Raw genomic sequence first — 112,657 nt, forward strand, 5'->3', positions numbered from 1 at the left:
CATCAGGGGTTCGTGTCGCAACGACCACCTTCAGGCCCTCAGACGGGATGAACAACCTCCTTAGATCTCACAGCTAGGCCGGCAACCTCCTCCTGTAAGCGACTGTATTCGAGCTCAAGGGCGGCTTGACGGGCTTGGAATGCTCTTGCCGTCTCAAGAGTGCGCATTGCAGAATCGCGCTCGGCTCGCAACCCTGGAAGCATCGTCTCAAGGGAGGCGCGCTCATGGGCCAGCTTCTCAAACTCGTGTTTGGCTTCAGCGATCCGGGCAGGATCAAGTTGAGCGTCCAGACTTTCCAGTTCAGTTCGCTTCTTGCTCAGTTCTTGTGATACTGTAGCAAATTCAGCTGCCACAGCGGCTGCCTGCGCTTTAACCTCCTCAATCTCCTGCCGGGCAGTATCGAGCGAGGCAAGCTCGACTTGGATAGCGCTCCGCCGTTCCTCGAGCGCAGAGACCTCGGCGATTAGTCGGTCTCGATCTTGGATCTTCTGTTCGACAATGCTCAGCTCAGAACGCCGCTCAGCGAGAAGCCGCTCCTCTTGTGCCCTCAGTTCACGAACATTCTCGAGGCGTGTCGCATCAGGAAGCCGGTCGCGGCGGATCTGAAATACAATAGCGATGCCGCTCATCAATAAGGCAAGCGCAGTTCCGGTTAGCATCGTTGGGAAAACGAGAATGGAAGCGTCCACGTCAGTATCCTTCAGTTCTGAGGAGTGGGTGCTGCATTAGTGGGTGCAGGCGTGGCCGGAGCCGGCGCGACGACAGGGTTTACTGCCGGAGCAGCTGCGCGCTGGAGCCGCTCAACCTCCACCTGAAGCAAATTACGGCGGGCCTGCTCCTGATCGATTTGTCGCCGTACCTCACTCAACTCATCTTTCGCTCTTGCCAGATCTTGTTCTGCCTGCAGCCGTGCGGTCTCGGCGCGTCGAGCAGTAGCTTCGTCCGCAACAGCGGCTGCTCGTTGTCTTTCAAGCCGGGCTACCTCAGTCTGAGCATCCGCAAGCTGTCTCTGCGAGCCGCCCAAATCTCCTTGCACCTTTGCGAGTGCCTTCTCAGCCTCTACGCGAGCAGCTTCCGCTCGCTTTGCAGCAGCCTCGTCAGTCTGGATAGCTGTACGCTGTCGTTCGAGCCGAACCACCTCGGCCTGTGCGTCCATAAGCTGCCGCTGTAACGCACTCAGCTCACCTTGAGCTCTTGCAAACGCTTGCTGAGCTTCGGTGCGCATGGTTTCGACGCGCTTTACGGCCGCCTCATCGGCGACAATAGCCGCCCGCTGCCTTTCGAGCCGCGCTACCTCAGCCTGGGAATCCGCAAGCTGCCGCTGTGAGCCACCCAAGTCTCCCTGCACTTTCGCAAGTGCCCTCTCAGCCTCGAGGCGAGCCGTTTCCGCTCTTTTTGCGGCAGCCTCGTCAGCCTGGGTGGCTGCGCGCTGTCGCTCGATCCGGGCCAACTCGACCTGGGTATCCGTCAGCTGCTTCTGTAGACCAGCTAACTCCGCATTGGCTTTAGCACCGGCTGCTTCGGCCTCGGTCCGAGCAGTCGCAGTGCGCCGCGTGGCAGCTTCGTCAACTAAGACGGCAGATCGCTGCTTTTCGAGCTGTGCCAGTTCCGCACGGGTATCAGCAAGCTGGCGCTGCAGACTGCTCAATTCTCCTTGGGCTTTTGCAAATGCGCTCTCGGCCTCAGCGCGAGCAGCTTCGGCCCGTTTCGCCGCAGCGTCGCTCGCTGTTGCGGCAGCAAGTTGAGCCTTTACACCCTCTAGCTGGATATTCAGGCGCGCGAGCTCGGATGCTTTGTCCTGCCACTCCTTAAAGACATTGTCTCTGTCCGTCTTAATCCGGGTGGCGTCGCCAGCTGCCTTCTGCGCATCACCGAGATGACGTCTTGCCGTTTCCATTTGCGGCCCAAGGTTCTCAATGGCGGCCCGAAGGTCGTTGCGCTGCTTTTCAAGGACGTCTGTATTCTCAGCGAGCAAATCTCGTGCTTGCCGGGCAGCGGCCTCTTCGGCTTTTGCTGCTCTCACCTGAGCCCTTAACCCCTCCATCTCCGCCAGCCCTTTCGCGAGATCTGACTCGGCGGCCTTCCAATCGCGGAAGACCCGGTCTCGATCCGCCTGCACGCGGGCTGCATCGGCTGCAGCCTTCTGAGCTTCGTCGGCTTGACGCTGCGCCAGGGTCTTTCGCGATTCCAGCCCATTGATCTCGGTCAGAATCCCATCTCGTTGGGCTTCCTTCGCCTCCACCGCCACTTGGCGCCGCTGCAATTCGGTTTCACGACCCTCAATGCTGCGCTGGGTTGTTTGTATCAGAATAAAAATCGCTGCATTCAACCCGATCACAGCCACTGCAAGCACTGCAATAAAAGCAATCCAAATACGCCCAGAGCCTTTGTTGAGATCTTTACTCATCTCAGCGGCGCCCGAGCTCTCGTTCAATCCTGTCAAGGCATGCCCCCATATCATTCGCAAGTTCATGAACCCAGAAGCGCAGCACTCTCCATCCGCGCGCCTGAAGCTCCGCGTCACGCAGTCGATCACTTACCTTCCGGTTCCCACTAGAATCGGTATGCCATCTCCGACCATCGACCTCGATGTCGAGCTTGGCTCCATCGGGGTTGAGAGCGAAATCGAGATAGCGTGTTCCCACCGGATACTGTGGTATGGGATCCCAACCTCGACCGCGCATGGCAGTATCGAGGCGGCGCTCCCAATCACTGTCGTGCTGGTGCGGTCGCGGTGGAGACCACGGCGTCGACGCGCGCTGTGCTAAGAATTCGATGTGACGAATCCCACAAGAGCGCGCGTAAGCGAGATCCCCAACGACAATGCAAAGCGCCCGGGCGCGACTGACTGCAACGTTGAGGCGCCGGCGCTCTCTTTGAAGAAAGGTCCACGCGGAGCGCGGAGCACTGGCCGCTAGCACTAAAGAAAAGAATATGAGGTCAGCCTCTCCACCCTGGAATTTGTCAACTGTTGAGACTCGCAGGGAAAGCTTCTCCCGCTCGGAGGGTGATAGAGTGCGGTTGATTGTCGTCTGAAGCTGCGCCACCTGAGCGTTGAACGGCGAAATGACACCAATGCTTCCTGAGAACTCAGGATCTTCTGCGATGCGCTTGAGCGTTCGACCAATTTGCTCGGCCTCGGCTTGGTTTACGGTTCCACCATCCTGCCGGGTCGCGTACCCAGTGACATTCTCCCAGGCCAGTCCAGGCTTATAGCCCGAAGGCGCACGGAAAGCTTCGAGCTGCCGCCGCCCAACAGTTTGCCATTGTAGAAGTCAGCATTCAGGTAGTCGACGATCGCGGGCGCAGAACGGAACTGATCGCCCAAGAACATCCTGGAGCCATGCGGCCGCCTCTCACAGAAGTCGAATAGGGAGTTGGTACTCTGAGCGATTGATGCGCGCCCTGTCGCCGGCAGCCCTAGACTGTCCATCAGCGCATGTTCCGCGGCGTTGCCGAGGGGCGGAACGAAACGGAGCTGCATGGGGTCTCCGACCACAACAGCTTTGCGCGCGCGCGCCATCAGGGGCAGTGCCGAGGCAATGTCGCACTGGCTCGCCTCATCAAATATCACGTAGTCGAACAGGCCCGCGATCAGCGGTATTCGCGAAGGAGCCGAGAGAGTACTCACGGCCCAGATAGGACGGTGCCGCAGCACCGCACGTGCATCTTCGGCATCCATTCGTCGCGCACTTTTGAACCTCGCAAATTCGACTTCTCTGGCACGGTTCGATAGGTGCCGCCACTCCGCTTCGCCGGGCCTGGTCAGTGCCTTCGCGATCCGAGGGATAAGAGATTTAAGTTGAGCACCAAGGTCGACCTTGTTGACGACTGTAGCGAGATGCTCTGTCGCGTCTTCCGACACAAGTTGCACGAGACGCTGCCGAATTTGCTCTGCACGACGTTCAATCTCGGACACTGTGGCCATTTCTGGTAAAGGCCCTTCGAGATTCACCTCTGGCGTTCGCAAACGTCTGTTTTTCATCAGCTCGAGCAATCCGCGGAGCCAGGATTTGCTTCTCCTGGATCTCTGATCTTTCGGCTGATACTGACCAAGGAAGTTTAGGCGCTCAGACAGCTCGGAAAGTGCAATATTGTACTTGCTGATCTCATGTGACCGTCGCCAACCATCCTGCTGACGCCGCGCTGCCTGGAGGATCGCCTGCCGGTCTGCTTCGCTGTCCGCAAGCTCACGTGATGCCCGAGTTTCGGTACGCGCTAATTCGGTAAGTGCATCGAGGAAGCTCGTGTCACGTTCGCCTTCCGCGTCACGGGCACGGGTGAGCAGTGGAGCGTCAGGTACCAGCTCCTTGAGGCGGCGTTCCACTTCGTCGACGGCTTGATGGTTTTTGGCAGCAAACAGCACACTCCGACCTGCTGTTACGGCGGAGAGAAGCAGAGATAATATCACCTGGCTCTTGCCGGTGCCAGGTGGCCCCTGAATCACCGTCAATGGACCCTCGAGAGCAGCCTCAGCCGCCTCAGTCTGGCTGTCAGTCAAATGATCCGGCGAAAGGACCGGCACGTTCATTGACGTAGCCGGCGTCGCTCCAAGACTAAGGACTGCTCCAAGCGCAGTTGATGCGAGCATGTCAGCATTCCACACCCGCAAGCTCTCAAGATCTTCAGCAGCTCCTTTCGTAAAGGTGCCATCCTCAGGCAGAAAGAAGCCTACTGCATTACGTAAACCGGTGCCGTGAAGCGGCAGCTCGAGAGCAATGTCCGCCGGACGCAGCACCGCTCCACCGAGCGTTGCCAACGCGTGACGCATCCGATCTCCCACGGCGGCAAGATCGGTCTCCTCCCCTTCAGGGAAAAGCTGGTCGATGAGAGCACTCTCGGTCCAAGTCGAGTTGCGTCGCACCTCCCGAAGCCAAGCGGGATTGAGGGATGGCAGAGTGTCGCCGATCTGGAGAACTAGGTCTGCTCCCTCTATGCACCAGTTCGCAGGGAGAATGAGGCCAGGGATGAGTGCGGTGCCCTCTGCAGTTGAAAACAGTGACATCGGCCAGCCGATTGCCGCCGTCTGCATGGCACGCCGGGCCAGCGCCTCGCGCAGTGTCTCTGGCAGCCGTTCCATACCGATGCGGAGTTCCGCATCGGCCCACCAGCGTCCGGAAGGCTGGAGGAGCTGCCAAACCTTTCCGTGACGATCGGCATACTCCTCCACCTTACCGCGAGGGTTAGCGCGCTGCGTCGCCGCGTAATAACCGAGGAGGGATGCCCAATCCGGAAGAGCTCCGTCCGCTCTCGAATCCGTTGATGCCGGCGCTGACCTCTCAGCGCGCGGGCGGTGGATTGTTGGAATCGCGTAAAGAGTGTGCGTACTTGTGGATGCGCTGGGCTGAGAGCCCTGCCCTGCTGCTTTCCGCTCGACCTGCGATGGCTGCCGGGCGGCACACCAGCGTCCGTGAGCGTCGCGGACGATTTCACCCCGCTCCGAAAGGATAACTAAGCTGGAAAGAAGCTCAGAACCCTGGATCCGGAAACCTGAGCCTCTCAAACGCCAGATGAGCTGCGCGTCTGTTGCCCCTCTGGGGAAGAGAGACAGCACTTCTCGGATTGTATGATCAAGCACAGCATGCCCCTTCCGGCGCTGCTGATGCCAGGATCATATGAGAGGCATCCGCGAAGTTGTAAAAACGGCTGTAATTAGGACCCTCGTGAATCGCTTTGACAAGGCGATCAGGGCCCCAAGTTTGGTGTATGAAGTAAGGGGTAAGAGTTTCTGCATAGCCTAAACCGGCGGTCAAAGCCCACAACAGAACATTGCACCGCAACCAGTGCCAAAACACCGGCGTCCCCAACCGCCGTAACATTATATTAAAAACCTCTAAACCCGCTGCCGTATTTTTCTCACATTTCAGCCACTTTCCTCTACGGTATAGAAACCGTCAACTATAGCTAGCAAGCCATAATGTCACACAGTTAATGGTCTGACTTTTATCGTTTGCCCCACGTTCTATGGACCGACGTGCTCTCGCCCCAGCCGCACCTGAAAACGTGATGCGCGTCTACGCACAGAGCACGTCTTATCAAACGGCAGTGACAAATCGTTCCGCTGTCAGTACAGGCTCGCCATCAAAGCGGTAGGCCGCCAATACACCTCCAGCCGCAATACTCCAGTCGACACAAGCAGCTCGGGGCGACATGAGAATGGGCTCACCCTTCATCCAATAGTGTCCGAAGAAGATAGGCAGGCCGCCCTCTCCGCCAAAAAGCAAAGAATTTCGAACAGGTGTCTCGGGAATAAGCTCCCGAAGCTCCTCGCTGATCACTGCTGCAGCCTGGAATGTCGCGCCCGGCTCCAGCCACCATCGCAGACGCACCTCGCGCCGTTCCTTGCCATCTTTGTCCAGAAAGCTAACTGGATGAGGCAGCTTTTCCTCCAACCCCTTCACCAGGACTTCCAGGGCTTCCTCGGTTTCAGTGCCCTTTCGCGCCAATTTAATCAGATGCTCCCGCGGCAAAGCCCCATTGACCAAATAGGGCCGCAACCGCTCCAGCATGGCTGGATGCCAACACGCGTGAACGACGCGCAGATAGGGCAGATCAAGCCAGAGCGGAATGCTCTCGAAAAAGCGTAGGCACTCGCGATGGAGGTCGGAATTCTCGCCGACAGCACCGAGAAAGGCTTTGTGCTGGTTGCGGTGAGTGTCGTCGTGTCGGCGCATGAACGCGCCGGGGCGATCCGGGTCGGGCGTGGCCCACATGAGCGCGTTGTATTCGTGGTTCCCAAGTGTGATGAGGGCGGAGCCGGCATCGACCATGGCGCGCACGAGCAGAACCGTTTCGATCTGTTGTGGACCGCGATCAATTAGATCGCCTACGAAAATCGCCGTTCGCTCAGGATGTCGCCACGCCCCACCACGCTCACGGTATCCGAGCTTTCCGAGTAGCGCCCGCAAAGCCTCCGCGTGGCCGTGGACATCACCAATGATGTCATACATGGAAAGACTTTCTCCATTTCGTGCGGCTTGTAGTTAGAGGGAGCATAAACTGCTCCAAATCCTTAATTGGCAAACTCCACCTGTTATCCCTGGCGGTCCCTCAGGGCACGGAATGGAGTCCAGAGGCATACTCAGCGCGGTGGATTCCCTTTTGCTTCGCTGTGCTTCCGTCAGGAATGGCAAGGGACGAACCGCCCGCCCCTCCGCCTGCAATAAACCTTAAGCGACCAACTGCGCTTCGGGTGAAACCGTCTGCTCCTGGTCTGAAGCCGCCTGAAGACCCCAGTGCTTGATGAACATATCGACCAGCCGCTTCTGGCGAAGCTCTAGGAGCGCCGGTGTCCACTGATCTTCGTCACGGACCTCATTGGTCAGAATGAAGGGAGAGCTTGTTCCCTTTCCCTTGAAATAAACATTCTTCTTAGTCGCAAACTCGTAATTGCTAGCGGACGGATTCTTTCGCACGTGCAGAGGCACCAGATTGGCCAACCGGTGCGTCCAGGCGACGCGCACATCCGGATCAGGGAACCAAGCAATCCATTCAGAACCGCTCTTTGGCGTTTGCGGAAGCACATGCTCAAGGGACAGGTGGGCGAACTCCTGCTTCTTGCTGCCATCGCTCACAAGCGCCTCCAGGCGAAGCATGAGCGCCATGCGCGCCTTCGGCAACTGCCGATAAATGTCTCCGTCGAGCGCGGTGCGGAAGGCCCTCTTCTGCTCCTCGGATAGGGCAAGCGTCTTGAGCGAGGCCGCATCACCATCAAACGCGTCAGCCTCTATCTCCTTCGTCAACTCGGCATAAACTTCGATGCGCTCGTTGAAGCCCGCCTTCGTGACCAACAGCAAAAAGGTCAGCCGCTCAAGAGCTTTGAAGAACTCCGCAAGCTGCGTCGGTTTGTTACGGAAGCGTTTGGCGTAGACGAGCGCGGGCGGCACCCAATCCTTGAAGTCCACTCGGTTGAGCCAGGATAGGTAGTCGTTGACCTTTTCAGCGTGCTCCGTCGCCTCATACTCGGCATCGCGAATGAAGTTCCATACCTCTGCATACGGTCGGATGACCTGGTTGATGAGCACAATCGGAGCTTTGTATTCGAGCACGAATGCCTGAAACTCTTTGATGAGGGTCGCGCGTTGCTTCTGTTTTGCATAAATAGTGCGAATATGTCCAAACAGATCGCCGAATGCTTCGCGCCCGAGAGACGTCTCGATTTGACTCCACTGCTTAGCATAGGTCCTGGCCTGCTCCTCTCCGGCTGCAGTGCGTATCGCGCCCAAAATGGCAGCCTTGAGGATATCGATGGGGGCGAGATCAAGTCCTCGATTGTTGAGAACCGAGAAGATGCGATAGGCAGCCTCCAGATCCGGAGTCGATATGACTACGAGCGAGCAGTCACTGATCAAAAAGCGCCAAAGCGCATCCCGCTCTGCGGTTGACAGTGCAGAGACCTTCTCGAACAGCAGCTTTGCATTTTCGCGGTAGCGCAGGCGGCTGTCCTCGAGCTTATCCGTGCTCGCGATCAGTTGTTCGATTCCTCCCTCTTCCTGAATGAAGGTTCGGAAGAACCCCGCATCTTCCTCGCGCGCCGTTAAGCGATATTGGTTTTTCTCATTCAGGCTGGACAAGCCGCGCTTATACAGGAACACCGTGATGTCTGCTGCCGCGTGAGGCATGGCTGCCCGTAAGGCCGCAAACAGGATCGTGAGCGTGCTAAGTCGCTGCTGGCCGTCGACTACCGACGCCTTGGGATCTCGATCGTTCTTGATCAGCACAATGCTGCCTAGGAAGTACTGGCTTGAAGCGCTGGTCGCTTGAGCCGCTCTCATTGCAGACACAAGATCGTCGAACAGCTCCTCGGCCTGCTCCGTCGTCCAGGCGTAGGGTCGCTGGTAGTCTGGGATCTCGAAATGGTAATTGCCTTCGAAAATTTCACGAATGAGTTTGTCGTGTGCTTCTAACGTCCTGGCCATTGCCCCATGCCCTATTGTCTATGACTGCCGTCGAACTCGTAAGCTCACGAGTTCAGAGGAGTACCTAATGTTTCGAAAGATCGTCTGATGTGGCGCTTCCAAAATTATAATTCCTATCGCTCATGCTCTGGGAGCCAAACGAGCTTGACCCCAGGCGAAGGTTTGCTCCTGCTGTTCCTTCAGGAAGGCTCCTTCGTCGGTGACGGCATATCCCAGATTGCGAGCGACAGTGATGAAGCCTCCCAAGGCGCGATCGCGCAACTCTCCTGTCTCCTGTCCCTCCCGGTTCACCACAATGGACGAGATCAATGGCCAGCCTTGGCGGTGTGCATACTCGCACAAACGGGTGAGATGATCTCCCATCTGGAGGAAAACCTTGTTCCATGGGACATTGCTCGCATCGGCCACGTCCTTGTAGCTGAGATACCTCTGCTCGGCAGCCGCCTGATGGATCACAAGCCGTGTCTTCTCGAAGTCGAGCCCATGGGTCCCGCGCCGCTCCCGCTCCTGCAGCAGGCGCGGAAAGTCAGGATCGGACTCGAGACCGTTGCGGCGGAAGGCGTCAATCCAGCCCTCGAGGGTCTTCAGGTCGTATTCTTCCAGGGGCTTAAGAACAGGCTTGGCGCGAACCTTCTTGGACATTGTGCTGCTCTCTTCCAAAGTACGGGCTTCCTGGATCCACTCAAGCCGCAGCCCTGCCGCGACGCCGCTTTGGCGCCGCTGCTCGTTCTGCGCGGATACGTTCGAGGAAAACGCTCGCCGGCTCGTCGTTCGGGTCCTGCGGCACCAGCTCGCCGTGGAAGGCCTTGGCGAGGATCTTCTCGTCGAGCCTGTCCGTCAGCTCCAGCGCGCGCTGAGAACCACTCGGGCAAGGCCACGGGATGGTTCACCTCGCGCCGCGCGTCCCAGTGCCAGATGCCTGATTTCGTCAGCCACTGACGGACGTAGGGTCGCCCGTTAGTGGCAAACGCAAAGGGCACTCGGTAGGCCGCGTCAAGCCCATGCTGCCAGGGCGCATCCAGGAATATATTCTCGCGATCAAGCAGGACCTCGCGGGCATAGCGCGTGGCTTGTCCAAGGACGGACGGAACGTCTACGGATTGCCTCTTCGCCTCAACCACGCCGACGCAGGCAAGGCCGATGAAGAGGGCATAATCCACGGGGCCGCTTGCTGTGGGCCACTCGGCAATGGCTCGGTTGCGTCCGTCCTCCGGCCTCGCCCCCTTCGCATGACGAAGGTTTTGGCTGTCAGCTTCCCAGCCCATCCGGTTCAGCTGCGCGTCGATGAGGCGGCGGGTATCAGCCTCGTCAAGTTCGAGCTTGGTAGCGGCATCACGACCGGCCTGAATGAGCGAGACGGTTTCCTGCTCGGGCGCAGCCGTTGCGGCAGCTTGCAGCTTTGCCAGTTCCTCTCCCAAGCGGGCTTGCGCAGCCTCTTGCTCGTGGGCCAGCTCCTCCCACACCCGCCGGTCTTCGCGCTCCCGCTCTGCCATCTCCTCCGCAGCGGCGCGCGCCTTCGCCTGCTCTTCAGCGGTCGCATGAGCGGCAGCGGCCTTAGCTTCGGCTTCCAGAACGCGCTGGCGAAGGGCTTCCAATTGGTGGGCTAAATCTCGGCTCTCAGCTGCCGGATCAGCCGGTGGAATGAACGGCCCCGGTTTAAAGCCCGGATCACGTCCGAAGGTCTGGTAGAGCCAGACACCGAGCGCGCGGGCGAACTTGAGACAGGACAGCGCCTCATTATAGCCCCCGGCGAGGTCATGCACGGCCACGTTTCCGCGCTTGCGGATGGCGTGGAACACGTCACTAACTTCTCGCGGGATGATCCGCTCGCCCTGCAGGCGCTGGAGCATGTCGATGAACTGTTCCCGCATCTCAGGTCTGTAGGAGCCCGTACGAGCAGCCACTTCCTTCAGCAGGGTCTCAGCAAACTGCCGACTCTTGATAAGGGATGTATTCGGATCCTCGGCGAAGAACCGTTCAGATAAAAAGCCGAGGCGAAACAATTGTTCGCTGATCGCACGCAAATGATCAAAGTTCGCCGATCGCATGCTGCCCCCAGCTCAGCGCTCTCTACTCCTTCTATATAAGGAGCTCTGGAAAGGCTCAGGACAAGGACAGGTTATAGCCCTGCCCTGAACCTTCTCCTTATCGGTCCAGAGCTACCGGATTGCCAAGCTGTATTTTGAGAGATCGACCAGGGTTTATGGCCAAAGGCAACTAAAGTATGCCTCAGGTTGAAGCCATCCCAGGTGCACGCTCGGTAGCTCGCACGTCTGAGATTGAACGGTGCCTTCGATCAGGGGAGCTACGGCCGCTTACCACTCGCTTACCAGAACCATTCTCCGGTAAGCACCCCTCGAACCTGCGAGGGCTAAGTGCTTGATTTTGATGGTACAGCCGCCCTGGCTTGAACAGGGGACCCCCAGATCCACAATCTGGTGCTCTAACCAACTGAGCTACGGCTGCACGTGAGGCAGGGTGTAATCGCCCGGACGAGCAATTTCAAGACCTGATTGAGGCCTGAGGTCCTGGAAATGATTGCGGCGGGCCTAGGGCCCGCCGCATGACATGCTTAAGCTTGCGAAGGGTTATTCCGCCGTTGCGCCGGCAGCCTTGAGGACCGGGGTCCAGCGGGCGACCTCGCTCTCGACGAGCTTCTGCAGGGCTTCGGGGGTCCGCTCGGTGTTGCTCGGGATCACGCCGCCGAGTTCGAGCAGGCGCTTCTTGGTGTTTTCGTCATCCAGCGACTTCATGAGGGCGTCGCTGAGCTTCTTGACCACGTCCGGCGGGGTGCCCTTGGGTGCGAAGATCGCGTTCCAGGCGCTGACCTCGTAGCCTTCAAGGCCGGCTTCCTTGGTGGTCGGCACGTTCGGCAGCACGGGCGAGCGCTGCGGCGTCGCGATGGCGTAGGCCTTGATGTTGCCGCCCTGGATCTGGGGCGCCACGTTGACGATCTGGTCGGTCATGAAGTCGACCGTGTTAGCCATCAGGTCGTTCAGGGCTGGGCCGGTGCCGCGATAGGCCACCATGGTGGGCTTCGCCTTGACCACGGAGTTGAAGAAGATGCCGGTGGAGTGGGACACGGAGCCGACGCCCGCATGGGCCATGTTCACCTTGTCGGCGTTCTTCGACAGATAATCGAGGAAGCCCTTGAGGTCAGTGGCTGGGAAGTCCTTCTTGGCCACGATCACGATCGGGGTTCCGGCAGCCAGGCCGATGGGGGCGAAATCCTTGGTCGGATCGTACTTCAGGTTCGGATAAAGGGCGGGAGCGGCGCCGTGCGTGCCCATATGGCCCATCATGATGGTGTAGCCGTCCGCTTGAGACTGAGCGGCGCGGGTGATGCCCGTGGTGCCGCCGGCACCGGCCACGTTCTCGATCACGATCTGCTGGCCGAGCGTACGGCTCATGTTGTCGGACACGATGCGGGCGATCACGTCCGTCGGGCCGCCAGCTGCGAATGGGACGATCATGGTGATCGGGCGGGTGGGATAGCCTTGGGCCTGGGCGCCCGTTGCGGCCAAGCCGGCGACTGCGGCCAGAGCCAGTACAACCTTCTTCATCAATTTTCCTCCCTTGGAAAAGTTATGGCCTTACTTGAGGCCAAGACAGCCTCGAAGGCAAGTTACTCGGTGAAGACCTCGTCCCTGCCCTTCCGGATGGAAGGCAGGAGGGCGATCACAAGTAGGATAGCGGCTACCGCGAGCAGGCCCGCGCTGACCGGGCGTTCGATGAAGGTTTCCAGCGAGCCGCGCGAGATGATGAGCGCACGCCTCAAATTCTCCTCCATCAGCCTGCCGAGCACGAAGCCGAGCAGCATCGGGGCCGGCTCGAAGCCGAACTTGATCAGCATGTAGCCGATGAACCCGAAGAAGCCGATGAACATCACGTCGGTGGGCAGCGAGTTGATCGAGTAGATGCCGATGCAGCAGAACATCAGGATCGCCGGGAACAGGAGGCGATACGGCACCTTCAGCAGCCGCACCCACATGCCCACGAGCGGCAGGTTGATGATGAGCAGCATCAGGTTGCCCACCCACATGGAGGCGATCATGCCCCAGAACAGGGTTGGGTTCTTGGTCATCACCTGCGGGCCGGGGATGATGCCGTGGATGGTCATGGCGCCGACCATCAGGGCCATCACGGCATTCGGCGGAATACCCAAGGTCAGCAACGGGATGAAGGAAGTCTGCGCGCCGGCATTGTTGGCGCTCTCCGGTCCTGCCACGCCCTCGATGGCGCCGCGGCCGAAGCGACTGGAGTCCTTGGCGAGTTTCTTCTCGAGCGTATAGGAAGCGAACGGCCCGAGCACTGCGCCGTTGCCTGGTAGAATGCCGAGCGCCGCGCCGATGAAGGTGCCGCGCAGGACCGGCTTGTAGGATTGCTTGAAGTCATCCCTGTTCGGCAGCAGGCGACCGATGGCTTGGCGCACCACGTCGCGGGTTTCGGTATGGTCGAGATTGCGCATGATCTCGGCAATGCCGAAGATGCCCATGGCCAGCACGGCAAAATCGATGCCGTCGGCCAGGAACGGCAGGCCGAAGGTCATACGCTCCTCGCCAGTCTCCAAATCTGTGCCGACGGTGGACAGCAGAACGCCCACCAGGATCATGGCGATAGCCTTGAGGATCGAGCCGCGCGCCAGCACGACCGCGAAGACCAGGCCCATGACCATGAGGGAGAAGTACTCGGTCGGCCCGAAGATCAGAGCCAACTTGGTGAGCGGAGCCCCCAGGGCCGCGATGACCAGGGTTGCCACCGTTCCAGCAAAGAAGGAACCGATGGCCGCGATGCCGAGCGCCACGCCGGCCCGGCCTTGGCGGGCCATCTGGTGACCGTCGAGCGCCGTCACCACGGAGGTGGCCTCGCCCGGAATGTTGACCAAGATCGCGGTGGTCGAGCCGCCGTATTGAGCGCCGTAATAGATACCGGCCAGCATGATGAGCGCACCGGTCGGATCGAGCCCGAAGGTGATCGGCAGCAGCATGGCAATGGTGGCAATGGGACCAACGCCCGGCAGCACGCCGATGAGCGTACCCACAAGACAGCCCAGGAAAGCCAGGCCAAGGTTCTGCAGGGTCAAGGCGACCCCGAAGCCGAGGCTCAGATTGGAGAAAAAGTCACCCATCAGATCCTCCCGCTGTGGTCGGCCACGTCAATTGAACCCCGACGCCGGCCTCGGGTCGCGAGAAAGACGATCACGGCTACGACGGCCATGATGGCTGCAGTCGCCCGCAGCACCTCTTTCTGCGACCAGTTTGATGGGAACAGGCCCGTGAGCGCCTGCGGAAAGACCGGGATCGGCAGGTTGAGCAGGTCTCCGAACAGGATCATGCAGAAGGGCGTGAGGCTCAAGCTGAGGATGACGAGATCGCGCAGACGCGCTTCATTGGTGGCATAGCCGCCGATGATGATGGCGAGCGGGCCAGCGAACAGCATTCCCAGGCCTGGGGTCGTCAGGGCTCCGAACGAGAAGGGGCGGATGGTGAGCGCGAAGGCCACGATGCCGCCGATCACGAAGACAGGCCCACGCAGGTTCCAGCGCTCCAGCGCATCGCCATGCTTGATGAAGGCGGAAGCGAGGAGGGCCAAGCCTGACAGGCCGACCGCGATGGCGAGCCAGCGGGGCAGCATGGCCGGGCCCATGGCGTTGAGGGTGCCCTGGTCGAGATCGCGCGTGAGCCACAGCGCCAGAGCGGCCAGCGCCACCAGAACCAGCCCGCCCGCAACGTTCTGGGGCGCCCGGACCGGCCCATCGGGCCTGTCGGGCCCTGCGCCTTCGTGAAGAGTGGACATGAACGACCTCCCGCCGGACGCCCGAGCGCCCAATGTTCTTTCAAATCGATATGCCCTGAGGCAGCAACCCGGATCAAGCTTCCGTTTCCCCCAAGGAAGTCTTCTCAACAATACGTCGGGGAATTAGGGGACAGAAGGGAAAGCGCCCATTATCCTTAGGATAGACGCCCTCCTTCCATGAGAGGTGACTTGATCCCTGGACCCTGGTTGTCTAGATGGACCCTCTAGCCAGGCCGGGCCCCTCTGGTCGCTCCTTATAGAGCGGCGATGTCGGACTGGATGAAAACCAGGGCGGCCTGGGTTCGTTCAAAAAGACGGTTTTGCCTGCATTTCGGCTCCTGCCTCGAAGAATTCCGTAGCAGGGCGATGCCAGATGCGTCTCTTTGAGCGTTTCGCATGCGCTGCTCGCAAACCGACATATGAGGCACTGCATGTTTGATCTCTCGCAGTATTTTGGACCCGAGGTCGTCGCCTTCCTGATGGTGGTCGGCATCGACCTGGCGCTCGCCGGCGACAATGCCATCGTCATCGGCCTGGCCGCCGCCGGCCTTCCCAAAGAACAGCGCAACAAGGCGATCCTGCTCGGCGTCCTGGCCGCCACGGTCCTGCGCATTATCTTCGCTCTCCTGACGACCCAGCTTCTTCAGATCGTGGGCCTCCTGCTCGCAGGCGGAATTCTCCTGCTGTGGGTATGCTGGAAGATGTGGCGCGAGCTTCGCACGGGCCACGAGCAGGAGCAGCACGCCGCCGAAGAGGCCCTGGAGGGCCGCGACCTCAACCAGGACGGCACCGTTGCCGGCGGCGTCCCGCGCAAGACCTTCTCCCAGGCAGCCTGGCAGATCGTCATTGCCGACGTGTCCATGTCCCTCGACAACGTGCTTGCCGTGGCCGGCGCGGCGCGCGAGCATCCCTACATCCTGGCCTTCGGCCTCCTGCTGTCCATCGCTCTCATGGGCCTTGCAGCCTCGTACATCGCCCGCCTGCTCCAGCGCTATCGCTGGATCGCCTATGTTGGCTTGGCGATCATCCTCTACGTAGCGCTCAAGATGATCTACGAGGGCTGGGTCGAGGTGGCGCCCTTCGTGAATGGTGCCGTCGGCTAAGCCGGAACATCGATCCGAAATCTCCAATCTCCGATTGACGGCGGGGATGCGGGAAGGCACAGAGCATGACGCTCATGCCCCCCGCTCTCCGCCCTCATTTTTCTATTCAAGGCCTGCGCCACGGCGCCCGCGCCGCCCTTCCGGCCTTCCCGGGCTTCATCATGTTCGCCCTGGCCTTCGGCACGGCAGCCGCCCAGAAGGGGCTGTCGCTCGGCGAGACCCTGGGCCTGTCCGCTTTCGTCTATGCCGGCGCCTCACAGATGGTGGGGCTCGAGATCTGGCAGCAGGTCTGGACGCCCGCGACGATCCTCACAATCATGACCGTCACCGCCGTGGTGAACGCGCGCATGATCATGCTCGGAGCAACGCTCCAGCCATGGCTCAAGCACGAGCCTCTCCCACGCACGGCACTCAACCTCTTCCTCCTCACGGAGGCTGGCTGGCTCATCGGCACCCGCTATCACAATGAGGGCGGACGAGATGTCGGCGTGCTGCTGGGCTGCGCGCTCATCCTCTGGCTGGTCTGGCTGGTGGCAACGTTCGCTGGCTTCTTCGCGGGCGCTCTCGTGCCGGAACCCCGGCGCTTCGGCCTTGACCTCGTGATGCCAATCTTCTTCGGCGTGATGCTCGTGCCCCTGTGGAAAGGCGCCAAGCCTGCCCTGCCCTGGCTCGTGGCAGGACTTGTCTCGCTCATCGTTCATGCACTGGTGCCGGGCTATCTCTTCATCATCGCCGGCGCGCTGGCAGGCGTCATCGCCGGGATGCTGATCGAATGAACGGGTTCGGCAGCTTCATCGCGGGCCCATGGGGCTCGGTTGTTGCCATCGCGGCTATGACGCTGGTGACGTTCCTGTGCCGCATTGCAGGCGTCGTGGTCATGAGCCGCGTGCGGATCACACCCCGCATCGAGCGGGGCCTGCGTGCGCTTCCCGGCTCCATCATCCTGGCGACGATTCTGCCCGTGGTGATCGATAACGGCTGGCCTGCCATGATCGCCCTTGCTGCCGCCATCGTCGCCATGGCGGTGACACGGATCGACATCGTCGGGCTCCTGACCGGCCTAGGCACCCTCGCCGTCATTCGGGCTTTTGGGTAAGGTCTGCTTGAGCCGCAGGCGGATGCGGTACATCAAGCCGTCGCGGATGTTGCGGTAGGCATCGAGCACCTGCTCGCGCGAGCCCTGCGTGATCGTCGGGTCCGGCGTCGGCCAGTATTCCACGTCCGCCGCGATGGTGCGCGTGAGTTCGAGCGCCGCGTGATGCGCTTCCGGCGAGAGGGAGATGATGAGGTCGAAGTTCAGCCCCTCCCACTCCTCCAGTTCGTCGAGGGTGCGCGGCTTGTGCTTCGAGGCATCGATGCCGATCTCGGACAGGATCGACGACACGAAGCCGTCCTGCTCGCCTTTGCGCACCCCGGCGGACTGCACATAGATCGACTTGCCGAAGTAATGGCGGGCGATGGCCTCCGCCATGGGCGAGCGCACCGCATTCATCGCGCAGACGAACAGAACCGAATGGATCCGTTTCGCACGGGGCTCGTCCAGGCGCTCCTCCAAGCGTCAGCCCTTCCAGTGAAGCGCGAAGATCAGCGTGAAGATGCGCCGCGCGGTGCCGAAATCGAGGATGAGCTTGCCCTCTAACCGCTTCATCAGCAGCTCGGCCGCCTCGTTGTGCAAACCGCGCCGCCCCATGTCGATCGCCTCGATCTGCGCCGGCGAGGCGGAACGGATCGCCTGGTAATAGCTGTCGCAGATCATCTCGTATTCGCGGATAGCCTTGCGGAACGGCGTCAGGGACAGGTGATGTGAGATGAGATGCGTGCCGTCCTGCGTAGTCACCTCGAAGCAGAGCTTCTTGTCGATGAGAGAGATGCGAAGGGCATAGGGCCCGCCGTCGTAGTTCGGCAGCGAGAAGGTGTTCTCCTCGAGGATGTCGTAGATGGCAATAGCCCGCTCATGCTCCTGATCGGGATTGCCACGGCCGATGGAGGCCTCGTCGAGGGTGACGGCGACCAGCCGGGTCCGCTCCTTCGCTTCGCTCGCCATCCCGCCTCCTCTGCCGGTCAGAGGTTCAGGCGGATCGCAACCGACCGCGCGTGCCCCTCTAGACCCTCCGACCGTCCGAGCGCAATTGCCGCCGGGCCGAGCGCCCGCAGAGCATCCGCGTCGCATTTCAGGATCGAGGTTCGCTTCATGAAGTCAAGCACGCCGAGGCCTGACGAGAACCGGGCGGAGCGTGCCGTGGGCAGAACATGGTTCGGGCCGCCCACATAATCGCCGATGGCTTCGGGCGTATAGCTGCCGAGGAAGATCGAGCCCGCATTGCGGACTTTGGCCGCGAGTTCTTCCGCGTTCTCCGTCTCGATTTCGAGATGTTCGGGAGCCAGCCGATCCACAAGGGGAATGGCGTTCTCCAGCCGGTCGATCAGGATGATCGCCCCATAATCGCGCCAGCTCGCGCTCGCGATCTTCGCCTTCGGCAAAGTCTGGAGCTGACGCTCGACGGCCTTTTCCACCGCGTCGGCCAGCGCCGGGCTGTCCGTGATGAGGATCGATTGCGCGGCGGTGTCGTGCTCGGCCTGAGCCAGGAGGTCGGCGGCAATCCAGTCCGGATTACCATCGGCGTCGGCCAGGATGAGCACTTCGGAAGGGCCCGCGATCATGTCGATGCCGACCTGACCGAAGACGCGGCGCTTGGCAGCCGCCACATAGGCATTGCCGGGGCCGACGATCTTGGCGACGGGCTTGACGCTCTCGGTGCCATAGGCGAGCGCTGCGACGGCCTGGGCGCCGCCGATGCGGAAGACCTCATCGACACCGGCGAGGCGCGCCGCCGCCAGCACGAGCGGGTTCGTCTCGCCGCGCGGGGTCGGCACCACCATGGCGATGCGCGGAACGCCCGCTACCTTCGCCGGCACGGCGTTCATCAGAACGGACGAGGGATAGCTCGCAAGACCGCCGGGAACGTAGAGGCCCACGGATTCGATGGCCGTCCAGCGCCAGCCCAGGGTCACCCCGACGGGATCTGTGGTCTTGAAGTCCTTCGGGCGCTGCTCCCGGTGATAGATCTCGATGCGCTCCTTGGCGAGCGCCAGGGCCTCCAAAGCCTCCTTGGAGCATTGGGCCTCGGCCGCGTCGATCTCCGCATCGGACACCCGCAGGGTCTCGGGCTGAAGCGCCAATCCATCGAAACGGAGGGTGAAATCGATCAGAGCCTCGTCGCCACGCACCACCACATCCTCGATGATGGCGCGCACAGCCTGATCCACGTCCTCCGAAACCTCGCGCTTGGCGGAAAGCAGGGCGGCGAAGGCCTGCGGGAAGGAAGCGTCCCGCGCATCGAGCCTTTGCGCCATTTACGAGCGCTCCGCCGTTTGAAGCTGGTCCTCATGGGAGGGGCGGCTTTCCGCAGCCCAGACAGGTCCGGTATCTTTCATCTGCATTTCGATGCACTCCAGGTCCACCTGGATGGCTCCACCCTCGGCAAAGATCAAGGTGGCGGTGCCCGAAGGGGCATCCCCTTCCTCGAACGCGATGGCGAGAAGGTTAAGAACCGCGTCCTTTTTGCTCCGGTCGATGCCGCGAACGCGCACGCCCGTGACATTCTCGAAATGCATGCAGGTCAGCCGCCTCTGGGGCGTTGCCGCCTCCCAGTCGTAGCGGCGGACCTGGATGGCGAAGCGCCGCTCCTTGGGCAGATAGGCGATATCCCCGACCTGCAAGAGTGAATCCTGCAGGTGAGCGGAGATGACGGAGAGGTCTTCAGGGTCGAATGCGACGAGTCTCAGGAGATCCATAGCCCACCAACCTGTTGTTGAACTTTGATCTTTAGGTAGAGAGCCCCCTGCCCCGGCGCAACCTTTCGCCTAGGCTTGCCTTCCGGCACCGGGAAAGAAAAAGGCCGGTGAGGTGCCGGCCCTTTGGTCTTTAGCCCCTCACGCGCTCGATCAGAGCGCCGCATCGGGCGAGCTTGGCTTCCAGGGACTCGAAGCCGCGATCTAGGTGATAGACCCGGTTGATCGTGGTCTCGCCGTCGGCCACGAGGCCGGCGATCACCAGGGACACCGAGGCGCGCAGGTCGGTGGCCATGACCGGAGCGCCCTTGAGGCCCGGAACGCCGTCCACATAGGCGCTGTCGCCGTCGAGGCGGATCTGGGCGCCGAGGCGGGCCAGTTCCTGCACGTGCATGAAGCGGTTCTCGAAGATCGTCTCGCGGATGCGCGAAGTGCCGTTTGCCCGGGTCATGAGGGCCATGAACTGGGCCTGGAGGTCCGTGGGGAAGCCTGGGAACGGGTCGGTGGTCACGTCGACCGGCTGAAGGCCATTGCCGTTGCGGCGGATGCGGATGCCCCCATGGGTGGAGGTCACCTCGGCCCCGGCCTGACCCAGCACGTCGAGGGCGGCCTGGAGGTAGTCAGGCCGGGTGTTGTCGAGCACGAGGTCGCCGCCGGTCATGGCCACGGCCATGGCATAGGTGCCGGTCTCGATGCGGTCGGGCATCACGTCATGGGAGGCACCGTGAAGGCTGGTCACACCTTCGATGACGATCTCGGAGCTGCCGGCGCCCTGGATCTTGGCTCCCATCTTGATGAGGCATTCGGCGAGATCCACCACTTCCGGCTCGCGGGCAGCGTTGCGGATCACGGTGGTGCCCTGCGCGAGGGTCGCCGCCATGAGGGCCACATGGGTGCCGCCCACCGTCACCTTCGGAAAGTCGATCTCGGCGCCGCGCAGCCCCTTCGGGGCCGTCGCCACCACGTAGCCGGCTTCGATCTCGATGGCGGCGCCCAGCTTGGCCAGGGCCATGATGAGCAGGTCCACCGGGCGGGTGCCGATGGCGCATCCGCCGGGCATTGACACTTTGGCATGGCCGAAGCGGGCCACCAGGGGAGCGATGACCCAGAAGCTCGCCCGCATGGTCGAGACCAGCTCATAGGGGGCCGAGGTGTCGATGACGTTCTTGGCCGACAGGCGGATGGTCTGGCCCGTCTCCGAGGACTGGCCCGGACGGCGGCCGGCGATCGAGTGGTCGACGCCGAAATTGCTCATGATCCGCAGCAGGGAGGAGATATCGGCAAGCCGCGGCACATTGCCGAGCTCGAGCGTATCGGCCGTGAGCAGGCTCGCGATCATAAGGGGCAGGGCCGCATTCTTGGCGCCTGAGATCGGAATCAGGCCGTTGAGGGGTGCGCCGCCCCGGATGCGAATGCGATCCATCAATATCCCCTTGTAAATTGTTCAGTCAGCCATGCGCTATGCGCGCCTCGAGCTACTTAAGCTAGTCGGACGGCTTGTCGCGCTCTGCTGAAACGCTCAAGCTGCCGCTTTCGTTTCCAGGCGTCTTGACGGCCTGCCGCCCCCGCGCCTGCGCCTTGCGCCGCTTGAGATTTTCCTTCAAGGCGGCCTTGAGCCGGTCAGCCTTCTGTTGCGATTTCACGTCAGTCATGGTTCACGCGACCCATCGTCGCCTTTACCCAATAAAGGCTTCGCACGCGGCCCTCAACCGCAATATGAGGCTTGCGGACTTTGACCCGGATCAATGTGATCTGGCATAATGGGTTCAGTATCCGGGGCATCGCGTTGCCCACCCGGTGAGATGATGGATTATCAAAACTTCTTCACGTCAGCCCTCGATCGCCTCCAGGCGGAGCGGCGCTACCGCGTCTTTGCCGATATCGAGCGCCTGGCCGGACGTTATCCCCAGGCGCTCTGGCATTCCCCGGAGGGGCCACGCCCCATTACGGTCTGGTGCTCCAACGATTACCTCGGCATGGGCCAGAACCGGGACGTGACCCGCGCTATGGTCGAGACGGCGTGGCGCCTCGGCACCGGGTCCGGCGGCACGCGCAACATCTCGGGCAACAGCCACCCCATCGTCGAGCTGGAGGCGGAGCTCGCCGACCTGCACGGCAAGGAAGCCGCTCTGGTCTTCACCTCGGGCTACGTCTCGAACCAGACCGGCATCTCGACGCTCGCCCGGCTGATCCCGAACTGCCTGATCCTGTCGGATGCCCTCAACCACAACTCGATGATCGAGGGCGTGCGCCAGTCCGGCTGCGACAAGGCGGTCTTCCGCCACAACGACCTTGAACACCTGGAAGAACTGCTCCAGGCCGCCGGCGACCGGCCCAAGCTGATCGTGTTCGAAAGCGTCTATTCCATGGATGGGGACGTGGCGCCGATCCATGCGATCTGCGATCTCGCCGAGCGCTATGGCGCCATGACCTATATCGACGAGGTCCATGCGGTCGGCATGTACGGCCCCCGCGGCGGCGGCATTGCCGAGCGTGAGGGCGCCATGCACCGGCTCGATGTGATCGAGGGCACCATGGCCAAGGCCTTCGGCGTCATGGGCGGGTATCTCACCGGCACCAAGGCCGTGATGGACGCCATTCGCAGCTTTGCCCCGGGCTTCATCTTCAGCACCGCCCTGCCCCCGGCCGTGGCTGCCGCCGCCATGGCGTCGATCCGGCATCTCAAGGCCTCCTCCTCGGAGCGCCAGCAGCAGCAGCGCCAGGCCGCCCGCACCAAGGCGGTGCTGAGCGGCGCCGGCCTGCCGGTCCTCGACACGCCCACGCATATCGTTCCGGTGATGGTCGGCGATGCGGAAGCCTGCAAGGCAGCCTGCGACCGGCTCCTGGAGAAGCACGGCATCTACATCCAGCCAATCAACTATCCCACTGTGCCCCGCGGCACCGAGCGCCTGCGGATCACCCCAGGCCCATTTCACTCCAACGCCCATATTGACGCCCTGGCTGCGGCCCTGGTCGAGGTCTGGACCGCGCTCAGGCTTCCCCTGGAGCCGAAAGTGCAGGCCGCCGAGTAAAGATCATTTTCAAGCTTGCATGGAGGGCTGCCCTGTGGCAGTAAGCGGCCCTCCCCGTTGGCGCGCTGCCGTAGCTCAGTGGTAGAGCACTCCCTTGGTAAGGGAGAGGTCGAGAGTTCGATCCTCTCTGGCAGCACCAGCCAACAGCCTTGTCATTCAAGGCTTGCAGGTTCGATAGCCGAACCGCCAACCTCCTCACAGCATGAAGAACACTGCAAGAACGCGTGCCTATGGCGGCACGTTTCTGACCCGCGGAGTCATGGCTTGTTCTCGATTCCTTCCAGCATCGGGAGGGTGGAATGAACCGGCGCTACGCACAAGAGACCTGTGTGTCCACCGACAAGAGCTTCAGAGAGGCTTATGTTAAAGCGGGCCAACAGTTGGCCTTCACGCTCGCTCTGCCCCTACTGCGGCCAAGCTACTCGTCCAGAACACTCAATGTTGGACGTGATAAATGGGTAGCCATGCCGCGGAGCTCGAAGATTTGGACCGCGGCCTCGAAACCGCGCGGCTTGATCGTGTCGACGGCTTGGAACACGAACTGCTCCGCGACCCGCTGCTGCACGGCCTCGCTCACTAGGATCGTGGTGCCGTACTCCTTGTTGAGTGGCTCCAGCCGCGCGGCCAGGTTCACGGTTGCGCCAAGGGCCGTATAGCTCATCCGATCGGACGAACCGATGATGCCGACGACGGCCTCGCCCGTATGCAGCCCAAACCGGGTCCGGTACGCGGGCCACCCCTCTCGCATGTATGCTTCGTTGAGTTCCTGGTTGGCGTCCCGGCAGGCCAGGACGGCGGCGCAGGCATGGGCCACGTGATCGGCATTCTCTGTCGGCGCATTCCAGATCGCCATGATGCCATCGCCGACAAACTTATCGACCGTGCCGCCATGCGCCACGATCACTTCGGTCATGACGGCCAAGTAGCGCGAGGTCTGGAGCATGACCTGCTCTGGATCGGCGTTCTCGGTGATGTTGGTGAAGCCTTCGATGTCGGTGAATAGAACGGTGACCTCCCGGCGGGAGCCTCCGAGGCGTAATTCCGCACCGGTTTCGACGAGTTGTTGGACCAGGCGCTTGGGCACGAAGCTAGAAAAGGTCCGCACGACGGCGCGCATGGTCGACACCGAGCGACCGAGGTCATCGATCTCCCGGATGGCGGAGTGCACACGACTGGGGTTTTCCGGCATCTCGAACCGCTTGACACTGTCGGTCTCGGCCGCCAGCGCCTTCATGGACCGGGACAGCATCGAGCTGATCCACCAGATCACGGGGATGGCTGCGAGCACGAAGGCCGATGTCAGGAGCAGCAGCCAGCGCCGTGCCGACTCGACCTCTGAGAAGAATTCGTCCAGGGGCGCCATCACGGCGAGGCGCAGATTGGCCGAGCCGGCCGTTCCAATCGATCGGAACGCCGCAACGTAGGTCCGGCCATCCTTCGCCTCGAACACCTGCTGCGCATCTCCGCCTTGCCTCCAAGCCGCCAGTGGTCGCGCGATGTCGACGATACCGATCTCGTCCAGGCGCGGCAGGTCGGTGGTGGCATCCTGGGATCGCGCCTTGAGGAATTCGGACATGCGGGAATGGCCGATGACTCGCCCGGCATCGTCGAAGAGGAAGACCGCGCCTGACTTGCCAAGCTTCTGCGCCCGAATGAATGTGTCGGCATCAGTCAGCAGGATGTCGCCTGCGACAACACCACGACGACCTTGCACAAACGACGCCCGGACCGTGTAGCCGATCAGGGCCGCGGCTTTGAACCGATAGGGCTCAATGACGGTAGCAGCACCAGGCTCGAAGGCGCCACGATACCAGGGCCGATCCCGCGGATCGTAATCGGCCTCACTCTGCGACTCGGAAATCGTCTCGAGGCTCGGCGACAGGTAATACGTGGTCCGGATTCGCGATGATGCACCCGGCTTTCTGTCGATCACGATCAACCGGAATGCTGCGGCCGCCGGGGCGCCGAATTGCGCCCGCGTAGCGGGCCCCGCCCTATCGAGGGCATCCAGTTCGATAAAGGCGCCGTCGTCGTAACCGATATACAGATTGTACAGCTGCCCGTGCTCGCGAAGAAGCGCCGTCAGGATTTGGTAGAGAGCGGGATTGTCGGAAATCGACCCGGCCTCAACAGGCGGGAGCTGCTTCAGCACCTCCAGGGCGCTCCGAACGGCTTTGAACTGCCCGTCCACCCGGTCTTCCGTGTGGTCCGCCACCCGACCAATGAATGTGACTGCAGCGGCGCGGGTGATGGAGCGTGCCCGATCAAAGCTCAACACGACCAAGGCGAGGCCAACCGCCAGCACCACAGCCATGAACAGCACCGTGATGGAAAGCTGATAGCCGAACCGGAGGCGCATGGTTCCCCGCCAGAAATACAACGCTTGATCGTTCTCCCGTTACGAACGCCCTGTGCCTGGTTTCGAAGTTCGCTCCCAAATCCAGATTATCAAGAGAACCAGCAACGATCCGGCGCAGGCGGCCACGACATCGCGCAGTGAGATCGTGATCGCATCGAGTCTGGGAAAGAGGCCAAACAGGCGGAACAGCAGTCCACCGACCAGAGCTCCGATCAGGCCCATAGCGAGGTTCTGCACGATGCCGAAGCCCCTGCGTTTCCACGTAATGATGCGGCCGGCGAGACTCCCGCCAATCAGGCCGACGATCATCCATACGATGACTTGGGCAAGCGATGGCATCACAGGCTCCCGACTGGTTTACCAACAGCGTTCACGATCTCTGCCCCACCCATTCACACACTGGAACCGCGGCATTTGACCAATAACTGTCATACGCCCCGAGGGAGCTCAGGTGAATGTCCGCTTATCAACGCATTCCGCTCGCTCGACCTGCTTTGGGAACAGCACAGGGTGGCAAGATCGCGTTCATCTATCAGAATCCTGTGCTGACCATCGAGATTTGTTCCTTCACATCATTCGGCCGGTGCTGGAGGCGCCACACCCGTAACCTGTGCGGAGGGCTCCTCGCTGAGCCACCGGTACAGGATGCCGCCCAAGGCGCCGCCGATCAGCGGTGCGACCCAGAACATCCAGAGCTGCGCCAGCGCCCAGCCGCCGACGAACAAGGCGGGCCCCGTGCTGCGCGCCGGGTTCACGGACGTGTTGGTGATCGGGATGCCAACGAGGTGGATCAGCGTGAGGCCGAGGCCGATGGCGATGGGTGCAAAGCCCACGGGCGCCTTGCCATGGGTAGACCCCATGATGATGAACAGGAACATCATGGTCAGCACCACCTCGGCGATGAAGCCGGAGATCATGCTATACTGGCCGGGCGAATGGGCGCCGTAGCCATTGGCGGCGAAGCCCTTGGCGAGGTCGAACGTTGGTGAGCCGGTCGCGATGGCATACAGGGCCGCCGCTGCAATGATGGCACCGAGCACTTGCGAGACCACATAGGGCAGGATGTCCTGCTTCGGGAAGCGTCCGCCCGCCGCCAAGCCGACCGTCACGGCAGGGTTGAGATGGCAGCCGGAGATATGGCCGATGGCGTACGCCATGGTCAGCACGGAGAGCCCGAAGGCGAGCGAGACGCCGAGCAGGCCTATCCCCACATCAGGGAAGGCTGCGGCAATGACCGCGCTGCCGCAGCCGGCGAAGGTGAGCCAGAAGGTGCCGATGCCTTCGGCAACGCAGCGGTGGATGTTCTGGCTGTTGTGCAGGTCCATGGGAAGCTCCTTGCAATTGGCCAAGGCGACGGGTTGTTCACTAGCGTCGTCCGCTATCACCCAAGTAGGCTGTGCCGTCTCTGAAGCGCGCAGAAGCCTGACCTCGCACATAGCGATCTTAGGTCATTGGCCCGGCGCGCAACGCGGCCGCACACTGCGCGGCCACGATCCCTCTGGCCTGGGCATAGCTCATGGCAAGGGTCGTGGGGCCTGACCGTGCGAGGGCCCCTGTGGCGAAGCCTGCAATGGCGGCGGACATAAAGATGAGCCTCGTGGCCTCCTCTCTTTCGAATATATCCTAGCCCGGCCTGTCCTCTGTGCTTGACCGGAAGGGACAATCCCTTGACAGTTTGAGCCGTCGGCGCGTCCTGCCAGTGCGTTGTTCAGGATGGCGCAAAATGTCTTGAGGCCCACGGTTATCGTGTCGGGCGATTCAAGGCCCAGCTCGTCTCGGCTCACTTCCTGACGCATGTCCGTGACCTGAAAGAAGAATCAAGGCATCCCCCTCTCCGCTCGCCGAGTGTCATCCGAGCCTGCAGTTTAGTTCCATTCCGGCGCATGCTTGTCCGCTTGGGACAAACGATGTGCATTTCGGGGCTTCGAGCTTGCGCAAGGACTTCACCGCTCATCAGGGGTGCTGCGATAGCCGGTGAGACACCGGCAGACGGGGGTGGAGAAGCAGCGGTGATAGGACGGAACCCACCAGAGGCCGTCCCGCACCCGCGCAATGTCCCAAACTGGTAAGGCGGAGTCCCAAGGCGTCAAGCAGGCGGATCCCAAATCCCTAGGCTGGTACTCGTTGAGTACAGCAGGAGACCGCGATGCGGGAGGGAATGATCGGCACCATGGCGGCCATGTTCATCCTTGGCGCGTCCCTGGCCCATCTGTCGGGGAGATCGGCATGGTTCAGCAGCTAACCTCCGGCGAACGCCAGAACGCCCTGGTGATCCTTCTCTGCGTATTTGTTACCGGCGTGATCATGGCAGCAGCCGGCGGTTCCGATCCGCTCGGCGTGCATGGGGTCATCGTCCTGCTCTTCAGCGCCGGCCTCGGCGCCCTCGTCAGCCGCTCCTTCTACGAGCCCCAACCGGATCCGCAGCGGCTCTCGCAGTACTATGACGATCCGATCAAGGTCGGTATCGCCCTGACGCTGGCCTGGGGCATCTTCGGCATGTTCATGGGAGTGTGGACCGCGGCGCAACTGGCTTGGCCGGACCTCGCCTTCGACGCCGGCTGGTCGAGCTTCGGGCGGCTGAGGCCGACCCACACCACTGGGGTGATCTTCGGCTTCGGTGGCAATGCTTTGATCGCCACCTCCTTCCACGTCGTTCAGCGGACCTCGCGCGCCCGCTTGGCGGGTCAGGTCAGCCCGTGGTTCGTGCTGCTCGGCTACAACCTGTTCTGCATCCTCGCCGTCACCGGCTACTTCATGGGTGTGACGCAGTCCAAGGAATATGCGGAGCCGGAATGGTACGCTGATCTGTGGCTCGTCGTGGTGTGGGTCACCTTCTTCGTGCTCTATCTGCGCACGCTCGCGCGGCGCAAGGAGCCTCACATCTACGTCGCCAACTGGTATTTCATGGCCTTCATCGTCGTTGTGGCCATCCTTCACATCGTCAATAACCTGGCCATCCCGGTCTCCTTCAGTCAGGCCAAGAGCTACACGATCTGGGCCGCCGTGCAGGATGCGATGGTGCAGTGGTGGTACGGCCATAACGCGGTGGCGTTCTTCCTCACCGCCGGCTTCCTGGGCATGCTGTACTACTACCTGCCGGTCCGGGCGCAGCGCCCGATCTTCTCCTATCGGCTGTCGATCCTCAGCTTTTGGGGCATCACATTCTTTTACATGTGGGCAGGTTCGCACCACCTTCACTACACGGCGCTGCCGCACTGGGTGCAGAACCTCGGCATGACGTTCTCGGTGATGCTGCTCGTCCCCTCCTGGGCCTCGGCCGGCAACGCGCTGCTCACTCTCAACGGCGCTTGGCATAAGGTCCGGGATGACGCGACTCTGCGCTTCATCATGGTGGCTGTGGTCTTCTACGGGTTGTCGACCTTCGAGGGGTCGTTCATGGCGATCAGGCCCGTCAACGCGCTGTCGCACTATACAGACTGGACCGTCGGCCACGTCCATGCGGGAGCGCTCGGCTGGGTCGCGTTCATCACATTCGGCTCGATCTACACCCTGGTTCCCTCGCTCTGGAAGCGCGAGCGGATGTACTCTTCGGCTTTGGTGGAGGTGCACTTCTGGCTCGCCGTTACCGGGACGCTCATCTACGTGTTCGCGATGTGGAACTCCGGCATCATCCAGGGCCTGATGTGGCGCACGTATACCGAGGAGGGCACGCTCGCCTATTCCTTCCTCGACTCGCTCGTAGCCATGTATCCATACTACATCGCGCGCGCCTTCGGCGGCCTGCTCTTCCTGCTCGGCGCAATCGTCGCTGCCTTCAACATCTGGATGACGGTGCGCGCGGTGCCCGTTGCCGCCGCGAGGCAGGCCGATGTGCCGGATTCCGGGCTCGCTCCCGGCGCCGCTGCGACTCCGGCGGAGTGACCCCCATGGCCGAACTGTTCCACCACAAGCTTGAACGCACCGCCATCGGGTTCGTGATCGCGATCATCGCTGCCGCCAGCGTGGGCGGCATCGTCGAGATCGCGCCGCTGTTCACCATCCACGAGACGGTCGAGGATGTGCCGGACATGCGCCTCTACACGCCGCTGGAGCAGGCAGGTCGCAACATCTACATCCGCGAGGGTTGCTACGCCTGCCACAGCCAGATGATCCGCACCCTGCGCGACGAGGTCGAGCGCTACGGTCCCTATTCGCTCGCCGTGGAATCCAAGTACGACCGCCCGATGCTGTGGGGCTCGAAGCGCACTGGACCCGATCTCGCCCGCGTCGGCGGCAAGTACTCCGACTTCTGGCATGTCGCGCATCTCATCAATCCGCGCGACGTGGTGCCGGAATCCAACATGCCGGCCTACCGCTGGCTCGCCCGGACGGCATTGGAGACGAACGATCTCGGGCAGCACCTTCAGGCGCAGCGGGCGCTCGGCGTGCCGTATACCGACGCGATGATCGCCAACGCCGCTGCCGACGCCTTCGGGCAGGCCGCGCCCGACAGCCCGTTCGCCACGGGAGTGGCAGAGCGTTATGGCGAGAAGACCCAGATCAGCGCTTTCGACGGTGTGGTTTCGCACCTCACCGAAATGGACGCGCTGGTCGCCTATCTTCAGGTGCTCGGGCGGCTCACCGATGCCGCTTATTCGAACACGGCCGCGCCGGAACAGGCGCCCGATCCAACCAACTGACGATGGGCGGACAGGAGGACGGCTGATGGACATCGACCACAACACCCTTGTCGGCTTCGCCAAGAGCTGGGGCCTGTTCTACCTGATCGCGCTGTTCATCGGCGTCGTCATCTACGCCTTCTGGCCATCGAACCGTAAACGCTTCGACGACGCCAAGCGGAACATTCTCGACGAGGACGACCGACCATGGCAGTAGAGGAACACGATCCCGTCAGTGGGCACAAGACCACCGGGCATGAATGGAACGGCATCAAGGAGCTGGACACGGCCGTCCCGATGGGCGTGCTGATCTTCATCGTCGTCACGCATCTGTGGGCGTTTGTCTGGTGGATCCTGATGCCGACTTGGCCGCTGATCACCACGTACACGAAGGGCATTCTGAACACCGATCAGCGCAAGATCGTGGAACAGGACCTGATGACCGCCCAAGCCGGGCGCGCAACCTGGATGAAGGCCATCGAGACGGGAAGTTTCGAGGAGATCCAGGCTAACGAGAACCTGATGAAGGTCGTTCGGACGACCGGGCACCAGCTCTTCGGCGACAACTGCGCCGCCTGCCACGGCGTCGACGGACGGGGCCGCGCCAACTATCCCGACCTGACGGACGATGACTGGCTCTGGGGCGGCGGACCGGAGAAGATCGCCGAGACCATGCAGCTCGGCATCAACTCGCGCCATCAGAATACCCGGGTTGCGCAGATGCCTGCCTTCGGGCGCGACGCCATGCTGGACCGCACGCAGATCGCCAACGTCGCGACCTACGTGCATTCGCTGTCCAACCCGGCGGCCTCCACAGCACAGAATGTCGCGCAGATCCAGGCCGGGCGGGAGGTCTTCCTCACGACCTGCGCGGCGTGCCACGGCGAGGACGGGAAGGGCAAACGGGAAGTTGGAGCGCCGAACCTGACCGATCAGTTCTGGGTCTACGGTGGCGACCTCCAGACCCTGATCAACTCGATCCATGGCGGACGGCAGGGGCACATGCCGACCTGGGACGAGCGCCTGACCCCAGCTGAGATCAAGATTTTGGCCCTGTACGTGAACTCCCTGGGAGTCGAGAAGCCATGACCGACGCTCCTGTGACAAGGCGGATCAATTGGCCTCTGATCGCATGGCTGCTGGCGGCAGCTGTGCTGATCACCATGGCAGCCGCCAATGCCCACCTCGTCTATGTCGCGGTGGCCTCCCAGCCCGACTGCGTCGCCCACCTGAAGGAGGCAGGCTCCAAGGCAGGCGCATTCAGGGCGGCGAAGCCCGCCTGCTGAGAAAGGCCGACCGATGCATGATGCCGGGGAAGACAGATGAGCGAAGCGGACAAGACTTACGGTTTGCTGACCGAGACCTCCAGTATCGCGGAGACGCGTAACCCGGCCCGGCAGCGCCACCTTCCAGCGCAGGCCGCACTCGATTGGCTGAAGGCAGGCTGGCGCGACATGCTGGTTCAGCCAGGCCTCAGCGTGGTCTACGGGAGCGCGGTCTTCGCGATCACCGCCCTCCTCCTGTGGGTGCTGGTCGCCTCGGGACCGGACTACATCCTGTTTCCCGCCATCGCAGGCTACATGATCGTTGCGCCGGTGCTGGCCATTGGCCTTTACGAGAAGAGCCGTGCCCTGGAGAACGGCGAGCATCCGACGCTCAGCACCATGTTGCTGGTGAGGCCGAGGGCCGGAGCGCAGGTCTTCTTCACCGGGCTTCTGCTGTGCCTTCTCATGTTGCTCTGGATGCGGGCCGCGGTCCTGCTCTACGCCTTGTTCTTCGGCGTCAGGCCGTTCCCGGGTCTCGATGGCATCATCGGCGTCCTGTTCACGACACCGATGGGCTGGGCCATGCTCATCGTCGGGACGCTTGTTGGCGGGCTGTTCGCAGCCTTCGCCTTCGCGGTCAGCGTGTTCTCGATCCCCATGCTGCTCGACCGGCGCACGGACGCCCTGACGGCGATGGGCACGAGCATGGCCATGGTGTGGAACAATCTCACGCCGATGATCGCCTGGGGTGCCATCGTGCTCGCCCTGTTCGTGGCCAGCGCCGTGACAGGCTTCCTCGGCTTCATCGTCATCTTCCCGCTGCTGGGCCATGCGACCTGGCACGCCTACCGGGCCATGCGCTGATGCGGCGGCGCGCCCAACCGGATGGGAATCGGCGATGACCTGCTGCGCGCCCGTCGATGTCCAAGCCGTGCTCCAGGCGAGCGGGCAAACCAGCGTTACGCTGAATGAACTCCGTCTCGCTAGCCGCGACCTCGGGGACGGCACACGCCAGTCCGACCTGTCCGTTCCCGGAATCCATTGCGCCGCATGCATTGCAGCGGTCGAGCGGACGCTGTCGCGGCTGCCCGGCGTCGAGGCCGCTCGGGTCAATCTTTCCATGAAGCGGGTCGCCGTCACCTGGCGCACGAGCGACGGAACGCCGCCCGACCTGATCGGCACATTGCGCCGCATCGGCTACGAGGCGCACCTGTTCGCGCTGGAGCAGGAGGCCAGAGATCCGGAACTGGCTCGCCTCGTCAAGGCGCTCGCGGTGGCCGGCTTCTGCGCGATGAACATCATGCTCATGTCCGTGTCCGTCTGGTCTGGGGCCGATGCCGGCTCCCGGCAGGCATTCCATCTCATCTCCGCGCTACTTGCCCTCTCGGCCCTCATCTATTCCGGCCGGGTCTTCTATGCCTCTGCCTGGTCGGCACTGCGCCATAGCCGCACCAACATGGATGTGCCGGTCTCCGTTGGCGTGACGCTCGCTTTCGCCCTCAGCCTCTACGACACGCTTCACAATGCCCCGCATGCCTACTTCGACGCGGCGACGTCCCTGCTGTTCTTCCTTCTCATCGGCCGCACGCTCGACCATATGATGCGCGAGCGGGCGCGCTCCGCCGTCGCGGGATTGGCCAGGCTCGCTCCCTCGGGCGCTACGGTGATCCGGGATGGGCAGCCGCTATACGTTCCGGTGTCGGAGATCGAGCCGGACACGGCCGTGATGATTGCCGCCGGTGACCGGGCCCCCGTCGACGGCGTGATCGAACAAGGATTCTCCGAACTCGACTGCGCGCTGGTCTCGGGAGAGGCCGCGCCACGCAGCGCCGGTCCAGGCGACGCGATCCCTGCGGGAGTGATGAACCTGACGGGGCGGTTGATCGTCCGGGCTAGCGCACGGGCGGAGAACTCGTTCCTGGCGGAGATGGTCCGGATGATGGAGGCGGCCGAGGGCGGTCGGGCTCGCCACCGGTGGATGGCGGATCGCGCCGCGGCGCTCTATTCACCCGTCGTCCACACGATGGCCCTGCTGTCCTTCCTGGGTTGGCTTCTCGCCACCGGCGACTGGCATGCCTCGGTCACCATCGCCATCGCTGTCCTGATCATCACCTGTCCCTGTGCCTTGGGTCTGGCGGTTCCCATCGTGCAGGTCGTCGCCGCGCGCCGCCTGTTTGAGCGCGGAATCATGGTCAAGGATGGCTCCGCCCTTGAACGCCTAGCCGAGATCGATGCCGTAGCCTTCGACAAGACCGGTACCCTGACCCTGGGCAAGCAATCCATCACCAATGCGGATGAGGTCCCGCCACTGGCGATGACGGTCGCTCTTGGAATGGCCGTTGGCTCCCGCCATCCGGCGGCAGGGGCGATTGCGGAGGCCGCCGCCAGACGCACGAACCAGATCATGGCGTTCGACCACGTCGAGGAGGTTCCCGGCCTTGGGCTCGAAGCCGTCCTGGACGGTGACCGGTACCGGCTCGGCAGATCGGAATGGGCGCTCGAACGAGGATCCCAGGTCAGCGGCCTGACGGCGTCCGTATCCGTCCTGGCGCGGAACGGTGAACCGCTTGCGACCTTCATCCTGGAGGACCGAGTCCGTCCTGATGCACGGGAGACAGTGAACGACTTGGTTCGGCAAGGGATTACGGTGGAAATCCTCTCCGGCGACCGCGAGGCTGTGGTCAGGAGCTTGGCGTCGAGGCTTGGCATCCACGACTTCTCCTCAGGTCTTCTTCCCGGCGAGAAGGTGTCTCATCTTATGGCGCAAGGTGAAGCAGGCCGGAAGGTCCTGATGGTTGGAGACGGCCTGAACGACGTGCCCGCCCTATCGGCCGCCCACGTGTCCATGGCGCCCGCCACGGCGGCCGACATTGGCCGGAACGCGGCCGATTTCGTGTTCCTGAACGAAAGCCTGTCCGCCGTTGGCGACGCCTTTGGGATCGCGCGCCGGTCCAGACGATTGATCCTCCAGAACTTCGCCCTCGCGGTCGGCTACAACGCCCTGGCGGTGCCCGTGGCCGTGTTGGGCTACGTGACGCCCCTGGTCGCCGCCATTGCAATGTCGCTGTCCTCGATCATCGTGGTCGCGAACGCCATGAGGCTCTCGCCGGTCCGCGAGGCCAGTTGAGTCCTGGATCTCAGGGAAGGATCGGATAGGTTCCATGTGGTGGTTGATCTTCATCGCCTTGGGAATGGGGCTGGCAGGACTGGCCGCCTTCCTGTGGTCTCTGCGGCATGGACAGTATGAGGATTTGGACGGGGCGGCGGAACGGATCCTCCTTGAGGAAGATCCGGTTGATCGGCACTGATCGTGATCCGTAGAGTCCCTCGGCTGGCCAAGAGCTTTAACGACCCGTTCAGGGGACCGCGATCCCGATGCGCGGCCGACCGTTCCAGAGTTGAGGAAGGCCAATGTCTAGGGCGCGACGATGCTGGAAGCGGATTGCCCCAACTCCTCGATATGGCCACCGAGGGTCCGGCGTGATTGAGGATCGACGATGGCCACTGGAGCAGACACGACCATTCCAGCGGCGGTTCCGACGGCCGTGGCCGCTCCCGCCGTGACCTGAATGATGCGGTCACCCAACCCGACTCGGGAATCCGTCACCGTCTGGCCCTCGGCCAAGCGCTTGCCGATGAGCTGCACGACCTCGGGGCTCTCGGCGAACTTGCCATGATTGAGGGCATCGCCCGCCTTGAGCTTGGTGAGGTCGAGCACCGTCACGTTCGCCTGTTCGAGTTGCGTCCGGAAAGGCTCCTGATCGGGATTGATGGCACCCAGGCGAGCCTCGCTGCCCCATACGCGTCGGGAGACGGCCAGCGCCCTGTCGTCCTGCGAGACGAACAGGGTGAAGGCGGGTCGGTTCGCCCTCGGGCCCATGTCGACGATGGCCTCCCGGGCGAGATCGACATCCACATCCGGAGCGGCGAGCAGGACGTTGCGGATCTTCGGCGTCACCCGACCGTCGCGGATGGCCATCTGGCGCAGGGTCTCGATCGCGAGAGAGTTGCCCATGGAATGCGCCAGGATCGAGATCTCGCCCACGGCCGGATCGCGCGAGATCGCCTTCAGCATGGTTTCGAGCGCGTTGCGGGAATAGGTCGTGCTCTCCCGGTCATAGCCATAGGCCAGCACGCTGCCGCGCGAGGGCCAGGTGAACAGGATCGGCACCACGGGTGCGTTCGCGTCGTGTACGATCTGGGCGAAGCGGAAGACCGCATCGTCGAAGCGGTTGTTGAAGCCGTGGATGAAGACGAGCACCTGCCGCTTGGGAACAGTTCGCAGGGTGCGATGGAACCAGGCGAGCGCCTGATCTCGATTGATCACGTCGGCCTTGAGGGTCACGAAGTCTGTGGCCGGGTTGCCTGGCACCTGTCGCGGCCACTGCACCTCGCCGATCTGCCGGGCGCTCGGCGGCGGGATCGAGACCGTGATGTTGGCGAAGGCCGCTGTCGGTCCGCGGTCGCCCGAGAACAGCTCTGCCGGGTCCGTCTGCTTGCGCGTGGTGGCGACAAGCATGTCGACTTGGGTTGCACCAGGGACCGTCCCGCTCACCGGGACCAGCACGCCACGAAGGCTGGCGCAGGCGCCGAGCGGCATGACGAGGGCGAGGACAAGGAGAATGCGACGGTTGAGCATCAGATCAGCGGAGTTGGATGCGGGCGGCATCAGCCCCGGCAGCTCGCATCGGGCCGCTTCTCATGCAGGTCGCGTGCAGTCCTCGCATCTTTGCCTCTCAAATATCTTTAAGCCGGGTCAGGGCACGGTGTTCGGCAAGCCGAGGGTGCATTGTGCGGAGCACGAATTGCGGATGGGATGATCGGCGGCTCGCTTTCTGGCGAGCCTTGGGTTCGCATGCCTTTGGGCTTACTCTAACTCGGCCGGAACCCCACGCTTGACCGCTGAGGACAATCATTTGACAGTTTAAGCCGCTGCCATGTCACTCATGGCTGGCCATCACCCGCCATGAGGTGGGCGTCTGGCCCGACCAGCGCCGGAAGGCGCGCGTGAAGGCGCTCGCCTCCGAATAACTCAGAGCCGCCGCGATCTGATCCGCCATCTTAGCCTGAGACTGACAGAGCGCGATGCTGAACACGACCGTGCCGTCGCTGGTCGCCAGCGCAGGAACCATCAGCCGGTCCTGAATACGACGATACATAACATCTGGGTAATTGAGCGGCTTTTCCTGCTGGTTTTCGCTCTTACCGTCTCATTCGGTCATCCCATGGGCCTGCTGTACGAGAGACGCGTGGATCACGACCGGCCGAATTATTGAGGATCCCAGAGGAAGACCTCAGAAAACGGCATATGCAACACAACCTCGCCAGCTTCATTCTCGATTTCGATGGCATGGTCCCGTGGATCCTGGCCTCGGGCCGCGAACACGCCGACGAGATCCTGGGCCGCGCACAACGTTCGACGGCAGGCCGTCTCTACATTGGGGAAGTCGAGCCCGAACTCGTCATAGCTCAAACAATGGTCGTTGCTGCGAACGTGAAAGAAGAAACGAGGCATGATGTCTGCGGGAGCAAATCGATCGACGGTTGAAAATACTTCTGTGGCGGGAGTGTACCGCCCCCATGAGTCCAAGAAGTGCATCGTATAGATCGGTTTTAGCCGGTCACTAACATGAGTTAAGTTGTGACTGAGCGCCTGTTGCAATCCTATCCGATCATGCCCGGCCCTAAATCGGCATGGTCAGGGCAGGGGTTTGACACCGACGCTGCGCAGATTCCTCAAATTCGAAACTGTGAACTTCGTACGTCAGGAATCAAGCTGGCCATCAAGGCTGGCGATAGATGATCCCGAACAGAGTGGCAAAGCGGGAGTCAGGGCGTCACCTGACCTCGTCGGAAACAGAGAGAACTCTGTCGCGGAAGGCTGGATGTCTTAAAGGGTCTAGTCACTGTCTCGATGTGTCAAGCAGTCCATTCCCGGGTGAGGCACGGTCCTCCTCCGAAGGTCTCCTCCTCTTGCTACCGCACGGAGACTTTCGCCAACGGCGCCCCGTCCAGTGAGACTGGATGAGGTTCTGTCACGGAGGGATCATGCTTGGGTTGATCATAATGTGCGTGCCGCTCGGTATCGCCGTCGGCTTGTCCGTGGTTGCGATCACCCAGATCGAGCCTGACGGTTTTGCGGATCGTGCCGAAGCAGACTCAGCATGGCATATTAAGGAGGTCCCATGAAGATGATCATCGCCGCACTCGTGGTAAGCGCCTTGCTGGCAGGGTGCATGTCAGGTTCCGGATCGGAGTCGCGGCCACCGAATTATGTCGCGTCCCAAGCCACCCAATCACCCGGGATTCGCAATGACACCTTTGGGGGAAGCGCAATGCCTATGCGCGGCTTAGCTTACTAGCTGCCGCGCACCATGGGACTGTGCATGCATCCCCTGCTGTATCAGCATCGCAAGCGTTCCTACGCGTTGGCCTGCATGAAGCGGCTGTAAGCGACGACGTCCGCAGCCAGTATGGCTGTCAGACGACGCTGTAGCTGCTTTTTTTATCTAGAGCAGCCGGATCCGAAACTTTTGCCCTGCGGACGATGACGTCAGCTGATGATACCGTTGGTGCAGTCCTGTGGCGATGAGGATCGAACTCATCGCCCACCCTTGGCTGGCGATGGGCGTCCCAGGGTAAGACAATTGTGCGTCCCCTCTCCACTCATGACTCGCCCCTTTAGTCACGGCTGCGCATGGCCTGCCGCAGCACCTCGAAGATGACCGCGGTCGACCAGCCGAACAGCAGCACGCCGTTCATGGCTGCCATCGGCCCGAGCAAGCGCCAGCGCTCCACCGGCACGACGTCGCCATAACCCAGTGTCGTGTAGTTGACGAACGCGAAGTACAACACATCGGCTCTGGGAGGAACTACCTCCAGCATTCCATAGGCGAGCGACCACGTGAGCACCTCGGCAACATGGGCGACCAGCAGCACCCCGACGATCGCAACCATGACCGAAGCGAGCCAGGCTTGGCGCGGCCCGAGCCCCCATTTCAGGGCACGGCGGGCGGTGCTCACAATGGATGCCATCACGATCGCATGAATCGCGATGTTGCCCAGGCTGACGGCGCCACCAACGAGGAGCTGTCGCAACATGGCTCACCTTCTACGACGCGGTCGCCGGGATCAGGTACAGGATGGCCGCGATGATCACGTAGAGCGCGAGCAGTTGCGCGCCCTTGAACCAGTTGGACTGGCCCGTCGTGGTCACGGTCGCTCCGAGCAGCACCACACCGAACAGCATCCACATCTCGGCCTGTGAGAATACCAGCCGGAACTGCGGCTGTCCCAGGGCCGGCGCAACCAGCACCAGGATTGGCGCCACGAACAGGGCGATCTGCACGCAGCTTCCCAGGGCGATGCCGATGCTGAGATCGGGACGGTTCGCCCGACCCATGGCGATGGCCGAGCCGGATTCCGCCGCGCCGCCGACGAGCGCGAGCACGATCACGCCCATGAACATCTGTGACATGCCCAATGCGTGCCCGGCCTGTTCGGCGGCACCGACAAGGATCTCGCTCATCCAGGCCGCGCCCAACGATGCGACCAGCAAAGTCGCGATACCCCACCTGAGGCTCGGATGCTCCTCGCTCTCCTCCGAAGAGGGCGCGTTCAGCTCGGCGAAGGTCTCCGGATGGGTTCTCAGGGAGTACAACAGGAAGAGCCCGTACAGGCCCAGCAGCACGACGGCCACGACGAAGTCCAGGGTGGCATGCACGCCAAGGTGAGAATCCGGCTCGAGGGCACGGTGGAAGGCGCTCGGCAGCGCCAGGCTGATCCAAGCTAAAACCATGGTCGACGAGTAAATCCGAACGCCGTTCGGGTTGTACTCCTGACTGTGGTGGCGCAGGCCGCCGAGGAGGAAGGAGACACCCAGTGCCACCAGCAGGTTGGCGAGTAGCGCCCCAATGATGGAAGCGCGCACCATCTCCAGCAGGCCAGCCCGCAGGGCTGTCACAGCGATGATCAACTCCGGCAGGTTGCCGAAGGTGGCGTTGAGGAGGCCTCCAATCGTGGCGCCGGTATGCGCGGCGACCTGTTCAGTCCCCTGAACGATGAGCTTGGCGAACGGCACAATGGCCAGAGCGGCGCAAAAAAAGACCATTCCGGCCGGGACTGTGCCGGCATAGTCGAACAGAGCTGCAACAGGTGCGAGAACCAGGAGCCACAGGAGAGAGGGCCTGGGCGGGAATGCTTTGAGAAGGGATGCCCCAGTCACTGAGCGCGTATTGGGATACAGTTTGTCCGTCATAACCTCATCGCCTTGTTTTATCTGCGCAGGCCTGGCCGTCTCCCTTCATCATCTGTTGTCCCGGTCGACGGAACGGCAAACTCCGCCGATCGGACATTGCGCTACATCGGCTGTCTTCACCCAGGCCGGACTCGTGGTTTCCTGGGGCGCGCAGAAGCTCCCATCGCGCACATAGCGGTCATAGGTCGTCGACCCGGTGCGCAGCACGGCCGCACCCTGCGAGGCCACGATCCCTGCAGCCTGGGCACAGGTCATAGCAAGGGTCGTGGGGCCAGATTGTGCAAGGGATCCGGTGGCGAAACCTGCAATGGCGACGGACATCAGAAGGGCTTTCATGGCTTCTCTGCCTTTCGCCGGCACCCTAGCCCAAGCGGAACATCGTGCTTGATCGGAGGCGACAATCTCTTGACAGTTTGGGCCGCTGCGTCAGCCCCGCTTGGCGAACAGTTGACCGACAGGGGACGTCGGAATTGCAGAAGCCATCGCTGCTCCGGGCGATTGCCGCAACGTCAACCGATGAGCATCCTTTCGCTATGGCGGTTCCTATATCTCCCCTCCAGGCCCTCGGGCTCACGCAGTCCTGGTGAAGGAAGTGCCACCCGACACCAGACACAGTCGATGGCCCAAACTGGCAAGTGACTGTCCCCTTCAGTCAAGCATGGTGCTGCGGCGTGCCTACAGTGGTGCCATGGTGGGCAGCAGGGAACGAAGGTTTTGCCGCTGTGGAGGTCACGATGAAAATTGCGGGATTCTTGGCAGCCGCCGGTCTTGGCTTGGTCTTGGCGGCATCAGGCGCGATGGCGCAAGGAGGGCTTTCCCTGTTCCAGGGCGCTTGGCTGTCGGGCGGCGCGGACTGTGCGGAGGTCTACTCATCCGTGGGCAAAGGGGCCTCGTTCAAGAAGCCGGTCGACATCTTCGCGCCTGCTTTTGTTATCTCCGGCAATCGACTGAGAACCCCCCAGGCGTCGTGCCGCATCAAGTCGCTCAAGCCGTCCGGAGACCGTCAGAGTCTCGCCCTTGACTGCGCCAACGCCGTGGCGAGCAATGCGGTCAGGGTTCTGATGGCACCGCAGCCAGACGGCTCGCTCAAGCGCTACTTCAATGAGCAGGATACGACCGGCACCCTGTACCAGCGATGCTCGCGATGACGGCAGCGGCAGCTTCGGCAAGCGTTCCAGCCTCCGCCGCGGATGACGACACTCCGTCCTAAAATGTCAACACCATGTCTTAAGCGGTCAAGCAGCGTTGGCCGCTTGATGTAGCCTGGTGCATTGCGGACGGCGGATGTGTCGCCTGGCATATGGAATCATCTACCGACCGTGGCTGCAGGCCTGTCCCCGTTCCCTTGGCAGGCCCGCTCACGCGAGCCGTCATCGGGCACCGCAGCGGAGAGCGAAGATGATCGACCTGAGGGCAGTTCGGAAACAACCGGTCGTCTCCATTCTGGCGGCGAATATGCTGGGCCTGTCCCTTCTGACCACTGCAGCTTTAGCGGAGGATCTCTCGTCTGGGCAGACGCAGGAGGTCGGCTCGAAGCCTGCCGTGAGTTCGCCCAAGCGGTCGGGATCCGCCAGAGCAGACCCCCGCAAGCCGATGAGAAAGCCCGATGGGGCCGGCAACTTCGTCCATAGGCTCATCAACACCATCCGGGCGCAGAGCCAGGACCTGTGCGTCCGCTACGGCAATCCGGCCGATTGCCTGGAAGAGGCGGAGGTTTGCCTGACCATGCGCGACACGGACAGTAATCAAGTCGGGCTCTGCCTCAACACCGCTCCTTGTGACGCTGGAGAGGATGGAGGCATGGTGCAGAAGTCACGGCTGAGACGGTAGCTTCGATCGATTGAGCGTGATGTAACAAGACAAAAAAGGGGCGGATATCAAGCCTGTGGAGGCTGACATGAGGAAATTCGCAACTCTCGCCGCTGCCGCCCTCATCGTGAGCGGCAGTGCCGGAACAGCAGACGCGCAACACTGGCGTGGCGGTTACTATCGTCACGGAGGCTGGGGTGGAGGCGGCGCAGTCGCCGCAGGGCTGATTGGTGGAGCGATCCTCGGCGGCCTGATCACCGCAGCCGCAACAACCCCCGCCTATGGGTACGGGTATCCAGCCTACGGCTATGGGTATGGGTATCCCGCTTATGGTCCCTGGCCGGGCTACTCCGCCGCCTACTATCCGCAGCCGGTCTACTATGGACCGCGCTACTACCCGCGCCCAGTCTATTACGGCCCACGCTATTACCCGCGCCGCGTCTACTATGCGCCGCGCTATTATGGCGCTCGCTACTATGGCGGATACCGAGGCTACTACGGCCCGCGCTACGGCGGACCTCGCGTGGCTTACCGCCGCTACCGGTGAGAGCGTGCCGCACGTCGGAGCGGGTCAAATGGCCAGGAGGCGGTGATGCAGGCGAGGGTGTACTCGGCCATTGAGACCCTGCGTGACCGGCGCAGGGTCGAAATCCGCGCCCTCCGGTCGGAGGACCGGGCTGAAATGCTCGCCGCTGTTGGCCGGGCCAGTGACCGGTCCCTCTATCGGCGATTCTTCGCCTTCAAGCGCGGCTTCACTGCCCAGGAGGTCGACTTTTACATGAATGTCGACTTCGTGAACCATGTCGCGCTCGTCGCGGTGCTCGAGGAGGACGGGCAACCGGTGATCGTCGGCGGAGCGCGCTATATCGTGGGGCCGCCCGATCAGGCCGAGGTTGCCTTCGCCGTGGACGACGCCCACCAGGGCCAGGGCATCGGCACTGCGCTGATGCGCAACCTGGCGCTGATTGCCCGTCAAGTCGGGCTCAAGGAACTGGCCGCGGATGTCCTACCAGAGAACACTGCGATGCTGAAGGTATTCGCGGCAAACGGGCTTGGGATCAGGACCCGACGGGAGCCGGACGCCACCCATGTCATGCTCCAGCTTTCGTGAACTGGATTGGTGGGCGACATGGCCGCGAGCCGAGGCCGTCGAGTCATATGCCGGATGGATTTGCCTATGCTACGTCGCCGATCAAGGGGCACACCATGCATAATCTGACGGTGCAGCAGCTTACGCGCCCTAAGCAGCGTCCCGCCAACGACGATGGGCCAAGCCAACCCGCAGGATCCGCCGATCAGGCGTCAAGGCGCACGATGAAGTTGACGCTTCTCATCTTTGGCCTGTTGAGCCTGACCATCGTATCCTGCCTGTTGGGCATCGGTGTCGTTGAAATCTTCCTGCGGTGGGCCTGACATCCCTGCTCTCAGACCCTGCCGTCCGGGAGCTTTCGTAAAGGATGGATCCTCGAAGCAGCAGGTGGGTAAATCTGGTCCGGCTGGTCGCTTGGGGCAATCAGCAGGCTCCGATGGAACCAAGCGAGCGTCTGATCCTGATCGATTGCCTCAGCCTTGGGGCACGAACTCAGTGGCCGGCGCCGACACTTGAGTTTCGCAGATATACGGGATCATGCAGCCAAAAGAAAAACCCGGTGTTGCCACCGGGGTTTTCCTGTCCAATCAGACGAGCCGATTAGAAGTCGCGCTGGATGCGGAAGCGAGCTTCCCAGCGATCGTCGTCGATGCCAGCGGTCACGCCGTCAACGTCGAGGTTAGCGTAGAGAGCTTCAACACCGATGTTCAGGCCCGAAACTGGGGTCCAGAAGGTGTTGACGCCAACGCGCCACTCGGTGAAGTCAGCCAGGCCGACCGGAGCGTCGTCGAACTCAACGCTGGCGTACGAACCGTGGACAGCCGAACGGATGGTGGGCGTCCAGTAGTGACGCAGACCACCGGCGATCTGCCAGCCGCTTGCCGTCTCAACGTCGCCATCAGCGCCGATATAGGCGTCGAAGACCGAGGCGGAAGCATCGCTCGTGTTGGTCACGTTGCCGGAGAAGCCGAGGTAGCCGAGGGCGCCGTCAGCATAAGCAGCGGCGAGCCAGAGAGCATCGCCAGCGCCGAGCATCGGCAGGTTAAAGCCAATCTGCGTGCCGATGGACCAGCCAAGCTCGCTGTCGAACGCAGGGCTGATGCTGCGGGCCTGGTGCAGAGCACCAGAGACCTGCACCGAACCCCAGGTGCCGGCGTACTTCACGTTGCCGACGAGGTCGGGGTAACGCTGGCCGCCCTGGCCGAAGAGAGTGTCATTGTTGACAATGGTGCTGGCACCATCTTCCAGCGACAGAGTGGCCGAGAAGCCGTTGCCGAAGGAGAAGGTGTAGGCGAGCACGTTCACGTCCGGATAGTCGTAGAAGCGGAGCGTGGTGATGTTCTCGTTCGGCAGGTCGCCGTTGGCGAAGAACGAGGTCGTGCGACCAGCGGTCAGGCCACCGAACTGGATGTAGGCCTGGGCCAGGTTCGACGAACCAGCGGCGCCGACGCCAGCGCCGGAAGCGTAAACGCCGGTGTTGCGGTCCATCTCCATGCGGATGTAAGCGCGCAGGAGGCCGTAGGCGGTTGCCGTACGGGCGTCGAGAGCGACGCGGCCACGGGCACGGAAGCCGATGGAGTTGCTGGCGCGGGATACCGGCTCGAGGTACTGATACTCAGCGCGGACGCGGCCGGAGACGCGCAGGCAGGTTTCAGTGCCGGGGATGTAGAAGAAGCCTGCGCCGTAGGTGGAGCAGACGCGAACGTATTCGACGGCAGCGGCCTTGCGGGCCGGCAGGTCGGCAGCTTGAGCTCCGGCAACAGCCGCGAGACCCGCGACCGACCCGAGGAAGAGGCTCTTGACGAGCTTCATGGTTAAACCTCCAAAGTTTCGAGACCCTGGGGGGCCGGGTTTTTGTGCCTCGGTGACTTCATCGAAGCCCTAAACACGTCCCTTTTCCCCTAGTACCCGGTGGCTCGCCTTCTCGGTCGAAGCCACCAAGATCACGACTGGGGTGCCCCCGTCGCTGGAGCCACATTATCCAGCACGAGTTCGTGATCAAGCGAATAGACGCGCTTTCCTTGGGAGGCGTGTCGGATCTTTGACATACTGTGGCCAAATTCCAACACCTGGCTGAGCGATCGGGGTGGGAAGTTAAATTTCCCTTAACAGCTCGCGAGCTTTGATAGGAATATAATATTACTTTATTCGCCGACTACTGGCATTCCCGACCCGGTTTCCTGTTGCCTATGATTCTGCTCAGGCAACAGGAGAGAGCGGGACCTAAGTCCAAGGATGGGTTCTTGATAAAGCAGCTGGTATGTTATTCTACCCTGGCTGGTATCTGCCGGCAGGCATAGGCCTTACTCGGGACTGGAGCCTTGGCCATAGCGTCGATGCTGCTGTTGTGGCAAATTCTCCCCTTCCGATAAGGAAGGAGCGGGGCCATGGAGCAGGTGCATCCACAGACCACGCTTCCGGCTGGAGCAAAAGATCGGACTCATGCCTGGATTGTCGTGGGCCTATTGTTTCTGTTCATGCTCATTAATTTCGCCGACCGAGCGGTGCTCGGCCTCTCGGCCGTTCCAATCATGCAGGATCTGGGCCTGACCCACAGCCAGTTCGGCCTCATCGCGACGAGCTTCTTCACCCTCTTCTCGGTGGGAGGCGTGATCGGCGGGTTCTTGGTGAACCGCGTCAGCAGCAAGTGGGTGCTGGCCGGGCTGGCGCTGACTTGGTCCCTGTGCCAGTTGCCCATGCTGCTGTCAGCCTCACTGGTCGCTCTGGTGGTGAACCGGGTTACCCTTGGCTTCAGCGAAGGGCCTGCGTACCCGGTTGCCCTGCATGCCGCCTATAAGTGGTTCCCGAACGAACGCCGCGCCGTCCCGACCAGCCTCATCGCAATCGGCGCCTTGGCGGGCAACGGGATCGCCGCGCCCTTAATCGTCGCCATCGTCACTACATGGTCGTGGCAGGCCGCCTTCGGTTTCCTCGGATTCGCCGGATTGGCCTGGTGCGCCGCATGGCTGTTGGTGGCCCGCGAGGATCCCATCACCCCGAATCACGCCAGCTCAGATGAGACCACGTTGCGTCTGTCCTACCGCCGCCTGTTCAGGTGCCGGACGGTTGTTGGTGTCCAGATTGTCGGATTCTGTGCCTACTGGCTGCTGACGCTGGCAGTCGTCTGGCTGCCGGCGTTCCTGACCCAAGCCTTCGGCTACACGCCAGTTCAGGCCGGCTGGATCATGATGCTGGTATCCCTCGGGCAGATCGTACTCCTGCCCGGCATATCGATCCTATCCGATGGGCTGAAGCGGCGCGGCGTTCCGAGCCGGCTGGCCTGCGGGGCGGTGGCGTGCGCCAGCACTCTCGCCGCAGGTCTGATCACCATCCTGTTGGCGCGATCCGAGGGATCGCTGTCGATCATCGTGTGCACCGTGGTCGCTTTCTCCCTCTGCAACGTGATGTTCGTGCTGGGGCCCGTCTTGATCGCCGAGGTCACGCCAGTCGAACGGCGCGGAGCGGTCCTCGGCGTTACCAACGCGATCACGACCCTGGCCGGCCCCCTTGCCCCGGTGGTCACAGGACTGGTGCTTGACGTCGGCACCGACTCGACGGACGGGGTTCGCACCGCCCTGCTGATTGCGGGAGGTCTGGTCACCCTGGGAGCGCTTGCGGGATTTGTCCTGATCGATCCGCAAGCGGACCGGGTCAGTAATTCGCAAAATCCCCTGGCCCAAGCCGAACCAGCGTAACAGCTTACCTGGAGCTTGCGTCTCACTGCGAGCTCGACGGCAATCGTTTTCAAACTGGCAGGGCGGCTATCCCAAGACACCAGGCAGACTGGCGTCGGGAGGCTCCCGACACCAAGAACTCATTGCGATCGACGGCCTTCGACTGATCGAAAGATCACCCGGCCCGGCTGCTGACCATCGACATGAGACAATCACTGCACCGTGCCGCGGGCTCGTCCGCCGGGGGCGCGACAGGAGCATCCGACCCCGATGGGCGCCGGATTGGTCAGAGCGCAGGTTCGGACCGGGGTCACGCAGTAGCCCCCGGCCGACGCGACGGGCGTCTGGTAAGTCGAATAGGGGTCGTTGTAGTACGGGTACGTGGCCGCCGCTCCGATCACCGCTCCCGTTGCCAGACCGGCGGCGCCCCAGCCCCAGCCGCCATAATAGTTCCCGTAGTACGGGTAGCGTCCGTAATAAGGATATCGCCCACCATAGTAGGGATAGCGCCCGCCGTAGTTCGGATAGCGTCCGCGCCAATCCCCACGATTGCCCACGCGATTGTCGAAACGGCCAGGGTTGTTGATCGCCGCCTGACGAAAATCGCCTCGCCCCGGCCGGGCGGCAACGGCACTTCCACGGAAGCTGCCGCCCATCCCGACCCGGGAGCCGCCCATGCCGGCGCGCGGTACGTACATCCGGGAGCCGCCCCCGAAATCACCGCCGCGGAAACCGCCGCCACCTCGGAAGCCACCGCCGCCGCCGAACCCGCCCCCGCCGATACGGCCACCGCCGCCACCGCGTCCGCCGCGCTGGGCTTCGGCCACGTCCGGGATCAGGAGAGCGCCCGCTGCGAGAGCACATAGAGCCAAGAGAGTCCTGTTCATCGGTATCCTCCCTTTCACCGCCCGGCGCGCAGCCCCGGCGGGTTGTTGCGAGTGGAACGCATCATATTCCCTTGCGGAGGGTGTGCTTGATCGCCTGGGACAAGCACTTGGCATTTTGAGACCAGAGGCCATGCGAGGCCCCTCACCGAGGCCAGCGCCTCTGCCATGAGCATCAAGGTGTTGCGCTTCAGGCCGCTCCAGTCAGGCGTGGATCGGAGGTGGCCCGTAAGCCTTTTGAGCCTTTGACGGCATGGGCTCCAAACCGCAGATTCGCTTGTTCCGGAAATCGGGAAACAGGTGAGGCCATGGCTGTGGATCGCACGATGCTGAGGCAGGCCCTGAGCGAGTTGGTGAGGCTGAAGGGCGTCGCGGACAACCCAACGCGCTTCCTCGCCCGACTCTACAGTTCCGCCCTGAGCGAATGGGCGGGAGAGCTCGGCGTGGACCAGCAGAAGCTCAACAGGCTCGTCCACGTCAGAGAGGCGGTTTCAGGCCGCTAAGGCAGCCCGCGCCTCACCGCAGGCCGACCTCGATGCCGCTCACATTGGCGTTCAGCTCCAGCCCAATGGTTCGGCCCCGCAGTTCGAGAACGACACCTCTCGCATTCTGCAGACGAATGCTCGAAACGCCCCCGCCGGCGGCGGCTCCGACACCAACGGCCGTATAGGTACCTGCGATATCAGTGGCCCGGCGCAGGTTGTAGGCGCGCCCGACCAAGTCGGCCTTCGATGCCCCGATCGTCGCACCGAAGCTCAAGCCGCCGACGCTCAACGGATATCGCCGCCCCTGAAAAACGAGCGTGCCCCTTCCGCCGCCGACGCCAACGATGAACCCCGCCTTGGCGATCTCGACGTAAACCGTTCCGGTGGCGGCCCATCCTGGTGCCACCAGCCCCGGCGCGAACGTCACCGCGAGGGCAACTAGGCCGGAACGAAGAGCACGATGAACTGTGAACATGGATCCCTCCGTCTTCTCACATTCTCACGGGCAAAGGCCCAGGATCTGTCGAGCGTCTGGCCTACGGTGGAAGGCCCGTCGCCGGATTCGCGGTCGGGCGAGCCTCCCGGATCCGGCAAACCTTAGGCCGTGGATCCTGGGGGTGCTTGACACTTGAGGACAGAGGCTTGGCATTTCGGGACGGATGAGGCAGGCGGGCCCATCGGTCGTGCCACTTGGGCGGCGGACACGAAATCTGCCACCCGTCTTGGCGTCAGTGCCCACCAAGCACGAGGGTCTGGATGGGATACAGCAGCGCCTGAATGCGCAGAAGCATGGCGTGCACGAGCCCGACAGCATCCACCCCATGAAGCGCGAGCCCCATTAGGGTGCCAACCTGACCCGAGGCGATCAGGTCGTGGTTGCTGGTGTAGGCATTGGCGATGCAGCTGCTACCCGGCGCAACACCAGCGAGCCCGCCCTCGTAGAGAGGCTCCAGGAACACCAGGATGGTTCCCGGCCGCGTCACTTGCTGTGCATCGACCAGTTGCTCGCCCCCGCGGAACTGGCCGGCGGCGATGTAGTCCTGTATCCCGGTCACAACCATCGGGATGACCGTCCAGGGCTTCGACGCACAGGTGACCTCGGCTGCCATGCCGACTTTCATGATCTGCGCCTCGACTTGAGGAAAGCCGGCCTGCAGGCGTCCCTGCCCGGCGCCCTCCGGGATTAGGACCCCAGCCGGCCGCATCAGCGGGTTGACGATGTCGCCTACCCGCAGCGTGAACTGCTCGACTCGGCCGGCCACACCGGCCCGGACGACCGTCTTGTCCAAATCCACTTGTGCCTGGGCCAACTCTGCCTCGGCGCTGGCCTTTTGGGCCGGGAGGAGTGCGGATATCTGCATTTCGGCTGCCTGTTTGGCCGCAGTGGCAGCATCAATAGTGCCTTGGCGGCCCTCCACGGCCACTTTAAGTTTATCGATGTCCCGCGTGGCGACCGCGCCCGGATTGCGCCGAAAGATCTCCTGTTTGGTTTCCAGCTCGTCCACTGCCTGCTGATAGGAACTCCTGGCTTCCACCAGCTTGCCTTCAGCCTCCAGGATGGCGGCCCGCGCGACCGCCATTGCCGCATTGCTCTCGGCGATCTTGCGGCGAGCCGTCTCCGCGGCCGCCTCCTGCTTCGAGCTGTCGAGCCGGAAGATCGGTGCGCCTTGTGCAATCGTGCCGCTCACGCCGTCAACATAAACCTCCGCGACACGCCCATTGGTTTCAGGAAGGATTGGAACAGTCCTGAACATTGCCGTCACGTTTGTCGTCGCCGGGTGGTTGTAGAAGATCACCGTGATCAGGCCGATCGTAAGCATCAGGCAGGCGACGATGCCCCACCGCAACTCGAACCAGACCGAGAAGAGCGTGATCTCCTTGCCGATGCGCTTGCCTTGGCCATAGCGGCGGTAGAGATAGTCCGGCAGGATCGTCAGCAGGGAACAGAGAAGAAGCTCAAGCATGGGTCCGCTCCTTCGGCATCCGGGGCAATGTGATGGTTTTCGGCACTTCGGCGGTGTCTTCACCCGGCGCTTCGGTTGGCGGGCTCTCAATGCCGATCTCGTCCGGCGCCTTGCCCGCACCCTCACCCGGCGGGATGCCTGCGATCTTCTCCAGCGATCCGGCGATCCGGCGCAGCGGATTGCCAAAGTCGGGAATGTCGATCAGGGCGAGCAGCAGGCCGGCCACCCAGAACAGATGCACATGCGTGAACAGCGCCAGCAGGCCCAGGATCGCCACGATCTCGAACTGCAGCTTGTGGCCCCTATGGGCGATCCGCTCCGGCAGGGTGTGCAGCCGCAGAAACAGCAGCCCGACCGCCAGAACGGCGAGCACCAAGAACACTGCCACGGCTATCATCAGGACATCAGTCCCGCCGGGAGCGGTGATGAATGCCGGCAGATGGTGCGGGGCAGCGGGGTGAAGTGGCGCGGTCATATGACTTTTCCTATCGGAGATACAGTGTGATCCGGAGAAGCCGACTTCCTTGATGCGTAAACTTGCATGAGCTGCTTCCCTTTTACAGTTGATCAGGCGGGACTGGGCGAGGTCTCGTTGGCGCGTCCCCAGTCCTGGAACAGGGTGTGGGCGACCGCGAGCAGGACCGGTCCGAGGAAGACCCCGACGATGCCGAACGCCAGCAGACCGCCGAGCACGCCGAGAAAGATCAGCACCATCGGCATCCGGACGCCGCGGCTGATCAGGTACGGACGCAAGATGTTATCGAGGCTACCGACGAAGAGGCCGTTCCAGACCATCACGAACACGGCCCATCCGGTATGGCCGCTGGACATCAGCCACAGGGCCGCAGGCAGCCAGAGCATCACCAGCCCCATCGGGACCAGGGAGAGGACGACGCCCACCGCGCCTAGAACGATGGCGCCCGGCACACCGGCGAGCCAGAAGCTGACGCCCAGCAGGATGCTCTGGATGAAAGCCGTGCCGAGGACGCCGTTGACGACGCTGACGATGGTCATTCCCGCGGTTTGCAGCACGCGCTGCGCCCGCCAGCCGCCCAGCCGCGTCATGGCCCAGTCGACGCGACTTTCGACATAGGCTCCGTCGCGGTAGAGGAAGAACGCCAGGATGATGCCGAGCACGACCTGGAGCGTGCCCGAGAGGAAGGAGGCTCCTTGCTGCAGCGCCCACTCGCGCAGCGGCTGCAGATATGGTGCCAGCGTCGGCCCCAACGCCGCGCCCTGCTGCGTCACTTGAGTCCACACCCGTTCCGCCTCCTGTCCGACCAAAGGCAGGCGTCCGAGCCAGACCGGCGGCGGCAGCCCCTGGTCGACGGCGGCGCGTACAGCCGCGCCGAGCCGGACAACGTCGTCTGCTAGGTTCGAGCCCAAAGCGAAAAGCGGAAGCACGAGCAGGCCGGCGGTCAGCAGTGTCATGAGCAAGGCCGCTAGCGCCTGCCGCCCGCCGAGCCAATGCTCAATCCGCCGGAACAGCCTCCATGTCGATACGCTGAGGATGACGGCGAGAAGGATCGCCGTCAGGAACGGCTTCAGCACCAAGACACAGCCAACGGCCAGAACCATGAGCAGGACGAGACCGAGCGCCTTCTCGACGTAGGACGGCTCTGGGAGAGCGGTCTGCTCCCAGGAATTCAGGGCCTCGGCTGGATCCACAGATCGCACGGTCTCCTCCTGGTTGGCTTGTTGCTAACACCCGCTGCAGACACTGCGCAGGGTACGGTTCACTCGACGATCCATGTCGCGGAACCTTCGTTCCGCCGCTGTCTGGCTCTTGTCGGCGGATGCCTGCATCTCGTCCTGTTGCTGAGCGGGCTGGGATATAGACTGGCGCAGCTTTCGCCCGTCAGGTTGTGGATCCTGCAAATCCGGCACTTGGGCCAGGACTCCGCCCGCCAGCATGAAAACGGGCGCAGCGATCCCAACACGCCAACCCGGTGAGAAAGGAATGAAGGTCATTGAAACCTCCTTTTGCCGTTTGACCTGTCACGCCACGATACTGAGCCCACCATCGACATAGGTGGTCGTCCCGGTGAGTCGCCGCGCGAACGGTGTCGCCAGGTAGGCGGCCGTGAGGCCCACATCGTCGATGTCGACCAATTCCCCGATGGGCGCACGCTCGATCGCCTCGGTGAGAAGAACGTCGAAGTCTTTAAGTCCGGAGGCCGCCCGGGTCTTCAGCGGACCGGGCGACACGGCGTGCACCCGGATGTGCTTGTCGCCGAGCTCATAGGCGAGGTAACGGACAGCACTCTCCAGTGCTGCCTTCACCGGGCCCATGAGGTTGTAGTTCGGGACGACCTTGTTGGCGCCGTGATAGCTCATCGCTAGAAGCGTTCCGCCATCGTGCATCAACGGCTCAGCGAGCCGCGCCATGCGTATGAAGGAGTGGCAGGAGATGTCCATCGCCACCTTGAATCCCTCACTGGAACTGTCGACGAGCCGCCCCTGCAAATCCTCCTTCGGCGCGAACGCGATGGAGTGGAGCGCGATGTCGAGGCTGCCCCAGGTCTCGCGGATCTGTTCGAACACAGCCTCAAGCTGGCCGCTCTGCGCGACGTCACAGGGCATGAAGACCGAAGCACCGAGCTCTTTAGCCAGCGGCTCAACGTAGGGTCTTGCCTTCTCGTTGAGATACGTGACCGCGAGATCGGCCCCGAGCTGGCGGAAGATCCGGGCGCAGCCATAGGCAATCGAATCAGCGTTGGCGATGCCGATAACGAGAGCCCGCTTGCCGTGCAGAATCTTCGATTGACTGGCCGTTCGGGTCGCGTCGGTCGCTTGATCGTTCATGGAGTTGCCCTCGTGCGTCGGGTGCCGCTGGAGCGACGGTTGGAATCCTGCTTGACGATCGTTTCAGGGCGAACTTCTGGTGGGGTTTCCACCGACGTCACTGTGATCGGCTCGCCCGTCGCGTCACCTCCAGTATCGTCTTCGGCGAGGAGGCGCCGGATCTCGCCGAGCAGGGTAATCTGCTTGGGGTTGGCCTCGATACGGCCTTCCACGCGGTCGAGCAGATCGAGCAGCCCACGCCGGTCCTCAGGCGTTCGCAGAAGCTTGGGAAGGGCCATGAGCGCCTTCACCGGCTCCAGATCGACGATGTAGGACTGCTCGCGAATGATCCCGCGGGCGGCCTCCGTGGACATATCGAGGAGGCCGATGTCCTTGCCGACGAGGTCCCGTGCCCGCTTCATGGCAGAGAGACGTCGCCTTCCGGTGCCGGCCTTCATCAGCAGGAGCGCCGCCCGGACTATTCCCTTTGTCCTGTCACCGTCCTCGATATGTGTCAGCGCCTCCTTGACCAGCGGAGCATTCCGTACGTCGATGGGCTCCTCCGCGACACCTCCCTTATCCTCCTCAACCATGCCGATGCTGGCCAAGCCGTAGATGCGGAAGAAGGTGTTCTCTACCGATGCGTCGCGTAGGTCGCGATAGAAGTCCCAGGAAGCGGACGTGACGGCGGCCATCCAGTGCTCCATCGCTGCCATCGGTCCCTCGTTGTCACATGGCGCGCGGTTCGCGCGCGCCATGTCGGCTAGGCCCTTAAGCGGCCTCAGGAAGGGATTGAGATCCGACACCGCCCAGCGTTGCGCGCGCTGCGGATTGAACGCCCTGGCGACCTTTGCAGCCGCCGGGGTGACCATCGGGGCCACGAACGGATGCACGAAGGACTCGTAGGCGGAAGCGAGGGTTTCTGAAGTCTTCTCGACCACCTTAAACGGTCCCTCGTCCTTACGGCCGTATTTCTGCAGGACCTGGAGGTCCTCGACCCGCCGTTCGGTCAGCAGCACGTCGTAATGCACGCTGCCGTTCGTCTTCTTCTCCTCGACCTGCATGCCATAGAGACCCGGTGGCAGATGCTCGATGTACTCGATCAGGTCGACGATCTGGGTGTGCTCGCGCTTGGCGACAGCACCCGAGACGAAGATGCCGAGATGGCCGACACTCTTATGCATCAGGCCGACGATCACCTGTCCGTTTGCCTTGAGAGCCTCCGTGGTCGGATAGAGGTCGGCCACCCAGTTGAACGCCTGCTGCGGCGGCGTGATGTTGTCGCCGAGCGACGCAAACAGGATGATCGGCGACTGGATCGCCCGCAGGTCGAAGGCGCGGCCTTCGGACCACTCGGCGTCACCGTCCGCGAGGTTGTTGCCCACGAACAGGTTCTCGACGATCCACTTGATCTCCTGGCGGTCCATCAGGAAGAAGCCGCCCCACCAGCGCTCGAATTCCAAGAAGCGCTCCGGTTCGGTATCGATCTTGGAGAAGAGGTTGTAGTACTTGTCGAAGTACGTATTGGCCGGATTGAGAGACTCGAAATTCTCGACGAGGTAAGCGCCATCGAACGTGCCGGCGCCCAGATCACTGGCTAGGAGCGCGGGCCAGGTGCCGCCGAGCATGCCGCCGGCATAGCGCATCGGGTTCTCGCCATCATTGCCAGCCCAATACGACATCGGCGCCCCGTTGATGACGATGGGTCCGACGAGATCCGGCTCGAGGGCGCCGATGAGCATGGAGGCCCAGCCGCCCTGACAATTGCCGATGACGACCGGCTTTCGCGTCTTTGGATGACGCTCGCCAACAATACGAAGGAACTCGGCCTCGGCGCGGGACACGTCGGCGAGCGTCTGCCCGGGCTCCGGCTCGGGAAAGAAGATCACGCAGTAGACCGGGTGCCCGGCCCTGAGCGCCACCCCGACCTGCGAGTCCTGCTTGAAGCCACCGATGCCGGGACCGTGGCCGGCGCGCGGATCGATGACGACGAAGGGGCGATGCGCCGGGTCGGTCTTGATGCCATCCGGCGGGGTGATCTGGACGAGGGCATAGTTCGCGGGCCGCTCAAACGTGCGGGCGTCCGCGACCATCTCCCAGTCGAAATCCAGCAGCGGTGGCTTGCCGGCCTTCTCGTGCTCGAGCCAGTTGTTGCCGCGCTGACGCAGCGTGTCCCAGAACAGGATCGAACGTTGCGTGAAGTCGAGCCAGTAGGCACTGGCATCGCGCCAGAGATCCAGCGGCTCCATCGGGTGGGCAGTTCGTTCCTGCCATGGAGCGTTCGCAGCCTTCACCGCATCAACGTAGCGCTGAACCGCACCTGTGCATCGCTCCTGATAGACCTCGGCGACTTTCACCTGGGCACGGGTGACCTCCGTCAGCCGTGCTTGAGCACCACCCTGGCTCCGCTCAGTTCTCGGGTCGACTTGTGCCATTGCACTCGTCCTCACATGGGAGGGCTCCGGAAGAGATTATTTTTTGGCCTCACCCCATTTCAGGAAGAAGCCGACGTCACCCGGCATTCCGCCCGGCCATTCGATGATCATCGCGCTCAGCCTGAAGCCTGCGGGCCTAAGCTGGTTTTGCCAGAGTTCATAAGCCTGGCGCGGGCGTCCGGTGAGGGTTTCCGGCCAACTCGGATCGGCGTTGTTGATCGCGCGGCCCTGGTCTGTGCACAACGCGTTGGGAAACCGCATCACCATCAGCTCGGTTTGACCGCGTTCCGCCGCCGCCCGCAGCTTCGTCTTCAGCGGTTGCACGATTTCCTTCAGGCGCTCAGGCGTCAGGTCAATGGGTTCAGCCAGCCGCTTGATCAGTGCGTCGCGTGCCTGGCCGGCCTTATCCATGCCGTCGACCGACTTCATGGCTTTCGCCGATTGCATTTCTGTCATGTAGGTGCGCAGGTCGGACGCCGACATGAACGTCTCGTCCCCGAGTTCCTGCTGGGCCGTTGATTGTTCCGTCTTCGTCGTCAGCGTTTCCATGGCATCAATCTCCTTGTTCAGGATGCGAGTTTGGCTTGCGTGGACTCAAGGACGCTGCGCGTCTGTCGGGCGATCACCAGTTCCTCGTCGGTTGGAATGACCCAAGCCGAGGGGCCGGATCCGGCAGAGATCCGCGGTCCGCCGGTGCGATTGGCGGCTTCATCGATGGTGAGCCCGGCCCATGCCAGGCCGGCCATCACCTCCGCGCGGGTCGCCACGTCGTTCTCGCCAATGCCGGCCGTAAAGACGAGCCCATCGATCCCACCGAGTGCCGCGACAAGAGATCCGATTTCTCGCGTGATGCGATAGACGAACATATCGATGGCATTTTTGGCATCGGCGTTCGTCGTCGCTTTCGACCGCAGCACCCGCATGTCGTTCGAAATGCCGGATACCCCAAGCAACCCCGACTTCTTGTAAAGCACGCTCTCGGCTTCCTCGGGGGTAAGCTTCATCTCGCGCAGCATGTAGAAGACGACACCAGCATCGATGGCACCGCAGCGGGTGCCCATCGGAAGGCCATCGAGGGCTGAGAAGCCCATGGTCGTCGCGACGCTGACGCCGTCCTTGAGAGCGCACAGGCTCGCGCCGTTCCCGAGATGGGCCACGACCACTCGGCCTTCGGCAAGGCGCGGATCGTAGTCTTTGAGCACGGACGCGATGTAGTCGTAGGACAGCCCGTGGAAGCCATAACGCCGCACGCCGCGCTCCCTCATCTCGCGCGGCAAGGCGAACAGGCTCGCGACGTCGGACTGCGTCTGATGGAAAGCCGTGTCGAAGCATGCGACTTGTGGCATCCCCGGCAGGCGCCGTCGCATAATCCGGATCGGCTCAAGATTGTGGGGCTGATGAAGCGGCGCGAGCGGCACCAGCGCCTCAAGCGCCTGGACGATGGAATCATCGACGAGAACCGGACGGGAGAAAGACTGGCCGCCGTGAACCACCCTGTGCCCGATAGCGGCAAGCTTGCGTCCCTCCTGATGCTCCCGCAACCAGGATATCAGATGCGTAAGCGCCTCCTCATGTCCGAACGACTCACCGGACTTCCACGACATCTCGTCGAGGTCTGCGCCTCGGGCGTGCCTGATGACGAAATGAGCGGCACCCCCCAAACCTTCGTAGAGCCCCTTCCAGACCAGCCGCGGCTCGGCGTTGTCCAGCATGTCGAAGACCTGGAACTTGAGGCTCGACGATCCTGCGTTGAGAACGATGAGGACGGGGATCATGACTCAGACCTCCGCGATGGCGAGCCGGGTGCGCTGCGCGTCGGCTACGAGCGAGGCCACGGCGCAGGAGGCCAGCCGCGTGATCGTCGAGTCGGCCCGGCTGGTGAGGATGATCGGCACCCGGGCGCCGAGCACGATGCCGGCGGCGTCAGCGTCGGCTAGGAAGGTCAGGCTCTTGGCCAGCATGTTGCCGGCTTCGAGATCCGGAACAACGAGCACATTGGCTTGCCCGGCCACAGGCGACTGGATCTTCTTGATCGTCGCGGCACCGAGGTCGATGGCGTTGTCGAGGGCCAGCGGGCCATCGAGGATGCCGCCAGTGATCTGCCCGCGGTCGGCCATCTTGCACAAGGCGGCCGCCTCGATGGTCGAAGGCACCTTGGGGTTGACGGTTTCCATCGCTGACAGGATAGCCACCCAGACCGGATCAACCCGCAATGCGCGAGCAAGGTCGATGGCGTTCTGGACGATGTGGACCTTGTCCTCCAGCGTCGGCGCGATGTTGACAGCGGCATCGGTGATGATGAGCGCGGTGTCATGGCCGGGAACGTCCATGACAAAGCAATGACTGACTCGGCGGGCGGTCCTGAGGCCGCCTTCGCGGCGAACCACAGCGCCCATGAGTTCGTCCGTGTGCAGGCTGCCCTTCATCAGCGCCTCGGCTTCTCCGGCCTTGATGAGTTCGACCGCCTTGTCGGCCGCTGCATGGCTGTGCGTGGCTTCGACGATCCGGGCAGTCGACAAGTCCTTGTTGAGAGCGGCGGCAGCGGCGCGAATCTTGTCCGGGGGCCCTACCAGGATCGGTTCGATCAGACCGAGCCCGACCGCCTCGAACACCGCACTCATGGATGCTGCGTCGCAAGGGTGAGCCACGGCCACCTTCAGCTTGGGAAGTGACTGGGCCGTCGCGATGAGCCGGTCGTACTTGTCATGCCGCCGCGGACCCTGCTGAGACGCATTGTGGGCTGGAATTGCAACCGTCATGATCGTCTCCGCGCTGTGCTCCCGGTGTCGGCCGCAATTGACCGCCAGGACGCCGGAACAGCGCGGGAGGCCTGAGGGATCGGCTCCCATGCCCAGTGTCGCGGTTGTCCGGCTTGTTTGCAGACACGAGTATGGCCCGCCCGGCATCAGGTGCTTGACCCGTTGAGCCAACGTTTTGACAGTTTAGGACTGCATCGGGGAAATGGGTGAAGCCTCTGGCTAACTGCCCTGGGATCGGAGCAACCGAGCAACCGGCCTCGTCCTGAAGGGGGCCCATAGGTCTCCTTCAGCCACAGGATGCCCGGATCAGAAGCGTTTGTCCGGCCGTCTCGGCGGGCTACCGGATTCCCGGTCCGTGTAAGGGCGGAGCGCCTTTCGCAACCGCACTTTCCGGGCATGGGGATGGCTGGCGCGCCACGCGGACGGTGTCTGCCCTGACCAGCGTCGGAAGGCTCGCGTGAAGGCGCTCGGCTCGGAGTACTTGAGGGCCGCCGCAACCTGACTGAGCGCCATGTCGGTGTTCTGCAGCAACTGGCATGCGATCTCGAAGCGAACCTCATTTGCCACTTGCCGGAACGCGAGCCCCTCGGTGCGCAGGTGCCGGGTCAGCGTGCGACGATGCATCGAAAAGAGACGGGCGACCGTGGCGGCGGAACAGGTGTCCCTGAGCAGTTCAGTCCGAAGCAGACGGCGCAGATCCTCTGTGAGCGGGCGGGCGTCGCCTGATGCCGGCTCGTCTGCCCTGCGGGTGGATGGCATCTCCATCGCTTCTTCCCCCTTCCTGACAAGCCTGCCGCTACCGAACTGTCCTCATTCTATCCGTTCCCGATCCGCCTGCTTGACCGCTTTGGACTTTCTCTTGATAGTTCGGGAAACAAAGCGGGACGCCCGACTAAGCGCCTTCCTCGGGCGGGGCTCCCTTGACGAGCTTGAGAGCCTGCCGGGCAGCCGCCGCCGGCTCGGCCTCGTCGCCCCCTGCCACCTGGACCGTCGGGATGGCAAACCGGATGCCATTCTCGTCGAAGGCCTTCTTGATCAGTGCCAGGGCCCGGCGGCGAATGACGAACTGCTCGCCGGGCTTGGTCATCATCTTGAGGCGGATCTGGATACCATAATCGCCGAACTGCTCGACGCCCTGCATCTTGAGCGGCTCGATGATGTGGGGCGCGAACTCGGGATCCTGCGCCAGATCCTTACCGATCTGCTTGATCAGCTTCTTCGCCTTGTCGAAGTCAGAGTCGTAGGACACGCCGACTGTCAGCTTGTCGATCACCCAGTCGCGGCTCATGTTCTCCACCGCCCCGAGCTGCCCATATGGCACGGTGAAGATCGGACCGCGATGATGCCGCAGCTTCACGGAGCGGAAGCCGAGCGACTCCACCGCGCCCTTGTAGCTGCCGCTCTGAATGTACTCGCCAACACGGAAGGCATCGTCGAGCAGGTAGAAGATGCCGCTGATGATATCCTTGACCAGCGTCTGTGACCCGAAGCCGATGGCGACGCCGAAAATCCCTGCACCGGCGATCAGAGGGCCGATCTCTACTCCCAGCGACGACAGCGCCATCAGCACGGCCACCGTGGCCAGCACGATGAACACCGCCATCCGCAGCATTGGAAGAAGGGTTCGGATCCGCGCCTGGCGCAGAGCCACCTCGCTTCCTGGAACGGCCGCGGCCTGGAGGCTTGTGAGACGCCGGTCAATCTGCGTCTTCACCATCTGCCAGAGGAGATCGGCCACCAGTAGGATGACGATGCTGCTGAGCGCGCCCCTCACCAGCCGGGTCGCGACCGTGTCGCGGCTCGTCATCGCGCCTGGATCGATTCCCCAGACCCAGGCGAGAAACAAGGCGGCGCCGACCATCAGAAGGACGCGCACACCCCGGTCCACGAAAACGGCCCAGAGTTCATGCCCCTGCGTGGCCTCCGCGCCTTCGGGGGGCCGTAGCAGGTGACGGGCGGACGCTTTGGTGAGCTTCACGGCTTGAGGCAGTACGACGGCCACGACCAGCAGCCAGAACAGCCCCATCAGGCCTGTAACCCACAAGACCCACAGCAGGACGAGGTAAAGCGACAATGGCCACGGCCCTAGAGCATAGTGACGATGACGCCGTTCCGGCTCCACCGACAGAGCTGTGGGATGGACGGGCCATCTCCACACCGCCTCGACCGCGATGGCCAACAAGCCGATTCCGAGGGCGTATGCGACCAGCCTGCGTCCTTCCGTCGAGAACCCGAGGGTGCGCACGAGTTCGACGGTCGCCCAGCCGAATGCGAACCAGCCGATGAAAAGCACCATGCGGCGGCACCAGAACCGCGCTGCCTCATCGCTCACGGGAATGACACGAATGGCTTCAGGATCATGACTTCCCATCGGCCGGGGAGAGAGCAGGATCCGTCCCCCCAGAACAGCAAGGCGCAGCAGGAGCGCCGCGAACAGGTAGGCGAGCACGATTTGCCTGAGTCGGGGCGGCCAATCGAAGACGAGGAACGCCCCGATGCTGCCCAAGGTGAAGATCGCCACATGCGCCAAGCCGAACGCCAGGCGCATGCCGATCATCCGGACACGCTCATGCGCTGTCACCATCGGGCGGGAGATGACCCGCCCACGCGCGGATGCCGTGGTCCTGCGGAAGATCCACTCGGCTCCGGCGCCGAGGCCAAGAAAACCAAGTATGAGAACAGCGACATCAAGGAGAGAGCGGCTCTGAAGTTCCTGCGACAGCAGGCCAGAGGCTCGCTGAAACTCCTGCGGCAGACGGGGCACCGCCGCTGCCAGCGAGCCAAGATGCGCCCGCAACGCCTCGACGCGCACGGCGAGCATCTCGGAATTCATAGCCGGTGGCTCTTGTGGCGTGTCGTCGCCCGGGGGCGCGGCTGGCGGCCTCTGCTGGTCGATCCATGTCCGCGTGGCCGGGTCATCCAGGAGCCGCAAAAGCTCCTGGACTTGGGGTGGGGGAGAGGCGAGAGTCGAGGCGGCCTGGGCACTGGCAGAATCGGTGCCGACAAGGACCAAGCACAGCAGCCCGAAGAGGGTGCTGGCGAGACCAGAGATCGCCTTGCCGTCAGATCGTCTCACGGACCGCTCCAGTCAGTTTACCTAGGGACAGCGGTAGACGATCTGGCCGTAGGAGTTCACGACCTGCTGGCATCCCGGATTGGCATAGTAGTATGTCCCGGCCGCTGCGGCGGCTCCTGCCGCCGTTCCGTAAGCGACGGCCCGGCGCGTGGTCCGCCGCGCCACGCCGGCATAGCTCATGGGCGTGGCGGGGCGACCCACCCTCGCCTCCGCCTGACTGATGAACGAGCCGGACGGAAGGAGCCCGTCACCGCTCCAGAGTATGGCCGCACCGCCGGCCACAAGTACGAGCGCAGCGCGACGCCTGTATGTGAGAGTGTTCATTTGGCACCTCCGGGAACGACGCCGGCCGGGATTTCATCGATGTCCTTGAGCATGGTGATCGCGACGCCGCTGGAACCTGCCGGCGGTTTGAACGCGAAGGCGTCAGCAGCCGGACTGACGCCGGTCTTCCACTCCCTGAGCCGGAGTGTGTACTGAGGGGCGGCGCCCACCGCCTTGCTGGTGATGACGTATTTGCGCGGCACCGGTCGCTCGCCGACCTCGACCCAAATCTGCCAGTCGGTGTCGAGGTTGCGGAAGGCGAGATGCTCGCATTCGACGCCCTCCACCACGCCGCGGCCAATGTGCTTGGCCTCCAGCACCCCAGCCATCAGTTCGTCGTAGGGCTTCGACAGCAGGAGATCGGCGCCTGGAATTTCGAGCGGCGCCTCGGTCCGGAGCCGGTCGACGACCTCGTCGAACGTGCCGGCGGCGGGCACCTGGGCGAACCGGTTGCCGCCCCGATCATGTATCGTCACGGTGGAGCCATCCGAGATGAGTTCGACCTCGGCATAGCCGCCGGTTCGGCTGACACGAAACTTGTTAGGACGGCCCATGGTGACATCACCCGAAGCGCTGAACTGGATCTTCTCGACGGCCGGGGTGACCACCTCGATATCAGCATCATACTTCAGGGACAGGTTCTCCTGGCTGCTGACGTAGTTGGACATGGCCTTCAGAATGCTCTGAGCAGCACCATCCTCCGCCCATGCGGCAGGCGCAGGTGCGACCGTGATGGCTAGGCCAGCGAGAAGACCCAAGGCGGATTTCGTGAGCGCCACACGGGGACGCAAACAGATCCTTCGGTTCATTGTGCGATCCTCCCTGACAATCCCACGGGAGCACAGCCGCGGGAGCATCCGCGCTGCGGTTTGCGAGAGCAGCCGGTAAGATCACTCTAGGTCCGACGGAACTCTATGCTTGACCGACGGGGACAATCTCTTGACAGTTTTGGCCGTTGGCGCGTCAGCCCGGATGACCTTCACCGCGCCAGGCGGTGGGAGTTTGGCCCGACCAGCGCCGGAAGGCGCGGGTGAAGGCGCTCGCCTCGGAATAGCCCAGCGCGGCCGCGATCTGCCCCAGAGGCACTTCGGTATCCTGCAGCAACTGGCGAGCGATCTCGAAGCGGATTTCGTTCGTGATCGCCCTGTAGCCCATCCCGCTGCCTTTGAGGCGGCGGCTCAGGGTGCGCCGGTGCATCGCCAGCACGTCGGCAATGTCATCCGCCGAGCAGTGCCTGCTCGTCAGCCGCGTGCGCAGCAGCCGCCGGATGTCATCTGAAAGGACGGAACCCTGAGTGCCCTTCATCTCCTGGATCCGTTCCTCCAGCAAGGCCCGCACAACAGGATCGGCGCCGACAATCCGGCAGTTCAGATCACTGGTCATAAAGACGATGACAGCTGTCTCCTGATTGAATCGAACGGGAGCCCGGAAATGGCGTCGGTAGGGATCCTGATCGGCCGGTGCGATCCGGGGCAGAAGCACCTCGATCGGATGCCAGTCGGGACCACGCAGGGCGCGCAAGGCATTGACCGCCACGGCGAGGGAGCCGTCCGAGATCTGATCCGCGCTCTCGGCCCTCGGCTGATAGATTGAGAAAGCAAACAGAGCCGTGTCGCCAATGATCGTCAGCGACGGGACCGACCCCCGGTTCTGGATGCTCAGGTTGGAGACAAGCGCCCGCATGGCATCGCCTACGGTCTCCGAGTGCTGCATGAGGCGACCGACCAAGCCCAGCGACAGGATTGTGGCGCGCTGGCCGACCAGCAGCCCGAAATGGGAACACCGTGTTTGGGCCACGCACAGGGTGAGCAGCCGGCCCAGGGCTGCGTGCGGGATCACGTTCGCGCCGTCGTCGAACAGATGCGGGTCGAGCCCGGCCATGCGGATGACTGGATCGGGATCAAGGCCGAACTCGCGCAGGGTCGGGGCGATCTCCTTGGCGACCCCTAGGTGAATGTAGCCGGGCGGCAGCGTCCGCCCAGAGCCCGCCGGAACCTTTGGCGGGGTTATTATGGAGATTTCTCGACCGGTACTCGTGGACAGAGGCAGAATGCTTTTGACCATCGTCATGGCCCCCTAGCCAAATTCTAAAGAGGCAGTCGAACGCATCGCCGGGAACCAAGACCCCTCGGGCACTGTACAGCTTAACCGCAGATTACGGCTATTTCACGGAATTTGCCTCTCCGATGTCCGTTCCGGTCAAGGGTCTGTCCCAAACCGTCAAGCCCGCCGTGGCACTCAGCGCAATGATACTGAGTGCCGCGAGGCTGGAAGCGACGACTTACGGAGGGAGCGGATGGGCCTGGATCGGCTGATCAGTGTTCTCGTCGCCGTCACCCTGATCGAGATGATGCTTGCAATTCGCCGCCGGTTGGAGCCTCGGCGGCCGGTTGAGCCGGAACCGTAAGGCGGTGGCGTTCACGACCTCGATCCGCAATGTCGGCCTCGGCCTAGTCATCGCATCGAGCACCTTTGCGGGAACGCCGGTGGCCGCAACGGTCGTGGTCTATGGCCTCCTGCAGTTGCTCGGAGCGTTCCTGCTCGCCTTATGGTGGCGGCACCAGGCGGTCGAGGTGCGGTCGGACCATCAGGAGAGGGCGCGATGATGGCCCCCACACAGTCATTGGTGACAACCGAAAAGGAGCACGACGATGAGCCGGCAAGATGTCATGAAGAAGAAAAAGGCTGCAGACGATCGTTCGGATGCCGCTGTTACGCCCATGAAGCGAAAGGAGTTCGAGAGTGAGCTGAGAACCCTTCAGGTCGAACTCGTCCGCCTGCAAACCTGGGCCAAGGCCACAGGCGCCAGGATCATCGTGATCTTCGAAGGGCGTGATACCGCCGGCAAGGGTGGCGTGATCAGCCGGATCACGCAACGGGTGAGCCCACGGGTGTTCCGGCATGTCGCGCTGCCAGCACCCACCGAGCGCGAGAAAAGCCAGCTCTACATCCAGCGCTACATCGCCCACTTCCCGGCCGCCGGGGAGATCACGCTGTTCGACCGCTCCTGGTACAACCGGGCCGGCGTCGAAAGGGTGATGGGCTTCTGCACGGGTGACGAGTACGAACGGTTTATGCGCCTGGTGCCGTCATTCGAGCAGGAGATCGTCGACAACGGCATCATTCTGCTCAAGTACTTCCTCGACGTCAGCCAGGACGAGCAGCGCCGTCGCTTCGCCGACCGGATCGAGGACCCCGTGAAGCATTGGAAGCTCAGCCCGATGGACACAGAGTCGGTGCGGCGATGGTGGGATTATACGCGAGCTTACCAGGACATGCTGCGCGTCACCGACACCCCGGCCAGTCCCTGGTTCATCGTTCCGTCCGATGACAAGCGCCGGGCGCGCCTCAACCTGATTGCCCACATGCTCAGCCAAGTTCCCTACAAGAAGGTGAAAGTCGAACTGCCGAAGGTGCCGAAAGCGGAGCCGAGACCGAAGGGCGTCGAGGCTGGGCTGCCTTCAAGGAACGTCGTGCCGGTACGGTACTGACACCTTGTCTCGGAGATGAGCTTAAGACAGTGGCAGGCTTGCTCATGGAAGGAATTTCCCATGTGTAAAACACGCTGTCCTAAACGGTCAAAGGCTTGTCCTCTTCAGTCAAGCACATGCCCCGGACAGACCTAGGATGATGTCAGAAGTAGGATTTGTTCTGCCTTACATCACAACAGGGGCGGAGGTGCCCCAGGTTTGCGCGCCTCCGTTACTTGAATAGGAGGACGCGCTCATGACTCGCTCCAGCAAGGACGACGAGCTGTTTCCGGCATTGTCCGAACCTATGGGCCCTCCTCCGGGTGTGAATCGCCGGGCGTTCCTCATGCGCAACGCCGCCATCGGCGCGGCGGCCGTGATGACCGGGACGACATGGGCTCCGGAAACCCGGGCGCAGCAGGCCGCGACGGAGGCTGCCGCGCAGCAAGCCAAGAGGGAAGCCGCAGGCGGTGATGCCGGTCTCAAGATGAGTTCTACCCTTTCCCCCGACCTCGACGTCGTCAAGACCTCAAAGGGACCGGTCATGACGGTTGCGGACGAGTTCTACAAGGTCGGACCCGGCCCCTCAAGCTCGCACACGATCGGGCCCATGCGCATCACGTACGACTTCTACCAACGTTGTGAGAAGCTGCCGGCCGATCAACTGGCGCAGGCCACGGGTCTCAAGGTGCATCTGTTCGGCAGCCTGAGCGCGACCGGCAAGGGCCATGGCACAGAACGCGCCGCTCTCGCCGGCTTGGTCGGCAAGGAACCGGCGACCGTGGATCCACTGTTCCTCGACGAGATGATCGCCAAGCCTGATCAGACCTATCCTGTGAAGCTGGGAAGCAAGTCGTTCAATCTGTCCCTGGCCGACATCATCTACGACGCGCCGAAGGGCGATTTCCCGCATCCGAACACCATGACGGCCCGCCTCATGACCGGCGACAAGGTCCTTTATGAGCAGGAATATTACTCTGTCGGCGGCGGGTTTATCGAATGGAAGGGCTACGAGCCTCCCAAGAAGGGAGCACCGAAGTATCCCTATGCGACGATGAAGGAACTGCGCCAGCACGCGGAGTCCAACAATCTCTCGGTCTCCGACGTAGTCATGGCGAACGAATTAGCGGTGTCTGGCAAGAGCGAGGAGCAGATCAACGCCTTCCTGGACAAGATCGCCAACGCGATGATCGCCACAGTGAAGACCGGACTGTCCTACAAAGACGACGTCTTGCCTGGGCCGATCAAGCTCCACTCCAAGGCAGCGACGGTCTTTGAGCGGGCGATGGATGACACCTACATAAGCGACCGCGCAATCGGGCTCGTGTCCGCCTTCGCCCTGGCCGCCTCCGAGGAGAATGCCCGCGGCCATCTGGTGATCACCGCACCGACCGGCGGCTCGGCGGGAGTGATGCCCGCCGTCGTCTACGCCCTCACCCAGAGCGGCCGCGCGGTGCCGATGGACAAGATCCGGGAAGGCTTGCTGGCCGGCCTGGCGGTCGGCTACCTGTGCAAGCACAATGCCACTCTCGCCGCTGCGGAAGGCGGATGCCAGGCCGAGATCGGTGTCGCTTCCGCGATGGCGGCAGCCCTGATCACTCAGGTGCTGGATCAACCGCCGCGCGTGATCGAAAACGCAGCTGAGTCGGCTCTTGAGCATCACCTCGGCATGACATGCGATCCTGTCGCAGGCTATGTGCAGGTTCCGTGCATTGAGCGCTGCGCCTTCGGGGCGGTGAAGGCCTGGGCTGCCGCGATGATCGCCACCAACGAGATTGCAAGCCGGCACCGGGTGGACCTCGACACCACGATCAAGACACTCGCCGATACCGCGCGGGACATGAACCCGAAGTACAAGGAGACGAGCGAGGCGGGCCTCGCCCAGAACCTGGTGCTCTGCTGAGCTTCCCTGCGGCCGCGCGTGAGCGGCCGGGGATACATCGAACGAAGGTCCCATGAGCGTCGTGGGAGGAGGTTGTCATGCCGGATGAAGCCACTGCTGCTCAGAGGTCTGCGGACAAGCACGATCAACAGCCTGGAAAGCTGGCGGCAAAAGACCATCGGGCTGAAGCAGCCCCCACACCTGAAGCCATGGCTTCGGTGAACGAATGGGTAGGCTTCGCACCAGGGCGCTGGCAGAGCACCGTCGATGTCCGTGACTTCATCCAGCGCAACGTCACTCCCTACGACGGAGACGAGGCGTTTCTGGCCGGCCCCAGCGAACGGACAAAGGCCGTCTGGGCGAAGCTGCAACCGTACTTTCAGGAGGAGATCCGCAAGGGTGTTCTCGACGTCGATGCCAGGACGCCTTCCTCGATGACGGCTCACAAGCCCGGCTACATCGACCGCGACAACGAGATCATCGTTGGGCTGCAGACCGACGCGCCGTTCCGCCGCGCTATCATGCCGTATGGCGGGTTGCGCATGGTCGAGGCCGGACTGAAGGCAGCGGGCTTCGAGGCGGATCCCATCGTGCACGAGGCCTTCACCAAATACCGCAAGACCCACAACGACGGCGTCTTCGATGCGTATACGCCCGAGATCATGGCGTGCCGGCGGAGCCACATCATCACCGGCCTGCCAGACTCCTATGGCCGCGGCCGGATCATCGGCGATTATCGCCGGGTGGCCTTGTACGGTACGGACAAATTGCTGGCGACCAAACGCGGCGAGCGGGCACTGCTCGATGCCAAGTGGCCGACGGACGACGTCATCCGTGAGCGGGAGGAGCTGGCCGAGCAGATGCGGGCACTGGCCGACCTCGCAACCATGGCTGAAGGCTACGGTTGCGATATCACGCGCCCCGCCGCAGATGCCCGCGAAGCCGTGCAGTGGACCTACTTCGGCTATCTCGGGGCCATCAAAGAGGCCAACGGGGCGGCCATGTCGATCGGCCGCATCTCGTCCTTCCTCGACATTTACATTGAGCGCGATCTGAAGAGCGGCGCTCTGGATGAAGCGAGCGCTCAGGAACTCATCGACCAGCTCGTCCAGAAGCTGCGCATCGTCCGCTTCCTGCGCACGCCCGACTACGACGCCCTGTTCTCGGGCGATCCCTACTGGGCCACCGAGTGCGTCGGCGGCATGGATCTGAACGGCCGTCCCCTGGTCACGCGGACGAGCTTCAGGACGCTGCACACACTCACGAACCTGGGTCCGGCACCGGAGCCCAACATAACAGTGCTCTGGTCGAGGCAGTTGCCTGATGGTTTCAAGCGTTACTGCATAAAGGTCTCGGCCGAGACCTCGTCCATCCAGTACGAGAACGACGACCTCATGCGTCCCTATTGGGGCGACGATTACGGCATCGCCTGTTGCGTCTCGGCGATGCGGATCGGCAACCAGATGCAGTTCTTCGGGGCGCGGGTGAACCTTGCCAAGTGCTTGCTGTACGCAATCAACGGAGGTCGGGACGAGGTCAGCGGCGAGCAGATCGGCCCGGCGGCCTCCCCCGTATCCGGTGATGTCCTCGACTACGATGACGTCATGGCGAAGTTCGACACCATGATGGAGTGGCTGGCACGAACTTACGTCCACGCCATGAACTGCATCCACTACATGCACGACAAGTACTACTACGAGCGTCTGGAGATGGCGCTGCACGATCAGCAGATCCTGCGCACGATGGCCTTCGGGATTGCCGGCCTGTCGGTGGTTGCCGACAGCCTGTCGGCGATCAAGCACACTAAGGTCAGGCCGATCCGCCGCGATGACGGGTTGATTGTCGACTACGAGATCGAGGGTATCTACCCGCAATACGGCAACAACGATGATCGTGTCGACACCATCGCAGCCGATCTTGTCTCCACCTTCATGAAGAAGATCCGCAAGCACCCGACCTACCGGAATGCTACTCACACGCAATCGGTCCTGACGATCACGAGCAATGTCGTCTATGGCAAGCATACAGGTAATACGCCGGACGGCCGCAAGGTAGGCGAGCCGTTCGCTCCGGGCGCCAACCCGATGCATGGCCGCGACAGCCATGGATGGCTCGCCTCATGCTTGTCGGTCGCCAAGCTGCCCTATGCCGATGCACAGGACGGCATCAGCTACACCGTGTCGGTCTCGCCGAGTCTCAACCGGCTGGACCAGGGCGAGAAGATCAAGCAGGCGGTGAAGGTGCTCGACACCTATTGCGGCCAAGGCGGGTTCCACATGAACCTCAACGTCCTCAACCGCGATACCCTGCTCGACGCGATGGAGCATCCGGACAAGTACCCGCAGCTAACGATCCGGGTTTCGGGTTACGCGGTCAATTTCGTGCGTCTTACGCGGGAGCAGCAGATGGACGTGATCAGCCGGACGTTTCACGGTGAGTGAGACCTGATATCATGGCCGACGAGCCCTGGGCCCATAGCAGATATGACCTGCAGCAAGCGCGCTCTCCGGACGCTCCGGAGACGGCCACGTTCAATGATCCTCGGGGTGATTTCGGGTGGATCCACTCGTATGAGACCGGATCCACCCTCGACGGCCCCGGAATCCGGGTCGTGGTGTTCATGAGCGGCTGTCTGCTGCGCTGCCTCTACTGCCACAACCCGGACACGTGGCATCTTAAGGATGGCACCCTTGTCCCATTCGAGCGCGCCAGAACTGCGCTCGCGGCCTATGCCGCGCCGCTGCGTGCCATGGACGGAGGACTGACGATCTCGGGTGGGGAGCCGCTCGTCCAGATGCACTTCACGAAACGGCTCTTTACAGCGGCCAAGGAAATGGGCCTCCATACGGCTTTGGACACTTCGGGCTTCCTCGGGGCATGCGCTGATGATGAGTACATGCGTCAGGTTGATCTCGTGCTGCTCGACATCAAATCCTGGGATCCGGAAACTTACCGTCGGGCCGTAGGGCAGGATATCAAGCCGACCATCCAATTCGCGGAACGCCTCGCCACCCTTGGCAAGCCGGTCTGGGTACGGTTCGTGCTGGTTCCAGGACTGACCGACGATCCTGCCAATGTCGAGGGCATCGCCCGGTTCGTCGCGCCCATGAAGAACGTGGAGTGGGTTGAAGTCCTCCCGTTCCATCAGATGGGCGCCTTCAAATGGAAAGCGATGGGCCTGAACTACGAGCTTTCCAACACCCCGTCCCCCTCCCCTGATCTGGTGGCGCGGGTGATCGGGCAGTTCCGTGAGGCCGGCTGCCGCGTAAGATAAGGGGAACCGATGCTCGATATCATTCGCACGCTGCTTGAAACCTCTCCCCTGCTGGCGCTTTTTCTCGCCATCGCCACCGGCTATGCAATTGGGCAGATCTCGATTGCCGGAGTATCGTTCGGTGCGGGCGCCGTTCTCTTCACCGGCTTGATCATCGGCGCTATCGCGCCGAAGGCAGCGCCTCCCGGGCTGGTGGGCACGCTCGGTCTCGTGATGTTCGTGTACGGTGTCGGCATCCAGTACGGGCCGCAATTCTTCACGAGCCTGAAAGGGCCCGGCCTCAGGTACATCGCGCTTGCCGCGGTTGCCGTGATCGCCTCGCTCCTGGTCGCAATGTCGCTTTCCTCCCCTCTCGGCATCTCGATGGCGACGGCGGCCGGGCTCTTCGCCGGATCCGGCACGAGCACGCCGACCCTTCAGGCGGCGCTGGCTGCGGCGGGCAACCAGGATCCTGCGATCGGCTATTCGGTCTCTTATCCCTTCGGCGTCATCGGACCGATCGTCCTGATGACGATGATGGCCGCCTGGCTCAAACCCACATTCAAGGCGCCGACGCAGAACGTCCGGATCGCCGAGTTGACCCTTGAGGCGCCCGGCGCGAACCATACCATCGAGGAGATCTCTTCCGCATTCCCGGCAGACGTCAAGATCGTTGCGGTACGCCAGCATCACGTCAACGCTCCACCCGTTTCTGGGACCAGGCTCCACGAGGGCGATGGATTGCTTCTGGTCGGCAGTCCGGCAAGTATCGAGCAGGCAAAGGCAGCCATGGGACACGAGGATCCCGGACGCATCAGCCGTGACCGAGCCAATTACGATGTCGTGCGCGCCTACGTCTCGAAGACGGCCTTCGTCGGCAAGAATGTGCGCGAGATCGCGCTTCCCGATTTTCCTGTCGTAATCTCGCACATCCGCCGGGGCGACAGCGACATGGTGGCGTCACCCGATCTGACACTTGAGTTCGGCGATCTGATCGTGGCGGCCGTTCCCAGTGACCGCAAAGCCGATGCCCAGCGCCATTTCGGCGACAGCATCAAGGGCAATGCCGAGTTGTCCTTCGTCTCTATCGGCGTCGGGATCGCGCTCGGGCTGGTGCTTGGCATGATCCCGGTTCCCCTTCCGGGCGGTGGCACCTTCAGCCTCGGGGTCGCAGGTGGGCCGCTCGTGATGGCGCTCATCCTGGGCTGGCTTGGGCGCACCGGACCGCTGGGTTGGAAAATCCCCGTGGTTGCCAACTTGGTGCTGCGCAATCTCGGCCTGTCCGTTTTCATAGGGTCCGTCGCTATCGGCGCGGGGAGTCCGTTCGTCCAGACCGTTGCTACCAATGGGGTTCAGATCCTGCTCGGAGGAGCGGCAGTCCTGCTCACCTTGGTTTTGATTGTCTTGGTCGGAGGCTACTTCCTGCGGATCCCATTTGACGACCTTCTCGGTGTCTGTGCGGGCTCGACCGGCAATCCCGCCATCGTCGTTGCCGCGGGACGACTGGCTCCCACGGAGAGGACAGATATCGGATATGCCATCTGCTTTCCGAGCATGACCATCGTCAAGATCATCGCTGTCCAGGTTCTCCTGAGCTGACGTTCGCCAAAGCGGGCGAGCTTGTGATGCGATTCGGCAACACGGAACGATCTTTCGTGCGAGCTGGGATGTGTATTCACGACCTGCGCTTGACGGCCAATCGCCCATCGGTCCAGGCTTGCGCTTGTACGATCAATACCTTGTCTGGAGGTGGTCCGATGATGGCGGTTCGTGCTGCATTGCTTGTGAGCGTCGCGATTATCACCGGCGGAGCACAGGCCGCCGATCTACCGGCCAAAACAACCGCCCCCGTGGACTATGTCCGTATCTGCTCCACCTACGGCACTGGCTTTTTCTACATTCCAGGCACAGAAACCTGCCTCCGTGTCAGTGGGCGTGTTCGCGCAGAGTATCTCTACCTCGAGCCTGATGACCGTGCCGACGATACAATCGGGTTCCGCGCCCGTGGTCGTTTGAACCTCGATACGCGCACCGCTACCGCCTATGGCCTCCTGCGCACCTATCTTCGCATGGAGATGACCCGCAACACCGGTGCGTATGGCGACAGCTCTACCAGCCCTAACATTGCGCAGGCCTTCATTCAGTTCGGGGGACTGACAGCCGGTCGCGCGGTTTCCTTTTTCACAAATCCGGACTTGCCTGCTCCAAACTTCGGCGATCTGCGCTTCGACGATCCTTCGAACGCTGAAGTGAACCTGCTGGCTTATACCTTCTCCTTCGGCAACGGCTTCTCGGCCACCCTGTCGCTGGAGGAAGGGCGGCGGGTCAATAACGATCTTGACTTTCCCCTGTTCGGGGTGGGCACTCCGCCGCCAGCCCTCGCTCCGATCGCCTTCACCTATGGCGGCGAGCGCATTCCGGATGTGGTCGCCAATTTCCGCTACACTGGCACCTGGGGTGGTGCACAGATTTCCGGGGCGTTGCATCAGATCCGTGACGTGGCTTTCGGCCTCACCAGTGTCGACGGCGTGACAGTTCCTGTTATCAACCCTATCACTGGCTTGCCGTATCCGGCGTATGCCGACACTGACTATGGCTTCGCGATTGGTGCACATGCTTATGCCAACCTGCCGTTTCTCGGAACAGGTGATACAGGCTGGATCTCGGCGACCTATACGGACGGTGCCGTCGGCTACATCAATGCCGGTCAGGCGGGCTCAATCAGCAATGCATTCATCGGCGCTGGCACACTTCAGCTTCCCTTCGCGGATGCCTTCGTCGATCCTGTCACGGGCGAGTTCGAGACCAACAAGGCCTACGGCATAGCCGGCGGCATCAATCACAACTGGACGCCGACGGTCCAGACAAATGTCTTCGGATCCTGGATGCATTTCGACGCGCCTGGGATTGCTCAATATGCGATACCAACGACGCCTGCGACAACGGCGGCTGGCATAGCGGGGGCGTCTACAGGGATCGTTGACTTCAACGAGTATCGGGTCGGCGTCAACGCAATATGGACGCCAGTGGAAGGCTTTCTCATCGGCGTTGAGGCGCTCTACATCAGGGTCGATCCACGCGGCCGTGCTGCCGTGCCCGTCGCGGATGCGACCGGCACGCCGACCGGCACCTTCCAATCAACCGGCTCGGAGAATACTTGGGAAGGCCGACTTCGTATTCAACGCGACTTCTAAGAAGAGGGCTTCGTTGCAGTCGCTTGAGAGGATCATGACCGCCGCAGCGGCTCATCCAAATCGGCTACAGGCATCGCCACAACTGCGCAGGTAGCGTGAACTCAATTTAAATCCGGATCGGATGTATGTGTTCGCCGCGACTACGTCTGCAGTGATGGATAATAGGTTTGTGTTCGACGATCATAAGTTCTCAAACGCCGGTTACGACCTTTCTGCTCTTTAAGCGTCAGGCATTCAGGTTCGGTGCTTGGCGAACTCCTCTCTCGTATCGATATCCTGGATGATGGCCGAGTCCTCCGTCGGCCATTCCAAGACATCCGACCTTCCGCGTAGAACCGCGCCTGCGCCAATGTCCCCGGATAGTTCTGCAATCGTGGCCTGAAGTGCACGCGAGAGTACCACGGGATTGCCTCTCTGACCGTTCAACACGGGAACGAGAGCCGTTGGCTCTCCCATGTCGTGCCAGCTGGCAACGAGAGCATCGATGAGCTCGGGCCTTACAAATGGCATATCTCCAAGGAGAACAATTGCGGCCCGCGCCTCTGGTGGCAACACGGAGAAGCCGGCTTTCAAGGAGGTTGAGAGGCCATCGGCGAACAGAGGATTGTGAACGACCTGGATCGCAAGTCCCTGCAGTTCGGCCTGAACCGCCTCAGCGCGATGGCCCGTCACTACAATCACCGGAACGGCGGTGGAATGGACGGCAGCCTCCGCCACGTGGCGTACCAGGGCCTTGCCGCCGACACGGGCCAGCAGCTTCGGTTCCTCACCGAACCGGGTTCCGCGCCCGGCCGCCAGAAGAATGGCCGCCACATCGCTCATTCCTCACCCTCACTCTCGCCGCCCTCGCGGGGCTGCGGCCGCGAGACGATTTCCATGAGCAGTCCGCCGACTCCGAGGGACATGATATCGGCTCGTGTCACGGGCACGTCCGCAAGAAGGCGGTGCAGGATCCAGTCGAATCCGTTTTCCTTGGGGGATCGGGCACAGCCTGGAGCGCCGATCACAGGCTTGCCGGCAATGGAGCCCACAAGAAGCAGATTCCCCGGATCGACCGGCATGCCGAAATGCTCCACCCGGCCGCCGGCCATCTCGATGGCCGATGGAATGACGTCGCGACGGTCCGCAATGGCCGATGCTCCGAAGACGATAATGAGGTCCGTGTCGCCACATGCCTGGGAAGCCAACTCCTGCGCTAGGGCGGCCGCCTCGTGGACGACGCGGCGATCCTGCATGATCCTTGCGCCCGTTGGCTCCAGTCGTCTGCCGAGCACGGCAAGGGTCTTGTCGATTACGCTCGGCTTGAGTCCTGGAAGAGCCGTTGAGATGACGCCGACTCGACCCCGGGCGTAAGGCGAGATGCGCAAGGCGCTCCTGCCTGCTCTCTCGATTCCTTGCTTTAGCAAGACTTCTGGGATGGCGTAGGGAATGATCTTGACGGTGCCGACCATTTCCCCTGCGACGACCGGCTTGTAGGCAGGCAGAGTGGCTGCTGTCATGGCCTCGTCGACCGCGTTAAGGCCATGGATCGCGTCTACATCGATGAGGAGAACGCCCGAAGTTTGGGCATAGAGATTGGAGCGCCCGGTAAAGGGGGCTTCGACCGTCACGTTGCTGCCTGCAAGCACATGAGCAAGCTGGGAAGCCGCTTCGTCTTCAGCAATGTCACCAGGTTCGAACCGGGCTGCGATGAGGGTCTCGACACCGGCCCGCTTCAGCCGCAAAGCGATCTCGGATGTGACAAGAGTTCCCTTCTTCACCGTCACTTCACCGGCCCTGACGCTGTGAGCCGCCAAGGCCCCAACTGCCTCCTCGACTGAAACAAGGCCGAACTTCACGCCGAGCGCCTCCGGTCTTTTCGCAGAGTTGCGACGATTTCGGCCAGGATGGAGACGGCGATTTCCGCAGGCGAAACCGCTCCGATGTCGAGCCCAATCGGGGCATGGATGCGGGCAAGATCCGCTTCCGCAAATCCGGCTTCGCTTAGGCGCTGAACGCGCCGCTCATGAGTTTTGCGCGAGCCGAGCGCGCCGATGTAGAAGCACTCCGAGCGGAGGGCCGCCTTGAGCGCAGGATCGTCGATCTTCGGATCATGGGTGAGCGCTATGAGGGCTGTGTACCGGTCGATCCCGATCTCCGGCAGAACCGCATCTGGCCACTCCGGCAGCAGCGGCACATCGGGAAAACGCTCGGGCGTTGCGAAAGCCGTGCGCGGGTCGATGATGGTCACGTCGAGATCGAGGCCTTTGGCCATAGGCGCGAGTGCTTGGCTAATATGGACAGCCCCAATGACTACCACTCTCACCGGCGGCGTTTGCACGGTCAGGAAGAACTGGCGGCCATCCCGCTCGACGATCCCGCTCTTGCCTCGGCGCAAATTGTCCCGCAGTTCCTGAGCCAGCGGGTCTGTTTCAACCTCCGCCTCCCGGACTAAGCGCTGCTCGCCGGATGCGGTGTCGGTCACAAGGACGGCGGCGCGCCGCGCGGCGCGCTCTGCATTGAGATCGGACAAGAGGCTCAGGCGCATACCGTCTAATCCACCCGCTCGACGTAGACCCTGATCCGCCCGCCGCAGGACAACCCCACCTGCCAGGCGGTCTCGTCGGCCACCCCGAACTCGATCATGCGCGGCTTTCCGTCTGCGATGACATCCAGGGCCTCGGTGATCACGGCACCTTCGACGCAGCCGCCGGAGACGGAGCCGAGAAAGTTCGTGTCTTCGTCGATCACCAAGTGGCTCCCCACGGGACGCGGTGCCGACCCCCAGGTCTCGACTACGGTCGCGATGGCGACGCCCCTGCCCTCGCGCCTCCAGGCTTCTGCCGTCCTCAGGATGTCAGTATCGGTCGAGAGCATGGAATTTCCCGGCAAAAGAACGCTTCACTGATCGATACTGCCACCACCGGCCTGCGGACGGCAACCGGCATGCGAATGGGCACCTCATCGTGGCATTGACAGCCACGGCATTGCGGCGTCTGATTCATCCGGAACAAGCACCTCCGTCGGATGGACCGCCCGCAGGATGCTGAACGATGTCTACAGCCGCCGCATCCTCGAGCTTGCGGCCGACATTCCGCTTCAGGGGACCCTGGCGGATGCGCATGGAAGCGCGAGGACCTATTCGAAGCTGTGCGGGTCGACAGTCACGGTTTACCTGAAACTCAACGGCGATGTCGTCAGCGACTTTGCCCATGAGGTGAAGGCCTGTGCCCTGGGGCAGGCCTCTTCATCGGTCATGGGACGGCATGTGGTCGGCTCGACCGCCGAGGAGCTTCGGGCGCTCCGGGAGACCATGGATCGCATGTTGAAGGCAGGCGGTGATCCTCCTTCCGGTAAGTGGGCCGACTTGGCGTTGCTGGAGCCAGCGCGGGATCTAAAGGCCCGTCATGCCTCCATCCTCCTCACCTTCGAGGCAGTCGTCGATGCACTGGCCAAGGCTGAGGCAGCCGAGAAGGAACAAGCCGCCACCGGCACCTGACACCGCACCAAGAGTGCATTGCAGCAATGCTTGGCAGGTGACGCGCTGCCTGATTTGCCCTTACTCTGCTATGGGCTGGTGACATGAGGAGAACGCAGCATGGCAATGACGATGCAGGGCGAAGTCGCACTTCCGGCCGATCGAGCGACGGTCTGGGCGGCCCTCAACGATCCGGAAGTCCTGAAGGCGGCGATTCCCGGTTGCCAGGCGCTGGAGAAGGTCAGCGACACGGAGTTCCAGGCAACCGCCAAGGTCTCGGTCGGGCCTGTGAAGGCAACCTTCAAGGGCGGCGTCACCCTCACCGATCTCGACCCACCCAACGGCTATACGATCAGCGGAGAGGGACAGGGCGGTGTTGCCGGCTGGGCCAAGGGCGGCGCGAAGGTGCGGCTCGAAGACATGGATGGCGGAACCAAGCTGGTCTATGACGTCGAGGCCAATGTGGGCGGCAAGATCGCCCAGCTCGGCGGGCGCCTCATCAATGGCGTGGCCAAGAAATATGCCGACGAGTTCTTCGCGAACTTCGCCAAGATTTTGTCCCCTGCAGAATCTGCCGCATGAGCGTAGCCTCATCGGCGATCCTTTGAATCATTCCAATGCTTGACCACTTCACCTGAGCGCGCCACACTCAGCTTTGACGGATCGCACTCGTGCGGTTGTCCAACAACAATACCTGCCGGTGCCTGAGACCACCTGAAGGTTGGCCGGGTTGCTGGCGACTGAGGAGGATATCACGCATGACCACCGTCTCCCTGACGGTGAACGGTCAATCCGTCACCGCAGACGTCGATCCCCGCACCCTGCTCGTCCAATTCCTACGCGAAAACCTGAGACTGACCGGAACCCATGTGGGCTGCGATACCAGCCAGTGCGGGGCCTGCGTCGTTCACCTGAACGGACAGGCCGTGAAGTCCTGCACCACCCTGGCCGTTCAGGCCAATGCCAGCGTCGTCACCACCATCGAGGGCATTTCCCAGGGCGGCGATCTGCACCCGATGCAGGCAGCCTTCCGTGAGCATCATGGCCTGCAATGCGGATACTGCACGCCGGGCATGATCATGTCGGCTATCGACATCGTGAACCGCAAGGGGAACGCCGTCGACGAGCAGACCATCCGGGCCGAACTCGAAGGCAATCTGTGCCGCTGCACCGGCTATCACAACATCGTCAAGGCCGTCGCCGCCGGAGCTCAAGCAATGGCCCAGGCGCCCCTGCAGCAGGCGGCGGAGTAAGGCGGCACGTTCGAGCACGGCACGGCCCGAACGGATGCAAGCTGCAGGCTGGTCTCGAAGAAGGCACCCTCTTTCCAGAGCCTTGTTCGGGAACTCCGCTTCGCTTCAGCACCCGGTTGAGGGCCAACGAGGACAAGGGAGGAATTCATGACCGCAACAGGGATCGGCGCACCCGTCCGCCGGAAAGAGGATCAACGTTTCGTCACCGGCCAGGGACGCTACGTGGACGACTTCAACAGACCTGGCCAAGCCCACGCCTATTTCCTCCGCTCGCCTCACGCCCATGCAGCTATCCGGTCCATCGACACAGGACCGGCGACGATCATGCCAGGCGTGATTGCCATTTTTACAGGCGATGACCTCGCGACCGACAAGATTGGTGGCCTCATCTGCGGCTGGATGATCCATTCCAAGGATGGCAGTCCCATGAAGGCCGGGCCTCACCCGGCCCTTGCGCAGGGCAAGGTGCGCTATGTGGGCGACCATGTGGCGGTGGTGATCGCCGAAACGCTCGCCCAGGCGAAGGACGCAGCTGAAGCCATTGTGGTCGACTATGACGTTCTCCCGGCCGTGGTCGACACGGCACAGGCCACGAAGGCGTCGGTTCAGGTGCACGACGTCTCGCCCGACAACACCGTGTTCAACTGGCACCTCGGCAACAAGGACGAGACAGAAGCGGCCTTCGCGCGAGCGAAGCACGTGACCAAGATCGACCTCGTCAACAACCGGCTGGTCCCAAACCCCATCGAGCCGCGCGCGGCCGTCGGCGAGTACGATTTCGGAACCGACAACTACACGCTCTACACCACGAGCCAGAACCCGCATGTGGCCCGTCTCGTTCTCTCGGCCTTCATCGGTGTCGCGCCCGAGCACAAGCTACGCGTCATTGCGCCGGATGTGGGCGGCGGGTTCGGGTCCAAGATCTTCATCTATGCGGAAGAGACGGTCTGCGTCTGGGCGGCGAAGAAGGTCAAGCGCCCAGTCAAGTGGACCTCGGATCGCTCGGAAGCCTTCCTGTCCGATGCTCATGGCCGTGATCACGTCACCCATGCGGAGATGGCGACCGACGAGAACGGCAAGATCATTGCCCTGAGGGTTCACACCACGGCCAATCTTGGCGCCTATCTCTCCACCTTCTCCTCGTCCGTGCCGACCTATCTCTACGCTCCGCTGCTGTCGGGCCAGTACGACATTCCGGCGATCTACTGCGAGGTCGATGGTGTCTACACGAACACGGCGCCGGTGGATGCCTATCGCGGCGCGGGAAGGCCTGAGGCCACCTTCGTGGTCGAGCGCCTCGTCGAGAAGACCGCGCGCGAGCTGGGACAGAACCCGGCAGAGTTCCGCCGCAAGAACTACATCACGCAGTTCCCGCATGTGACCCCGGTCATCATGACCTACGACACGGGCGACTATGCAGCCTCCCTCGACAAGGCGCTGGAGATTGCCGACTACAAGAACTTCGAGCAGCGCAAACAGGAAAGCGTCCGCCGCGGCAAGCTGCGGGGCATTGGCTTCTCAAGTTATATCGAAGCCTGCGGCATCGCTCCCTCGCAGGCGGTGGGTTCTCTCGGTGCAGGCGTCGGTCTTTGGGAATCCGCTGAGGTGCGCGTCAACCCGACCGGCTCCGTCGAGGTGCTGACCGGCTCCCACAGCCATGGGCAAGGCCACGAAACCACCTTCGCCCAACTCGTCTCCGACCGCCTAGGCATTTCCATCGATCAGGTCAGCATCGTGCACGGGGACACCGACAAGGTACAGTTCGGCATGGGCACCTACGGCTCGCGCTCGGGTGCTGTCGGCATGTCGGCCATCGCCAAGGCGATCGACAAGGTGATCGCCAAGGGTAAGAAGGTGGCGGCTCATGTGCTCGAAGCCTCGGAGGGCGACATCGAGTTCAAGGACGGCCGCTTCGGCGTGGCCGGCACCGACCGTTCGATGGCTTTCGGCGAAATCGCCCTCCAGGCCTACATCGCTCACAAGTTCTCGGGCCAGGACCTGGAGCCCGGCCTGAAGGAGGGAGCGTTCTACGATCCCACCAACTTCACCTTCCCGGCCGGCGTCCACATCTGCGAGGTGGAGATCGACCCCGACACGGGCGTGACCAAGATCGAGCGGTGGACGGCGGTGGACGATTTCGGGGTGATCATCAATCCGATGATCGTCGAAGGCCAAGTGCATGGCGGCATCGCGCAGGGCGTCGGTCAGGCGCTCCTCGAAGGTGCTTTCTACGACGAGAGCGGACAGCTCATCACCGCCAGCTTCAACGATTATTGTATGCCGCGCGCCATCGACCTGCCGTCCTTCCAGGTCGGCATGACGGTGACCCCCTGTCCTTCGAACCCGCTCGGGATCAAGGGCTGCGGTGAGGCAGGCGCCATCGCGGCTCCCCCCGCGGTCATCAACGCCATCACCGATGCGCTGGGACATGAAGACATCGCGATGCCGGCAACACCTCAGGCAGTGTGGCGGGCAGCTCAGAAGTCGCGCATGCCCATGGCAGCGGAATAAGGGAGGACGGGAATGTACGCTTTCGAATACCACCGCCCCACAAGCGTGAAGGAGGCCGCTGGCCTCGCAGGTCAGGCCGAGGACACCAAGTTCCTCGCCGGCGGCCACACCCTGCTGCCGACCATGAAGCTGCGGCTTGCAGGTCCGGCCAACCTGATCGATCTCGGCCAGATCGCCGAACTGCGCGGCATCGAACGCTCCGGGGACACGATCACCATCAGGGCCATGATGAAGCACGCGGAAGTCGCGAACTCACCCGAGGTGAAGGAGGCGATCCCGGCCCTCGCTGAGATGGCCGAACTCATCGGCGATCCTCATGTGCGCAATCGCGGCACCATCGGCGGCTCCGTCGCCAACAACGACCCGTCCGCGGATTATCCGGCTGCCTGTCTTGCCCTGAACGCGACGATCATTACCAACCAGCGCAAGATCGCCGCGGACGATTTCTTCCAGGGCATCTTCACCACGGCCCTGGAGGAAGGCGAGATCATCACCCAGGTGTCATTCCCGATTCCGTCGCAAGCGGCCTATATCAAGTTCCGCAACCCCGCTTCGCGCTATGCCCTCGTCGGCGTGTTCGTGGCCAAGCATTCGGATGGGGTGCGGGTCGCCGTGACAGGCGCAGGCTCCAACGGGGTGTTCCGAGTGCCGGAGATGGAGCAGGCGCTGAGCGGGAACTTCGCACCGGAGGCTCTGGACGGCGTTGCCGTAGCAGAGGACGAGATGAACAGCGACATGCATGCGGATGCTGCCTATCGGGCTCACCTCGTCGGCGTCATGGCACGGCGCGCCGTGCAGGCAGCCGCCACGCGGGGCTGAACAGCCGCACCCGAACGCCGTTGACTCGATGCCCGGGATCGCCCCGGGCATCTTGCCCTTGAGGAGGCAGCAAAGCCTGTGGCCGACAATCCCGGTTCCATTGATGACACTTTGTCTCTTCTGCAGAGCGCCGGCTATGTGGCCGATCGCTCGCTCGCAACCGTGCTGTTTCTCGCGTTGAAGCTCGGACGACCGCTCTTCCTGGAAGGGGAAGCCGGCGTCGGCAAGACGGAAATCGCCAAGGTGCTCTCGTCCGCGCTCGGACGCCGTCTCATCCGCCTGCAATGCTATGAGGGCCTCGATGTCGCCTCGGCGGTCTATGAATGGAACTATGCCGCTCAGATGATGGCCATTCGGCTGGCCGAAGCCGGCGGAGCGGTGGATCGTGATACGCTGGAAAGCGACCTGTTCTCGGAACGCTATCTGGTGAAGCGGCCGCTCCTGCAGGCGCTCGAGCCCAACACCACTGGCGCTCCGATTCTCCTAATCGACGAGCTCGACCGCACGGATGAGGCCTTCGAGGCTTTTCTTCTGGAGGTGCTCTCCGACTTCCAAGTCACAATACCGGAGCTCGGAACGGTCAAGGCGGAGCACCCGCCCATCGTCATCATCACGTCGAACCGCACCCGCGAGATCCACGACGCGCTCAAGCGCCGCTGCCTCTACCATTGGGTCGATTATCCTGATGCGGAGCGGGAACTCGCGATCCTCACGAGCCGTGTTCCGCGAGCCGCAGAGCGCCTGTCGCAGGAGATTGTCGCCTTCGTTCAGGCGATCCGGAAAGAGGATCTGTTCAAGGCACCGGGCGTGGCCGAAACCCTGGACTGGGCCTCGGCCCTCGTGGAACTCGATGCGGTGGCACTCGACCCTGCGCTGGTCTCCGACACGCTTGGTGTTCTCCTGAAGTACCAGGACGACATTCAGAAGATGCAGGGCAGCCGGGCCAAGGACATGCTCGATCAGGTTCAGAACGTGCTGAGGGCACCCGCGTGACCGACGAGACCATCCGCCAGGGGGAAGGTCGGCTTGCAGACAACATCGCGTATTTCGCCCGTGCCCTGCGCGCCGCAGGTCTGCCGGTTGGGCCCGGGGCGGTTCTCGATGCGATTGCGGCGGTCGAAGCCGCAAGGATCGGCGCGCGCGAGGACTTTTACTGGACGCTCCATGCGGTGTTCGTGAAGCGGCACGAGCACAGCGTCCTGTTCGATCAGGCATTCCGGATCTTTTGGCGGCGGCGCGCGCTCATTGAGAAGCTTATCGCCCAGATGTCGCCGATTGCTCCCGGCGGAGCCAAGGAAGAGAAGAAGCCACAGGCCGGCGCCCTGCGTGTGGCTGAGGCCCTGGCTACACCCCGGCAGGAAAAGCCGGAGCCTGCCGAGAAGACTGAGTTCTCCGCCCGCCTGACCGTCTCTGACCGTGAGGTCCTGAAGGCCAAGGATTTCGCTCAGATGTCGGCGGCCGAGATTGCCGTGGCCAAGCGCCTGATCGCCGAGATGTCCCTGCCTGATGACCAAGTGACCACGCGGCGCTTCCTATCCGATCCGCGAGGCCGCCGGATCGATCCGCGCAGGACCTTCAGGCGGTCGCTGCGCGGCGGCGGGGCCGCAATCGATCTGGCCTACCGCTCTCCTGCCGTGCGCCATGCGCCAGTGGTGGCGCTCATGGACATCTCAGGCTCCATGGCTGACTATTCGCGACTCTTCCTGCATTTCCTGCACGCCATTGCCGAGAAAAGGCGAAAGGTTCACTCCTTCGTCTTCGCCACGCGCCTGACCAACATCAGTCGTGAGCTGACGGGCCGCGATCCTGACGAGGCGCTGGCCCGTGCCTCGAAGCGCGTGCAGGACTGGGAAGGCGGGACGCGGATCGCTCATGCTCTCCACGACTTCAACCGCCACTGGTCCCGCCGCGTGCTCGGCCAGGGTGCCATCGTTCTGCTCTTCACGGACGGTCTTGAGCGGGAGGTGACCAGAGAGCTGACATTCGAAATGGACCGGCTCAAGCGCTCCTGCCGCCGCTTGATATGGCTGAATCCGCTTCTTCGGTTCGACGGTTTTGAGGCTCGCGCCGCCGGCATCCGGGCCATGCTGCCTTACGCGGACGAGTTCCGCCCGATTCACAACCTGGCGTCGATGGGGGAGCTCTGCCGAGCCTTGTCCGGTGGCCTGGCCGATCAGGCCAATCCACGCCGTTGGCTGCAGGCTTCTTGAGGCGCCTGGAATGGAACGCCTCGCCGGTCTATGAATTCCCTTTGTGACATGGCGACGAACCGCTTGAGAAGGAGTTCGCCCGATGCCCGATCGCACGCAGGACGGCCAACAGCCGGAGGCTCTACGCTCCTTGAAATCCGCCGCTAAGGCGGGGAGCCAAAAGCCGAAGGACCAAGGTCTCGAAGCACGCGCCGACACAAAGCCTATCCCTGCGCCTCTGGAGCAGGAACAGGATGCCGCCGCAAAGGTCCTCAAGGAAGGTGTCGAGAAGAATCCGCAAGGGATGGAAGACGCAGCCCGCAAAGCTCCTGAGCGCTAGCTTCTAAAAGCTTCCACTTTGCCTGGTAGACTATATCGGTTCCATCCCAAGGCTTCGGGTTGGATAACGGAGGGTTGGATCAAAAGGATTGAGCTGCCGGGCGATCCCCTCCGCTTCGTTTCGCAGCAAATCGACCACCAGCGGCAGCCGATCCCCCTCCAAGCGCTCCGACAAGGTGCCGATGCTCAGGGCCGCCACGGCGCGCCCTTCCGGATCGCGGATTGGCACCCCCACACCAGCCATGCCAGGAATCAGGCCCGTGTTGAGACTGCAGAAGCCTGCCTTACGGACGTTCTGGATCTGCATCCGCAACCCGATCTCATCGAACCCGCCACGGTCGAGCAGGCGGGGAACGTTAAAGCGGATCACAGCCTCGCGCTCCTCCTCCGGCAGGAACGACAGGATGGCAAGACTGCCCTGCCCGATGCCGAGGGGCACCTTGCCGCCGATATCGCCCGTGAAGGTCCTGATCGGGAACGGGCCCTCAACCCGGTCCAGGCAGACTGCATCGAACCCGTTCCGCACCAGAAGGAAGATGCTGTCGCTCAACGTGGAGGACAGACGCAGAAGCGCTGGCCGGGCCGTGCTGCGCAATCCACCTGAATGGGCGGCTTTTGCAGCCAGGACAAAGAAGTCGAGGGCCAACCGGTATTTGCGGCTTACGTCCACCTGCTCGACGAAACCCTCGGCGATCAAGACCTTCAGGGCCCTGTGGGCGCTAGGTTGAGTGATCCCGCTGGCCGAAGCGATGTCGGTCAGCCGCATTCCGTGACTATCTCCTGCTCCGAGAATCTTCAGGAGAGCCAAGGCACGCTGCGCTCCAGATACTGTATCTTCCGCCATTCAAAACAATTTCTCTAAAGTTTTGGAAATTATTTCATTATACGAAACATTTGTCAAAAAACTTTCACATGTTGAAATTAGCGCGTTGACTTGGCTCCAAGGCTCGCCCGTGATGTCAATCCGGGCGTCGTGCTCACTCGGGCTCAAGGCCCGATGCTTTGCAAGATCGGAGACCAGAATGGCATTCCTGACACTCGAAGGAGTTTCCAAGGAATTCGGCTCGTTCACGGCCGTTCGCGATGTCACTCTGACAATCGACAAAGGCGAATTCGTTTCGCTTCTCGGCCCGTCGGGTTGCGGCAAAACGACGACCCTGCAGATGATCGCCGGTCTCGTCGAACCGACCGAGGGCCGCATCTCCCTCGATGGGCGCGATATCACGCGCGAGAAGCCCAACCACCGCGGGCTTGGCGTCGTCTTTCAGAGCTATGCCCTCTTTCCCCATATGACGGTGACACAGAACGTCGCCTTTGGCCTCGAAATGCGGCGCGTGCCGTCGGCTGAGCGGATGGAGCGTGTCCGTGAGGCCCTCTCGCTGGTGCAACTCACCTCCTTTGCCGATCGTTACCCCCGCCAGCTCTCGGGCGGTCAGAGGCAGCGCGTCGCCATCGCCCGTGCCCTTGTCATCGCGCCGCCCGTCCTCCTGCTGGACGAGCCCCTCTCCAACCTCGACGCCAAGCTCCGAGAGGAGATGCAGTTCGAGTTGCGCCGGATCCAACGCAAAGTCGGCACGACAACCATTATGGTCACTCACGATCAGGCCGAAGCGCTCTCCATCAGCGACCGCGTGGTTGTGATGGAAGGCGGGCGAATGACCCAGGTGGATGCGCCGTATCGGCTCTATGAGCAGCCCTCAAACGCGTTCATCTCGTCCTTCGTCGGCAAGACCAATCTTCTGGCCGGCACCTGGCGCCGCAACGGCACATCCAGCGCCGTGGACATCGGCGGCGTCCTGCTGGAGGCCTCCGCGCCGGAGATTGCTGCCGGGACACCGGTCACGCTGTCGATCCGCCCCGAGAAGATCCTTATGCGCGATGCCGGTGCGGGCCGCCTCGAGGGGCGCGTCGCCAGCCGTTTCTTCCTGGGCAGCCAATGGCTCTTCACCATCGATACTCCGATTGGGACCATGATGGTCTCCACGCCTAACCAAGGCGTCGAGCCGCCTGCGGAAGGCTCGCCGGTAGGGCTCGACTGGTCGCCAGCCAACCTGCGCATCATTGCAGGTACCGCTGCGGCTGCAGCGTGAGGTGGTGAGATGATCGCGCGCTCCTCCACTCTGTCGGCTCCATGGCTCCTAGCAGGCCCTGGAGCCCTGTTCTTCTTCGGGCTAGTGCTTCTCCCGCTGGCGCTGACGGTTATCCTGTCGTTCCACGCCTATGATCATTCCACAGGCATCCAGAACACCTTTACCCTGTCTCATTATGTCACCGTCGTCACAGATAGTTACTATCTCGAGATCTTCTGGAGGACATTGCGGATCGCAGCGCTGACCACGCTCATCTGTGCCGCCATCGGAGTCCCGGAAGCCTACATTCTGTCGCGCATGCGCGATCCGTGGCGCTCGGTTTTCCTTCTCGTCATCATTGGTCCGTTGCTCGTTTCCGTCGTGGTCCGCACCTTCGGTTGGAGCATGCTGCTCGGCTCGCAAGGCCTCGTGAACCAGGCACTCCAGCTTGTCGGATTCGCACCGGCCAGGATCCTCTATACCGAGACTGCCATCGTCATTGCTCTCGTCCACGTCATGCTGCCGTTCATGGTCATTCCGGTGTGGACGGCCTTGCAGAAGCTCGATCCTATGGTCGAGGCGGCAGCCTGGACTCTCGGCGCCTCGCATTTCACGGCTCTTCGCCGAGTGGTGATGCCTCAGGTCACGCTGGGCATGCTCTCCGGCAGCCTCATCGTCTTCGGGTTATCGGCCAGTGCTTTCGCCGTCCCGGCTCTGCTTGGCGGCCGTCGTCTCAAAATGGCGGCGACGCTGGTTTATGACGAATACCTGCACGAGCTAAACTGGCCCCTCGGAGCTGCTATCGCGATCATCGTGCTTGTCGCGAACCTTTGCATCATGCTGGCCTACAACCGCATGGTCGAGGCCCGCGCTCGCCGGACTCTCGGGTGACACCATGCAAAAAAACGGTCCAGTCGCTCTCATCTTTCACAGTCTCGTTCTGACATTCGTTTTGGCGCCGCTCGTCATCATTTGCCTCGTGGCGTTTACTCCTGAGAATACCTTGAGCCTGCCGACAACCGGTTTGTCCCTGCGCTGGTTCAAGGCTGTCTTCGCACATCCAGATTTCATGGCATCCTTCTGGAACAGTATCTGGCTAGCAACGCTTTCTGCGACCTTGGCCGTCGCGTTCGCTGTACCTGCCGCGCTTGCTATCAGCCGGTATACGTTCCCAGGCAGGGACTTTCTCAACGCCCTGTTTCTGTCGCCCCTGATCATTCCTCATTTGGTCCTCGGAGTGGCCTTTCTGCGTATGTTTGCGCTCCTTGGCGCCACGGGCAGCTTTGCCTGGCTCGTAGCGACACACATCATCGTTGTGACGCCCTATATGCTCCGTCTCGTGCTGGCGGCCCTGTCGGGACTCGACCGCAGTGCTGAGCAGGCCGCGCGGACGCTCGGTGCCGGGGAATGGACCGCGTTTCGCCGCATCACAGCTCCCATGATCCTGCCCGGCATCACAGGCGGCTGGCTGCTTGCCTTCATCAACAGCTTCGACGAGCTGACGATGTCGATCTTCGTCACCTCGCCCGCAACCGTTACGCTGCCGGTTCGCATGTACATGTATGCGACGGAGTCCATCGATCCGATGATGGCGGCCGTCTCAGCCTTGATGATCGCCATCACGGCCGCTGCCATGCTGGTGCTGGATCGCGTATTCGGACTCGACCGCATCCTCGTCGGGCAGCGCTGAGGAAATGAATATGGCTCTTCTCAAGCGCCTCTCCCGACATGAGCTTCCCCTCGTTCCGTTCACACTGAACGGTGAGGCCTGCTCCGGCCGTGCGGGCGATACTGTTCTGACCGCCATTCTCACTCAGGCAGATCGGCTGCGTCTCAGCGACTTTTCGGGAAACCCCAGGGCTGGCTTCTGCCAGATGGGCGCGTGCCAGGACTGCTGGGTCTTAACAAGCAGCGGTGCGCGCATCCGCGCCTGCAGCACGGCCCTCGAAACCGGAATGGATCTTCAAACGATCACGGAGCCGAGATCGTGAGCGACGCCATTCGACCGCTGATCGTCGGCGCCGGCCCTGCGGGCATCCGTGCAGCGCAAACCCTCGTGAACGCAGGCATCAGGCCTGTCGTCATCGATGAAGCGCCATCGAGCGGCGGGCAGATCTATCGCCAGAGGCTCGTGCCTGACGAGCGCTCCGCGAAAGATCTTTACGGGTCGGAGGCGGCGAAAGCGATAGCCCTGCACGGCACCTTCGCGCGGATCTGCGACAGGATCGATTATCTACCCGAAACCCTGGTGTGGAACCTCCGAGACAAGGCTGTGGATGTGGTGACAGGCCAACGCACGCGCCGCATTGCATTCAGCCATCTGATCCTGGCCACCGGCGCAACCGACCGCGTTCTCCCTTTCCCCGGCTGGACCCTTCCGGGCGTCTTCACCCTGGGTGGCTCCCAGATCGCCCTGAAGTCGCAGGGCTGCGCCATCGGCGAGAAAGTTGTGTTTCTCGGCTCCGGACCGCTGCTCTATCTCGTTGCGTGGCAATATATGAAAGCCGGTGCCGATGTTGCGGCCGTTCTCGATACGGCACCGTTCTCAGCGAAATTCCATCTCCTGCGCGGGTTGTTCGCTCAGCCTTCCGTCGTCCTGCGCGGCTTTCGCTTTGCAGCCGAACTCATGGCACGCGGCGTTGCCGTTCACTTTGGAGTTCAGCCTGTCCGCATCGACGGCACGACGCGAGTCGAGGGGATTAGCTGGCGTGAGCGCGGCAAGGAGCATCGTCTCGCCTGCGACGCTGTGGGTTATGGTTTCTCCCTGCGGTCCGAAACCCAGCTTGCGGACCTTGCGGGGTGCCGCAACATCTTCGATGCCCGGGACCGGGCATGGCGGCCTGAGCGCGACAGCGCGGGACGTACCAGTGTATCGGGCGTCTATATCGCGGGTGACGGTGCCGGCATTGCCGGCGCGGATGCCGCCGAACTCGCCGGGGAACGGGCGGGCCTCGCGCTGCTCGATGACGCAGGCCTGCCGGTCGATCACGCGCGGATCGGGGTGCTGGAGCGCAAGCTCGCCAGCATCCAAAAATTCCGTAACGTTCTCGAATCCGCATTCCCATTTCCGGAATCCTGGGTCACCAGCATCGCCGATGACGTAACCCTCTGCCGGTGCGAGGAGATCGCCGTCGGCGATGCGCGCGCTGCCGTGCGTGATCAGGGTGTTTCCGAACTCAACCGTCTCAAGGCATTGACCCGTGTCGGGATGGGCCGCTGTCAGGGGCGGATGTGCGCCAGCGCGGCAGTGGAAGTTCTGGCCTCCGCCTGCGGTCGATCGCCGGACGCGGTTGGACGGTTGCGCGCGCAGCCGCCCATCAAGCCCATTCCTCTGGCGGTTGCGGCCGAAGGAGAAGCCGCATGAGCCGCACCCTTCACAAGGATGTCGCCATCATCGGTGGCGGACTCGTTGGAAGCTCCGCAGCCCTTGCTCTGCGACGCATGGGCTTCTCCGTCGTGCTTCTCGACAAGGGCTTCTGCGGCGCGCAGGCCAGCGGCGTGAACTATGGCGGCGTGCGCCGCCAGGGCCGCCCGCCGGAGCAGATCGCCCTGTCTCAACGGGCTCATGCCATCTGGCCGCGTCTGATGGACCTCATCGGCGTCGATGGTGAATTCGTGCGCTCAGGCCACCTGAAGCTCGCGAGAACCGAGGCCGAGATGGCATCGCTCGAAGCCTATGCGGCTCGTGTCGCGGATCTGGGGCTCGACTTGGAGCTGATCGGCGGGATCCAGCTGCGGGAACATTTCCCCTGGATCGCGGGAGACGTCACAGGCGCGTCTTTGTGTGCAGGTGATGGACATGCCAATCCCCGCCTCGTCTCCGCGGCGTTCGCCCATGCGGCGCGACACGCCGGCGTGGATGTTCTCGAACACACCCCTGTGTCGCATGTCGAGAAGGCGCTCGACGGCTTTCATCTGTCGGCAGGCTCGAGCACCGAGATCAAGGCACGCTTCGTGATCAACAGCGCCGGTGCCTGGGCGGGTCCTTTCGCGGAAGCGTTCGGCGAGCCTGTGCCGCTCCATGCGATCTACCCGAGCATGATCGTTACCGAGCCCCTGAACGTCTTCATGAATGTGAACATCGGGGCCGAAGGCGGTGGCATCTATGCGCGCCAGGTTGAGCGCGGCAACTGCATCGTCGGCGGCATGCGGGGCGAGCCGCTTGCAGAGCCCGACTTCTCCCGCCCCACGGGATCGGGCGCCGTCACCATCATGAACCGCGCCGCGGCCCTTTTCCCGGCTCTGCGCCATGCTTATGCCATCCGCTTCTGGAGCGGCACGGAAGGTGAAATGGCGGACCGGAACCCGGTGATCGGCTTCAGCCGGACGACACCGAACCTCATTCACGCCTTCGGCTTCTCGGGAGCCGGATTTCAGATCGCGCCGGGAGTTGGCGAAGTCCTGGCCGAACTCGTCCGTGACGGTGAAAGCCGCACGCCGATTCAAGCTTTCGCCATTGATCGATTTGCCCGCACGACTCAAGGCTCCCGGGCGGATAGCGAACCTGAACCACAAAAGAGGGAAACAGCACAATGAAAACGTCGACGCTTTTGCAAGCCACAGCCCTTGCCGCGCTCACCATCGCAACCTCCGGTGCAGCTCAGGCACAGACCAAGACGCTCTATGTCGGCATGAATGGCGGCAACTTCGAGAAAACCTTCACGCAGAATGTCTTCCCGGACTTCGAGAAGGCGAACGACGTGAAGGTTGTCGTTGTGCCAGGAACATCATCCGACATTCTGGCCAAGGCCACCGCGGCCAAGTCAAATCCCCAGATGCATGTGATGTTTTTGGACGATGGCGTTATGATCCGCGCTATCGGCGCAGGCCTGTGCGAGAAGATCAAAGATACACCAGTTCTGGCCGATCTTGCTCCGGGCGCCCGCCTGAAGGATGACATGGCGATCGGCATCGACCTCGGCATGACGGGTCTCGCCTACAACAAGAAGATGTTCGAGGAGAAGGGCTGGGCTCCCCCGACCTCGTGGATGGATCTCGCCGACCCGAAGTACAAGGGGAAGGTCGTATTCCAATCCGCTGCCGCTTCGTCCTTCGGACTGCATGCCTTTCTCATGTTCAACCGCATCCAGGGCGGCAATGAGAAGAACGTCGAGCCGGGCTTCTCCAAGTTCAGGGACACCATCGGTCCGAATGTGCTTGAATACATCCCGAGTTCAGCCAAGATCTCCGAAATGGTTCAGACCGGCGAAGCCGCGATCTTCCCGCTGACCCCCACCGCCGTGGCGGCTCATCAGGAGAAGAATATTCCGGTGGAATATGCGCAGCCCAAGGAAGGTTCCGTTATCCTGATGGTGACCGAGTGCGTCATCGCAAATAACAGCGAGCCCGAACTGGCTCAGAAGCTTGCCGCCTATCTCCTCTCGCCTGAGGCTCAGAGCAAGGCACTTCAATACGGCAACATCGTTCCCTCGAATGTGAACGCCAAGGCCCCCACCCCCGAGGCAGAAGCCAAGCTCAAGAAATTCCACGAGTACATGAAGACTGCCGTCACGCTTGATTGGGATACGATCAACGAGAAGCGGCCGGAATGGAACAGCCGCTGGAACAAGACCATCGAGCGCTGATGAGATCAAGACAGGGCGGGTGCTCGAAGCTTCCGCCTTTTACGCTCCCATACTGCCTGAACCCGTAGAGTCTTGCGGTAAATGTAATACAGGGCAGTCAATATTCTGCAGCGAAATGCGGGGTCTATAACGTGCCTGCCGTCTCAACGGACGGCAGGCACAGAATGTATAGCTTTTCAATCAGCAGTTAACTGCCTTGTTAGAAGCTCCAGAACAGCCGGGGCATCGACTCTCATGGCAACTCGAACCATGGCTCCTCCTTCCGTCATGATGGTCAGCTCTCCTGCCTGCTCGTTCCTGGCAACACTGACGCTCAGCTGAAGATCCTCACACTCAAACAGCTCCGGCGAGAGCGCAAACAGCATCACGCATAGATCGTGGAGCGGACGGCTCTCCCGGTTCGTTGCGGCCTCGAAGTACGATTCGATGAGGCTGGCCACCATGGCTGCCGTGGGTTTCCCGCTCGACGACAAAGCCTCTACGAACTCACGCGTGGCGCGCACACGGCGCGTGACGTCGAGCGGGATAAGCACAAAAGGCAGTCCGGATGCGACCACAACAGCTGCCGCCTCGGGATCAGCCCACAGGTTGAACTCGGAGCGCGGCCCGACGTTGCCATGCTCGTGGATCGCCCCGCCCATGCCAATGATCCGGCCGATGCGCCTTGCAGCCTCGGGCTTTTCCAGAACGAGACGAGCCAGGTTAGTCAGGGGTCCAAGGGCGAGCACATCAACAGCGCCTGCTGGCTGCCCCATTAGGAAATCCGCCAGCCATTCCACCGCATGCCGATTTTCCGGCAGACGCGCGGGATCAGGCAAAGCAACCCCGCCAATGCCATCTTCTCCATGCAGGTTCAGCGGCTCCGGTCCGACCCGCGACAGCGGCGCGGACGCCCCTTGGAACACCGGAATATCTTCCCGACCCGCGAACGCGAGAAGCCGACCCGCGTTGCGTGTGGTGGTTTCGATGCCGATGTTACCCGCCACCGTTGTGATCCCGGCGATGGTGAAGCTGGGCGAAGCGAGCGCCAGGAGAATACCAATAGCATCGTCAATGCCGGGATCAGTGTCGATGACGGTCAGGCGGGGTTTTGCGAGATTCATGATCGGGGTAGAAACCTTCCAGGTCCGTGTGGTCTCTTATCCGACAGCGGATCACTTTTGACCATAGCCACAGGTGCGCCGTGATCCGTTCCGCTTCACTTCCCGACGATCTGCTGATGAATGCCGCGGACGAAGTGACGATCCGCCAGGATCTGCTTCTGGTGGCCCTCGGAAAACGACCGGCGGACAAGCTCCTGCGCGTCGGACGGCTGCTCGATGTCCACACCTGCACGTGGCTCTACGATCAGGAGATCGCTATTCGAGGCCGCCGCATCGCCTGGACCGGACCTGCAGGCACGTTTCCTGGGACGGCTATGGAACGGGCGGATCGGAGCGGTCTCGCGGCTACCCCCGGCTTCGGCGAGGTGCACAAGCATATTGAAAGCTCGCACATTACGCCGGAATACGAAGCTGCTCTTGTCCTTCCGCGCGGCAACACCTGGACCTGCGAGGCGAGCCATGAGTTCTCGAATGTCGATGGGCGGCACAATTTGGAATTCTGGCTGACGGCTCGCCGGCATGGATCGCCAATGAAGATTTTCCCGCTGCCGGGATCGGCGGTGCCGCCCACGGCCTATGAGTGGGGCGGCGGCTACTACGGCTATGACGAGCAGGCGGAATTCCTGACGCGGAGCCTGATGGTTGCGGGTCTCGACGAGGTGATGGACTGGCCTGCCGTTTGGAATCCCGAGAATCCATCGCACAAGCGGCTCTGGGGCATGATCCAGGCCACCTTCGAGAAGCGCGGCGTGGTCGAAGGTCACGGCGCTGGCCTGCGCGACCTCAACTCCATCAACGCCTTCGCGGCAGCGGGCCTTGCCTCCGATCACGAGGGCTGGACCGCCGAGGAGGTGTGGGACAAGTTGCGCCATGGGATCTTCATCGAGATCCGGCCGCATTCAATGCCGGAAATCATCGAGGGCTTGCTCCAGCGAGGACTCGCGGACTGGTCTCAAGTGGCTTTTGCCACCGACGACCGCAGTGCCTCGGATACCCTGCGGATGGGTGCGACGGACTACAACGTGCGCCTCGCCATTCATTCGGGCCTCCCGCTGGAGATCGCGATCCAATGCGTGACTATCAACCCGGCGCGGCACATGCGACTGACGCCTTGGGTCGGCAGTATCGCCCCAGGGCGCTTTGCCGACATCGTGCTCCTCGACGACACGGAAAAGCTTTCCATCGCGGAAGTCTGGGCCGATGGCGAGCCCGTCTCTCAGGGAACGGAGTATCGCGGCCCCTTGCCCTCGATCTACTGGCCTCAATGGGCCTCGAGGACGGTAAACATCCAACGCACCATCGAGCCGAAGGATTTCGCCATCACGGCCGAGCCCGACCGTGCCACGATGCAGGCGGCGCTGCTGCGGCCCTTCCATTGGCATGACGAGTTCATCACGATGGAGCTGCCCGTCGAGAACGGCCAAGTTCAGCGCGATCCGGTCCGGAACGTCACCAAGTTCGCCATCGTCGATCGTTTCTCCGGCGAGGGGAAAGTCTCCCGCATGTTCTGGCTCGGCTGCGGACCGAAGACACCCGATACGGCGGTGGGCTGCACGGTCGCGCACGACAAGCACAATCTCTGGATTGTCGGCTCCTCAGACGAAGCCATGGCGATGGTGGCCAATCGCGTGGCAGAGATCGGTGGCGGCTGGGTTCTCGTCAGCGGCGGCAAGGTTCTGGCGGAGGTGCGCTACGAGATTGGTGGGCTGATGACCCAGCGTCCGGCGGACGAGCTCGATGTCGACATGCAGCAGCTCTATGCGGCTGCCGAAGCCATAGAATGGCTTTATGAGCCGACCTTCTCGCCGCGCTGGTATCCTGGTTTTCCCGAACGGCTGCAATTCGCCACTCTTACTTGTGCCCCGTGGCGCTGGGTTCTGGTCGCGCCATGCCAGGCCGCGCCGCAGGGTTTTGTCAATGTGGCGACCGGGCAAACGCACCCGGTCGTCTGGTAGACGTCAGCCCGCCGCGTCGATGCGGGCCATCTCGGCCTTGAACTGCGCAGCGATCTGACCGGCATCGCGCAGGATCTTCTTGCGCTCCAGGCTTTCCACATTGCGGCCACGCATGATCCAGCGGCCGCCGACCATTACGTCCTGCACGTCCATCGGCATGCCCGAGAAGACGAGCGTCGCGTAGATGTCGTAGACCGGCTGCAGGCGCGGAGCGGAGAGGTCGATGCGGATGAGGTCGGCCTGCTTGCCGGGTTCGAGCGAGCCGATGCGGCTGTCGAGGCCCAGCACCTGCGCGCCTTCCAGCGTCGCCATGCGGATGACCTGAGCAGCCGGCATGGGCTTGCGGCTGTGGCCGAGAAGCTTCTGAAACATGGAGACCGGACCGAACTGGCTGAACAGGTCCAGCGTGTTACCGCTCATCGGCCCGTCGGTGGCGATGCCGACCTTAATGCCCGCTTCCCGCATGGCCTCGATGGGCGCAATTCCGCGACCGGCCTTGGCGTTCGAGCGGGCATTGTGGGCGACGCGCACATCCGCTTTGGCCAAGCGCTCAATCTCGAACGGATCAATGTGCAGGCAATGAGCGGCGATCAAGCCAGGGAGCAGCAGCCCCGCCTTCTCGACGACGGCGACCGGTCGCAATCCATGGTTCTTGCGGCACCATTCCATCTCGCTGTCCATTTCGGCGAGATGAAGCTGCACCGGTACATCGCGATGCGCCTGGGCCCATTGCGCAACACGGGCCATGACCTCGATATCGGTCGAGTAAGGCGCGTGAGGGGCAATGGAGGGAGTAATCCGGTCATGCCCCGAAAACTCGGACACAAGTTCTTCAACCAGGGCAAAACCCTCATCGATTGTCTTGTGATCCGGCGGATCGAAGGTTGCCAGCGTCTGTCCGACGACACCACGCAGGCCAGCCTGATCGAGAGACCGTCCGACCTCCGTCTCGTAGTAGTACATGTCCGCGATGGTGGTAACGCCAGCCTCGATGGACTCGAGTGCCCCTAGGAGCGTGCCAACGCGTACCATCTCCGGCGTCACGAACTTGCGCTCCATCGGCAGCACATAGCGGAACAGCCGGTCGTCGACATCCTCACCAAGGCCGCGGAACAGGGTCATTGCCAGATGCGCATGGGGATTGACCATGCCGGGCATAATCACATCGCCACCTGCATCGATGGTCTCAGCCTCATCCACCTGTGGCGGCTCGCCGGAACCGAGAGCCCGGATCGTGCTACCCTCGATATGGATCCACCCGTTCTCAATGACGCTCATGCTCTCGTCGATAGGGAGCAGGCAGGCATTCCTGATGAGGATAGGCGCCATCACCGGGCTCCCTCGCTGGCCAGAATGGTGCATTGCTCCGGCATGGGCACGAGCTTCACACCGGTTCCAGCCTCCAGCGGCGTCGTGAGGCTGCCGTTGGCCACGAGGTGGCCTGCCTGCGTCTCGCATTGGTACTGATAGGCACGACCGAGATAGGTCCTCAGCCCCAGTTGGGCTGGGAGACCTTCGGCGGCGGGGTCGGTGGAGACCATCAGCCCGTCCGGTCGCGTGGCGAGGAGGAAGCTATCGGGGATAGCACCGTAGGCGGCTTGCGACAGCCGCAGGGTCAACCCGGCGGTCTCCGCAGTAACCATGTCACCGTCACGGGCAATGACCTTGAGGGGGATGATGTTCTCGAACCCGACGAAACGGGCCACAAAGGTGTTGGCAGGACGCCGATAGAGCACCTCCGGCCGGTCGAACTGCATGAGCCTGCCCGCATTCATGATGGCGACACGGTCGGAGATCGAGAAGGCCTCCTCCTGGTCGTGGGTGACATATACAGAGGTGGTGCCGTTCGAACGCTGCAGTTGGCGGATCTCCACACGCATGTCGACCCTGAGCTTGGCGTCGAGGTTAGAGAGCGGCTCGTCGAACATCAGCAACGGCGGCTCGATGACGAGCGCTCGCGCAAGCGCGACGCGCTGCTTCTGCCCACCGGAGAGTGCTCCCGGAGCACGGTCCGCCAGGGCTGCAAGACCGACACGCTCCAGCATGGCCATCGCGCGCTTGCGGCGCTCGGACGCTCCAAGGCCACGTTGCTTGAGCCCGAAAGCAACGTTGTCGAGCACCGAGAGATGCGGAAACAGGGCATAGTTCTGGAAGACGAGTCCGATATCGCGCCTGTGCGTCGGCAGCCGTGTCAGGTCGCGACCTCCGAGCTGGATCGACCCGGTGGTGGGCGACAGGAAGCCCGCGATCAGGCGAAGGGTCGTGGTCTTGCCGCAGCCGCTGGCGCCAAGAAGCGAGACGAGTTCACCGGCCTGGACCGAGAGCGAAAGGTCTTCGAGGACCTTGGTCGTTCCGTAATGGGCCGAGACGGCTTGGAGATCGAGGGGCTGTGTCACGGAAAACTACTTCGCAAGAAAGGTGAGACCGAGGGTGCGCTCCACCACGGCCATGACGGCCACGGTGAGGAACATCAACAGGACGGAAACGGACGCCACTGTGGGGTCGAAGAACTGCTCGACATGCGCGAGGATCTGGATCGGCAGGGTGCTGATCCCCGGCCCGGTCAGGAAGAGCGACACCGACACGTCGTTGAGCGAGGTGATGAAGGCGAGGATGAAGGCCGCGATCACCCCTGCCCTCACGTTCGGAAGGACGATGGTGAAGAAGGTCTTCACGGGCGCGCTACCGAGGCTGATCGCCGCCTCCTCGATGGAGAAGTCGAAGGATGCAAGGCTGGCGCTGATCACCCGCACCACATAGGGCAGAACGAGAAGCGTGTGGCCGATCAGAAGAGCCCCAAAGATCGGAACTCCTGTGCCGACCGCGAACGACTTCAGCAGCGCGAAGCCGAAGACGATCTCGGGCACGAGGATCGGCAGCACGAACAGCGTTCCCAGCCATTTCGGAAGCTCGACCCTAAAGCGGTTGAGGGCATAGGCCGCCGGGATTCCGATCAGGAGCGCGAGGAGCGTCCCCATGAAGGCAATCTGCAGGCTGGTGACGATGGTTCGACGAAACGCGCTGATCTCGAAGATGTTTTCGAACCAGCGCAGGGACAGCCCTTGCGGCGGGAAGGTGAGATAGGTGGTGTCGCTGAGCGCCGCGCCGACCACGATGACCAGCGGCAGCATGAGGAACAGATAGACCAGCGCCGCAACGACGATGAGCAGGGGATGAGGTCTGTCGGACATCACGTGGCCATGGGATTGATGCGGCGGGCGATATGGCTCATCGCGAGAACGATAGTGATGGTGATCACTGTCATGATGGCCGCAATGGTCGAGGCACCGACCCAATCGAAGGACACCATCGCGCGCTGATGAAGCAACGTGGCGAGCACCGTCTGACGCTCGCCACCGAGGAGTTGCGGCGTGGCGTAGGCCGTGAAGCTGCCGGTGAAGACGAGCACGGCGCCGACGATCAGGCCAGGCACTGCCAACGGCAGAAGCACCTGCCAGAAGGTGGCGATTGGCGAGGCCCCGAGCGAGGAGGAAGCCTGCAGCACATCCCTCGGAATGTTCTCCAGCACCCCGACGAGCGAGAGGACCATCAACGGCACGAAGAGATAGACCATTCCGATGATGACGGCTCCCTGCGTGTAGAGCATCTCGAGCGGCTCGTTGACGATGCCGAGTGACAGCAGGGTCTGATTCAGGATGCCGTTGCGACCCAGGATGATGAGCCACGCAAAGGCACGGACAACGACGCCTGTCAGCAACGGGAACACGGCGGCGATAATCAGCAGGCTCTTCAGCTTTCCGGGTGCTCGGGAGACCACATAGGCGGTCATGAAGCCGAAGATCAGCGAGATGATCGTCGTGATCGCAGCGATCTGCAGCGTCCGGAACAAAACAGTCGTGCGGAAACCGCTGTTGAAATAGGAGATGTAGGGAGCAAAGACCCCGCGCGGATCCATGAAGGTGCCGGCGATCACGGCCCCGATGGGGATAAGCAGGAAGCCGATGACAGCGAGCGTGGCGGGCGCGGAGAGCGCCCACCCGGTTGCGCCGTTGTGGCGCCAGAATCGTCTTGAGGTCATGATGACTGAATTATTTCCCGAAGACCTCACTCCAGGCATCGATCCAGTCGTTCTTCGCCGCATTGAGCTTCTCATAATCGAGGCGCTTGAGCGATGAGATCATCTTCTGGCCGTAGGTCCAGCGAGCTGCCTCTTCAGGCTTCAGCTGCACTGCGGTCGCAACCGGAGCATCGACGCCGCGCTCGGCCAGAGTCTGCTGAATCTTGGGATCGAGAATGAAGTTGATGAACTGATGCGCAAGCTCCGGGTTGGCCGCGCCCTTGGCGATGTTCACCGTGTTGAGGGTCGCATAATCGCCATCCTTCAGCTCCGCCCAGCGGACGGTGGGCACTGCCGCCTGGATCTGGGCCAGGGTGAAGTCCTGCGCCATGGCGACCGAGACCTCGCCGGTCGAGAACAAGTTCACGAGCTCGGAGCCGGTATTGTAATTCTTCACCACGTTGGGCTTGAGCTGCTCGATAGCCTTGAAGGCAGCTTTCTCGTCCTTGTAGGGATCGACGCCCGCCTTGTTGGCGGCGACCAGAACGGTCATCGGACCCGCCGTGGTGGTGATGCCAGGCAGCGAGACGCGGCGCTTCAGGTCCTCGCGCCACAGATCGTTCCAGGAGGTGATCGGGGCGCTGACCTTGGCGCTGTCGTAGATGATGCCAACACGGCCGATGGTGTAGGCTGGGCCGAACTGACCCTGAGGAGCACGTGCCAGCTCGTAGATGCCATTGAGGTTGGGGAGCTTGGAGCGGTCGACCGGCTGGAAGAGCCCTTCCTGAATGCCGATCTGGGAGTAGCTGTCGGTGAGATAAACCACATCGACGCCGCTGCCGCCGCGGATCTTGATCTTGTTCAGACGGTCGGCATTGTTGCCGGTCTCGAATACCAGTTCGCAGCCGCACTGGGCGCGGAACGGCTTGAGCACAATCTCCTCCAGCTTGTCGCCGTTGAAGCCCCACCAGGAGATCGTGAGAGTCTTGTTCTGAGCCATCGCCGGAGCTGAAGACAGCGCCGCCAGAACAAAGGCCGTGCCTACGATCGGTTTGTACCAACGCCCTACCATCTCAGGATCTCCTAAGTTCCAATGTTTCACTGCCGAACGGGGATGATCCGTTGGCTGGTCTAGAGCACTCCTGCCCTGGCGCCATAGGCATTAACACAACCATGACCGTGGGAAAGCCCCGCCTCTCAAGGACATTGCCCACGTTACAGCCATTCTGCTCAAAAAGCTCCCAAATCAGAAAATGGGTATCCAGCCACCGGCATCATTCCGCTTGAGACGGGGCGTCCGCAGCACGCCGACCACGCGGTCTGGCCATTGCGGATCGATAGCGGCGAGCTTGTCCCGCCAGGCATCCGTCTGGAGCATCGCTGCGCCGATCGCAACGGGTCGAACCCCACAGGAGGCGAGGAGCTCCAACGCGGCGGCAATGGAACGTCCACTGCTGATCACGTCGTCCACCAACAGAACCCGCCTGCTCTCAATCACAGGCAGCATGCGCGGATCGAGGTAGAGCCGCTTGAGCTGCTCCGGGCTGGTGATGGAGGTCATCGGCACTGAAAGGTCATCCCTGTACCAGAACTTGCGGGAGGTCCCGAGCGGGACATAGCGGCTCAGCCCGAGCTTCCGCGCCGTACCGCTCGCCAGGGTGAGCCCTAGGGTCGGAAGCCCGACCACCACTTCCGGGGCGAAAGCCCGTACCTTCTCGGCAAGGCTGGCGCAGAGGGCGTCCTCCACGGCAAAACTGGCCTGGTTGATGATGAGGGATGCCAAGGCATGCTCGCCATCCGCCAGTTCGCGGATTGGCAGACGCAGTTGGCGCCCATCCTCGAACTCCGCCGGATAGAAGCCGCGATGCCCTTCCGCCGGCTGCCGGTCGAAGGTCGACGGCGGATGGATGTCCTGCCAGAAATCGTGGGGCTGCATCGCTCGCTCCTGTCCTCCGGTCACGAGAAGGATGATTGTGGACCGGGTTATGCCGGGTTATCGAACGATTCGAGACCGCAAATCCAGGACGACAGCACGATGCTCCTTCAGGACCTCATCCAGGCGGACCTACCATTCCTGCGCAGCCTTCGCCAGGATCTCCATGCCCATCCGGAGCTGGGGTTTGAGGAGGAACGGACGAGCGGGATTGTCGCTTCCCTCCTGGAAGAGGCAGGCCTTCGAGTGCATCGGGGACTGGGCAAGACGGGCGTGGTCGGCACCCTGCAGGTCGGCAACGGCACACGCACCATTGGCCTGCGCGCCGACATAGACGCGCTGGCCATGCCGGAGCAGGCGGAGCGTCCCTACAAGTCGAAGTTTCCCGACAAGATGCATGCCTGCGGCCATGACGGGCACACGACGCTTCTTCTTGGGGCGGCCCGCTATCTCGCCAAGACACGCAACTTCTCCGGCACGGTGCATTTCATCTTTCAGCCGGCGGAGGAAGGCAGGGGCGGCGCGAAGAAGATGGTGGAAGACGGCCTCTTCGACCTCTTTCCCTGTGATGCGGTGTACGGGCTGCACAACATGCCGGGATTGGCCGTGGACGAGATGGCTGTTACCCCTGGTCCGCAGCTCGCCTCTTCCGACAGCTGGTTCGTGACATTCAAGGGCGTTGGCACCCATGGGGCTAAGCCCCACCTCGGCAAGGATCCAATCACGGCAAGCGGCCACTTCCTCGCCGCACTGCAGACCATCGTGGGACGCGTGATCAACCCGTTACAGCCTGCGGTGGTCAGCGCCTGCTCCGTGCAGGCGGGAGACCCACGGGCGCTCAACGTTATTCCCGGCATCGTGGAGATCGGCGGAACGGCACGAGCCTACTCGGCCGAGGTGCGCGATCAGCTTGAAGCCGAGATCGAGCGCCTTGCCAAGGGCATCGCCGTGATGTTCGACATCGACGTATCGTATGAATTCCGCAGGCGCATCCCACCCGTGATCAACCATACCGATGCCACTGCCCGTGCACTCAAGGCGGCACAGACCGTTTGCGGCTCGAAGGTCGTGACGAATTTCGAGCCCTCGACTGCGGGCGATGACTTTGCATTCTTTAGTGAGGCGGCTCCGGGTGCTTACGTGTGGCTCGGGAACGGTCCAGCGGTGAATGGGGCGCTCCATCACAACACAGCTTACGATTTCAATGACGATGCGACTCCGACTGGCGTCACCTTCTGGGTCGCCCTTGTCGAGCAGGAACTCGCACTTTGAGTTCTGGAAACAGGTGAACATTATTTTAGGAGCGACGTCGGCGGTACGCTTCTGATTGCGACGCCTTGGGCGTCAGCCTTGGTCTTTCCTCTATCCCCTGGTCTTGCTGACCGCTGCATCTGTTCTGGCCGTCGGCCCGCTCACATTTGCTGGCCTGGTCGGCTCTCACTTGGCACGGCCCTCGGCCTGCGGCGCGCGTTCGAGCACCTGATCGGCGCCAGTCTTATCGGCGCCACTCTGATGGTGGCAGCCGATTGGCTGGGGCGCATCGTCACCTTCCCATTCCAGTTACCCGCCGGCCTAGTCGCCACGCTGATCGGCGTGCCCTACCTGATCTGGCATCTGACGAGACGAGAGCGGTGAGGCTACCAAGATGAAGCTTGAGCACCCTTGGCGACCTTCAACCTGGCTAAAGCTCTAAACAATTGGCACACCAAAATGCCAAGCGACGACGCGCTAACTATTTGTTTTTGCTTATTTTTACTGCATTTCCAGCGGGTTCACCCCTCTCTGGCAGCACCAGCCCTGCCCTGTGGCTCAAGAGTCCGAGGCCACGGCTGCGAGATCCCCTGTCCTAGCACCTGAATGCTCGTCCGGCCGAAATCTTGCCAACGCGTCCTGTCTAAAGGTGCAGTTGTCTTTCTCCGCAAAGCCTTGCAATAATCCTGCATTGGGAGAGGCTTTCACCATTGAGACGAAGCCCTCCTGAAGAACATGACCGGAGGAGAACCTCCGGCTTCGACAAGGGGTAGAGGACCATGAAGGACTCGGCCATAGCGCCTGAGATCGCGGATCCGTATGCGACTCTCGAGAAAATTCTCAAAGTCATCGGCAGATCATGGCTGAGCGAGGAGTGGCGGCTTGAGGACATTCGCCTCCTGGCTCAGGATGCGCTCGCGAAACGGGGCAGCATGGACGATAGGGAGCGCGCCAAAGCGATCATCCAGGCTCGGCTCCGCATGAAGGCAAGCTCAGAGACGCCGGTTTCTGCACAGCGCAACGAGGGGCTCCCAACCTGAAAAGATCGAGGGGTCAAGCCAGAGACGAGAGATGCCCATTCACGGGCGCTCACCTCCTATAGACTTGACCTTTGCCTCCGGAAGCTCAGCTTTTGATCATTGCCAGTGTCTTGCTCGTCAAGACTTCAAGGACAGTCGTGCGGCACATTGTCTGGAAGACGAAATTTCAAACTGCTCTGCTTTTAGTCCTGCTGGTAATCTTTTAATAACTTCCCCAACGTTAGCATTTAAAGCGAGACAAACTAAACAAAACAGTCTCGCCATGGGGCACAATACGATGAAACACGGCAGTTTACTGTAACGCTTCGCATTGCATGACGTCGCGCGACGATCGCACGCTCTCTCCGAAGCTTAGCCTATCCTTCAAAAGAGAAATCCGATCCCTATCGGGCGCCAGATCACGCGCGCGATATTGCATCTCTTAATCTATACTTAGAGTTCACCGAAAATGCCCGCCGTCGAGACCTATAGCTCCACCGATAATCTTTACATCGACTCCATTCTCGGCAACATCAAGTGGGTTCCGAGCGACCTGACATACAGCTTCCCAACCGCTATCACCGCGTACGGCGCTGCCTATGGGGATGGTGAAACAGCCAAAAACTTCGGGTCCTTCAACGACACGCAGCAAGCCATCACCCGGTCGGCTTTGAAGCTTTTCTCATCCGTCAGCAACCTGACGTTCCAGGAAGCCAGCGGGGTGAGCGCATCGTCAGCCGATCTGCGCTTCGCGCAATCGGATGTGCCAGGGACCGCATGGGCCTACTTTCCGACCACGGATGCAACGGGCGGCGATGTGTGGGTCAACAATTCCAGCCGGAACTACGCAAGCCCTGCCAAAGGCAACTACGCCTATCTCACCATCGTGCATGAGATCGGACACGCTCTCGGTCTTGCGCATGCCCATGAAGGCAACATGCCCTTGTCTCATGACAGCATGGAATACACCGTCATGAGCTACCGCTCATATTCCGGCGCCTCGACCGGTACGGGCTATATGAACGAGACCTGGGGCTACGCGCAGTCGTTGATGGTGTACGACATCGCCGCCCTCCAGCATATCTACGGCGCGAATTATCAGACGAACAGCGGCAGCACTGCCTATTCATGGAGCGAGACCACCGGCGAGATGTTCATCAACGGCGTCGGCCAGGGCGCGCCCGGCGGCAACCAGATCTTCCTCACCGTGTGGGATGGTGGCGGTACGGACACGTACAGCTTCACCGACTACACGACGTCTCTGACAATCGATCTTCAGCCCGGCGCGTGGACGATAACCTCGCAGGATCAGCGCGCAAAGCTCCACTGGGACGGGTCAAAGCTCGCTGCCGGCAACATCGCCAATGCGCTCCTGCACCAAGGCGACACGCGCGCCCTCATCGAGAATGCCTATGGCGGCTCTGCGAATGACACCATCAAGGGTAATGTCATCGGCAATACTCTGCGCGGCAACGCGGGCGACGACAAGCTCTATGGCTTGAGCGGCAACGACGTGCTGATCGGGGGCAGCGGGAGAGACGTGCTGAGCGGAGGAACAGGCACGGATATGGCCAGCTACAGCACGGCAAAGGCCGGCGTTGTGGCTGACCTTATGACGCGATCCAACAATCGCGGCGATGCTGCCGGCGACTCCTATTCAAGCGTCGAGTGGCTTACGGGCAGCTCCTACAGCGACACTCTTTATGGCAATGGATCGGCGAACCAGATCAAGGGCGGTTCCGGACGCGACACGCTCAATGGACGAAGCGGCAATGACGTGCTCGATGGCGGCACAAGCAGCGACAAGCTTCATGGAGGAAGCGGAAAGGATCTGCTGATCGGCGGAAGCGGAACGGATGTTTTCGTTTTCTCTTCTTCGTCTCACTCACGGATGTCTTCGGCCGATATTATCAAGGATTTCCGCCGCGGTTCCGACCACATCGATCTGCGCGACATCGATGCCAATGCGAAGCTCGCAGGCAATCAGGCGTTCACCTTCATTGGAAAGAGTGCTTTCCACGGCAAGGCCGGGGAGTTGCGCTTTGCCGATGGCATGGCTGCGGGCGATACGAACGGCGACAAGATTGCCGACTTTGGCATCAACGTCGCCGGTCTCTCGGCGATGTCCAAAGGCGACTTTTATCTCTGACCATTTATTGAAACAAAGTATCTAATAAGCCGCAAATGCTCATAGGGCTCAGTCGATAGGTTGAGCCCACATGCACAGAAACTCGGTGTTAACCATCTGGACAAGCCCCAAGCTTAGGCATTATTGCCACTGAAATGTCTTTCGGCTCTTGGGGAAGCACGATGGATCGTTCGGAAAAGCGTCATCCTGCCAATGATGCACTGGCCTATCTGATGAACCTGATCGGCCTTGCCTTCAGCATCAGCTGCCTGTGGGTTGTCGCCTCTGCGGCCAAGATGTGAGGCGGCCTTTTCTGCCGCTGTCTCAGCGGGAGCGGAATTCCTTGGCCGCGTCAGTCGCCTGATAGGCCCAATAGGTGAGTTGAGCCGCAGCCCGCCCCAGAATGCCGCCATTCCATGTGAGACCGAAAGGCGCAAAGAGCCGATAGCGGTCGCTCTCGCCGACAATCCCTTCCGCAATCACCATGCCGCCGATGGCCGTGGTGTTCATGCCGTGGCCGCCGAAGGCCGTGCAGTACCAGACGCCGGGCTTCAACTGCCCGATCTGGGGCATCAGATGCCGGGCGTAAGCCATGAGCCCCGACCACGCGATTTCGACCTTCAGGTCGGCCAGTTGCGGATAGGTCGTCACCATCTCACGCCGGAGCAGGGCCGCGATGTCCCGCGGATCCGTCGTGCGTGTAGTGATGCGCCCGCCCCACAGGATGCGGCTGCCGTCGCCGACGAGGCGGTAGTAATCCCCGGCCCGGCGATCGTCGAGGATCGCAGCGCGCGTCCGGATGGCTCCTTGCACCCGCTCAGGCGCATACTCCGTCAGCAGGACGTAAGTAGCAATCGGCAGAAAGGCGCGCTTCAAGGCAGGCGCAACAGCACCCGTGTACCCACCCGTGGTGAACACCACATGCTCGGCCGAGATCTCGGCAACGTTCGTTCGGACGATCTTCCGAGCGCCGTCTAGATCAGCTGAGATGACCGCTGAGTTCTCGTGGATCGCAGCCCCTAGGCGCGCTGCTTCGCGGGCGAGCGCACGTCCGTAATTCAGCGGATGAAAATGGAATGCGTCCTCGTCGAGGATTGCTTCATGGTATTTGGGCGAGACAAAGAGGCTTCTCACCTCGTCACGGGGCAGATAGCGCAGGCTCAATCCGAACTCACGCCGCTGGGTCTCGCAGGCAGCCTGCAAGGCGCCGCGCGAATGGTAGCGCAAAGCCTTTGCGATGCCGGGAACAAGTTTGGCATCCTCGATACCGAGTTCGTCAATGGTGCGGCGGACGATGCCGACGCCTTCCATCGACAGGCGGAAGAGTTCTCTCGCCTGGTCTTTTCCCACGCGCCGCTCGATCGATGACAGACCTGTTGCGTAGCCCGCCGAGACAAAGCCGCCATTGCGCCCTGAAGCGCCCCACGCCACGCGCTGCGCCTCAAGGAGCACCACCTTGCGCCCGCTGCGCGCGAGCTTGAGCGCTGCTGTGAGACAGGCGAGCCCGCCGCCGACGATGCAGACATCTGCCTGGATCCGGCCGGCTGCCGCCGGATAGATCTCCGACGTGGAAACGGTCCGGCTGTAATAGGTATCGATATAGGCGGACGACATGCGGGATCGGCTAGAGCGTCATGTCGGTGGCTGCGAGGAAGATCTGCACGAGCTTCTCGCAACCCTGTCGATCCTCCTCGTCGAAGCGGCCCGGGTTGGGACTGTCGAGATCGAGCACACCCAGCACCCGCCCATCCTTGACGAGCGGGACGACCAGTTCGGACCGGGAGGCACTGTCGCAGGCAATGTGCCCGGGGAAGGCGTGGACATCCTGCACGACGATGGATTCCTGACGCTCTACAGCCGTTCCGCAGACGCCACGGCCAACCGCGATGCGCACGCAGGCCGTCTTGCCCTGGAAGGGGCCGAGCACGAGCTCGCCCCCGCGCATGAAGTAGAAACCGGCCCAGTTCAGGTCCGGCAGGAACTGGAAGATCAGCGCGGACATGTTGGCCGTATTGGCAATCATGTCCCGCTCGCCCTCCAGAAGTCCGGTGAGCTGCTGGGCAAGCGAGGCATAGAAGTCCCGCTTGTTGTCGGAGATGGGAATGTCTTTGACTTCGAACATGCGGTTTTCCTTATGAGCCTGGGGATTGCTTGTCCAGACCGGCTTACTCGGCCGCCATATCGGGCCGGGGAGCTCTGGCGAGATCAAGACCCTGGTGATCGCAGAGGCGGCGATAGAGGCCCCCCTTACGATACAGACTGTGGTGATCCCCCTCCTCTACGATCCGCCCCTTGTCGAACACGAGGATACGGTCGAGGGCGCGCACCGTCGAGAGGCGATGGGCAATCACGATGGAGGTGCGCCCCACCATGAGCCGCTCCATGGCCTGCTGAATCAGCACCTCCGATTCCGAGTCGAGGGCGGAAGTGGCCTCGTCCAGGATCAGGATCGGCGCATCGGCCAGGAAGGCACGGGCGATCGCCACCCGCTGGCGCTCGCCGCCCGAGAGCTTCACGCCGCGCTCGCCCACCAGAGTGGAATAGCCCTTCGGCAGGCTCAGGATGAAGTCATGCGCATTGGCAAGCTGCGCCGCACGCTCGATCTCCGGCATGCGGGCTCCGGGCCGCGCATAGGCGATGTTCTCGGCCAGCGTGCGATGGAACAGGATCGGCTCCTGCTGCACAATAGCGATCTGCGAACGCAAGGATGCCTGCTGAGCCTCGGCAATATTCTGCCCGTCGATCCGGATCTCGCCGCCCGTCACGTCGTAGAGCCGCTGGATCAGCTTGACGAGGGTCGTCTTGCCCGAGCCCGAAGGGCCCACGAGCCCCACACGCTCGCCCGCATGCATTGTCAGCGACAGGTCCCGATAGAGGGGCGTGTCATGTCCCGCATAGTGGAACGTAACACGGTCGAACGTGACCTCGCCGCGCCCGATCCGGATCGGCTTTGCACCGGCGCGATCAGGCACGCCGACGCGCTCCCTATGAATGTCGATCAGCTCTTCCATGTCGTTGACGGAGCGGCGCAGGTTGTTGATGTGCATGCCGACATCCCGCAGGTAGCCGTGGATCACGAAATAGGTCGTGAGCACATAGGCGAGATCGCCCGGCGTGGCGCGGTTGTCCCACCACAGCCAGATCGCCGTACCGATGATGGCCGCACGAATGCCGAGCAGCGCGATGAACTGAACCGTGCCGCTGTTGGTGCCGCGCTGCCAGAGGCGGCTCGTGCGCTTCTGCCACTTATTCAGCACCCAGGTGAGGCGGGCATCCTCCCGCGTCTCCGCGCCAAAGGCCTTGACCACCGGGTTGCAGCTCAAAGCGTCCGCCAGCGTGCCGCCGACGCGCGTATCCCAGGCATTCGCGAGCCGTGCCGCAGGCGCGACATAGCGTGTCGAGAGCAGGGCCGTCATGATGATGTAGGCCAATGCGCTCACGCCGATGACGAGACCCATTACGGGCCAGCGCAGGCCCAAGACGATCATTGAGCCCGCAAGCACCGTGAGCGACGGCAGCAATGCGAGCAGAAGCGTGTCGTGCATCAGGTCGAGCGCCCACATGCCGCGCGTGATCTTGCGCACGGTCGAGCCGGCGAAGGAATTGGCATGCCAGTCGGTCGAGAAGCGCTGCACGCGCGCGAAGGCATCCTGCGCCACGCGGCCCATCACGCGCAGCGTCAATTCCACGATGCCGTAGAACGCAAGATGGCGCATGACGATCATGAGCAATCCGAGTCCCGTCATGAACGCGAACGCGATAAGCGCCGCATGCAGGGCAGCATCGCGGTTGTCGCCACCTGCGGCAATGGCGTCGACCAGCCTGCCGGCGAAGACCGGCATGAATACGTCGGCAAGTGTCGAGACCATCATGGTGACGACAACCAGCGCCACGTAGCGCGGCTCGTTGCGCCAATGGCGGAACGTGAATCGTAAGACGTCGCGGGTCGCATCCCCGCCCTTCTTCTGCTGGTTCATAGCAACGACAGGTGACGCTCGGGGCGTACACCTCTCCCGGAATTTCGAGGAGCAACAGCAGGAACGGCGGCTCACCGCGTTCGACGTCGCTCGATGATCATGGAAAACTTTGTAAGGTTTGCCGGGCCTTGGAGCCCCGCCTGGTCCAGCCTAGGATTTTGGGCGGGACGCGGGAGGAACGTTCAGCAAGCACACAAAAGCCATGCAGTCCTCCCTCTCTGGAATAAAAACCTGAATGCAAAATAGTGCAGTTCGTTCAACTTGGCAACCGCAGTTTTGTTTCATCCTTTGCTGGAGGATTTACACGACTTCGAGCGGCCGATGCGGTTCGGACGGCAGTTCTACCCGGATGGCATCTCCGGGCCGGACCTCCCCGCCCTTGAGCACAATCGCCATGATGCCGGACTTGCGAACGACCTTGCCCTGCTCGTCCTTGCCCAGCACTGCCTTCATGAGACCTTTTTGAAACCGGTCAATCTGGACGCAAGGATTGCGCAGGCCCGTGACCTCGATGACAACACTCTCTCCAAGCAACAGGCGCGCTCCGGCCGGTAGGTTCAGAAGATCAATTCCGCGAGTCGTGACGTTTTCCCCCAACTTGCCAGCCGCGATGGAAAAGCCTCTTTCGGCCAGTTCATCGAAGAGCTCCGCATGAATGAGATGGACCTGCCGCAGGTTCGGTTGGGTTGGATCCTTGGCCACCCGCGAGCGGTGCTTGACCGTGATGCCGAGATGGGCGTCACCCTCAACGCCGAGGCCCGCCAGCAGGCGGATGGAATCCTGATTGGGCTTGCTGAAGCTGTGGCTGGAGCTGAGGCTCACGGCTGTGACGATTGCGTTCATGATTGCCCCCTCGCGCTTCTCTACCTTGTAGCGTCAGAGAACCGTGAGATCCACCGTCTCGAAGCCGCGCTCGGCCAAGCGTTGCGCCAGCACCGTACGATGGCAGTTGGCGGGGTCCCGCTCGAAGCACAGGAGGCAGATCGGCTGAGCACTGGCCAATGCTTCCAGTTCACCGAACGCAGCTTGAGCCGGTTCGGTCGCCAGAACCTCGTCGCAATAGATCCGGCGCATGAGATCGCCGTCGCCGGCGCGTGCCGCCTGGCGGCCCTCCTTCGGCGTTCCGAGCTTGATGAAATGCTCGTAGCCGATGTCCTTCTGCGCCAAAGCATCGCGCAGGGCGGATTTCGAGAAACCGCGTTTGCGGGAGAGCGCGACGGCACGCACGTCGGCGAGCGTTGCGACGCCAGCATCCTTCAAGGTGGTGAGGAAGCGGTCCACGTCCGCTCCCTCGTATCCAATGGTGAAAACCTGAGGCTTTGCCATGCCTTAAAATTACATGGACGGAGTCGGCCGCTGCGGCGCCTGCGGCTGGGTATAAGGCCTCATGGCTTCGGGTGCGCGGAAGTCCCGTGGCACCTCAAAGTCCTTTGCCGCGCCATGGCTCTGCTCGATCCCGCCTGGATATCCCGTGCGATCCGAATAGTCCTGCATCGGCGGCAACGGCGTCGGGCTCTCGCGGCTCAGCGTCTGGGCGCAATAGACGTCGAGCGCCGTCACGCCAGCCACCGCCGCCATGGCGATGCCGACATTGCCCTTCTTCGGGTTCCTGCCCTCGAGCGCCGTCGCCAGCGTCGCCAGATCGAGTCCGTCGCCTGCCACGCGTCCCCAGATCCAGGGCGTCGGGTCCTTGGAGGCCAGGATACCGATGCCGGTGGCGATCTCGCGAACGCCATAGCCGGCGATCAGGCCCTCCTGCCCCTTCATGCCAAGCGCCCGCGCCAAGGCGCGCGGCGCCACGACTTCGGCGATGCCGAGGGCGATGGAGAAGATGCCGAGGCCCCGGGCCAGGGTGTCTGTGGCCGTATCGGCATGGCCACGACGGCGGGTTCTTTCGGTTTCGTAGCGCATGATCTCACCTATCAGGGTTTGAGAACGACCTTGATGCAGCCGTCCTGCTTGTCGCGGAAGATCTTGTACATGTCAGGGCCTTCTTCGAGCCCCACCGTGTGGGTGATGACGAAGGAGGGGTCGATCTGCCCCTCCTCAATGCGGCGCAGGAGATCGTCGGTCCAACGGTTCACGTGCGTCTGACCTGTGCGGATGGTGAGACCCTTGTTCATGATGGCGCCGAACGGGATCTTGTCGAGGAGACCGCCATAGACGCCGGGCACCGAGAGCGTTCCGGCAGGGCGGCAGACATAGGCCATCTCGCGCAGCACATGGGGACGGTCGGTCTCCATCATGGTCGCCTGCTTAACGCGATCATACATGGCATCGACTGTGCCCGCCGCATGCGCCTCCATGCCAACGGAGTCGATGCACTTCTCAGGGCCCTTGCCGTTGGTGAGTTCGTTGAGGCGCTCGATCACGCTCTCTTCGTCGAAGTTGATGGTGATGGCGCCACCGGCCCTTGCCATATCGAGACGTTCGGGAACCCGATCGATGGCGATGACCTGCTTCGCGCCGAGCAGGATGGCGCTGCGGATCGCCATCTGGCCGACGGGGCCCGCACCCCAGATCGCCACCGTGTCGGTCGGCTCGATGTCGCACTGCACTGCGGCCTGCCAACCGGTGGGGAAGATGTCGCTCAGGAAGAGAAGCTGCTCGTCGGACAGCGTGCTGGGAACCTTGATGTGGGTGGCGTCGGCAAAGGGAACGCGAAGATACTCGGCTTGGCCGCCCGCATAGCCGCCCGTCAGATGCGTGTAGCCGAAGAGACCCGCCGTGGTGTGCCCGAAGGCCTTGGCGGCGATGTGGCCGTTGCGGTTCGTGCGCTCGCAGACCGAGAAGTTGCCGCGCTTGCACTGTTCGCACTCGCCGCAGATGATCGTGAAGGGGATCACCACCCGGTCGCCGACCTTCAGCTTGCCCTTCGACTCCGCTCCGACCTCGACCACCTCGCCCATGGTCTCGTGGCCCATGATGTCACCCGATTTCATGCCAGGCATGAAATGATCGTAGAGATGAAGATCCGAGCCGCAGATGGCGCAGCTCGTCACCTTGATGATCGCGTCACGCGGATGCTCGATCTGAGGATCGGGAACTGAATCGCAGCGGATATCGGTGGTGCCATGCCAAACAAGCGCCTTCATCGACGTCTCCCTCACTGTATGGAAAATGGTCAAGCTTCAACGCTCGACCGCCTTCGTCACAGGAAAGACTTCTTGAAGGGGCTTTGCGTTCCCTGAAGGGCCGCAAAAACTGCTGCCTACCCCGTCCGAGCGACAGGATGGAGGTGCTCAGGCAGGCTTCGGATCAGGTCGGCCAGCGCCGGTTCCAACACCTGATGGGCCGCTTCCTCCACTTCGAACCATTGTGCCTGACGCTGTCCCTTCTCGCGCCAAGATTTGAGCTGCTTGGAGACCTCAAGCGGATAGACATTGACCTCACACAGGTCGAAATGCGCGGCCCGGCGCTTCCAGTAATCGTAGGAGCCGAGGGGCTTGTTTTTGATCTCGCCCTTGACGCCTGCCTCCTCCTCCGCCTCCTGCGCGGCCGCCTTGTGAGGCTTCTTGCCTTTCATGGGCCAGCCCTTCGGGATCAGCCAGCGCTTGGTCTCCCGTGACGTAACGAGAAGCACCTCGATCCTTCCATCCCGGATCCGAAAGGGCAATGCAGCAACCTGGCTGAGTTTGTCTTTGGAGGTCTGAGGCATTCGACGAGAGTAGGGTTCCTATCGGGTTAAATTGTAACGTAAATGATTTGAGCCGGCTAAGAAAGGACTTGGACGAAACAATATGAGGACATTGTTGCCTTTGACCTCATACGATTCTCCATCCTCTCAAAGCTGGATGACGGGCTCATAACAATGAAGGCCCTGCTTTTGATCCAGAAGGACAACCCTACCCGATGACGACCAACAATCTGGACATGAGATTTGCCGCCGCCTGCGCCATCGCCCGTGAGGCTGGCGTGCTGGCGCGCAAGCGCTTCCTGGAGCGGCCGCGCTCGCAGCGACCTGACTTCAAGGGCCCGCAGGATTTTCTCACCGCCACGGACGCGGAGGTGGAGGAACTGATCCGCACCCGCCTCAGCGCCCTGTTTCTGGAGGATTCCTTCTTCGGCGAGGAAGGCGGCGGCTCCTTCGAGCGCGACGTGTGGGTGGTGGATCCCATTGACGGAACGGCGAACTTCGCTCGCGGCATCCCGCATTTTGCCATTTCCATCGCTTTCGTGCGCGACAGCCGCGTCGAGATCGGCGTGATCTATGACGCGATGCATGCGGAACTCTACACCGCCCAGCGCGGGCGCGGCGCCATTCTCAATGGGGAGCAGATCCGGGTGAGCGGTTTGGCCGACATGAACCAGGCGACCGTGGAGGCCGGCTGGTCGCCGCGCCTGCCGCCCGAACCCTATATCGCCGCCGTCGACAAGCTGAAAGCCGGCGGGGCCAATGTCCGACGCGCGGGATCCGGCACGCTTGGCCTAGCCTATGTCGCCGATGGGCGCATCGATGGCTATTGCGAGCTTCACATCAATTCCTGGGATGCGCTGGCCGGTCTTCTGATCATCGAGGAGGCGGGCGGCTGGACCAACAACTTCCTGGCCAAGGATGGCCTGAGAAAAGGCAACCCGGTTCTCGCCTGCACGCCTGAACTGGCCGCAGCCCTGATGGCCGCCACGGGGATTTCCAAAGAGCCGTGAGACAGCCATGTTATTCTAAAGATTCACATTCGAATGATCGGCAAGGCTCTTGACCCGCTCTCATATTGGAGGGAGCTTAGCCGGCCAATTATAACGATAAAAACGTCAACACGGGAGGATAGAATGGAACTCAAGAAGACTTTCGCCGCGGCAACCATGCTGGCGGGCGCCATGACGGCC

112 protein-coding genes and 2 tRNA genes (1 of these 114 cut by a window edge) are annotated in these 112,657 nt (G+C 62.3%); 49 read left to right on the forward strand and 65 right to left on the reverse strand.

What is annotated here, in order from left to right; genetic code table 11:
* Nucleotides 1-38 precede the first annotated feature (38 nt).
* From JKL45_RS07610 to JKL45_RS07670, 12 genes are all read right to left on the reverse strand, one after another.
* Nucleotides 39-689, reverse strand: a complete 651-nt coding sequence (locus JKL45_RS07610) for a hypothetical protein (protein ID WP_201860521.1) — start codon at nt 687-689, stop codon at nt 39-41.
* Nucleotides 690-700: 11 nt separating this feature from the next.
* Nucleotides 701-2,407, reverse strand: a complete 1,707-nt coding sequence (locus JKL45_RS07615; protein ID WP_201860522.1) for a coiled-coil domain-containing protein — start codon at nt 2,405-2,407, stop codon at nt 701-703.
* 1 nt (nt 2,408) lies between these two features.
* On the reverse strand, nt 2,409-3,203 hold the full coding sequence (locus tag JKL45_RS30770) for an AAA domain-containing protein (protein ID WP_376771014.1): 795 nt from the start codon (nt 3,201-3,203) through the stop codon (nt 2,409-2,411).
* Nucleotides 3,149-5,170: an AAA domain-containing protein gene (locus JKL45_RS07630; protein ID WP_201860524.1), complete on the reverse strand. Its 2,022-nt coding sequence runs from the start codon at nt 5,168-5,170 to the stop codon at nt 3,149-3,151. Before JKL45_RS07630 ends, JKL45_RS30770 begins: the two co-directional genes overlap by 55 nt.
* An 865-nt stretch (nt 5,171-6,035) precedes the next feature.
* Complete coding sequence (locus tag JKL45_RS07635; protein WP_201860525.1) at nt 6,036-6,950, reverse strand: metallophosphoesterase; 915 nt, start codon at nt 6,948-6,950, stop codon at nt 6,036-6,038.
* A 219-nt stretch (nt 6,951-7,169) separates the two neighbouring features.
* Entirely contained in the window at nt 7,170-8,918 is a 1,749-nt protein-coding gene (locus JKL45_RS07640; RefSeq protein ID WP_201860526.1) for a DUF262 domain-containing protein, read from the reverse strand.
* A gap of 120 nt (nt 8,919-9,038) precedes the next feature.
* Complete coding sequence (locus JKL45_RS07645; protein WP_201860527.1) at nt 9,039-9,560, reverse strand: hypothetical protein; 522 nt, start codon at nt 9,558-9,560, stop codon at nt 9,039-9,041.
* Nucleotides 9,503-10,966, reverse strand: coding sequence for a DUF4145 domain-containing protein (locus tag JKL45_RS07650; RefSeq protein WP_201860528.1), 1,464 nt, complete (start codon nt 10,964-10,966; stop codon nt 9,503-9,505). The genes JKL45_RS07645 and JKL45_RS07650 overlap by 58 nt, the downstream gene beginning before the upstream one ends.
* 341 nt (nt 10,967-11,307) lie before the next feature.
* A tRNA-His gene (locus JKL45_RS07655) sits at nt 11,308-11,384 on the reverse strand.
* A gap of 122 nt (nt 11,385-11,506) precedes the next feature.
* On the reverse strand, nt 11,507-12,481 hold the full coding sequence (locus JKL45_RS07660; protein ID WP_201860529.1) for a tripartite tricarboxylate transporter substrate-binding protein: 975 nt from the start codon (nt 12,479-12,481) through the stop codon (nt 11,507-11,509).
* Nucleotides 12,482-12,543: 62 nt separating this feature from the next.
* The gene (locus tag JKL45_RS07665; protein ID WP_201860530.1) at nt 12,544-14,046 is read right to left on the reverse strand and encodes a tripartite tricarboxylate transporter permease; all 1,503 of its coding nucleotides are present in this window, start codon (nt 14,044-14,046) and stop codon (nt 12,544-12,546) included.
* A complete protein-coding gene (locus JKL45_RS07670) occupies nt 14,046-14,714 on the reverse strand; it encodes a tripartite tricarboxylate transporter TctB family protein (protein ID WP_201860531.1) in 669 nt (222 codons plus the stop codon). The genes JKL45_RS07665 and JKL45_RS07670 overlap by 1 nt, the downstream gene beginning before the upstream one ends.
* 431 nt (nt 14,715-15,145) lie before the next feature.
* Here JKL45_RS07670 and JKL45_RS07675 point away from each other — a divergent pair, with 431 nt between their 5' ends.
* From JKL45_RS07675 to JKL45_RS07685, 3 genes are all read left to right on the forward strand, one after another.
* The gene (locus tag JKL45_RS07675) at nt 15,146-15,817 is read left to right on the forward strand and encodes a TerC family protein (RefSeq protein ID WP_201860532.1); all 672 of its coding nucleotides are present in this window, start codon (nt 15,146-15,148) and stop codon (nt 15,815-15,817) included.
* Between the two features lie 74 nt (nt 15,818-15,891).
* Nucleotides 15,892-16,593 carry an AzlC family ABC transporter permease gene (locus JKL45_RS07680; RefSeq protein WP_201860533.1) on the forward strand — a complete coding sequence of 234 codons (702 nt, stop codon included), beginning with the start codon at nt 15,892-15,894 and terminating at the stop codon, nt 16,591-16,593.
* On the forward strand, nt 16,590-16,913 hold the full coding sequence (locus tag JKL45_RS07685) for a branched-chain amino acid transport AzlD family protein (RefSeq protein ID WP_201860534.1): 324 nt from the start codon (nt 16,590-16,592) through the stop codon (nt 16,911-16,913). Before JKL45_RS07680 ends, JKL45_RS07685 begins: the two co-directional genes overlap by 4 nt.
* Here the strand turns inward: JKL45_RS07685 and JKL45_RS07690 are convergent.
* The 6 genes from JKL45_RS07690 to JKL45_RS07715 form a co-directional block, all read right to left on the reverse strand.
* Entirely contained in the window at nt 16,878-17,309 is a 432-nt protein-coding gene (locus JKL45_RS07690) for an arsenate-mycothiol transferase ArsC (protein WP_246498386.1), read from the reverse strand. The genes JKL45_RS07685 and JKL45_RS07690 overlap by 36 nt on opposite strands.
* A gap of 66 nt (nt 17,310-17,375) precedes the next feature.
* Nucleotides 17,376-17,861 (reverse strand): UPF0262 family protein, encoded by a 486-nt coding sequence (locus tag JKL45_RS07695; protein ID WP_201860535.1) that lies wholly within the window; start codon nt 17,859-17,861, stop codon nt 17,376-17,378.
* A gap of 17 nt (nt 17,862-17,878) precedes the next feature.
* Complete coding sequence (gene hisD / locus JKL45_RS07700; protein WP_201860536.1) at nt 17,879-19,171, reverse strand: histidinol dehydrogenase; 1,293 nt, start codon at nt 19,169-19,171, stop codon at nt 17,879-17,881.
* A complete protein-coding gene (locus tag JKL45_RS07705) occupies nt 19,172-19,612 on the reverse strand; it encodes a DUF2948 family protein (RefSeq protein WP_201860537.1) in 441 nt (146 codons plus the stop codon).
* Between the two features lie 130 nt (nt 19,613-19,742).
* On the reverse strand, nt 19,743-21,032 hold the full coding sequence (gene murA, locus JKL45_RS07710; protein WP_201860539.1) for a UDP-N-acetylglucosamine 1-carboxyvinyltransferase: 1,290 nt from the start codon (nt 21,030-21,032) through the stop codon (nt 19,743-19,745).
* A gap of 61 nt (nt 21,033-21,093) precedes the next feature.
* A complete protein-coding gene (locus tag JKL45_RS07715; RefSeq protein WP_201860540.1) occupies nt 21,094-21,261 on the reverse strand; it encodes a hypothetical protein in 168 nt (55 codons plus the stop codon).
* 153 nt (nt 21,262-21,414) lie between these two features.
* On the opposite strand from JKL45_RS07715, the gene hemA reads away from it, so the two are divergent.
* Together hemA and JKL45_RS07725 are read left to right on the forward strand one after the other, a co-directional pair.
* The gene (gene hemA, locus JKL45_RS07720) at nt 21,415-22,641 is read left to right on the forward strand and encodes a 5-aminolevulinate synthase (protein ID WP_201860678.1); all 1,227 of its coding nucleotides are present in this window, start codon (nt 21,415-21,417) and stop codon (nt 22,639-22,641) included.
* A 64-nt stretch (nt 22,642-22,705) separates the two neighbouring features.
* Nucleotides 22,706-22,780: transfer RNA gene (locus tag JKL45_RS07725), tRNA-Thr, on the forward strand.
* Between the two features lie 279 nt (nt 22,781-23,059).
* On the opposite strand, the gene JKL45_RS07730 is transcribed toward JKL45_RS07725, so the two are convergent.
* The 4 genes from JKL45_RS07730 to JKL45_RS07745 form a co-directional block, all read right to left on the reverse strand.
* Nucleotides 23,060-25,000 (reverse strand): adenylate/guanylate cyclase domain-containing protein, encoded by a 1,941-nt coding sequence (locus JKL45_RS07730; protein ID WP_201860541.1) that lies wholly within the window; start codon nt 24,998-25,000, stop codon nt 23,060-23,062.
* Between the two features lie 39 nt (nt 25,001-25,039).
* Nucleotides 25,040-25,339 (reverse strand): GlsB/YeaQ/YmgE family stress response membrane protein, encoded by a 300-nt coding sequence (locus JKL45_RS07735; protein ID WP_201860542.1) that lies wholly within the window; start codon nt 25,337-25,339, stop codon nt 25,040-25,042.
* A gap of 233 nt (nt 25,340-25,572) precedes the next feature.
* Nucleotides 25,573-26,325, reverse strand: coding sequence for an aquaporin Z (aqpZ, locus tag JKL45_RS07740; protein WP_201860543.1), 753 nt, complete (start codon nt 26,323-26,325; stop codon nt 25,573-25,575).
* 118 nt (nt 26,326-26,443) lie between these two features.
* Nucleotides 26,444-26,584 carry a hypothetical protein gene (locus JKL45_RS07745; protein WP_201860544.1) on the reverse strand — a complete coding sequence of 47 codons (141 nt, stop codon included), beginning with the start codon at nt 26,582-26,584 and terminating at the stop codon, nt 26,444-26,446.
* Between the two features lie 642 nt (nt 26,585-27,226).
* On the opposite strand from JKL45_RS07745, the gene ccoN reads away from it, so the two are divergent.
* From ccoN to ccoS, 8 genes are read left to right on the forward strand one after another with little or no spacing between them, the layout of a single operon-like run.
* A complete protein-coding gene (gene ccoN, locus JKL45_RS07750) occupies nt 27,227-28,882 on the forward strand; it encodes a cytochrome-c oxidase, cbb3-type subunit I (RefSeq protein WP_201860546.1) in 1,656 nt (551 codons plus the stop codon).
* A gap of 5 nt (nt 28,883-28,887) precedes the next feature.
* The gene (ccoO, locus tag JKL45_RS07755; RefSeq protein WP_190847334.1) at nt 28,888-29,640 is read left to right on the forward strand and encodes a cytochrome-c oxidase, cbb3-type subunit II; all 753 of its coding nucleotides are present in this window, start codon (nt 28,888-28,890) and stop codon (nt 29,638-29,640) included.
* Between the two features lie 25 nt (nt 29,641-29,665).
* Complete coding sequence (locus JKL45_RS07760) at nt 29,666-29,836, forward strand: cbb3-type cytochrome c oxidase subunit 3 (protein WP_201860547.1); 171 nt, start codon at nt 29,666-29,668, stop codon at nt 29,834-29,836.
* Nucleotides 29,827-30,708 carry a cytochrome-c oxidase, cbb3-type subunit III gene (gene ccoP, locus JKL45_RS07765; protein WP_201860548.1) on the forward strand — a complete coding sequence of 294 codons (882 nt, stop codon included), beginning with the start codon at nt 29,827-29,829 and terminating at the stop codon, nt 30,706-30,708. Before JKL45_RS07760 ends, ccoP begins: the two co-directional genes overlap by 10 nt.
* Nucleotides 30,705-30,905 (forward strand): hypothetical protein, encoded by a 201-nt coding sequence (locus JKL45_RS07770; RefSeq protein ID WP_201860549.1) that lies wholly within the window; start codon nt 30,705-30,707, stop codon nt 30,903-30,905. The genes ccoP and JKL45_RS07770 overlap by 4 nt, the downstream gene beginning before the upstream one ends.
* Before the next feature lie 36 nt (nt 30,906-30,941).
* Complete coding sequence (locus JKL45_RS07775; RefSeq protein ID WP_201860550.1) at nt 30,942-31,748, forward strand: DUF2189 domain-containing protein; 807 nt, start codon at nt 30,942-30,944, stop codon at nt 31,746-31,748.
* A 34-nt stretch (nt 31,749-31,782) separates the two neighbouring features.
* Nucleotides 31,783-34,011 carry a heavy metal translocating P-type ATPase gene (locus JKL45_RS07780; protein ID WP_201860551.1) on the forward strand — a complete coding sequence of 743 codons (2,229 nt, stop codon included), beginning with the start codon at nt 31,783-31,785 and terminating at the stop codon, nt 34,009-34,011.
* 34 nt (nt 34,012-34,045) lie between these two features.
* Nucleotides 34,046-34,192 (forward strand): cbb3-type cytochrome oxidase assembly protein CcoS, encoded by a 147-nt coding sequence (ccoS, locus tag JKL45_RS07785; RefSeq protein ID WP_210345715.1) that lies wholly within the window; start codon nt 34,046-34,048, stop codon nt 34,190-34,192.
* Nucleotides 34,193-34,299: 107 nt separating this feature from the next.
* Here ccoS and JKL45_RS07790 read toward each other — a convergent pair whose 3' ends face one another.
* The 6 genes from JKL45_RS07790 to JKL45_RS07815 all read right to left on the reverse strand — a co-directional run bounded on the left by JKL45_RS07790 (nt 34,300) and on the right by JKL45_RS07815 (nt 39,477).
* Nucleotides 34,300-35,553, reverse strand: a complete 1,254-nt coding sequence (locus JKL45_RS07790) for an alpha/beta hydrolase (RefSeq protein WP_201860552.1) — start codon at nt 35,551-35,553, stop codon at nt 34,300-34,302.
* A gap of 271 nt (nt 35,554-35,824) precedes the next feature.
* Nucleotides 35,825-36,016, reverse strand: a complete 192-nt coding sequence (locus tag JKL45_RS29860; protein ID WP_246498374.1) for a helix-turn-helix domain-containing protein — start codon at nt 36,014-36,016, stop codon at nt 35,825-35,827.
* 137 nt (nt 36,017-36,153) lie between these two features.
* Entirely contained in the window at nt 36,154-36,483 is a 330-nt protein-coding gene (locus JKL45_RS30775) for a DUF6894 family protein (protein WP_376771013.1), read from the reverse strand.
* A 1,082-nt stretch (nt 36,484-37,565) separates the two neighbouring features.
* Nucleotides 37,566-37,985, reverse strand: coding sequence for a potassium channel family protein (locus tag JKL45_RS07805; protein ID WP_201860554.1), 420 nt, complete (start codon nt 37,983-37,985; stop codon nt 37,566-37,568).
* Nucleotides 37,986-37,995: 10 nt separating this feature from the next.
* The gene (gene cax, locus JKL45_RS07810; RefSeq protein WP_201860555.1) at nt 37,996-39,141 is read right to left on the reverse strand and encodes a calcium/proton exchanger; all 1,146 of its coding nucleotides are present in this window, start codon (nt 39,139-39,141) and stop codon (nt 37,996-37,998) included.
* Between the two features lie 48 nt (nt 39,142-39,189).
* On the reverse strand, nt 39,190-39,477 hold the full coding sequence (locus JKL45_RS07815) for a hypothetical protein (protein WP_201860556.1): 288 nt from the start codon (nt 39,475-39,477) through the stop codon (nt 39,190-39,192).
* 398 nt (nt 39,478-39,875) lie between these two features.
* Between JKL45_RS07815 and JKL45_RS07820 the strand changes: the two genes are divergently transcribed.
* The 5 genes from JKL45_RS07820 (at nt 39,876) to JKL45_RS07840 (ending at nt 42,363) form a co-directional block, all read left to right on the forward strand.
* On the forward strand, nt 39,876-40,289 hold the full coding sequence (locus JKL45_RS07820; RefSeq protein WP_201860557.1) for a hypothetical protein: 414 nt from the start codon (nt 39,876-39,878) through the stop codon (nt 40,287-40,289).
* Between the two features lie 250 nt (nt 40,290-40,539).
* Nucleotides 40,540-40,971, forward strand: coding sequence for a hypothetical protein (locus tag JKL45_RS07825; protein ID WP_201860558.1), 432 nt, complete (start codon nt 40,540-40,542; stop codon nt 40,969-40,971).
* 67 nt (nt 40,972-41,038) lie between these two features.
* The gene (locus tag JKL45_RS07830; protein ID WP_201860559.1) at nt 41,039-41,497 is read left to right on the forward strand and encodes a hypothetical protein; all 459 of its coding nucleotides are present in this window, start codon (nt 41,039-41,041) and stop codon (nt 41,495-41,497) included.
* Nucleotides 41,498-41,542: 45 nt separating this feature from the next.
* A complete protein-coding gene (locus JKL45_RS07835; RefSeq protein WP_201860560.1) occupies nt 41,543-42,061 on the forward strand; it encodes a GNAT family N-acetyltransferase in 519 nt (172 codons plus the stop codon).
* Nucleotides 42,062-42,156: 95 nt separating this feature from the next.
* The gene (locus tag JKL45_RS07840; protein ID WP_201860561.1) at nt 42,157-42,363 is read left to right on the forward strand and encodes a hypothetical protein; all 207 of its coding nucleotides are present in this window, start codon (nt 42,157-42,159) and stop codon (nt 42,361-42,363) included.
* Between the two features lie 277 nt (nt 42,364-42,640).
* Here the strand turns inward: JKL45_RS07840 and JKL45_RS07845 are convergent, their stop codons facing one another.
* Nucleotides 42,641-43,852, reverse strand: coding sequence for a porin (locus JKL45_RS07845; protein ID WP_201860562.1), 1,212 nt, complete (start codon nt 43,850-43,852; stop codon nt 42,641-42,643).
* A gap of 575 nt (nt 43,853-44,427) precedes the next feature.
* On the opposite strand from JKL45_RS07845, the gene JKL45_RS07850 reads away from it, so the two are divergent.
* Nucleotides 44,428-45,735, forward strand: a complete 1,308-nt coding sequence (locus JKL45_RS07850) for an MFS transporter (RefSeq protein ID WP_201860563.1) — start codon at nt 44,428-44,430, stop codon at nt 45,733-45,735.
* 191 nt (nt 45,736-45,926) lie between these two features.
* Here the strand turns inward: JKL45_RS07850 and JKL45_RS07855 are convergent, their stop codons facing one another.
* Nucleotides 45,927-46,601 (reverse strand): hypothetical protein, encoded by a 675-nt coding sequence (locus JKL45_RS07855; RefSeq protein WP_201860564.1) that lies wholly within the window; start codon nt 46,599-46,601, stop codon nt 45,927-45,929.
* 305 nt (nt 46,602-46,906) lie between these two features.
* On the opposite strand from JKL45_RS07855, the gene JKL45_RS07860 reads away from it, so the two are divergent.
* Nucleotides 46,907-47,101 carry a hypothetical protein gene (locus JKL45_RS07860; RefSeq protein WP_201860565.1) on the forward strand — a complete coding sequence of 65 codons (195 nt, stop codon included), beginning with the start codon at nt 46,907-46,909 and terminating at the stop codon, nt 47,099-47,101.
* Nucleotides 47,102-47,114: 13 nt separating this feature from the next.
* Here the strand turns inward: JKL45_RS07860 and JKL45_RS07865 are convergent, their stop codons facing one another.
* From JKL45_RS07865 to JKL45_RS07935, 15 genes are all read right to left on the reverse strand, one after another.
* Nucleotides 47,115-47,558, reverse strand: a complete 444-nt coding sequence (locus JKL45_RS07865) for a lipid-binding SYLF domain-containing protein (RefSeq protein ID WP_201860566.1) — start codon at nt 47,556-47,558, stop codon at nt 47,115-47,117.
* A gap of 253 nt (nt 47,559-47,811) precedes the next feature.
* The gene (locus JKL45_RS07870) at nt 47,812-49,047 is read right to left on the reverse strand and encodes an HlyD family secretion protein (RefSeq protein WP_201860567.1); all 1,236 of its coding nucleotides are present in this window, start codon (nt 49,045-49,047) and stop codon (nt 47,812-47,814) included.
* The gene (locus JKL45_RS07875; protein ID WP_201860568.1) at nt 49,040-49,522 is read right to left on the reverse strand and encodes a hypothetical protein; all 483 of its coding nucleotides are present in this window, start codon (nt 49,520-49,522) and stop codon (nt 49,040-49,042) included. Before JKL45_RS07875 ends, JKL45_RS07870 begins: the two co-directional genes overlap by 8 nt.
* Before the next feature lie 92 nt (nt 49,523-49,614).
* Nucleotides 49,615-50,724, reverse strand: coding sequence for an AI-2E family transporter (locus tag JKL45_RS07880; protein ID WP_201860569.1), 1,110 nt, complete (start codon nt 50,722-50,724; stop codon nt 49,615-49,617).
* Nucleotides 50,725-50,748: 24 nt separating this feature from the next.
* Complete coding sequence (locus JKL45_RS07885; protein WP_201860570.1) at nt 50,749-51,018, reverse strand: hypothetical protein; 270 nt, start codon at nt 51,016-51,018, stop codon at nt 50,749-50,751.
* 27 nt (nt 51,019-51,045) lie between these two features.
* Nucleotides 51,046-51,852 carry an enoyl-ACP reductase FabI gene (gene fabI / locus JKL45_RS07890; RefSeq protein WP_201860571.1) on the reverse strand — a complete coding sequence of 269 codons (807 nt, stop codon included), beginning with the start codon at nt 51,850-51,852 and terminating at the stop codon, nt 51,046-51,048.
* On the reverse strand, nt 51,849-54,266 hold the full coding sequence (locus tag JKL45_RS07895) for a DUF3141 domain-containing protein (protein ID WP_201860572.1): 2,418 nt from the start codon (nt 54,264-54,266) through the stop codon (nt 51,849-51,851). The genes fabI and JKL45_RS07895 overlap by 4 nt, the downstream gene beginning before the upstream one ends.
* A 36-nt stretch (nt 54,267-54,302) precedes the next feature.
* The gene (locus JKL45_RS07900) at nt 54,303-54,815 is read right to left on the reverse strand and encodes a hypothetical protein (protein ID WP_201860573.1); all 513 of its coding nucleotides are present in this window, start codon (nt 54,813-54,815) and stop codon (nt 54,303-54,305) included.
* A 17-nt stretch (nt 54,816-54,832) separates the two neighbouring features.
* Nucleotides 54,833-56,041, reverse strand: coding sequence for an acetate/propionate family kinase (locus tag JKL45_RS07905; protein WP_201860574.1), 1,209 nt, complete (start codon nt 56,039-56,041; stop codon nt 54,833-54,835).
* Nucleotides 56,042-56,044: 3 nt separating this feature from the next.
* Nucleotides 56,045-57,025, reverse strand: a complete 981-nt coding sequence (locus tag JKL45_RS07910) for a phosphate acetyltransferase (protein WP_201860575.1) — start codon at nt 57,023-57,025, stop codon at nt 56,045-56,047.
* 306 nt (nt 57,026-57,331) lie between these two features.
* Entirely contained in the window at nt 57,332-57,784 is a 453-nt protein-coding gene (locus JKL45_RS07915) for a helix-turn-helix domain-containing protein (RefSeq protein WP_246498375.1), read from the reverse strand.
* Between the two features lie 133 nt (nt 57,785-57,917).
* Nucleotides 57,918-60,101 (reverse strand): mechanosensitive ion channel family protein, encoded by a 2,184-nt coding sequence (locus tag JKL45_RS07920; RefSeq protein WP_312896924.1) that lies wholly within the window; start codon nt 60,099-60,101, stop codon nt 57,918-57,920.
* Between the two features lie 21 nt (nt 60,102-60,122).
* Nucleotides 60,123-60,425 (reverse strand): hypothetical protein, encoded by a 303-nt coding sequence (locus tag JKL45_RS07925; RefSeq protein ID WP_201860577.1) that lies wholly within the window; start codon nt 60,423-60,425, stop codon nt 60,123-60,125.
* Entirely contained in the window at nt 60,422-61,234 is an 813-nt protein-coding gene (locus tag JKL45_RS07930; RefSeq protein ID WP_201860578.1) for a DUF2092 domain-containing protein, read from the reverse strand. Before JKL45_RS07930 ends, JKL45_RS07925 begins: the two co-directional genes overlap by 4 nt.
* Nucleotides 61,235-61,388: 154 nt before the next feature.
* A complete protein-coding gene (locus JKL45_RS07935; RefSeq protein ID WP_201860579.1) occupies nt 61,389-62,489 on the reverse strand; it encodes an AraC family transcriptional regulator in 1,101 nt (366 codons plus the stop codon).
* Between the two features lie 290 nt (nt 62,490-62,779).
* Here JKL45_RS07935 and JKL45_RS07940 point away from each other — a divergent pair, with 290 nt between their 5' ends.
* From JKL45_RS07940 to JKL45_RS07970, 7 genes are all read left to right on the forward strand, one after another.
* Nucleotides 62,780-63,031, forward strand: coding sequence for a hypothetical protein (locus JKL45_RS07940; RefSeq protein ID WP_201860580.1), 252 nt, complete (start codon nt 62,780-62,782; stop codon nt 63,029-63,031).
* Between the two features lie 45 nt (nt 63,032-63,076).
* Entirely contained in the window at nt 63,077-63,916 is an 840-nt protein-coding gene (gene ppk2, locus JKL45_RS07945; RefSeq protein ID WP_201860581.1) for a polyphosphate kinase 2, read from the forward strand.
* 235 nt (nt 63,917-64,151) lie between these two features.
* Nucleotides 64,152-65,798, forward strand: coding sequence for an L-serine ammonia-lyase (locus JKL45_RS07950; RefSeq protein ID WP_201860582.1), 1,647 nt, complete (start codon nt 64,152-64,154; stop codon nt 65,796-65,798).
* 77 nt (nt 65,799-65,875) lie between these two features.
* The gene (gene pflB / locus JKL45_RS07955) at nt 65,876-68,218 is read left to right on the forward strand and encodes a formate C-acetyltransferase (protein ID WP_312896925.1); all 2,343 of its coding nucleotides are present in this window, start codon (nt 65,876-65,878) and stop codon (nt 68,216-68,218) included.
* A gap of 11 nt (nt 68,219-68,229) precedes the next feature.
* Nucleotides 68,230-69,051: a pyruvate formate-lyase-activating protein gene (pflA, locus tag JKL45_RS07960; protein ID WP_201860583.1), complete on the forward strand. Its 822-nt coding sequence runs from the start codon at nt 68,230-68,232 to the stop codon at nt 69,049-69,051.
* 9 nt (nt 69,052-69,060) lie between these two features.
* The gene (locus tag JKL45_RS07965; protein ID WP_201860584.1) at nt 69,061-70,629 is read left to right on the forward strand and encodes an aspartate:alanine exchanger family transporter; all 1,569 of its coding nucleotides are present in this window, start codon (nt 69,061-69,063) and stop codon (nt 70,627-70,629) included.
* Between the two features lie 158 nt (nt 70,630-70,787).
* Nucleotides 70,788-72,224, forward strand: a complete 1,437-nt coding sequence (locus JKL45_RS07970; protein WP_201860585.1) for a porin — start codon at nt 70,788-70,790, stop codon at nt 72,222-72,224.
* 234 nt (nt 72,225-72,458) lie between these two features.
* Here the strand turns inward: JKL45_RS07970 and JKL45_RS07975 are convergent, their stop codons facing one another.
* Genes JKL45_RS07975 through JKL45_RS07990 form a run of 4 tightly spaced genes read right to left on the reverse strand, consistent with a single transcriptional unit; the run spans nt 72,459 to nt 75,080 of the window.
* Entirely contained in the window at nt 72,459-73,046 is a 588-nt protein-coding gene (locus tag JKL45_RS07975; RefSeq protein WP_201860586.1) for a nucleotidyltransferase family protein, read from the reverse strand.
* Nucleotides 73,043-74,062 (reverse strand): molybdopterin-binding protein, encoded by a 1,020-nt coding sequence (locus JKL45_RS07980; RefSeq protein ID WP_201860587.1) that lies wholly within the window; start codon nt 74,060-74,062, stop codon nt 73,043-73,045. The genes JKL45_RS07975 and JKL45_RS07980 overlap by 4 nt, the downstream gene beginning before the upstream one ends.
* A complete protein-coding gene (locus JKL45_RS07985) occupies nt 74,059-74,751 on the reverse strand; it encodes an XdhC family protein (RefSeq protein ID WP_201860588.1) in 693 nt (230 codons plus the stop codon). The genes JKL45_RS07980 and JKL45_RS07985 overlap by 4 nt, the downstream gene beginning before the upstream one ends.
* Nucleotides 74,752-74,756: 5 nt before the next feature.
* Nucleotides 74,757-75,080: an XdhC family protein gene (locus JKL45_RS07990; RefSeq protein ID WP_201860589.1), complete on the reverse strand. Its 324-nt coding sequence runs from the start codon at nt 75,078-75,080 to the stop codon at nt 74,757-74,759.
* Nucleotides 75,081-75,246: 166 nt separating this feature from the next.
* Between JKL45_RS07990 and JKL45_RS07995 the strand changes: the two genes are divergently transcribed.
* The 8 genes from JKL45_RS07995 (at nt 75,247) to JKL45_RS08030 (ending at nt 82,793) form a co-directional block, all read left to right on the forward strand.
* Nucleotides 75,247-75,702, forward strand: a complete 456-nt coding sequence (locus JKL45_RS07995) for an iron-sulfur cluster assembly scaffold protein (RefSeq protein ID WP_201860590.1) — start codon at nt 75,247-75,249, stop codon at nt 75,700-75,702.
* A 99-nt stretch (nt 75,703-75,801) separates the two neighbouring features.
* Nucleotides 75,802-76,263: an SRPBCC family protein gene (locus tag JKL45_RS08000; protein ID WP_201860591.1), complete on the forward strand. Its 462-nt coding sequence runs from the start codon at nt 75,802-75,804 to the stop codon at nt 76,261-76,263.
* A 176-nt stretch (nt 76,264-76,439) separates the two neighbouring features.
* A complete protein-coding gene (locus JKL45_RS08005; RefSeq protein WP_201860592.1) occupies nt 76,440-76,934 on the forward strand; it encodes a (2Fe-2S)-binding protein in 495 nt (164 codons plus the stop codon).
* 147 nt (nt 76,935-77,081) lie between these two features.
* Nucleotides 77,082-79,445, forward strand: coding sequence for a xanthine dehydrogenase family protein molybdopterin-binding subunit (locus tag JKL45_RS08010; protein WP_201860593.1), 2,364 nt, complete (start codon nt 77,082-77,084; stop codon nt 79,443-79,445).
* Nucleotides 79,446-79,457: 12 nt separating this feature from the next.
* Nucleotides 79,458-80,264, forward strand: a complete 807-nt coding sequence (locus tag JKL45_RS08015) for an FAD binding domain-containing protein (protein ID WP_201860594.1) — start codon at nt 79,458-79,460, stop codon at nt 80,262-80,264.
* Between the two features lie 78 nt (nt 80,265-80,342).
* Complete coding sequence (locus JKL45_RS08020; protein WP_201860595.1) at nt 80,343-81,257, forward strand: AAA family ATPase; 915 nt, start codon at nt 80,343-80,345, stop codon at nt 81,255-81,257.
* Entirely contained in the window at nt 81,254-82,474 is a 1,221-nt protein-coding gene (locus JKL45_RS08025; RefSeq protein WP_201860596.1) for a vWA domain-containing protein, read from the forward strand. Before JKL45_RS08020 ends, JKL45_RS08025 begins: the two co-directional genes overlap by 4 nt.
* Before the next feature lie 82 nt (nt 82,475-82,556).
* Nucleotides 82,557-82,793 carry a hypothetical protein gene (locus JKL45_RS08030; protein WP_201860597.1) on the forward strand — a complete coding sequence of 79 codons (237 nt, stop codon included), beginning with the start codon at nt 82,557-82,559 and terminating at the stop codon, nt 82,791-82,793.
* Nucleotides 82,794-82,823: 30 nt separating this feature from the next.
* Here JKL45_RS08030 and JKL45_RS08035 read toward each other — a convergent pair whose 3' ends face one another.
* Nucleotides 82,824-83,636 carry an IclR family transcriptional regulator gene (locus JKL45_RS08035; protein ID WP_201860598.1) on the reverse strand — a complete coding sequence of 271 codons (813 nt, stop codon included), beginning with the start codon at nt 83,634-83,636 and terminating at the stop codon, nt 82,824-82,826.
* 178 nt (nt 83,637-83,814) lie between these two features.
* Between JKL45_RS08035 and JKL45_RS08040 the strand changes: the two genes are divergently transcribed.
* From JKL45_RS08040 to JKL45_RS08070, 7 genes are read left to right on the forward strand one after another with little or no spacing between them, the layout of a single operon-like run.
* Entirely contained in the window at nt 83,815-84,882 is a 1,068-nt protein-coding gene (locus tag JKL45_RS08040; RefSeq protein WP_201860599.1) for an ABC transporter ATP-binding protein, read from the forward strand.
* 9 nt (nt 84,883-84,891) lie between these two features.
* On the forward strand, nt 84,892-85,752 hold the full coding sequence (locus tag JKL45_RS08045) for an ABC transporter permease (RefSeq protein ID WP_201860600.1): 861 nt from the start codon (nt 84,892-84,894) through the stop codon (nt 85,750-85,752).
* A 4-nt stretch (nt 85,753-85,756) separates the two neighbouring features.
* Nucleotides 85,757-86,551 (forward strand): ABC transporter permease, encoded by a 795-nt coding sequence (locus JKL45_RS08050; RefSeq protein WP_201860601.1) that lies wholly within the window; start codon nt 85,757-85,759, stop codon nt 86,549-86,551.
* Between the two features lie 10 nt (nt 86,552-86,561).
* Nucleotides 86,562-86,852: a (2Fe-2S)-binding protein gene (locus tag JKL45_RS08055; protein WP_201860602.1), complete on the forward strand. Its 291-nt coding sequence runs from the start codon at nt 86,562-86,564 to the stop codon at nt 86,850-86,852.
* A complete protein-coding gene (locus JKL45_RS08060) occupies nt 86,849-88,225 on the forward strand; it encodes an FAD/NAD(P)-dependent oxidoreductase (protein WP_201860603.1) in 1,377 nt (458 codons plus the stop codon). The genes JKL45_RS08055 and JKL45_RS08060 overlap by 4 nt, the downstream gene beginning before the upstream one ends.
* Nucleotides 88,222-89,397 (forward strand): NAD(P)/FAD-dependent oxidoreductase, encoded by a 1,176-nt coding sequence (locus JKL45_RS08065; RefSeq protein WP_201860604.1) that lies wholly within the window; start codon nt 88,222-88,224, stop codon nt 89,395-89,397. The genes JKL45_RS08060 and JKL45_RS08065 overlap by 4 nt, the downstream gene beginning before the upstream one ends.
* Nucleotides 89,394-90,446, forward strand: coding sequence for an ABC transporter substrate-binding protein (locus JKL45_RS08070; protein WP_201860605.1), 1,053 nt, complete (start codon nt 89,394-89,396; stop codon nt 90,444-90,446). The genes JKL45_RS08065 and JKL45_RS08070 overlap by 4 nt, the downstream gene beginning before the upstream one ends.
* A gap of 176 nt (nt 90,447-90,622) precedes the next feature.
* Here JKL45_RS08070 and JKL45_RS08075 read toward each other — a convergent pair whose 3' ends face one another.
* Nucleotides 90,623-91,549, reverse strand: a complete 927-nt coding sequence (locus tag JKL45_RS08075) for a nucleoside hydrolase (RefSeq protein WP_201860606.1) — start codon at nt 91,547-91,549, stop codon at nt 90,623-90,625.
* 116 nt (nt 91,550-91,665) lie between these two features.
* Here JKL45_RS08075 and JKL45_RS08080 point away from each other — a divergent pair, with 116 nt between their 5' ends.
* The gene (locus tag JKL45_RS08080; RefSeq protein WP_201860682.1) at nt 91,666-93,504 is read left to right on the forward strand and encodes an adenine deaminase; all 1,839 of its coding nucleotides are present in this window, start codon (nt 91,666-91,668) and stop codon (nt 93,502-93,504) included.
* A gap of 3 nt (nt 93,505-93,507) precedes the next feature.
* Here JKL45_RS08080 and JKL45_RS08085 read toward each other — a convergent pair whose 3' ends face one another.
* The 6 genes from JKL45_RS08085 to JKL45_RS08110 all read right to left on the reverse strand — a co-directional run bounded on the left by JKL45_RS08085 (nt 93,508) and on the right by JKL45_RS08110 (nt 99,458).
* Nucleotides 93,508-94,833, reverse strand: coding sequence for an amidohydrolase family protein (locus JKL45_RS08085; protein ID WP_201860607.1), 1,326 nt, complete (start codon nt 94,831-94,833; stop codon nt 93,508-93,510).
* Nucleotides 94,833-95,900 carry an ABC transporter ATP-binding protein gene (locus tag JKL45_RS08090; RefSeq protein ID WP_201860608.1) on the reverse strand — a complete coding sequence of 356 codons (1,068 nt, stop codon included), beginning with the start codon at nt 95,898-95,900 and terminating at the stop codon, nt 94,833-94,835. Before JKL45_RS08090 ends, JKL45_RS08085 begins: the two co-directional genes overlap by 1 nt.
* Before the next feature lie 6 nt (nt 95,901-95,906).
* A complete protein-coding gene (locus tag JKL45_RS08095) occupies nt 95,907-96,698 on the reverse strand; it encodes an ABC transporter permease (protein ID WP_201860609.1) in 792 nt (263 codons plus the stop codon).
* Nucleotides 96,695-97,543, reverse strand: coding sequence for an ABC transporter permease (locus tag JKL45_RS08100; protein WP_201860610.1), 849 nt, complete (start codon nt 97,541-97,543; stop codon nt 96,695-96,697). The genes JKL45_RS08095 and JKL45_RS08100 overlap by 4 nt, the downstream gene beginning before the upstream one ends.
* A 10-nt stretch (nt 97,544-97,553) precedes the next feature.
* Nucleotides 97,554-98,594, reverse strand: coding sequence for an ABC transporter substrate-binding protein (locus JKL45_RS08105; RefSeq protein WP_201860611.1), 1,041 nt, complete (start codon nt 98,592-98,594; stop codon nt 97,554-97,556).
* Between the two features lie 174 nt (nt 98,595-98,768).
* Nucleotides 98,769-99,458, reverse strand: coding sequence for a phosphoribosyltransferase (locus tag JKL45_RS08110; protein WP_201860612.1), 690 nt, complete (start codon nt 99,456-99,458; stop codon nt 98,769-98,771).
* A gap of 99 nt (nt 99,459-99,557) precedes the next feature.
* On the opposite strand from JKL45_RS08110, the gene JKL45_RS08115 reads away from it, so the two are divergent.
* The 4 genes from JKL45_RS08115 to JKL45_RS08130 all read left to right on the forward strand — a co-directional run bounded on the left by JKL45_RS08115 (nt 99,558) and on the right by JKL45_RS08130 (nt 103,874).
* Nucleotides 99,558-100,727, forward strand: coding sequence for a M20 aminoacylase family protein (locus JKL45_RS08115; protein WP_201860613.1), 1,170 nt, complete (start codon nt 99,558-99,560; stop codon nt 100,725-100,727).
* A 78-nt stretch (nt 100,728-100,805) separates the two neighbouring features.
* Nucleotides 100,806-101,090 (forward strand): iron chelate uptake ABC transporter family permease subunit, encoded by a 285-nt coding sequence (locus JKL45_RS08120; RefSeq protein WP_246498376.1) that lies wholly within the window; start codon nt 100,806-100,808, stop codon nt 101,088-101,090.
* A 395-nt stretch (nt 101,091-101,485) separates the two neighbouring features.
* Nucleotides 101,486-101,746: a hypothetical protein gene (locus tag JKL45_RS08125; RefSeq protein ID WP_201860614.1), complete on the forward strand. Its 261-nt coding sequence runs from the start codon at nt 101,486-101,488 to the stop codon at nt 101,744-101,746.
* A 448-nt stretch (nt 101,747-102,194) separates the two neighbouring features.
* On the forward strand, nt 102,195-103,874 hold the full coding sequence (locus JKL45_RS08130) for a M10 family metallopeptidase (protein ID WP_201860615.1): 1,680 nt from the start codon (nt 102,195-102,197) through the stop codon (nt 103,872-103,874).
* A 303-nt stretch (nt 103,875-104,177) separates the two neighbouring features.
* Here the strand turns inward: JKL45_RS08130 and JKL45_RS08135 are convergent, their stop codons facing one another.
* The 8 genes from JKL45_RS08135 to JKL45_RS08170 all read right to left on the reverse strand — a co-directional run bounded on the left by JKL45_RS08135 (nt 104,178) and on the right by JKL45_RS08170 (nt 111,488).
* Complete coding sequence (locus JKL45_RS08135) at nt 104,178-105,467, reverse strand: NAD(P)/FAD-dependent oxidoreductase (RefSeq protein WP_201860616.1); 1,290 nt, start codon at nt 105,465-105,467, stop codon at nt 104,178-104,180.
* A 10-nt stretch (nt 105,468-105,477) separates the two neighbouring features.
* A complete protein-coding gene (msrC, locus tag JKL45_RS08140) occupies nt 105,478-105,975 on the reverse strand; it encodes a free L-methionine (R)-S-oxide reductase MsrC (protein ID WP_201860617.1) in 498 nt (165 codons plus the stop codon).
* A gap of 43 nt (nt 105,976-106,018) precedes the next feature.
* The gene (locus tag JKL45_RS08145) at nt 106,019-107,830 is read right to left on the reverse strand and encodes an ABC transporter ATP-binding protein (RefSeq protein ID WP_201860618.1); all 1,812 of its coding nucleotides are present in this window, start codon (nt 107,828-107,830) and stop codon (nt 106,019-106,021) included.
* A gap of 300 nt (nt 107,831-108,130) precedes the next feature.
* Complete coding sequence (locus tag JKL45_RS08150; protein WP_201860619.1) at nt 108,131-108,673, reverse strand: MOSC domain-containing protein; 543 nt, start codon at nt 108,671-108,673, stop codon at nt 108,131-108,133.
* Between the two features lie 33 nt (nt 108,674-108,706).
* Nucleotides 108,707-109,156, reverse strand: coding sequence for a DUF488 domain-containing protein (locus JKL45_RS08155; RefSeq protein ID WP_201860620.1), 450 nt, complete (start codon nt 109,154-109,156; stop codon nt 108,707-108,709).
* Between the two features lie 9 nt (nt 109,157-109,165).
* Nucleotides 109,166-109,741: a cyclase dehydrase gene (locus tag JKL45_RS08160; protein ID WP_201860621.1), complete on the reverse strand. Its 576-nt coding sequence runs from the start codon at nt 109,739-109,741 to the stop codon at nt 109,166-109,168.
* A gap of 11 nt (nt 109,742-109,752) precedes the next feature.
* Nucleotides 109,753-110,925 (reverse strand): zinc-dependent alcohol dehydrogenase, encoded by a 1,173-nt coding sequence (locus tag JKL45_RS08165; RefSeq protein WP_201860622.1) that lies wholly within the window; start codon nt 110,923-110,925, stop codon nt 109,753-109,755.
* Nucleotides 110,926-111,041: 116 nt separating this feature from the next.
* Entirely contained in the window at nt 111,042-111,488 is a 447-nt protein-coding gene (locus JKL45_RS08170; RefSeq protein WP_201860623.1) for an NUDIX hydrolase, read from the reverse strand.
* Nucleotides 111,489-111,682: 194 nt separating this feature from the next.
* Here JKL45_RS08170 and JKL45_RS08175 point away from each other — a divergent pair, with 194 nt between their 5' ends.
* On the forward strand, nt 111,683-112,477 hold the full coding sequence (locus tag JKL45_RS08175) for an inositol monophosphatase family protein (protein ID WP_201860624.1): 795 nt from the start codon (nt 111,683-111,685) through the stop codon (nt 112,475-112,477).
* Between the two features lie 123 nt (nt 112,478-112,600).
* Nucleotides 112,601-112,657: the beginning of an ABC transporter substrate-binding protein gene (locus tag JKL45_RS08180; RefSeq protein ID WP_201860625.1), read on the forward strand. The gene runs 990 nt beyond the window's last position; the window shows 57 of its 1,047 coding nt (coding positions 1-57); it begins with the start codon at nt 112,601-112,603; its stop codon lies off the right edge, out of view.

Source organism: Microvirga soli, assembly GCF_016734765.1.
Taxonomy (GTDB): Bacteria; Pseudomonadota; Alphaproteobacteria; order Rhizobiales; family Beijerinckiaceae; genus Microvirga; species Microvirga soli.

Excerpts from the sequence above, each read along its gene's own strand:
- JKL45_RS07615 (WP_201860522.1), bottom strand. The coding sequence starts at position 2,407 with ATGAGTAAAGATCTCAACAAAGGCTCTGGGCGTATTTGGATTGCTTTT.
- JKL45_RS07635 (WP_201860525.1), bottom strand. The coding sequence starts at position 6,950 with ATGTATGACATCATTGGTGATGTCCACGGCCACGCGGAGGCTTTGCGG.
- JKL45_RS07640 (WP_201860526.1), bottom strand. The coding sequence starts at position 8,918 with ATGGCCAGGACGTTAGAAGCACACGACAAACTCATTCGTGAAATTTTC.
- JKL45_RS07645 (WP_201860527.1), bottom strand. The coding sequence starts at position 9,560 with ATGTCCAAGAAGGTTCGCGCCAAGCCTGTTCTTAAGCCCCTGGAAGAA.
- JKL45_RS07650 (WP_201860528.1), bottom strand. The coding sequence starts at position 10,966 with ATGCGATCGGCGAACTTTGATCATTTGCGTGCGATCAGCGAACAATTG.
- JKL45_RS07660 (WP_201860529.1), bottom strand. The coding sequence starts at position 12,481 with ATGAAGAAGGTTGTACTGGCTCTGGCCGCAGTCGCCGGCTTGGCCGCA.
- JKL45_RS07665 (WP_201860530.1), bottom strand. The coding sequence starts at position 14,046 with ATGGGTGACTTTTTCTCCAATCTGAGCCTCGGCTTCGGGGTCGCCTTG.
- JKL45_RS07670 (WP_201860531.1), bottom strand. The coding sequence starts at position 14,714 with ATGTCCACTCTTCACGAAGGCGCAGGGCCCGACAGGCCCGATGGGCCG.
- JKL45_RS07675 (WP_201860532.1), top strand. The coding sequence starts at position 15,146 with ATGTTTGATCTCTCGCAGTATTTTGGACCCGAGGTCGTCGCCTTCCTG.
- JKL45_RS07680 (WP_201860533.1), top strand. The coding sequence starts at position 15,892 with ATGCCCCCCGCTCTCCGCCCTCATTTTTCTATTCAAGGCCTGCGCCAC.
- JKL45_RS07685 (WP_201860534.1), top strand. The coding sequence starts at position 16,590 with ATGAACGGGTTCGGCAGCTTCATCGCGGGCCCATGGGGCTCGGTTGTT.
- JKL45_RS07690 (WP_246498386.1), bottom strand. The coding sequence starts at position 17,309 with ATGAATGCGGTGCGCTCGCCCATGGCGGAGGCCATCGCCCGCCATTAC.
- JKL45_RS07695 (WP_201860535.1), bottom strand. The coding sequence starts at position 17,861 with ATGGCGAGCGAAGCGAAGGAGCGGACCCGGCTGGTCGCCGTCACCCTC.
- hisD (WP_201860536.1), bottom strand. The coding sequence starts at position 19,171 with ATGGCGCAAAGGCTCGATGCGCGGGACGCTTCCTTCCCGCAGGCCTTC.
- JKL45_RS07705 (WP_201860537.1), bottom strand. The coding sequence starts at position 19,612 with ATGGATCTCCTGAGACTCGTCGCATTCGACCCTGAAGACCTCTCCGTC.
- murA (WP_201860539.1), bottom strand. The coding sequence starts at position 21,032 with ATGGATCGCATTCGCATCCGGGGCGGCGCACCCCTCAACGGCCTGATT.
- JKL45_RS07715 (WP_201860540.1), bottom strand. The coding sequence starts at position 21,261 with ATGACTGACGTGAAATCGCAACAGAAGGCTGACCGGCTCAAGGCCGCC.
- hemA (WP_201860678.1), top strand. The coding sequence starts at position 21,415 with ATGGATTATCAAAACTTCTTCACGTCAGCCCTCGATCGCCTCCAGGCG.
- JKL45_RS07730 (WP_201860541.1), bottom strand. The coding sequence starts at position 25,000 with ATGCGCCTCCGGTTCGGCTATCAGCTTTCCATCACGGTGCTGTTCATG.
- JKL45_RS07735 (WP_201860542.1), bottom strand. The coding sequence starts at position 25,339 with ATGCCATCGCTTGCCCAAGTCATCGTATGGATGATCGTCGGCCTGATT.
- aqpZ (WP_201860543.1), bottom strand. The coding sequence starts at position 26,325 with ATGGACCTGCACAACAGCCAGAACATCCACCGCTGCGTTGCCGAAGGC.
- JKL45_RS07745 (WP_201860544.1), bottom strand. The coding sequence starts at position 26,584 with ATGTCCGCCGCCATTGCAGGCTTCGCCACAGGGGCCCTCGCACGGTCA.
- ccoN (WP_201860546.1), top strand. The coding sequence starts at position 27,227 with ATGGTTCAGCAGCTAACCTCCGGCGAACGCCAGAACGCCCTGGTGATC.
- ccoO (WP_190847334.1), top strand. The coding sequence starts at position 28,888 with ATGGCCGAACTGTTCCACCACAAGCTTGAACGCACCGCCATCGGGTTC.
- JKL45_RS07760 (WP_201860547.1), top strand. The coding sequence starts at position 29,666 with ATGGACATCGACCACAACACCCTTGTCGGCTTCGCCAAGAGCTGGGGC.
- ccoP (WP_201860548.1), top strand. The coding sequence starts at position 29,827 with ATGGCAGTAGAGGAACACGATCCCGTCAGTGGGCACAAGACCACCGGG.
- JKL45_RS07770 (WP_201860549.1), top strand. The coding sequence starts at position 30,705 with ATGACCGACGCTCCTGTGACAAGGCGGATCAATTGGCCTCTGATCGCA.
- JKL45_RS07775 (WP_201860550.1), top strand. The coding sequence starts at position 30,942 with ATGAGCGAAGCGGACAAGACTTACGGTTTGCTGACCGAGACCTCCAGT.
- JKL45_RS07780 (WP_201860551.1), top strand. The coding sequence starts at position 31,783 with ATGACCTGCTGCGCGCCCGTCGATGTCCAAGCCGTGCTCCAGGCGAGC.
- ccoS (WP_210345715.1), top strand. The coding sequence starts at position 34,046 with ATGTGGTGGTTGATCTTCATCGCCTTGGGAATGGGGCTGGCAGGACTG.
- JKL45_RS07790 (WP_201860552.1), bottom strand. The coding sequence starts at position 35,553 with ATGCCGCCCGCATCCAACTCCGCTGATCTGATGCTCAACCGTCGCATT.
- JKL45_RS29860 (WP_246498374.1), bottom strand. The coding sequence starts at position 36,016 with ATGGTTCCTGCGCTGGCGACCAGCGACGGCACGGTCGTGTTCAGCATC.
- JKL45_RS30775 (WP_376771013.1), bottom strand. The coding sequence starts at position 36,483 with ATGCACTTCTTGGACTCATGGGGGCGGTACACTCCCGCCACAGAAGTA.
- JKL45_RS07805 (WP_201860554.1), bottom strand. The coding sequence starts at position 37,985 with ATGTTGCGACAGCTCCTCGTTGGTGGCGCCGTCAGCCTGGGCAACATC.
- cax (WP_201860555.1), bottom strand. The coding sequence starts at position 39,141 with ATGACGGACAAACTGTATCCCAATACGCGCTCAGTGACTGGGGCATCC.
- JKL45_RS07815 (WP_201860556.1), bottom strand. The coding sequence starts at position 39,477 with ATGAAAGCCCTTCTGATGTCCGTCGCCATTGCAGGTTTCGCCACCGGA.
- JKL45_RS07820 (WP_201860557.1), top strand. The coding sequence starts at position 39,876 with ATGAAAATTGCGGGATTCTTGGCAGCCGCCGGTCTTGGCTTGGTCTTG.
- JKL45_RS07825 (WP_201860558.1), top strand. The coding sequence starts at position 40,540 with ATGATCGACCTGAGGGCAGTTCGGAAACAACCGGTCGTCTCCATTCTG.
- JKL45_RS07830 (WP_201860559.1), top strand. The coding sequence starts at position 41,039 with ATGAGGAAATTCGCAACTCTCGCCGCTGCCGCCCTCATCGTGAGCGGC.
- JKL45_RS07835 (WP_201860560.1), top strand. The coding sequence starts at position 41,543 with ATGCAGGCGAGGGTGTACTCGGCCATTGAGACCCTGCGTGACCGGCGC.
- JKL45_RS07840 (WP_201860561.1), top strand. The coding sequence starts at position 42,157 with ATGCATAATCTGACGGTGCAGCAGCTTACGCGCCCTAAGCAGCGTCCC.
- JKL45_RS07845 (WP_201860562.1), bottom strand. The coding sequence starts at position 43,852 with ATGAAGCTCGTCAAGAGCCTCTTCCTCGGGTCGGTCGCGGGTCTCGCG.
- JKL45_RS07850 (WP_201860563.1), top strand. The coding sequence starts at position 44,428 with ATGGAGCAGGTGCATCCACAGACCACGCTTCCGGCTGGAGCAAAAGAT.
- JKL45_RS07855 (WP_201860564.1), bottom strand. The coding sequence starts at position 46,601 with ATGAACAGGACTCTCTTGGCTCTATGTGCTCTCGCAGCGGGCGCTCTC.
- JKL45_RS07860 (WP_201860565.1), top strand. The coding sequence starts at position 46,907 with ATGGCTGTGGATCGCACGATGCTGAGGCAGGCCCTGAGCGAGTTGGTG.
- JKL45_RS07865 (WP_201860566.1), bottom strand. The coding sequence starts at position 47,558 with ATGTTCACAGTTCATCGTGCTCTTCGTTCCGGCCTAGTTGCCCTCGCG.
- JKL45_RS07870 (WP_201860567.1), bottom strand. The coding sequence starts at position 49,047 with ATGCTTGAGCTTCTTCTCTGTTCCCTGCTGACGATCCTGCCGGACTAT.
- JKL45_RS07875 (WP_201860568.1), bottom strand. The coding sequence starts at position 49,522 with ATGACCGCGCCACTTCACCCCGCTGCCCCGCACCATCTGCCGGCATTC.
- JKL45_RS07885 (WP_201860570.1), bottom strand. The coding sequence starts at position 51,018 with ATGACCTTCATTCCTTTCTCACCGGGTTGGCGTGTTGGGATCGCTGCG.
- fabI (WP_201860571.1), bottom strand. The coding sequence starts at position 51,852 with ATGAACGATCAAGCGACCGACGCGACCCGAACGGCCAGTCAATCGAAG.
- JKL45_RS07895 (WP_201860572.1), bottom strand. The coding sequence starts at position 54,266 with ATGGCACAAGTCGACCCGAGAACTGAGCGGAGCCAGGGTGGTGCTCAA.
- JKL45_RS07900 (WP_201860573.1), bottom strand. The coding sequence starts at position 54,815 with ATGGAAACGCTGACGACGAAGACGGAACAATCAACGGCCCAGCAGGAA.
- JKL45_RS07905 (WP_201860574.1), bottom strand. The coding sequence starts at position 56,041 with ATGATCCCCGTCCTCATCGTTCTCAACGCAGGATCGTCGAGCCTCAAG.
- JKL45_RS07910 (WP_201860575.1), bottom strand. The coding sequence starts at position 57,025 with ATGACGGTTGCAATTCCAGCCCACAATGCGTCTCAGCAGGGTCCGCGG.
- JKL45_RS07915 (WP_246498375.1), bottom strand. The coding sequence starts at position 57,784 with ATGCCATCCACCCGCAGGGCAGACGAGCCGGCATCAGGCGACGCCCGC.
- JKL45_RS07925 (WP_201860577.1), bottom strand. The coding sequence starts at position 60,425 with ATGAACACTCTCACATACAGGCGTCGCGCTGCGCTCGTACTTGTGGCC.
- JKL45_RS07930 (WP_201860578.1), bottom strand. The coding sequence starts at position 61,234 with ATGAACCGAAGGATCTGTTTGCGTCCCCGTGTGGCGCTCACGAAATCC.
- JKL45_RS07935 (WP_201860579.1), bottom strand. The coding sequence starts at position 62,489 with ATGGTCAAAAGCATTCTGCCTCTGTCCACGAGTACCGGTCGAGAAATC.
- ppk2 (WP_201860581.1), top strand. The coding sequence starts at position 63,077 with ATGAGCCGGCAAGATGTCATGAAGAAGAAAAAGGCTGCAGACGATCGT.
- JKL45_RS07950 (WP_201860582.1), top strand. The coding sequence starts at position 64,152 with ATGACTCGCTCCAGCAAGGACGACGAGCTGTTTCCGGCATTGTCCGAA.
- pflB (WP_312896925.1), top strand. The coding sequence starts at position 65,876 with ATGCCGGATGAAGCCACTGCTGCTCAGAGGTCTGCGGACAAGCACGAT.
- pflA (WP_201860583.1), top strand. The coding sequence starts at position 68,230 with ATGGCCGACGAGCCCTGGGCCCATAGCAGATATGACCTGCAGCAAGCG.
- JKL45_RS07965 (WP_201860584.1), top strand. The coding sequence starts at position 69,061 with ATGCTCGATATCATTCGCACGCTGCTTGAAACCTCTCCCCTGCTGGCG.
- JKL45_RS07970 (WP_201860585.1), top strand. The coding sequence starts at position 70,788 with ATGATGGCGGTTCGTGCTGCATTGCTTGTGAGCGTCGCGATTATCACC.
- JKL45_RS07975 (WP_201860586.1), bottom strand. The coding sequence starts at position 73,046 with ATGAGCGATGTGGCGGCCATTCTTCTGGCGGCCGGGCGCGGAACCCGG.
- JKL45_RS07985 (WP_201860588.1), bottom strand. The coding sequence starts at position 74,751 with ATGCGCCTGAGCCTCTTGTCCGATCTCAATGCAGAGCGCGCCGCGCGG.
- JKL45_RS07990 (WP_201860589.1), bottom strand. The coding sequence starts at position 75,080 with ATGCTCTCGACCGATACTGACATCCTGAGGACGGCAGAAGCCTGGAGG.
- JKL45_RS07995 (WP_201860590.1), top strand. The coding sequence starts at position 75,247 with ATGCTGAACGATGTCTACAGCCGCCGCATCCTCGAGCTTGCGGCCGAC.
- JKL45_RS08000 (WP_201860591.1), top strand. The coding sequence starts at position 75,802 with ATGGCAATGACGATGCAGGGCGAAGTCGCACTTCCGGCCGATCGAGCG.
- JKL45_RS08005 (WP_201860592.1), top strand. The coding sequence starts at position 76,440 with ATGACCACCGTCTCCCTGACGGTGAACGGTCAATCCGTCACCGCAGAC.
- JKL45_RS08010 (WP_201860593.1), top strand. The coding sequence starts at position 77,082 with ATGACCGCAACAGGGATCGGCGCACCCGTCCGCCGGAAAGAGGATCAA.
- JKL45_RS08015 (WP_201860594.1), top strand. The coding sequence starts at position 79,458 with ATGTACGCTTTCGAATACCACCGCCCCACAAGCGTGAAGGAGGCCGCT.
- JKL45_RS08030 (WP_201860597.1), top strand. The coding sequence starts at position 82,557 with ATGCCCGATCGCACGCAGGACGGCCAACAGCCGGAGGCTCTACGCTCC.
- JKL45_RS08035 (WP_201860598.1), bottom strand. The coding sequence starts at position 83,636 with ATGGCGGAAGATACAGTATCTGGAGCGCAGCGTGCCTTGGCTCTCCTG.
- JKL45_RS08040 (WP_201860599.1), top strand. The coding sequence starts at position 83,815 with ATGGCATTCCTGACACTCGAAGGAGTTTCCAAGGAATTCGGCTCGTTC.
- JKL45_RS08045 (WP_201860600.1), top strand. The coding sequence starts at position 84,892 with ATGATCGCGCGCTCCTCCACTCTGTCGGCTCCATGGCTCCTAGCAGGC.
- JKL45_RS08050 (WP_201860601.1), top strand. The coding sequence starts at position 85,757 with ATGCAAAAAAACGGTCCAGTCGCTCTCATCTTTCACAGTCTCGTTCTG.
- JKL45_RS08055 (WP_201860602.1), top strand. The coding sequence starts at position 86,562 with ATGGCTCTTCTCAAGCGCCTCTCCCGACATGAGCTTCCCCTCGTTCCG.
- JKL45_RS08065 (WP_201860604.1), top strand. The coding sequence starts at position 88,222 with ATGAGCCGCACCCTTCACAAGGATGTCGCCATCATCGGTGGCGGACTC.
- JKL45_RS08070 (WP_201860605.1), top strand. The coding sequence starts at position 89,394 with ATGAAAACGTCGACGCTTTTGCAAGCCACAGCCCTTGCCGCGCTCACC.
- JKL45_RS08075 (WP_201860606.1), bottom strand. The coding sequence starts at position 91,549 with ATGAATCTCGCAAAACCCCGCCTGACCGTCATCGACACTGATCCCGGC.
- JKL45_RS08080 (WP_201860682.1), top strand. The coding sequence starts at position 91,666 with ATGAATGCCGCGGACGAAGTGACGATCCGCCAGGATCTGCTTCTGGTG.
- JKL45_RS08085 (WP_201860607.1), bottom strand. The coding sequence starts at position 94,833 with ATGGCGCCTATCCTCATCAGGAATGCCTGCCTGCTCCCTATCGACGAG.
- JKL45_RS08100 (WP_201860610.1), bottom strand. The coding sequence starts at position 97,543 with ATGACCTCAAGACGATTCTGGCGCCACAACGGCGCAACCGGGTGGGCG.
- JKL45_RS08105 (WP_201860611.1), bottom strand. The coding sequence starts at position 98,594 with ATGGTAGGGCGTTGGTACAAACCGATCGTAGGCACGGCCTTTGTTCTG.
- JKL45_RS08110 (WP_201860612.1), bottom strand. The coding sequence starts at position 99,458 with ATGCAGCCCCACGATTTCTGGCAGGACATCCATCCGCCGTCGACCTTC.
- JKL45_RS08115 (WP_201860613.1), top strand. The coding sequence starts at position 99,558 with ATGCTCCTTCAGGACCTCATCCAGGCGGACCTACCATTCCTGCGCAGC.
- JKL45_RS08125 (WP_201860614.1), top strand. The coding sequence starts at position 101,486 with ATGAAGGACTCGGCCATAGCGCCTGAGATCGCGGATCCGTATGCGACT.
- JKL45_RS08130 (WP_201860615.1), top strand. The coding sequence starts at position 102,195 with ATGCCCGCCGTCGAGACCTATAGCTCCACCGATAATCTTTACATCGAC.
- JKL45_RS08135 (WP_201860616.1), bottom strand. The coding sequence starts at position 105,467 with ATGTCGTCCGCCTATATCGATACCTATTACAGCCGGACCGTTTCCACG.
- msrC (WP_201860617.1), bottom strand. The coding sequence starts at position 105,975 with ATGTTCGAAGTCAAAGACATTCCCATCTCCGACAACAAGCGGGACTTC.
- JKL45_RS08145 (WP_201860618.1), bottom strand. The coding sequence starts at position 107,830 with ATGAACCAGCAGAAGAAGGGCGGGGATGCGACCCGCGACGTCTTACGA.
- JKL45_RS08150 (WP_201860619.1), bottom strand. The coding sequence starts at position 108,673 with ATGAACGCAATCGTCACAGCCGTGAGCCTCAGCTCCAGCCACAGCTTC.
- JKL45_RS08155 (WP_201860620.1), bottom strand. The coding sequence starts at position 109,156 with ATGGCAAAGCCTCAGGTTTTCACCATTGGATACGAGGGAGCGGACGTG.
- JKL45_RS08160 (WP_201860621.1), bottom strand. The coding sequence starts at position 109,741 with ATGCGCTACGAAACCGAAAGAACCCGCCGTCGTGGCCATGCCGATACG.
- JKL45_RS08165 (WP_201860622.1), bottom strand. The coding sequence starts at position 110,925 with ATGAAGGCGCTTGTTTGGCATGGCACCACCGATATCCGCTGCGATTCA.
- JKL45_RS08170 (WP_201860623.1), bottom strand. The coding sequence starts at position 111,488 with ATGCCTCAGACCTCCAAAGACAAACTCAGCCAGGTTGCTGCATTGCCC.
- JKL45_RS08175 (WP_201860624.1), top strand. The coding sequence starts at position 111,683 with ATGACGACCAACAATCTGGACATGAGATTTGCCGCCGCCTGCGCCATC.